This is a genomic window from Hydrogenophaga sp. (genome assembly GCF_019264445.1).
In the GTDB taxonomy this organism is placed as follows: Bacteria; Pseudomonadota; Gammaproteobacteria; order Burkholderiales; family Burkholderiaceae_C; genus Hydrogenophaga.
Map to the genome: position 1 here is coordinate 1 of NZ_JAHVAB010000079.1, position 92,850 is coordinate 92,850.

The 92,850-nt window shown below is 64.4% G+C and carries 89 protein-coding genes; 42 read left to right on the forward strand and 47 right to left on the reverse strand.

Features of this window, described 5'->3' with window-relative positions; genetic code table 11:
• Nucleotides 1–173: 173 nt before the first annotated feature.
• The 8 genes from KXJ60_RS17800 to KXJ60_RS17835 all read right to left on the reverse strand — a co-directional run bounded on the left by KXJ60_RS17800 (nucleotide 174) and on the right by KXJ60_RS17835 (nucleotide 9,386).
• Complete coding sequence (locus KXJ60_RS17800) at nucleotides 174–1,382, reverse strand: FAD-dependent monooxygenase (RefSeq protein WP_291131081.1); 1,209 nt, start codon at nucleotides 1,380–1,382, stop codon at nucleotides 174–176.
• A gap of 59 nt (nucleotides 1,383–1,441) precedes the next feature.
• Entirely contained in the window at nucleotides 1,442–2,512 is a 1,071-nt protein-coding gene (locus KXJ60_RS17805; RefSeq protein ID WP_291131083.1) for a VWA domain-containing protein, read from the reverse strand.
• The gene (locus tag KXJ60_RS17810) at nucleotides 2,509–3,588 is read right to left on the reverse strand and encodes a DUF58 domain-containing protein (protein WP_291131085.1); all 1,080 of its coding nucleotides are present in this window, start codon (nucleotides 3,586–3,588) and stop codon (nucleotides 2,509–2,511) included. The genes KXJ60_RS17805 and KXJ60_RS17810 overlap by 4 nt, the downstream gene beginning before the upstream one ends.
• A 1-nt stretch (nucleotide 3,589) precedes the next feature.
• On the reverse strand, nucleotides 3,590–4,591 hold the full coding sequence (locus KXJ60_RS17815) for a MoxR family ATPase (RefSeq protein WP_291131087.1): 1,002 nt from the start codon (nucleotides 4,589–4,591) through the stop codon (nucleotides 3,590–3,592).
• 25 nt (nucleotides 4,592–4,616) lie between these two features.
• Complete coding sequence (locus KXJ60_RS17820) at nucleotides 4,617–5,537, reverse strand: trypsin-like peptidase domain-containing protein (RefSeq protein ID WP_291131089.1); 921 nt, start codon at nucleotides 5,535–5,537, stop codon at nucleotides 4,617–4,619.
• 55 nt (nucleotides 5,538–5,592) lie between these two features.
• Nucleotides 5,593–8,451: an aconitate hydratase gene (locus KXJ60_RS17825; RefSeq protein ID WP_291131090.1), complete on the reverse strand. Its 2,859-nt coding sequence runs from the start codon at nucleotides 8,449–8,451 to the stop codon at nucleotides 5,593–5,595.
• 164 nt (nucleotides 8,452–8,615) lie between these two features.
• On the reverse strand, nucleotides 8,616–8,774 hold the full coding sequence (locus KXJ60_RS17830) for a DUF3309 family protein (protein ID WP_291131092.1): 159 nt from the start codon (nucleotides 8,772–8,774) through the stop codon (nucleotides 8,616–8,618).
• Between the two features lie 111 nt (nucleotides 8,775–8,885).
• Nucleotides 8,886–9,386: a hypothetical protein gene (locus tag KXJ60_RS17835; RefSeq protein WP_363318056.1), complete on the reverse strand. Its 501-nt coding sequence runs from the start codon at nucleotides 9,384–9,386 to the stop codon at nucleotides 8,886–8,888.
• A 36-nt stretch (nucleotides 9,387–9,422) separates the two neighbouring features.
• On the opposite strand from KXJ60_RS17835, the gene KXJ60_RS17840 reads away from it, so the two are divergent.
• Together KXJ60_RS17840 and KXJ60_RS17845 are read left to right on the forward strand one after the other, a co-directional pair.
• Entirely contained in the window at nucleotides 9,423–10,253 is an 831-nt protein-coding gene (locus tag KXJ60_RS17840; protein WP_291131093.1) for a helix-turn-helix domain-containing protein, read from the forward strand.
• Between the two features lie 101 nt (nucleotides 10,254–10,354).
• Nucleotides 10,355–11,743: an MmgE/PrpD family protein gene (locus KXJ60_RS17845; RefSeq protein ID WP_291131094.1), complete on the forward strand. Its 1,389-nt coding sequence runs from the start codon at nucleotides 10,355–10,357 to the stop codon at nucleotides 11,741–11,743.
• On the opposite strand, the gene KXJ60_RS17850 is transcribed toward KXJ60_RS17845, so the two are convergent.
• Nucleotides 11,730–12,503 (reverse strand): IclR family transcriptional regulator, encoded by a 774-nt coding sequence (locus KXJ60_RS17850; protein ID WP_291131095.1) that lies wholly within the window; start codon nucleotides 12,501–12,503, stop codon nucleotides 11,730–11,732. The two genes, KXJ60_RS17845 and KXJ60_RS17850, sit on opposite strands and share 14 nt — an antisense overlap.
• 147 nt (nucleotides 12,504–12,650) lie before the next feature.
• Between KXJ60_RS17850 and KXJ60_RS17855 the strand changes: the two genes are divergently transcribed.
• The 6 genes from KXJ60_RS17855 (at nucleotide 12,651) to KXJ60_RS17880 (ending at nucleotide 20,818) form a co-directional block, all read left to right on the forward strand.
• On the forward strand, nucleotides 12,651–14,105 hold the full coding sequence (locus tag KXJ60_RS17855) for an FAD-binding oxidoreductase (protein ID WP_291131096.1): 1,455 nt from the start codon (nucleotides 12,651–12,653) through the stop codon (nucleotides 14,103–14,105).
• Nucleotides 14,106–14,120: 15 nt separating this feature from the next.
• Nucleotides 14,121–15,482 (forward strand): adenylosuccinate lyase, encoded by a 1,362-nt coding sequence (purB, locus tag KXJ60_RS17860; RefSeq protein WP_291131097.1) that lies wholly within the window; start codon nucleotides 14,121–14,123, stop codon nucleotides 15,480–15,482.
• Between the two features lie 45 nt (nucleotides 15,483–15,527).
• Nucleotides 15,528–16,517, forward strand: coding sequence for a tripartite tricarboxylate transporter substrate binding protein (locus KXJ60_RS17865; protein WP_291131098.1), 990 nt, complete (start codon nucleotides 15,528–15,530; stop codon nucleotides 16,515–16,517).
• A gap of 41 nt (nucleotides 16,518–16,558) precedes the next feature.
• Nucleotides 16,559–17,413: a sulfurtransferase gene (locus KXJ60_RS17870; RefSeq protein WP_291131223.1), complete on the forward strand. Its 855-nt coding sequence runs from the start codon at nucleotides 16,559–16,561 to the stop codon at nucleotides 17,411–17,413.
• A gap of 42 nt (nucleotides 17,414–17,455) precedes the next feature.
• Nucleotides 17,456–18,433, forward strand: coding sequence for a tripartite tricarboxylate transporter substrate binding protein (locus KXJ60_RS17875; RefSeq protein ID WP_291131100.1), 978 nt, complete (start codon nucleotides 17,456–17,458; stop codon nucleotides 18,431–18,433).
• Between the two features lie 96 nt (nucleotides 18,434–18,529).
• Nucleotides 18,530–20,818, forward strand: a complete 2,289-nt coding sequence (locus tag KXJ60_RS17880) for a molybdopterin-dependent oxidoreductase (protein ID WP_291131225.1) — start codon at nucleotides 18,530–18,532, stop codon at nucleotides 20,816–20,818.
• Nucleotides 20,819–20,901: 83 nt separating this feature from the next.
• On the opposite strand, the gene acnB is transcribed toward KXJ60_RS17880, so the two are convergent.
• The 3 genes from acnB to KXJ60_RS17895 all read right to left on the reverse strand — a co-directional run bounded on the left by acnB (nucleotide 20,902) and on the right by KXJ60_RS17895 (nucleotide 25,569).
• Nucleotides 20,902–23,502 carry a bifunctional aconitate hydratase 2/2-methylisocitrate dehydratase gene (gene acnB / locus KXJ60_RS17885; RefSeq protein ID WP_291131101.1) on the reverse strand — a complete coding sequence of 867 codons (2,601 nt, stop codon included), beginning with the start codon at nucleotides 23,500–23,502 and terminating at the stop codon, nucleotides 20,902–20,904.
• A gap of 64 nt (nucleotides 23,503–23,566) precedes the next feature.
• Nucleotides 23,567–24,562, reverse strand: a complete 996-nt coding sequence (locus KXJ60_RS17890; protein ID WP_291131103.1) for an aldolase/citrate lyase family protein — start codon at nucleotides 24,560–24,562, stop codon at nucleotides 23,567–23,569.
• Between the two features lie 20 nt (nucleotides 24,563–24,582).
• On the reverse strand, nucleotides 24,583–25,569 hold the full coding sequence (locus tag KXJ60_RS17895; protein ID WP_291131104.1) for a malate dehydrogenase: 987 nt from the start codon (nucleotides 25,567–25,569) through the stop codon (nucleotides 24,583–24,585).
• 224 nt (nucleotides 25,570–25,793) lie between these two features.
• On the opposite strand from KXJ60_RS17895, the gene KXJ60_RS17900 reads away from it, so the two are divergent.
• The 20 genes from KXJ60_RS17900 to KXJ60_RS17995 all read left to right on the forward strand — a co-directional run bounded on the left by KXJ60_RS17900 (nucleotide 25,794) and on the right by KXJ60_RS17995 (nucleotide 45,725).
• On the forward strand, nucleotides 25,794–26,594 hold the full coding sequence (locus KXJ60_RS17900) for a GntR family transcriptional regulator (protein ID WP_291131105.1): 801 nt from the start codon (nucleotides 25,794–25,796) through the stop codon (nucleotides 26,592–26,594).
• Between the two features lie 149 nt (nucleotides 26,595–26,743).
• Nucleotides 26,744–27,175 (forward strand): succinate dehydrogenase, cytochrome b556 subunit, encoded by a 432-nt coding sequence (gene sdhC, locus KXJ60_RS17905; RefSeq protein WP_291131106.1) that lies wholly within the window; start codon nucleotides 26,744–26,746, stop codon nucleotides 27,173–27,175.
• A gap of 50 nt (nucleotides 27,176–27,225) precedes the next feature.
• A complete protein-coding gene (gene sdhD, locus KXJ60_RS17910; RefSeq protein WP_291131107.1) occupies nucleotides 27,226–27,591 on the forward strand; it encodes a succinate dehydrogenase, hydrophobic membrane anchor protein in 366 nt (121 codons plus the stop codon).
• A 4-nt stretch (nucleotides 27,592–27,595) separates the two neighbouring features.
• On the forward strand, nucleotides 27,596–29,401 hold the full coding sequence (sdhA, locus tag KXJ60_RS17915; RefSeq protein WP_291131108.1) for a succinate dehydrogenase flavoprotein subunit: 1,806 nt from the start codon (nucleotides 27,596–27,598) through the stop codon (nucleotides 29,399–29,401).
• A gap of 40 nt (nucleotides 29,402–29,441) precedes the next feature.
• Nucleotides 29,442–30,146, forward strand: a complete 705-nt coding sequence (locus tag KXJ60_RS17920; protein ID WP_291131109.1) for a succinate dehydrogenase iron-sulfur subunit — start codon at nucleotides 29,442–29,444, stop codon at nucleotides 30,144–30,146.
• Nucleotides 30,147–30,165: 19 nt separating this feature from the next.
• Nucleotides 30,166–30,477 (forward strand): succinate dehydrogenase assembly factor 2, encoded by a 312-nt coding sequence (locus tag KXJ60_RS17925; protein WP_291131110.1) that lies wholly within the window; start codon nucleotides 30,166–30,168, stop codon nucleotides 30,475–30,477.
• Nucleotides 30,474–31,784, forward strand: coding sequence for a citrate synthase (locus KXJ60_RS17930; protein ID WP_291131111.1), 1,311 nt, complete (start codon nucleotides 30,474–30,476; stop codon nucleotides 31,782–31,784). Before KXJ60_RS17925 ends, KXJ60_RS17930 begins: the two co-directional genes overlap by 4 nt.
• A gap of 155 nt (nucleotides 31,785–31,939) precedes the next feature.
• Nucleotides 31,940–32,866, forward strand: a complete 927-nt coding sequence (locus tag KXJ60_RS17935; RefSeq protein WP_291131112.1) for a LysR family transcriptional regulator — start codon at nucleotides 31,940–31,942, stop codon at nucleotides 32,864–32,866.
• 29 nt (nucleotides 32,867–32,895) lie between these two features.
• Entirely contained in the window at nucleotides 32,896–34,317 is a 1,422-nt protein-coding gene (gene leuC, locus KXJ60_RS17940) for a 3-isopropylmalate dehydratase large subunit (RefSeq protein ID WP_291131113.1), read from the forward strand.
• Nucleotides 34,318–34,352: 35 nt separating this feature from the next.
• A complete protein-coding gene (locus KXJ60_RS17945) occupies nucleotides 34,353–34,514 on the forward strand; it encodes an entericidin EcnAB (RefSeq protein ID WP_291131115.1) in 162 nt (53 codons plus the stop codon).
• Nucleotides 34,515–34,529: 15 nt separating this feature from the next.
• A complete protein-coding gene (gene leuD / locus KXJ60_RS17950) occupies nucleotides 34,530–35,180 on the forward strand; it encodes a 3-isopropylmalate dehydratase small subunit (RefSeq protein WP_291131116.1) in 651 nt (216 codons plus the stop codon).
• A 62-nt stretch (nucleotides 35,181–35,242) separates the two neighbouring features.
• Nucleotides 35,243–36,331, forward strand: coding sequence for a 3-isopropylmalate dehydrogenase (leuB, locus tag KXJ60_RS17955; protein ID WP_291131117.1), 1,089 nt, complete (start codon nucleotides 35,243–35,245; stop codon nucleotides 36,329–36,331).
• A 77-nt stretch (nucleotides 36,332–36,408) separates the two neighbouring features.
• Nucleotides 36,409–37,563 carry an aspartate-semialdehyde dehydrogenase gene (gene asd / locus KXJ60_RS17960; RefSeq protein WP_291131119.1) on the forward strand — a complete coding sequence of 385 codons (1,155 nt, stop codon included), beginning with the start codon at nucleotides 36,409–36,411 and terminating at the stop codon, nucleotides 37,561–37,563.
• Between the two features lie 227 nt (nucleotides 37,564–37,790).
• Nucleotides 37,791–40,472, forward strand: a complete 2,682-nt coding sequence (locus tag KXJ60_RS17965; RefSeq protein WP_291131120.1) for a FimV/HubP family polar landmark protein — start codon at nucleotides 37,791–37,793, stop codon at nucleotides 40,470–40,472.
• 25 nt (nucleotides 40,473–40,497) lie between these two features.
• A complete protein-coding gene (gene truA / locus KXJ60_RS17970; RefSeq protein ID WP_291131122.1) occupies nucleotides 40,498–41,313 on the forward strand; it encodes a tRNA pseudouridine(38-40) synthase TruA in 816 nt (271 codons plus the stop codon).
• Nucleotides 41,310–41,987, forward strand: a complete 678-nt coding sequence (locus tag KXJ60_RS17975) for a phosphoribosylanthranilate isomerase (protein WP_291131123.1) — start codon at nucleotides 41,310–41,312, stop codon at nucleotides 41,985–41,987. Before truA ends, KXJ60_RS17975 begins: the two co-directional genes overlap by 4 nt.
• Before the next feature lie 44 nt (nucleotides 41,988–42,031).
• Nucleotides 42,032–43,315 (forward strand): tryptophan synthase subunit beta, encoded by a 1,284-nt coding sequence (gene trpB, locus KXJ60_RS17980; protein ID WP_291131125.1) that lies wholly within the window; start codon nucleotides 42,032–42,034, stop codon nucleotides 43,313–43,315.
• Entirely contained in the window at nucleotides 43,312–44,121 is an 810-nt protein-coding gene (trpA, locus tag KXJ60_RS17985; protein WP_291131127.1) for a tryptophan synthase subunit alpha, read from the forward strand. The genes trpB and trpA overlap by 4 nt, the downstream gene beginning before the upstream one ends.
• Before the next feature lie 42 nt (nucleotides 44,122–44,163).
• Nucleotides 44,164–45,042 (forward strand): acetyl-CoA carboxylase, carboxyltransferase subunit beta, encoded by an 879-nt coding sequence (gene accD, locus KXJ60_RS17990; protein WP_291131128.1) that lies wholly within the window; start codon nucleotides 44,164–44,166, stop codon nucleotides 45,040–45,042.
• The gene (locus KXJ60_RS17995; protein ID WP_291131130.1) at nucleotides 45,039–45,725 is read left to right on the forward strand and encodes an LON peptidase substrate-binding domain-containing protein; all 687 of its coding nucleotides are present in this window, start codon (nucleotides 45,039–45,041) and stop codon (nucleotides 45,723–45,725) included. Before accD ends, KXJ60_RS17995 begins: the two co-directional genes overlap by 4 nt.
• 19 nt (nucleotides 45,726–45,744) lie before the next feature.
• On the opposite strand, the gene nagZ is transcribed toward KXJ60_RS17995, so the two are convergent.
• The 23 genes from nagZ to KXJ60_RS18110 all read right to left on the reverse strand — a co-directional run bounded on the left by nagZ (nucleotide 45,745) and on the right by KXJ60_RS18110 (nucleotide 65,522).
• Complete coding sequence (gene nagZ, locus KXJ60_RS18000; RefSeq protein ID WP_291131132.1) at nucleotides 45,745–46,839, reverse strand: beta-N-acetylhexosaminidase; 1,095 nt, start codon at nucleotides 46,837–46,839, stop codon at nucleotides 45,745–45,747.
• A gap of 30 nt (nucleotides 46,840–46,869) precedes the next feature.
• On the reverse strand, nucleotides 46,870–47,262 hold the full coding sequence (gene acpS, locus KXJ60_RS18005; RefSeq protein WP_291131134.1) for a holo-ACP synthase: 393 nt from the start codon (nucleotides 47,260–47,262) through the stop codon (nucleotides 46,870–46,872).
• Nucleotides 47,259–48,032 carry a pyridoxine 5'-phosphate synthase gene (locus KXJ60_RS18010; RefSeq protein ID WP_291131136.1) on the reverse strand — a complete coding sequence of 258 codons (774 nt, stop codon included), beginning with the start codon at nucleotides 48,030–48,032 and terminating at the stop codon, nucleotides 47,259–47,261. The genes acpS and KXJ60_RS18010 overlap by 4 nt, the downstream gene beginning before the upstream one ends.
• Entirely contained in the window at nucleotides 48,029–48,844 is an 816-nt protein-coding gene (gene recO / locus KXJ60_RS18015; protein ID WP_291131138.1) for a DNA repair protein RecO, read from the reverse strand. Before recO ends, KXJ60_RS18010 begins: the two co-directional genes overlap by 4 nt.
• Before the next feature lie 46 nt (nucleotides 48,845–48,890).
• The gene (era, locus tag KXJ60_RS18020; RefSeq protein WP_291131140.1) at nucleotides 48,891–49,880 is read right to left on the reverse strand and encodes a GTPase Era; all 990 of its coding nucleotides are present in this window, start codon (nucleotides 49,878–49,880) and stop codon (nucleotides 48,891–48,893) included.
• A 51-nt stretch (nucleotides 49,881–49,931) separates the two neighbouring features.
• Entirely contained in the window at nucleotides 49,932–50,651 is a 720-nt protein-coding gene (rnc, locus tag KXJ60_RS18025; RefSeq protein ID WP_291131142.1) for a ribonuclease III, read from the reverse strand.
• Between the two features lie 55 nt (nucleotides 50,652–50,706).
• A complete protein-coding gene (locus KXJ60_RS18030) occupies nucleotides 50,707–51,054 on the reverse strand; it encodes a DUF4845 domain-containing protein (protein WP_291131144.1) in 348 nt (115 codons plus the stop codon).
• A 30-nt stretch (nucleotides 51,055–51,084) separates the two neighbouring features.
• A complete protein-coding gene (lepB, locus tag KXJ60_RS18035; protein ID WP_291131145.1) occupies nucleotides 51,085–52,050 on the reverse strand; it encodes a signal peptidase I in 966 nt (321 codons plus the stop codon).
• An 11-nt stretch (nucleotides 52,051–52,061) separates the two neighbouring features.
• Nucleotides 52,062–53,870: a translation elongation factor 4 gene (lepA, locus tag KXJ60_RS18040; protein WP_291131146.1), complete on the reverse strand. Its 1,809-nt coding sequence runs from the start codon at nucleotides 53,868–53,870 to the stop codon at nucleotides 52,062–52,064.
• Between the two features lie 69 nt (nucleotides 53,871–53,939).
• Nucleotides 53,940–54,158, reverse strand: coding sequence for a hypothetical protein (locus tag KXJ60_RS18045; RefSeq protein ID WP_291131147.1), 219 nt, complete (start codon nucleotides 54,156–54,158; stop codon nucleotides 53,940–53,942).
• A gap of 220 nt (nucleotides 54,159–54,378) precedes the next feature.
• Entirely contained in the window at nucleotides 54,379–55,887 is a 1,509-nt protein-coding gene (locus KXJ60_RS18050; RefSeq protein ID WP_291131148.1) for a Do family serine endopeptidase, read from the reverse strand.
• 112 nt (nucleotides 55,888–55,999) lie between these two features.
• On the reverse strand, nucleotides 56,000–57,091 hold the full coding sequence (locus KXJ60_RS18055; RefSeq protein WP_291131150.1) for a MucB/RseB C-terminal domain-containing protein: 1,092 nt from the start codon (nucleotides 57,089–57,091) through the stop codon (nucleotides 56,000–56,002).
• Nucleotides 57,092–57,097: 6 nt separating this feature from the next.
• Nucleotides 57,098–57,802, reverse strand: coding sequence for a sigma-E factor negative regulatory protein (locus KXJ60_RS18060; protein ID WP_291131152.1), 705 nt, complete (start codon nucleotides 57,800–57,802; stop codon nucleotides 57,098–57,100).
• 72 nt (nucleotides 57,803–57,874) lie between these two features.
• Nucleotides 57,875–58,516, reverse strand: a complete 642-nt coding sequence (rpoE, locus tag KXJ60_RS18065) for an RNA polymerase sigma factor RpoE (protein WP_291131154.1) — start codon at nucleotides 58,514–58,516, stop codon at nucleotides 57,875–57,877.
• Nucleotides 58,517–58,559: 43 nt separating this feature from the next.
• The gene (locus KXJ60_RS18070) at nucleotides 58,560–58,877 is read right to left on the reverse strand and encodes a hypothetical protein (RefSeq protein ID WP_291131156.1); all 318 of its coding nucleotides are present in this window, start codon (nucleotides 58,875–58,877) and stop codon (nucleotides 58,560–58,562) included.
• Between the two features lie 174 nt (nucleotides 58,878–59,051).
• Nucleotides 59,052–60,296 (reverse strand): beta-ketoacyl-ACP synthase II, encoded by a 1,245-nt coding sequence (fabF, locus tag KXJ60_RS18075; protein ID WP_291131158.1) that lies wholly within the window; start codon nucleotides 60,294–60,296, stop codon nucleotides 59,052–59,054.
• Nucleotides 60,297–60,303: 7 nt separating this feature from the next.
• Nucleotides 60,304–60,543, reverse strand: coding sequence for an acyl carrier protein (gene acpP, locus KXJ60_RS18080; RefSeq protein WP_204733718.1), 240 nt, complete (start codon nucleotides 60,541–60,543; stop codon nucleotides 60,304–60,306).
• A 119-nt stretch (nucleotides 60,544–60,662) separates the two neighbouring features.
• The gene (fabG, locus tag KXJ60_RS18085) at nucleotides 60,663–61,424 is read right to left on the reverse strand and encodes a 3-oxoacyl-ACP reductase FabG (RefSeq protein ID WP_291131161.1); all 762 of its coding nucleotides are present in this window, start codon (nucleotides 61,422–61,424) and stop codon (nucleotides 60,663–60,665) included.
• Between the two features lie 14 nt (nucleotides 61,425–61,438).
• Complete coding sequence (gene fabD, locus KXJ60_RS18090) at nucleotides 61,439–62,389, reverse strand: ACP S-malonyltransferase (protein ID WP_291131163.1); 951 nt, start codon at nucleotides 62,387–62,389, stop codon at nucleotides 61,439–61,441.
• Nucleotides 62,390–62,422: 33 nt separating this feature from the next.
• Nucleotides 62,423–63,400, reverse strand: coding sequence for a beta-ketoacyl-ACP synthase III (locus KXJ60_RS18095; RefSeq protein WP_291131165.1), 978 nt, complete (start codon nucleotides 63,398–63,400; stop codon nucleotides 62,423–62,425).
• Between the two features lie 19 nt (nucleotides 63,401–63,419).
• Nucleotides 63,420–64,481 carry a phosphate acyltransferase PlsX gene (gene plsX, locus KXJ60_RS18100; RefSeq protein ID WP_291131167.1) on the reverse strand — a complete coding sequence of 354 codons (1,062 nt, stop codon included), beginning with the start codon at nucleotides 64,479–64,481 and terminating at the stop codon, nucleotides 63,420–63,422.
• Nucleotides 64,482–64,615: 134 nt separating this feature from the next.
• Nucleotides 64,616–64,798: a 50S ribosomal protein L32 gene (rpmF, locus tag KXJ60_RS18105; RefSeq protein WP_005794249.1), complete on the reverse strand. Its 183-nt coding sequence runs from the start codon at nucleotides 64,796–64,798 to the stop codon at nucleotides 64,616–64,618.
• Between the two features lie 160 nt (nucleotides 64,799–64,958).
• Entirely contained in the window at nucleotides 64,959–65,522 is a 564-nt protein-coding gene (locus tag KXJ60_RS18110; protein ID WP_291131169.1) for a DUF177 domain-containing protein, read from the reverse strand.
• A 36-nt stretch (nucleotides 65,523–65,558) separates the two neighbouring features.
• Here KXJ60_RS18110 and KXJ60_RS18115 point away from each other — a divergent pair, with 36 nt between their 5' ends.
• Both KXJ60_RS18115 and KXJ60_RS18120 read left to right on the forward strand, forming a co-directional pair.
• Nucleotides 65,559–66,170, forward strand: coding sequence for a Maf family nucleotide pyrophosphatase (locus KXJ60_RS18115; protein ID WP_291131171.1), 612 nt, complete (start codon nucleotides 65,559–65,561; stop codon nucleotides 66,168–66,170).
• Between the two features lie 2 nt (nucleotides 66,171–66,172).
• Nucleotides 66,173–66,967 (forward strand): SAM-dependent methyltransferase, encoded by a 795-nt coding sequence (locus KXJ60_RS18120; protein WP_291131173.1) that lies wholly within the window; start codon nucleotides 66,173–66,175, stop codon nucleotides 66,965–66,967.
• A gap of 10 nt (nucleotides 66,968–66,977) precedes the next feature.
• Here the strand turns inward: KXJ60_RS18120 and galU are convergent, their stop codons facing one another.
• Nucleotides 66,978–67,862, reverse strand: a complete 885-nt coding sequence (gene galU, locus KXJ60_RS18125; protein WP_291131175.1) for a UTP--glucose-1-phosphate uridylyltransferase GalU — start codon at nucleotides 67,860–67,862, stop codon at nucleotides 66,978–66,980.
• A gap of 133 nt (nucleotides 67,863–67,995) precedes the next feature.
• Here galU and KXJ60_RS18130 point away from each other — a divergent pair, with 133 nt between their 5' ends.
• Together KXJ60_RS18130 and galE are read left to right on the forward strand one after the other, a co-directional pair.
• Nucleotides 67,996–69,432, forward strand: a complete 1,437-nt coding sequence (locus KXJ60_RS18130; protein WP_291131177.1) for a mannose-1-phosphate guanylyltransferase/mannose-6-phosphate isomerase — start codon at nucleotides 67,996–67,998, stop codon at nucleotides 69,430–69,432.
• Between the two features lie 4 nt (nucleotides 69,433–69,436).
• Complete coding sequence (gene galE, locus KXJ60_RS18135) at nucleotides 69,437–70,468, forward strand: UDP-glucose 4-epimerase GalE (RefSeq protein WP_291131179.1); 1,032 nt, start codon at nucleotides 69,437–69,439, stop codon at nucleotides 70,466–70,468.
• Nucleotides 70,469–70,501: 33 nt separating this feature from the next.
• Here the strand turns inward: galE and KXJ60_RS18140 are convergent, their stop codons facing one another.
• From KXJ60_RS18140 to xdhC, 10 genes are all read right to left on the reverse strand, one after another.
• Complete coding sequence (locus KXJ60_RS18140) at nucleotides 70,502–71,482, reverse strand: S49 family peptidase (RefSeq protein ID WP_291131181.1); 981 nt, start codon at nucleotides 71,480–71,482, stop codon at nucleotides 70,502–70,504.
• A gap of 12 nt (nucleotides 71,483–71,494) precedes the next feature.
• Nucleotides 71,495–71,875: a Rieske 2Fe-2S domain-containing protein gene (locus KXJ60_RS18145; RefSeq protein WP_291131183.1), complete on the reverse strand. Its 381-nt coding sequence runs from the start codon at nucleotides 71,873–71,875 to the stop codon at nucleotides 71,495–71,497.
• A 7-nt stretch (nucleotides 71,876–71,882) separates the two neighbouring features.
• On the reverse strand, nucleotides 71,883–72,542 hold the full coding sequence (locus KXJ60_RS18150; protein WP_291131185.1) for an HAD-IA family hydrolase: 660 nt from the start codon (nucleotides 72,540–72,542) through the stop codon (nucleotides 71,883–71,885).
• 4 nt (nucleotides 72,543–72,546) lie between these two features.
• Entirely contained in the window at nucleotides 72,547–73,392 is an 846-nt protein-coding gene (fghA, locus tag KXJ60_RS18155; protein ID WP_291131187.1) for an S-formylglutathione hydrolase, read from the reverse strand.
• On the reverse strand, nucleotides 73,392–74,498 hold the full coding sequence (locus tag KXJ60_RS18160; protein ID WP_291131189.1) for an S-(hydroxymethyl)glutathione dehydrogenase/class III alcohol dehydrogenase: 1,107 nt from the start codon (nucleotides 74,496–74,498) through the stop codon (nucleotides 73,392–73,394). The genes fghA and KXJ60_RS18160 overlap by 1 nt, the downstream gene beginning before the upstream one ends.
• 121 nt (nucleotides 74,499–74,619) lie before the next feature.
• The gene (locus KXJ60_RS18165; RefSeq protein ID WP_291131191.1) at nucleotides 74,620–75,816 is read right to left on the reverse strand and encodes a urate hydroxylase PuuD; all 1,197 of its coding nucleotides are present in this window, start codon (nucleotides 75,814–75,816) and stop codon (nucleotides 74,620–74,622) included.
• Nucleotides 75,817–76,023: 207 nt separating this feature from the next.
• Nucleotides 76,024–76,770 carry a GntR family transcriptional regulator gene (locus KXJ60_RS18170; RefSeq protein ID WP_291131193.1) on the reverse strand — a complete coding sequence of 249 codons (747 nt, stop codon included), beginning with the start codon at nucleotides 76,768–76,770 and terminating at the stop codon, nucleotides 76,024–76,026.
• A gap of 15 nt (nucleotides 76,771–76,785) precedes the next feature.
• The gene (locus tag KXJ60_RS18175) at nucleotides 76,786–78,156 is read right to left on the reverse strand and encodes an NCS1 family transporter (RefSeq protein WP_291131195.1); all 1,371 of its coding nucleotides are present in this window, start codon (nucleotides 78,154–78,156) and stop codon (nucleotides 76,786–76,788) included.
• A 37-nt stretch (nucleotides 78,157–78,193) separates the two neighbouring features.
• The gene (locus KXJ60_RS18180) at nucleotides 78,194–78,925 is read right to left on the reverse strand and encodes an aspartate/glutamate racemase family protein (protein ID WP_291131227.1); all 732 of its coding nucleotides are present in this window, start codon (nucleotides 78,923–78,925) and stop codon (nucleotides 78,194–78,196) included.
• Between the two features lie 142 nt (nucleotides 78,926–79,067).
• Nucleotides 79,068–79,892, reverse strand: coding sequence for a xanthine dehydrogenase accessory protein XdhC (xdhC, locus tag KXJ60_RS18185; protein ID WP_291131197.1), 825 nt, complete (start codon nucleotides 79,890–79,892; stop codon nucleotides 79,068–79,070).
• 390 nt (nucleotides 79,893–80,282) lie between these two features.
• Here xdhC and KXJ60_RS21700 point away from each other — a divergent pair, with 390 nt between their 5' ends.
• Entirely contained in the window at nucleotides 80,283–80,630 is a 348-nt protein-coding gene (locus tag KXJ60_RS21700; protein ID WP_363318068.1) for a hypothetical protein, read from the forward strand.
• Between the two features lie 57 nt (nucleotides 80,631–80,687).
• Here the strand turns inward: KXJ60_RS21700 and uraH are convergent, their stop codons facing one another.
• Nucleotides 80,688–81,041 (reverse strand): hydroxyisourate hydrolase, encoded by a 354-nt coding sequence (uraH, locus tag KXJ60_RS18195; RefSeq protein WP_291131201.1) that lies wholly within the window; start codon nucleotides 81,039–81,041, stop codon nucleotides 80,688–80,690.
• A gap of 74 nt (nucleotides 81,042–81,115) precedes the next feature.
• Between uraH and KXJ60_RS18200 the strand changes: the two genes are divergently transcribed.
• The 9 genes from KXJ60_RS18200 to KXJ60_RS18240 all read left to right on the forward strand — a co-directional run bounded on the left by KXJ60_RS18200 (nucleotide 81,116) and on the right by KXJ60_RS18240 (nucleotide 92,826).
• A complete protein-coding gene (locus tag KXJ60_RS18200; RefSeq protein ID WP_291131203.1) occupies nucleotides 81,116–81,781 on the forward strand; it encodes a GntR family transcriptional regulator in 666 nt (221 codons plus the stop codon).
• The gene (gene puuE / locus KXJ60_RS18205) at nucleotides 81,778–82,728 is read left to right on the forward strand and encodes an allantoinase PuuE (RefSeq protein WP_291131205.1); all 951 of its coding nucleotides are present in this window, start codon (nucleotides 81,778–81,780) and stop codon (nucleotides 82,726–82,728) included. Before KXJ60_RS18200 ends, puuE begins: the two co-directional genes overlap by 4 nt.
• A gap of 22 nt (nucleotides 82,729–82,750) precedes the next feature.
• Nucleotides 82,751–84,535, forward strand: a complete 1,785-nt coding sequence (gene uraD / locus KXJ60_RS18210) for a 2-oxo-4-hydroxy-4-carboxy-5-ureidoimidazoline decarboxylase (RefSeq protein WP_291131207.1) — start codon at nucleotides 82,751–82,753, stop codon at nucleotides 84,533–84,535.
• Nucleotides 84,536–84,540: 5 nt separating this feature from the next.
• The gene (locus KXJ60_RS18215; protein WP_291131209.1) at nucleotides 84,541–85,788 is read left to right on the forward strand and encodes a M20/M25/M40 family metallo-hydrolase; all 1,248 of its coding nucleotides are present in this window, start codon (nucleotides 84,541–84,543) and stop codon (nucleotides 85,786–85,788) included.
• 101 nt (nucleotides 85,789–85,889) lie between these two features.
• Nucleotides 85,890–88,178 carry an NADP-dependent malic enzyme gene (locus tag KXJ60_RS18220; protein WP_291131211.1) on the forward strand — a complete coding sequence of 763 codons (2,289 nt, stop codon included), beginning with the start codon at nucleotides 85,890–85,892 and terminating at the stop codon, nucleotides 88,176–88,178.
• A 164-nt stretch (nucleotides 88,179–88,342) separates the two neighbouring features.
• Nucleotides 88,343–89,824 (forward strand): nucleobase:cation symporter-2 family protein, encoded by a 1,482-nt coding sequence (locus tag KXJ60_RS18225; RefSeq protein WP_291131213.1) that lies wholly within the window; start codon nucleotides 88,343–88,345, stop codon nucleotides 89,822–89,824.
• 285 nt (nucleotides 89,825–90,109) lie between these two features.
• Nucleotides 90,110–91,141: an ABC transporter substrate-binding protein gene (locus tag KXJ60_RS18230; RefSeq protein WP_291131215.1), complete on the forward strand. Its 1,032-nt coding sequence runs from the start codon at nucleotides 90,110–90,112 to the stop codon at nucleotides 91,139–91,141.
• A 71-nt stretch (nucleotides 91,142–91,212) separates the two neighbouring features.
• Entirely contained in the window at nucleotides 91,213–92,043 is an 831-nt protein-coding gene (locus tag KXJ60_RS18235; protein ID WP_291131217.1) for an ABC transporter ATP-binding protein, read from the forward strand.
• A 15-nt stretch (nucleotides 92,044–92,058) separates the two neighbouring features.
• On the forward strand, nucleotides 92,059–92,826 hold the full coding sequence (locus KXJ60_RS18240) for an ABC transporter permease (protein ID WP_291131219.1): 768 nt from the start codon (nucleotides 92,059–92,061) through the stop codon (nucleotides 92,824–92,826).
• Nucleotides 92,827–92,850 lie beyond the last annotated feature (24 nt).

A 92,850-nucleotide genomic window follows, 5' to 3' on the forward strand; every position in this document is an offset into this window, starting at 1 on the left:
AGCCCCCCGGAAAGCCCACGACGATCTTGAGCGGCCGGTTGGGCCACACCGATTGCGCGTGGGCGCCCTGCAGCAGGGTGGGGGCGGCGAGCGCAGCCGCCGTGGCGATGGCCTGGCGGCGGCTGATGGGGGTGTTCTGGAACGTCATGTCGGCCTCGGGCGTGGGAAGGGTTTCAGGGTGTGGGCAACGGCTCGGGTGGCCCATCGTAGAGCCACGTATTCTCCAGCAATCGTTCGCCCAGCAGGCCCATGGCGGCGTCGCGTCCCCAGCGCAGCCAGCCCTGGGCATGGAACACGGTGCCGTTGCGGCGCGACAGTGTCTGCACGCGCGCGTTGCGTTGCCAGCGGGTCTGCGCAAAGTGTTCCAGCCATGCAGGCCAATCGCCTCCAGCGGGCGCTTGCTGCACCACCCGCCCCAGCGTCCACGCGTCTTCAATGGCCATGGCCGCGCCTTGCGCGAAGTACGGCCGCATCGGGTGCGCCGCATCGCCCAGCAGGGCCACACACCCACGGGCTTGCTCCTGCGCACCTCGCAAGGGTGGCCGGTCATTGAGCTGCCACAGGGTCCAGTCGGGCACGGCGTCCACCATCGCCATCAATTCGGCGCTGGCCGGGCCGAGCCATTGCCGCAGATCGGCCGCGTGCGCCTCGTGCGTCCAGGCCTGTGCATCGTCGCCACCGGGCAGGCTGCCATGCACCACTGCCACGATGTTGAACCAGTCGCCCTGCTTCACCGGGTAGTGCACCACGTGCAGGCGCGGGCCCAGCCAGGCCGTGATCACGTTGGCCCGCAACGCCGCGGGGAGGTCGACCGCGCGCACCATGCCCCGGTAAGCCAGCTGGCCGGTGGCGTTCACCGGCTGCTCGCCCAGCAAGCCGGCGCGCACGCGGCTCCAGAGACCATCGCAGCCCATGAGGGCGCTGCCCGGGAGTGTCTCGCCGTTCTCCAGCGCGACCTGCACGCCTTCGCCGTTGTCGACGAAAGACGCCAGCCGCACACCAAGCCGCAGCTGCACCTCGGGCCGGCGCTGCACGGCACCCAACAGCAGGCTGTGCAGATCCGCGCGGTGCAGTGTGGCGTAGTGTTGGCCGTGGCGCGCCAGCGCCATCGCACCCAGGCGCAAATGGCCGAGCTGGTTCGCGCGGTGGGCGTCGCGCACCCGCAAGGCTTCCGGGAACGCCGCGCACGCCTGCACCGCATCCATCAACCCCCATTCGGCGAGCACACGAACCGCGTTGGGTCCGAGTTGCAAACCGGCGCCCACCTCGCCAAACGCCGCGGCCTGCTCCAGCACCACCGACGACACGCCTGCCCGCGCCAGCGCCAGCGCACACGCCAGCCCGCCAATGCCACCGCCCGCCACGATCACTTGTTGGTTCATGCGCGAGATTGTGCCGGGGCCGGGGCCGGCTCGCGGGTCAGGGGCGCATCACGCGGTCCTCAAAGAATCCGGTTGAACCACAGCACCGACAACCCGGCCGAGAGCAGCGCAAGGATGGCTGCGGCCAGTGCGAGCAGGCCGGAGATTTCGGTTTCCTTTTTCTCCACCGTCAGGCGCGAGCTCAGGGTCTCGTACACCTTCTTGAGGTTCTCGGCGGTGCCGGCGTAGAAGTACTCGGCCTGCGTGGTGCGCGCCACGTCTTTCAGGCTCTCTTCGTCCAGGCGCACGCGCATGGACCAGCCCTCAAAGCCGATGATCTCGCCATCGACCGTGCCCACACCCACCGTGTACACGCGCACACCCCGGTCGGCCGCCATCTTGGCGGCCTCGGCCGTGTCCACGCCGGTGGTGCGTTGGCCGTCGGTGAGCAGAATGATCGCGGCCGACGAGTACGAGCCCGGGGCCACGGGCGTGAAGGTCTTGCCGTCGGGCTTGGGCTGGTCCAGCGCACGGCCCTTGGGCGCAAACGGATCGGTGTTGCGGCTGTAGGTCATGTCGCCGAGGTTGATGCGCTGGTCGGGGAACAGCTCGGAGAGCGACACCACGATGGCGCTGCCGATGGCGGTGGCGCGCTGCAGCTGGAATTTGTCGATGGCCGCCACGAGGTCTTCTCGGCTGAGCGTGACCGGCTGCACCACCTGCGCGGAGCCGGCAAAGGCCACGATGCCGACCTTCACGTGGCGCGGCAGCTCGGCCAGGAAAGCTTTGGCCGCGTTCTGCGAAGCCACCAGGCGGTTGGGCTGCACGTCTTCAGCGCGCATGCTGCCCGAGACGTCCATGGCCAGGATGATGGTCTGCTGGTTGGACGGCAGCACGATGGTGGCCATGGGCCGCGCAGAGGCGATGAGCATGGTGGCGATGGCCAGCAACAGCAGCACGGGCGGCACGTGGCGGCGCCAGCCGCCGCCTTTGCCCATGGCCTCGCGCACGATCGACAGGCTGGCGTAACGCAAGGCGGTCTGCTTGCGGCGGCGCAGCAGCCACACATAGAGCAGCACCAGCAGCGGCAGCGCGAGCAGCAGCCACAGCAACTGCGGCCAGACAAAAGTGACAGGCCAGCTGGACATCATGGGCGGGCTCCTTCGCTGGGGGTGGCGCCAAGGCTGCGGCGGTCCCGGGTGGGCAACTGGGTGGGGACATGGCGCGCGCTGAGTCCCTGGCGCGTTTCGCGCTGGCGGCGCTTGCGCAGATCGATGAAGCGCAGCACGGCGTCGGCCAGGTCGTCTTCGGTGGAGAGTTCGAGCGTGTCGACACCCGCGCGGCCCAGGCTCTCGCGCAGCTGCGCTTCGCGCTGCGCGGCAATGCGCGCAAAGCGCTGGCGAAAGCCCGCGTCGTGGGTGTCCACCATCAGTTGCTCGCCGGTCTCGGCATCGCGGATGGGAATGAGCCCAAGGTCGGGCAGGTCCAGCTCCAGGGGGTCGAGCAGGCGCACGGCGACCACGTCGTGCCGGCGCGCGAGTTCGCCCAGCGGTTTTTCCCAGCCGGGTTCGCTGATGAAGTCCGACACCACAAACACGGTGGCGCGCTGGCGCACGGTGTGCACGGCCGCGGAGAGTAGGTCCGAGAGTTGGGTCACCCCGTTCTTCTGGGGTGCATCGGCTTTGGTAGGCGGCTGTAACACCATCTGCATGAGGCGAAGCACCTGCGTGCGGCCACCGCGGGCGGGCAGCACCGCGTCCACCACCGGTTGCCCACGCGAGCCATACAGCACGGCGCCCACGCGGTTGCCGTGGCGGCCGATCAGACGTGCGAGCACGGCGGTGAAGTCCAGCAGCACCTGGCTCTTGCGCTGGCTGCCCGAGCCGAAGTCCACCGAGGGGCTGAGGTCGAGCAGAAACCACGCGGCCATTTCGCGGTCTTCGGTGAACACGCGCACATGGGGTTGCTGCAGCCGCGCGGTCACGTTCCAGTCGATGTGGCGCACATCGTCGTGGTGCTGGTATTCGCGCAGGTCGGCCAGGTCCAGGCCGGAGCCGCGCATGAGCGTGCGGTAATCGCCCTGCAACAGGCCGTCGAGCCGGCGCAGCACGGTCCACTCCAGCCGGCGCAGCAGCGTCTCGGCGCGGCGCGCCACCGGCGTCGCGGTGGCCTGGGCCACCGCTGCCGCCGGCGCATGGCCTTTTTTGCCGAAGAGCCGCGCGAGCATGTCAGGCCACTTTCTTCTCGTGCTCCAGCGGCCGGGCGGGCGCGGGAATGTGCTTCATGATGCGCGCGATCAACGCCTCGCTGGTGAGGCCTTCCGACAGGCCTTCGTACGACAGCACCACACGGTGGCGCAGCACATCGGGCACGAGATCGGTCATGTCTTCGGGCAGCGCGTAGCTGCGTCCGCGCAGCATGGCCAGGGCGCGTGCGCCTTCCACCAGGCCGATGGTGGCGCGCGGGCTGGCACCAAAGGTGATGAGGTGCGCCATGTCCTTGATGCCGTGCTTCTCGGGCGTGCGCGTGGCCGACACCAGCTTGACGGCGTACTGCACCAGCGACGGATCGACATAGACCTGCTTGCACTGGGCCTGCAGCGCGGCGAGCTGGTCGGTGGTGGCCACGGCATTGACCTGCACCGCCGGGCCGGTGACGCGTTCGACGATGACGAATTCCTCTTCGTCGGTGGGGTAGTCGACCATCACCTTCATCATGAATCGGTCGACCTGCGCTTCGGGCAGCGGATAGGTGCCCTCGGTCTCGATCGGGTTTTGCGTGGCCATCACCAGAAACGGGTTGGGCACCTTGTGCGTTTCGCCCGCAATCGTGACCTGGCGCTCCTGCATCACTTCCAGCAGCGCGCTCTGCACCTTGGCGGGCGCGCGGTTGATTTCGTCGGCCAGCAGCAGGTTGGCAAACACGGGCCCGAGCGAGGTGCTGAAGTCACCGGTTTTCTGGTTGTAGATGCGCGTGCCCACGAGATCGGCGGGCACGAGGTCGGGCGTGAACTGGATGCGCTTGAAGCCACCCTGCACCACGCTGGCCAGTGTCTTCACGGTGAGCGTTTTCGCCAAGCCCGGCACGCCTTCCACCAGCAGGTGGCCCTGGGCCAGCATGGCCACCATGACGCGCTCGAGGAACCGGTCCTGCCCGACCACCACGCGCTTGACCTCATACAGGATCTGCTCCATGAGCTGGGCGGTGTCGGGGGCGGTGCTTTGATCCATGGAGCGCTCCTGTGGGTGGGTGGAACTAGAAGGGTGGCAAACCGGCGGCGGACGCTGCGCTCTCGATGGGCACAGCAAAACCGATGCCAACAAACGTGCGGTGGCTGGTGGGGTTGAGGATGCCGGTGACGATGCCCACCACCTCGCCGTCCATGGTGACGAGCGGACCGCCCGAGTTGCCGGGGTTGGCCGCTGCGTCGAACTGGATCAGGTTGCCGATTTCCTGCTCGCCTTCAGGCGACTTGAAGGCGCGGCCAAAGCCGGAGATCACCCCGGCCGAGGTGGACGGGCCGATGCCGAAGGGGAAGCCCACCGCCACCACTTCGTCGCCCGGCACGAGGTCGCTGGTGGAGCGCATGGTGGCGGCAATGAGGTCGTCGGGGATGGTGTGCGCCTGCAGCACGGCCAGGTCGTTCTTGGCCTGCACGCCGGTGACGCTGGCGGCGGATTCGGTGCCATCGGCAAACACGAGCTTGATGGTCTGCGCGCCCTGCACCACATGCAGGTTGGTCAGGATGATGCCCTTGTCGACGATGACCACGCCCGTGCCCACGCCCATCTCCTGCTCCACGCCCTTCTTGTCCTTGCCATACGACATGACGCGCACCACGGCGGGGCGAATCTTCTCGGCCGCGCGGGCCGCGGGCGACGGCATGTTCTGCGTGGTGAGCGTGCGCAGCACCGCCGCGTCGATGTCCTTCTGCGTGAGGGCCTGGGGGCCGTGGGCGCGGTTGTGCCAGACGCTGGTGGCCAGCAAGGCCGCGAGCAAGGCCAGCGCCGACCACATCACCCGCGGGCTGGCCGCAGCACGCGCGGCATTCGCGCGCCAGCGGCGGGGCCTTTTCACCAGTGCGTCTGCCGCCGGCTCCGGGGGAGGCATGCCATGCGCACCCGCCTGCGGGACCACCGGGCGGGTGGACGGGCTGTACAGGGCAGGTTTTCGCATGGCGGCTCCCGGTGGACGGAACGAAAACACATCATGCCGCGTTGCGGCAGGCGGCTCAAGCGCTCAACAATTGCCTGAGCACGTAGGGGAGGATTCCGCCATCGCGGTAATAGTTCACCTCCACCGGGGTGTCGATGCGCAGAATCACGCTCAGCTCGCGCCGCTCGCCGTTGGCGCGCGTGATCACCAGCCGCGCTTCGCTCTGCGGCAGCAGCTCGGGGTGGGGCACCACGTCGACGGTCTCCTCGCCCGTCAAACCCAGCGTTTCCCATGAGTCGCCTGCCTTGAACTGCAGGGGCAGCACGCCCATGCCGACCAGGTTGGAGCGGTGAATGCGCTCGAAGCTGCGCGCCACCACGGCCTTGATGCCCAGCAGCTGCGTGCCCTTGGCCGCCCAGTCGCGGCTGGAGCCAGTGCCGTATTCCTCGCCCGCAAAAACCACCGTGGGCACGCCCGCTGCCTGGTAGCGCATGGCCGCGTCGAAGATGCTCATCTTCTGGCCCTGCCCCACGCCGTCGAGCTGGTAGATCGTCCAGCCGCCCTCCTCGCGCGAGCCATCGGCCCCGGGCGCGAGCATGAGGTTCTTGATGCGCACGTTGGCAAAGGTGCCGCGCATCATCACGTCGTGGTGGCCGCGGCGCGCGCCGTAGCTGTTGAAGTCCGCCTTGAGCACGCCCCGCTCGAGCAGCCACTTGCCGGCGGGCGAGTTCTCGGCGATGTTGCCGGCTGGCGAAATGTGGTCGGTGGTGATGGAGTCGCCAAACAGCGCCATGACACGCGCACCGCGCACGGCCGGCGCCTGCGTGGCGGCCGTGGCTTCGAGCTTGAAGGTGTCGAAGAAAGGCGGCTCGGCGATGTAGGTGCTCTCGGGCCAGGTGTACGCGTTGCCCGACACGCCCTTGATGTGCTCCCACAGCTTACCGGGCTCGCTGGCCACGCGCGCGTAGTTCTCGCGGTAGGCCTTGCCGTTCATGGCGAACTTCATGAGCTTGTAGATCTCGTCGCTGCTGGGCCAGATGTCGCCCAGGTACACCGGCTTGCCGCCCTTGCCTTTGCCCAGCGGTTCGGTCATGAGGTCTTTCATGACGTTGCCCGCGATGGCGTACGCCACCACCAGCGGCGGGCTGGCCAGGAAGTTGGCCTTGAGGTTGGGGTGGATGCGCGCCTCGAAGTTGCGGTTGCCCGAGAGCACGGCCGCGCAGATGAGGTCGTTCTCGGTAATGACGGCGTTGAGCTCGGGCGTGAGGTCGCCGGCGTTGCCAATGCAGGTGGTGCAGCCGTAACCCGCCAATGCGAAGCCCAGCTTCTCCAGGTAGGGCAGCAGCCCGGTCTGGGTGAGGTATTCGGTGACGATGCGCGAGCCAGGCGCCAGCGACGTCTTGATGTGCGGCTTGACTTTCAGGCCGGCTTCCACCGCCTTCTTCGCCAGCAGGCCGGCGGCCAGCAGCACGCCGGGGTTGCTGGTGTTGGTGCAGCTGGTGATGGCGGCGATCAGCACGTCGCCGTTGCCAATGGTCAGGTCGTTGCGCGGCGCCTTGGCAGGCGCGCTGGCGCGCACCGGCCGGTTGGCCACCATCTCGGCTTCAAAGCGCGGCGCGCCTTCGGGCGTGGGCTGGGCCGACGGCACGGGCGCGGCCTGGCCGTCGTGCGCGTGGTAGCGCGTGTGCAGCAATTCGGCCGGGCGGTTGAAGCCGTTTTGCGCATTGGGCTTGCTGAACAGGTCGCAGAACTGCTGCGCCACCTTGCCGAGTTCGATGCGGTCCTGCGGACGCTTCGGGCCGGCCAGGCTGGGCGTGACCAGACCGAGGTCGAGCTTGACCACCTTGGAGTAATCGATGTCGCCGCTGGCGGGCACGCCAAACAGGCCCTGCGCACGGAAGTACGCCTCGAAGGCCTCGATCTCGGCCTTGCTGCGGCCCGTGCCGCGGAAGTAGTCGAGCGTCTTGCCATCCACCGGGAAGAAGCCCATGGTGGCGCCGTATTCGGGGGCCATGTTGGCGATGGTGGCGCGGTCCGGCAGGGCCAGCGAGGCGGTGCCTTCGCCGAAGAACTCCACGAACTTGCCCACCACCTTGTGCTGGCGCAGGATCTCGGTGACGGTGAGCACGAGGTCGGTGGCGGTCACGCCTTCGCGCAGGCGCCCGGTGAGCTCGAAGCCCACCACGTCCGGCGTGAGGAAGTACACCGGCTGGCCGAGCATGGCGGCCTCGGCCTCGATGCCGCCCACGCCCCAGGCCACCACGCCGATGCCGTTGATCATGGTGGTGTGGCTGTCGGTGCCCACCAGGGTGTCGGGGTAATACAGGCCGCCCTTCATGTGCACGCCGCGCGCGAGGTACTCCAGGTTCACCTGGTGCACGATGCCGAAGCCCGGGGGCACCACGCCAAAGGTGTCAAAGGCCTGCATGCCCCACTTCATGAACTGGTAGCGCTCGTTGTTGCGCTGGAATTCCAGCTTCATGTTCAGGTCGAGCGCGCTCTTGGTGCCGTAGTGATCGACCATCACCGAGTGGTCCACCACGAGGTCCACGGGCACCAGCGGTTCGATCTTCTTGGGGTCTTGGCCCAGGCGCTGCGCCACGCTGCGCATCGCCGCCAGGTCGGCCAGCAGGGGCACGCCGGTGAAGTCCTGCAGCACCACGCGGGCCACGGTGAAAGGGATCTCGTCGGTGCGCGCGGTGTTGGGCTGCCACTGCGCCAGTTGTGCCACGTGCTCGGGCGTCACACGCTCACCATCGCAATGGCGCAGCACGCTCTCCAGCACGATGCGCAGCGACACCGGCAGGCGCTTGACCGAGGGGTACTGCTTGGCCAGCGCCGGCAACGAATAGAACCGGCCGCTCTTGCCCGAGGCGGTCTTGAAGGTCTTGACGGTGGAGGCGAAGGGATGGGCGAAATGGCTGGTGGTGGGCATGGGGGCTCCTGCGGAAACGGTGAAACACCGGCCCATTCTGTCAGCAGCACGCATTTCCGTGCGAGCAGGCATGGATTGACCGCGCCCACAAAAATGCCCCCGGCACTGGCAAGCCGGGGGCATGGCCGTTCAAGGGCAGGCCCGGGAGGGCCACCCCGACGCGCTTACAACCTGCCGGTGAGCAGCATCACGATGACCACCACGAGCACGATGCCCAGCACACCACTGGGCCCGTAGCCCCAGCCCTTGCTGTGCGGCCAGGTGGGCACAACACCCAGGAGGATCAGCACGAGAACGATGAGGAGGATGGTTCCGAGGGTCATTTTTTTCCTTCCGCGAAGGGGGCCGATTGCCCATTGACGGACCGTCCATCAGTGGCGCATCACCACCGTACCGGTTTGGGGTGCGGCCATCTGTTCGCTGCCGCACACGGCTCAGGCCATGGCCAGCGAGCGCTGGCGCCGCAGGGCCATCCATTGCAACTCGGCCAGCACCAGCACGGCCAGCGCCTGCACCACCAGGTACGCCTGGCCCCATGGCGTGGGCGACAGCGCACCGCCCAGCAGCAGCGCCACGCAGGCCACCACCCACACAAAGTTGCCCAGCACCAGCGCGCGCAGCCCGGCGCGCGATGGCGTCACCTGCAAGGCCAGCGACCCCGCCAGCGCCACAAACAGCAGCAACACGAAGCCGCTGGCGTGCAGCAAGCCCGCAGGCAAGCCGAGCCAGGCCGCCAGAGGCGCTGCGAGCGCCAGATGCAGCGCGGCGGTGGCGGAGCCCGACAACGCATCGGCCCAGAGCACGCGGCGCAGGCCGGCGGTAGAGGTGAGGTGATCGATCAGCGACATGGTGCACTCCTTGAGGTGGTGGAACGAAGGGAATCCGGGGGCATGGTCGTGCGCGACCGGCACCGCGTCCATGACGTGGGAGGTCATGGCCTTGCGCCCCAACCGTGGCCTACCATGCCGCCCATGAACGCCCTGACCGCACTTCGCAGCGCCCCGTCATCCACCCCCTCGCCCTTTGGCGAGCGCCTGCGCCACTGGCGCCAGCGGCGGCGCCTGAGCCAGCTCGATCTGGCGCACGTGGCCGAGGTGTCCACCCGCCACCTGAGCTACGTGGAGACTGGCCGCGCCAGCCCCAGCCGCGACATGGTGCTGCGCCTGCTGGACCGGCTCGACATTCCGCTGCGCGAGCGCAACGCCCTGCTGCAAGCGGCGGGCTACGCCCCGATGTACCGCGAGCGCGCGCTGGACGCACCCGACATGGCGGGCGCGCGCGACGCGGTGAAGCGCATCCTCGATTGCCACGAACCCTGGCCCGCGCTCGCCATGGACCGGCACTGGAACCTCGTCATGGCCAACCGCATGGTGCAGATGCTGATGGCAGGTGCCGCGCCGCGGCTGCTGGAGGCGCCCATCAACGTGCTGCGCCTAAGCCTGCACCCCGAAGGCCTGGCGCCCCGCATCGCCAACCTGCAGCAGTGGCGCGGGCATTTGTTTGAACGCCTGCGCCAGCAGATCCACGCCACGGGTGACGACACGCTGGCCGTGCTGCTGGCCGAACTCAAGGGCTATCCGGAAACCGTGGGTCCCGACGCTGGCGCCTTGCCGGGCGAGCACCACGGTGTGCTCATGCCCTTTCAGTTCGACACCGGGCACGGCGTGCTGCACCTGGTGAGCACCACCACCGTTTTCGGCTCACCGGTGGACATCACGCTGCAGGAGCTGGCGCTGGAGACGTTTTTCCCGGCCGACGAGGCGTCTGCCGCGTTGCTGCGGCGGCTGGCGGCGCAGGCCTGAACCGACACCGATGACGCACGCCTGCCGTTGCGCGGGTCGCTATGCATCCCCCTGCAGATTGGTTCATATAATGAACTTCATTTCATTGAGCAAAATCTGTGATGGATCGACTGCCTGAAGCGCGCCTTGCGGCGCACGTGCACGCACTGCGTGACCGCCCTCTGTCCACCGCCACGCGTGAGCGACTGGCGCAAGCGCTGCTCGACTGGTTCACCGCCGGCTGGGCGGCGCTGGACATGCCGGCCACGCCAACGCTGCAGGCGCTTGCGCGCATCAGCGTGCCCGGGACGGGTCCATCGCCGGTGTTCGGTGGCGGCGGCTTGCAGCCGATGGGGGCGGCCTTCGCCAATGCCGGCATCGCGCACTTGCGCGAAATCGACGACGCGCACCGCGCGGCGATGCTGCACCCAGGTGTGGTGGCCATCTCACCCGTGCTGGCACTGAGCGCAGCGCACCACATGCCCCTGCGGCGCTTGGCTGACGCGATCATCGCGGGCTATGAAGTGGCGCTGCGCGTGGGTGAGGTGCTGGGCACTCGCCATGCGGCTCACTTCCATGCGACCGCCACCGCCGGTGCGGTCGGCGCCGCTGCCGCCAGTGCGGTGGCATTGGGCCTGTCACAAGACCAGTTGCACCACGCCATGGGCATCGCGGCCACGCAGTCCGCGGGTTTGTGGCAACTGGTGGACGATGAGGCACACGCCTCCAAGTCGCTGCACCCGGCGTTTGCGGTGCGCAACGGGATGATGGCGGCCTGGGCCGCGCAGGCCGGCTTCCCCGGTGCCCGCGCGTTCGTCACCGGCCAGCGCGGGCTGTACGCCCTGCTCGCGGGCGACGGTTCGCTGGCCGCGCTGGACGGCGATCTCGATGCACCCGAACGGGTGAACACGGCCACCATCAAAGCCTGGCCTTGCTGCGCTCAACTGTTCACGCCACTGGATGCCACGCTCGAAATCCTGGACGCGCACCGGCCGGTCGTGGACGACATCGCGACCGTCGAGGTGGTGATCTTTCCTCACGCGCTGAAGATCGCTGGCGTGCACTGGCCGACCCATGCGGGCGAGACGCCCTTCTGCCTGCGTTATGTGATCGCCACGCTGTTGAGCAAAGGCCACCTGGGCATCGCAGAAATGGAAGCGCCGGACCTGCAGTCCAGCGAGCTGCTGGCGTTGGCCGAGCGCATCCAGGTGTCCACCAGCGATGAGTTCCAGCGCGCGTTTCCGCACAAACGCCCAGCGCAGGTCACCCTGACCACGAAGAACGGCGAGCGCTGGAGCGTGCTGCGCGAGCTGCGGCGCGGCGACCCAGAAGATCCGTTCACATGGGCGCAGCTGCAGGCGCGCATGCGCGCCTTCGCGCCCGAGATGGACGACGCTCAGGCCGGGCAACTCACCCGGTGGTGCGAGACGTTTGCTGATCCGGCACTGGACGACATGCCTTGCACCTTGAGCGCGTCGCTCTTTGGCTCCTCGCGCGTCACACCGGCGTAGGCTGCCAGCCGCTGGGGGCCTTGCTCGTAAAGCCCTGCAAGGCGAGCTGCTGGCGCACGATGTCTGCGGCTTTGCGCTGCGCCGCCACGCCATGGCGTGAAGCCAGCCCGATCACCACCAGTGCACCCAGAAACGCGCCGTCGCCATCGAATACAGGCAGCGCCACCGATGCCATTTCAGCCACGCGCTCCGAACGCGTCATGGCATAGCCCTTGGCGTCGATCTCTGCGCGATGCGGCGTGTCACCGCCTGTGAAGGCAAGCAGGATGTGCGCCGACGAACCCCCGGCGTCCAGCGCAATGCGCGTTCCCACCTCGACGTGGTGGCGCACCTCCTTGGCCGTGTTCTCACGGTACAGGCACACGCGCTCGTTGCCGCTGCGAATGTAGAAAGCGACCGTCTCGCCGGTCTGCCGCATCACCTCGTGCAGCACCGGCTGCAGCCGTGTGCCCAAGTCGAAAGTGCTGCGGTAGAGCATGCCCATGTGAAGCAGTGCCGGGCCTGGCGCGTAGCTGCCACTGTCGAAGCGGTGCAGCATGCGCGCGCGCAGCAGCACGCCCAGCAAACGAAGCAGCGTGGCCTTGTCCAGCCCGGTGCATTCGGCCAGCTCGCGCAGCGACATGCGCAGCCGGTCTTCACGAAAGCATTCCAGGATGGAGATACCGCGCTCCAGCACACCCGCAGGCGGCCTGGGAGCGCTGGCATCGGCAGCTTCGTCCAGTTCCTCATTGGCAGCGATCGTGGTCTTTGGGTTCTTCATGGTGGGCGTCCTGTGGTGGCGAATTATCCGTGTTGACAGCTCGCAAGGCTGCGCTTATAGTTTCATTCATTGAATCATAGTTCATTCAATGAAATGATTCGACAAATCAAAACGCACGAGACAACCACCGCGACACCGCCCTTTTTCATGTCGACCTTGCCCGACCCCCTTGTTGCCGACCTCGTTGCCATCGTCGGCGCCGCGCATGTACTGACCGACGCGGCGGACACCGCCCGTTACGTGTGCGACTGGCGCCGCACCTTCCCCGGCATCGCCCGCGCCGTGATCCGGCCCGCCAACACCGACGAGGTGTCGCGCGTGGTGTCGCTGTGTTCGGCGCAGGGGATTTGCGTCGTACCTCAGGGCGGCAACACGGGGCTGGTGGGCGGCTCTACGCCCGACGCCTCCGGGCGCGAAGTGGTGCTCAGCCTGGAGCGCATGTCAAAAGTGCGCCGCATTGACCCCCTGGACAACAGCATGACGCTGGAGGCGGGCTGTACCGTGCTGGCCGCGCAGCAGGCCGCCACCAACGCAGGGCGGTTGTTTCCTTTGTCCCTGGCCTCTGAGGGCAGCGCCACCGTGGGCGGCGTGGTGTCGAGCAACGCCGGGGGTGAACAGGTGCTGCGCTATGGCAATACGCGCGACCTCACGCTGGGCCTGGAGGTGGTGCTCGCCGACGGTCGCGTGCTCAATGCCTTGGGCGCCCTGCGCAAAGACAACACGGGGTACGACCTAAAGCAACTTTTCATCGGGGGCGAAGGCACGCTGGGCATCGTCACTGCCGCCACCTTCAAGCTCTACGCTCAGCCCCGCAAGGTGGTCACCACCTGGGCGGGTGTGCGCGACCCGCAAGCCGCGGTGGAACTGCTCGCGCAGCTCGGCGGTGCCGTGGGCGAACGGGTGACCGCTTTCGAGCTCATCGGGCACCACGCACTGGCCCAGGTGCTGGCGCATGGCACACCGGGCATGCGCAACCCTTTGGCCGGCCAGCACGCATGGTGTGTGCTGTTCGATGTGTCGGAAACATCGGCCCACATCGATCCCACGGGAGCGGTCGAAGAGGTGCTGGGCAGCGCGATGGAACAAGGCCTGGTGCTGGACGCAGTGATTGCCGCCTCTGGCCAGCAGGCGCACGACCTTTGGGCCTTGCGCGAGCACGTGCCCGAAGCGCAACGGCTCGAAGGGCCGTCGATCAAACACGACATCTCGGTGGCCGTCTCGCGCATTCCCGAATTCATCGATGAGGCGGGCGCTGCCTTGCAAGCGCTGATGCCGGGCATTCGCGTGGTGTGCTTCGGCCATGTGGGCGACGGCAACCTGCACTACAACCAAAGCAAGCCGGCAGGCATGACGGACGCCGAGTTCCGCGCCCGCGAGGATGCTGTGCACGACACCGTGCACGCCATCACCGCGCGCATGCAAGGCTCGATCTCGGCAGAACACGGCATCGGTCGGCTCAAGCAGGCGGCCTTTCTGCACCACAAGCAGCCGCTGGCACTCGAACTGATGGCGCGCATCAAGCACGCACTGGACCCGACCAACACCTTCAACCCGGGGCGCATGCTGCCCCTCGCCCCGCCACACACCCGTTCCCTCCCCTAGCTCTTCAGGACAACCATGCCCGTTTCCGTTTTCGACATGCAATCGCTCCAGCATCTGTGGGGCACCGACGAACTGCGCACCATCTTCGGCGAAGAAAACCGCATCCAGAAATGGCTCGACTTCGAGGCCGCGCTCGCGGCAGCACAAGCCGAGCTCGGCATCATTCCTGCGGCAGCTGCCAAAGAGATCGCGGCGCAAGCCAAGGTCGAGAACATTGACATCGCACAGATGTCCGCCGAGATCCGCCGCATCAAGCATTCGCTGGTGCCTGCGCTCAAGCAGCTCCAGGCGCGTTGCACCAGGGAAAACGGCGAATGGGTCCACTACGGCGCGACCACGCAAGACGTCGTGGACACCGGCGTGGCGCTCCAACTCAAGGAGTTTCATGCCGTGGCCATGCGCGACCTCAAGGCCGTTGGCAATGAACTGTCGCGTCTGGCCACCACGCACCGCGACGTGCCAATGGCAGGACGCACCCATGGCGTGCAAGCCCTGCCCATCACGTTCGGTCACAAGTGCGCCATCTGGCTGGACGAGCTTGGCCGTCACCATGAGCGCCTCGTGCAGGCCGCGCCGCGCGTGCTGGTGGGCATGCTGGCGGGTGCAGTGGGCAGCCAGGCCTCGCTGGGGCCCAAAGCGCTGGAGCTTGAACGCCTCATGCTCGACAAGCTGGGGCTGGGAACGCCCGACATCAGCTGGGCGCCCGCGCGCGACCGCTTCACCGAATACGCCAACCTGCTGGCCATGCTCGGCGCCACCTTGTCCAAGATAGGCAACGAGCTCTTCAACATGCAGCGCAATGAGTTCAGTGAGGTGGAGGAAGGTTTCTCCGATGGCAAGCTGGGCTCGTCCACCATGCCCCACAAGCGCAACCCGACGTCGGCTGAAAACCTGGCCGGGCTGTCCCGCCCGCTGCGCTACAACGCCGCGATGATGATCGAAGGCATGGTGCAGGAAAGCGAGCGCGACGGCATCGCCTGGAAGATGGAATGGAAGGCGCTGCCCGAGTGCTGCCTGATCGCGGGCGCCATGCTGTTTCAAGCCAAGAACCTGCTGGCGGGACTGAAGGTCAACGCCGCCAACATGGCCGCCAACCTTGACATGATGCGCGGCTACCTGCTCTCCGAGCGGGTGATGCTCGAGCTGTCCGAGCGCGTGGGCAAGCAAACCGCCCACGAATGGATCTACGAGGCCTCGATGCACGGCATCACCTCCAAGCTCAGCTTTGCCGATGCGATGCGCCAGCACGAGGGCTTGTCCGGCTTGCTGAGCGATGCCGACATTCGCAACTTCACCGACCCCCTGCAGTACCTCGGCCAATGCGGCGCCACGGTGGACCGCGTGGTCGCCGCGCAGGCACCCTGGCTGCAGGCCTGAATTTCCCGGCCCGTCCAACGCCACACAACAACAGGAGACATGACCATGACGACATTCGCACGCCCCACACTGCGCCGGCGCACCGCATTCGCACTTGCCGGGGTGCTGGCACTGACCGCCCTGCCCTCGCTGGCCGCCTACCCCGATCAACCGGTGAAGCTGATCGTCGGCTTCCCACCGGGCGGCGGCGGTGATCTGTATGGCCGCTTGATCGCGGGCGCGCTGAGCAAGACCCTGGGTCAGAACGTCATCGTGGACAACCGCACCGGCGCTGGCGGCAACATCGCCGCCGACCTGGTGGCCAAGTCCAAGCCCGACGGGTACACACTGTTGCTGGCCATGAGCGGCAACCTGGCCGTTGCACCGGCCATCAAGCCGCAGTCAATCCCCTACAAGGTGCCCGATGACTTCGCGCCCATCGGCATGATCCTCGAGGCGCCACATGGTCTTTTCGTGGCCAACAACTCCCCTTTCAAGACCGCCCGCGAACTGCTCGATGCGACCAAGACACGCAAGCTCAGCTTCGCTTCGACGGGCACGGGCGCTGCCGCCCACATTGGCATGGAGATGGTGAAGATGGCGGCCGGCGTGGACATGCTGCACGTGCCGTACCGAGGCTCCGGCCCCGCCATCACCGACATGATGGGCGGCCAGGTTGACAGCTTCTTTGCCACCGCATCGCCTCTGGTGAACCAGGTGCGCCAAGGGCAACTGCGCCTGCTCGCGATCACGGGCAATGCGCGCAACCCCGCCATTCCCGATGTGCCCACGTTCAAGGAATTGGGCGTGAACGTCCCCGTGACCCAGTGGTATGGCCTGGTGGCACCCGCCGGCACGCCCGAGCCGGTCATCAAGCACCTGGCCGACCACTTGAGCCGCGCGCTGGCATCGGCGGAGGTGCGCGACGCCATCCGCCGCGATGCGGCCACTGAGCGCGATCTGCCCACGCAGGGCTTTCGCAAGTTCATTCAGGAAGACATCGAACGCTACAAGGGCGCCGTCACGCCCGCGCTGCTCAAGGAAATTTCTCAATAGACCGGCACGCCCTCGTGCCCGCCAGCCTGGACCTTCATATGATGTTTGACACCCTGATTTCCGCCAACGAACTGGCGGTCGCGCAGAACAGTCCCGGCTCGCTGCTGGTGCTGGACTGCAGCTTCGAGCTCAACGATTTGCAGGCTGGCCAGCGCGCGTACGACGCTGGCCACATTCCCGGCGCGCACTACCTGCACCTGGAACACGCGCTGTCTGCACCGAAGACAGGCCGCAACGGAAGACACCCGCTGCCCAGCCGAGAAACCTTTGCCACCACGATGGCGGCGCTGGGCCTGAACCAGCACACGCAGGTGGTGGCCTGCGACAACGCCGGCGGCATGTACGCGGCGCGCTTGTGGTGGATGCTGCGCTGGGTCGGCCACCGCGCTGTTGCAGTGCTTGACGGAGGTGTGGCCGGCTGGGTCGCCCAGGGTCACGCCCTCAGCACACACACGCCTCCCGCTCTGCCTCCGGGCAACTTCGCCCTGCGGCCATCGCTGGTGACCACCGTGACCTTCGACGACGTAAAAGCCAACATCGATCAACCGCAACGGCTGGTGCTGGACGCGCGTGCACCGGACCGCTTTCGCGGTGAGAACGAAACCATGGACCCGATCGGCGGCCACATCCCGGGCGCGCGCAACCGCCTGTTCAAGGACAACCTCGGTGCCGACGGTCACTTCAAACCAGCGGCCCAATTGCGCCAGGAGTTCGACGCCATCACAGGTGGACGCGCCGCCACACAACTGATCAACCAGTGCGGCTCAGGCGTGACCGCCTGCCACAACCTGCTGGCCATGGAGGTGGCCGGTCTGCAAGGCGCGGCGCTCTACCCTGGCTCGTGGAGCGAATGGAGCGCGCAACCGGGTGCACCCATTGCCACCGGCGCGGCCTGACCACCACGCACCCTCAACACAACAACACCGCTGGAGACACACATGAACGCACATTCCTGGACAAGGCGCTGCGCCGCACTGGCTGCGGCCGCCTGCCTGCTGGGCCTGACAACGGCCGCAAGCGCCAATGGCTACCCGGAACAACCCATCCGATTGCTGATCGGTTTCCCCCCAGGTGGCGGCGGCGATCTGTACGGCCGAACCATCGCCAACGAACTCGGGAAACACATCGGCAAGCCCCTTGTCGTGGAGAACAAGCCCGGGGCGGGCGGCAACATTGCCGCCGAGTTGATGACGCAAGCCAAGCCCGATGGCTACACCTTGCTGCTCGCCATGAGCGGCAACTTGGGCAGTGCCCCAGCCATCCGCAACAACCTGACCTACAAGGTGCCCGACGATTTCGTCTTCATCAGCCAGCTGGTGGAAACGCCCTACGGGCTGGTGGTCAGCGGTGACTCCAAAATCAAGACCATCCAGGACTACATCACAACGGCCAAAGGCGGTCAGCTCAGCTACGCATCCACCGGAACGGGCGGTGCGGCGCAGATCGTGATGGAGATGGTCAAGCAACAGGGCAATCTGGATGTGCTGCATGTGCCTTACAAAGGCTCCGGGCCGGTGATGACCGACTTGATGAGTGGCCTGGTGGGCAGCTTCTTCGCGCCCTACACCCCACTCATGGGGCAGATCAACAGCGGCAAGCTGCGCGTGCTGGCCGTGAGCAGCGAGAAACGGGTCCCCAGCATGCCCAACGTACCCACGCTCAAGGAGTCCGGCATCGATGTGGTGATGACCCAGTGGTACGGCCTTGTCGCACCCAAGGGCACACCGCAGCCGATCATCGACAAGATCACGCAGGCGGTGAAGCAAGCCATGCAGACGCCTGAGGTGCAGCGCGTGTACAGGGCAGACGGCGCACAGGAGTCGACACTGACCGGCGCCGCCTTTCGCGAGTTCGTGCTCAAGGACATCGCCAACTACAAGCGCGGAGTGGAACGGGGCAACCTCAAGGTGGAGTGAAGCCGCCATTCGCGCAACCCGACGCCTCCTGCCCACTGAACACCCCTGCATTCCGCCGTGCCACCGCTCCCCCTGACACCGAACGCCCACCCCCAGATGCACCCGCACAGCGCACACTGGGGGGTCTTTTCTGCCGGCTGGCACAACGGCACCCTGGTGGTGAAACCCCACCCGGGCGACCCCGACCCCAACCCGCTGATTGAGAACTTCACCACCGCCTTGCACCACCAGGCGCGGGTCACGCAGCCCATGGTGCGACGCGGCTGGCTTGAGCGAGGTCCCGGACCCGACGCCCGACGAGGCCTTGACGGCTTCGTACCCATGGCATGGGATGAGGTGCTCGATCGTCTGGCCGCCGAGTTGCGCCGCGTACAACAACAGCATGGCTGCGAAGCCATCTTCGGTGGCTCTTACGGCTGGTCCAGTGCAGGGCGTTTCCACCATGCACAAAGCCAGGTGCACCGGTTCCTCAACACGTCGCTGGGCGGCTACGTGCGCTCGGTCAACAGCTACAGCGCCGGGGCCTCGGGCCCGATCCTTCCGCACGTCATCGGCACCATGGAAGAGGTCGCCCGGCGCAACGTGACCTGGGAACAGATCGTCGAACACACCGACGTGGTGCTGGCGTTCGGTGGCATGGCGCTCAAGAACTCGCGCGTGGCCTCAGGCGGGATCAGTCGTCATATCGAGCGCGAGTCGATGCGCGCGGCAGCCGCGCGCGGCTGCCGCTTCGTGTCCATCAGCCCGATCAAGAGCGATCTGCCCGAAGAAGCGGCTTTCGAATGGCTGCCCGCCGTGCCCGGCACCGACACCGCCCTGATGCTGGCGCTCGTGCACCAGCTGGTGAGTGACGGTGCGCATGACCGCGCCTTCATCGACAGGTATTGCGACGGCTGGAACACCTTCGAGGACTACCTGCTCGGCCGCAGCGACGGCACACCCAAGGGCTGCGCCTGGGCAGCGCCCATCTGTGGCGTGACTGAAACCCGGTTGATCGCTCTCGCACGATCACTCGTCGGCAAGCGTGTGCTGGTGGTGGTGGCGCATTCATTGCAACGCGCCGAACACGGTGAGCAACCGGTGTGGATGGGCGCTGTGCTCGCGGCAGCACTGGGCCAGCTGGGACTGCCCGGCGGCGGCTACAACTACGCACTGGGCACATTGGCGCACTACGGCAAGCGCAACAACGCTGTGCCCGCCGCCGCGCTGCCGCAAGGCGACAACAGCGTGCGCGCATTCATTCCTGTGGCCCGCATCAGCGACATGCTGCTCAACCCGGGACAACCGTTCGACTACAACGGCCAGCGACGAATCTACCCCCACATCCGGCTGGCGTATTGGGCCGGCGGCAATCCGTTCCACCACCACCAGGATCTCAAGCGCCTGGCGGACGCCTTTCGAACGCTGGACACCTTTGTCGTGCACGAGATCGCGTGGACGGCCACCGCAAGGCACGCCGACATCGTGTTGCCCTGCACGATGACGCTGGAACGCGAAGACATCGGCGCCACCCCCACCGACCCCCTGCTCGTGGCCATGCACCGCATCACTGAGCCGCACGGCCAGGCGCGCGACGACTACGACATCTTTTGTGATCTGGCCCAACGGCTGGGCGCACTCGACGCGTTCAGCGAAGGCCGCAACACGCGTCAATGGCTCGCCCATCTCTACGAGCGGACCCGTGCGGGCCTGGCGGGGCTTGGCCTTGAAGCGCCCGACTTCGACACCTTCTGGCAACGCGGCGAGCTCACACTGCCGCAGAAGGACGACGACGGCGGGATACTTCGCGCTTTTCGCCACGACCCTGTCGGCGCACCCCTGGCCACGCCCAGCGGCAAGGTTCAAATCAGCTCGCCGGTGGTGACCTCGTTTGGCTACTCGGACTGCCCAGGGCACCCGGCCTGGCTGCCTCCGGCCTTTCCCCCCGACCACAAACACCCGCTGTGGCTGGTGGCCAACCAGCCCCACACCAAGCTGCACAGCCAGCTCGACTTTGGTGCCCACAGCCAGGCCAGCAAACGCCAGGGCCGAGAGGTTTGCACGATGCACCCCAACGCCGCCAGCGCCCGTGGCATCCACGAAGGCGACATCGTTCGCCTGTTCAATGAAGTGGGCGCCTGTCTGGCCAGTGCGCACCTGTGCGCCGACATGCGCGAGGACGTGGTGCAACTGCCGACCGGCGCCTGGTACGACCCCATACACGATGCGCAGGGTCGCCCGATGTGCGCGCATGGCAACCCCAACGTGCTCACACGCGACGTCGGCACCTCGTCGCTGGCGCAGGGTTGCGCGGGGCAGCTGGGCACCGTCCAGGTCGAGCGCCACGAAGGGCCGCTGCCCCCGATCCGGACCTACGAGCCGCCCACACCCCACAGCGCTTGGTAAGCGCCGCAAACTCACAAAAAAAAGCCGCTGCATCTGCAGCGGCTTTTTTTCTCCCGCACCGCCAGCGCGGTGCGCGGCAGGCCTTACGCCGTCACGCCTTTGGCGGTGTCCGCGTACTCCTCGATCTGGTCGAAGTTCAGGTACTTGTAGATCGCCGCGCCGTCCTTGTTCACCACACCCATGGCTTCGTGGTATTCAGCCACGGTGGGGATGTGCCCCAGCTTGGACGCAATCGCGGCCAGCTCGGCCGAGGCCAGGAACACGTTGGTGTTCTTGCCCAGGCGGTTGGGGAAGTTGCGGGTGGAGGTGGACACCACGGTGGCGCCTTCGCGCACCTGCGCCTGGTTGCCCATGCACAGCGAGCAGCCCGGCATTTCGGTGCGCGCACCGGCCGCGCCGAAGTTGGCGTAGTGGCCTTCCTTGATCAGCTCGCTCTCGTCCATCTTGGTGGGGGGTGCCACCCACAGCTTGACGGGGATGTCGCGGCTGCCACCCAGCAGCTTGGCGGCTGCGCGGAAGTGGCCGATGTTGGTCATGCACGAGCCGATGAAGGCTTCATCGATCTTGGTGCCGGCCACGTCCGACAGGGTCTTGGCATCGTCCGGGTCGTTCGGGCAGCACAGGATCGGCTCCTTGATGTCAGCCAGGTCGATTTCGATCACGGCGGCGTACTCGGCGTCCTTGTCGGCTTCCAGCAGGCTCGGGTTCGCCAGCCAGGCTTCCACCTTTTCGATGCGGCGCTTGAGGCTGCGCGCGTCGGCGTACCCTTCGGCGATCATGTTCTTCATCAGCACCACGTTGCTGGTGAGGTATTCCTTCACCGGCTCGGGGTTGAGCTTGATGGTGCAGCCAGCGGCCGAGCGCTCGGCGGAAGCGTCGGACAACTCGAACGCCTGCTCCACCTTCAGGTCCGGCAAGCCTTCGATCTCCAGGATGCGGCCCGAGAAGATGTTCTTCTTGCCGGCCTTGGCCACGGTCAGCAGACCGGCCTTGATGGCGTACAGCGGGATCGCGTGCACCAGGTCGCGCAGGGTCACGCCGGGTTGCATCTGGCCCTTGAAGCGGACCAGCACGGACTCGGGCATGTCCAGCGGCATGACGCCGGTGGCGGCACCGAAGGCCACCAGGCCGGAGCCAGCCGGGAAGGAAATGCCGATCGGGAAACGGGTGTGCGAATCGCCGCCCGTGCCCACCGTGTCAGGCAACAGCAGGCGGTTGAGCCAGCTGTGGATCACGCCATCGCCCGGACGCAGCGCCACGCCACCGCGGTTGCTGATGAACGCAGGCAGTTCGCGGTGGGTCTTCACGTCCACCGGCTTGGGGTAGGCGGCGGTGTGGCAGAAAGACTGCATCACCATGTCGGCGCTGAAGCCGAGGCAGGCCAGGTCCTTCAGTTCGTCGCGGGTCATCGGGCCGGTGGTGTCTTGCGAACCCACGGTGGTCATCTTGGGCTCGCAATACGTGCCAGGGCGCACGCCCTGACCTTCGGGCAAACCGACCGCACGGCCAACCATCTTCTGCGCCAAGGTAAAGCCAGCCTTGGTGGCGGCCGGTGGCTGCGGCAGACGGAACACGGTGGATGCAGGCAGGCCCAGGAACTCGCGCGCCTTGGCGGTGAGCGAACGGCCGATGATCAGGTTGATACGGCCACCCGCGCGCACTTCGTCAAACAGCACATCGCTGCGCAACTGGAACTCCGTCACCAGGGCGCCGCCCTTGGTGATCTTGCCTTCGTAGGGGTGGATGTCGATCACGTCGCCCATTTCGAGCTTGCTCACGTCCACTTCGATCGGCAGCGCGCCCGAGTCTTCCTGGGTGTTGAAGAAGATCGGCGCGATCTTGCCGCCGAGCGTCACCCCGCCAAATCGCTTGTTCGGCACAAACGGAATGTCCTGGCCCGTGGCCCAGATCACCGAGTTGGTGGCGCTCTTGCGGCTGGAGCCCGTTCCCACCACGTCGCCCACATAGGCGACCAGGTGGCCCTTCTTCTTCAGGTCGTCAATGAACTGCATCGGGCCGCGCTTGCCATCTTCCTCGGGCTTGAAGGCCGCGCCTTCACGCGTGTTCTTCAGCATGGCGAGGTAGTGCAGCGGAATGTCGGGGCGGCTCCAGGCGTCGGGCGCGGGAGACAGGTCGTCGGTGTTGGTTTCGCCGGGCACCTTGAAGACGGTGACGGTGATCGTCTTGTCCACTTCGGGGCGGGTCGTGAACCACTCGGCATCGGCCCAGCTCTGCATCACTTCCTTGGCCTTGGCATTGCCGGCCTTGGCCTTCTCGGCGACGTCGTTGAAGAAGTCGAACATCAGCAGCGTCTTCTTCAGGCCTTCAGCGGCCACGCCAGCCACTTCCGCGTCGTCCAGCAGCTCGATCAGCGGGTGCACGTTGTAGCCACCCACCATGGTGCCCAGCAACTCGGTGGCCTTCGCTTTGGAGATCAGCTTGACCTGCATGTCGCCATGGGCCACGGCAGCCAGGAACGAGGCCTTGACCTTGGCGGCATCGTCCACGCCGGGGGGCACGCGGTGCGTGAGCAGGTCCAGCAGGAAGGCGTCTTCGCCAGCCGGGGGGGCCTTGATCAGCTCGATCAGCTCGGCCACCTGCTTGGCTTCAAGCGGCAGCGGCGGAATGCCCAGCGCGGCGCGTTCGGCGGCGTGGGCGCGGTAGTCGGTGAGGAAGGTGGACATGGCGATCTCCAGAGGACAGTGAAATTCGTGGGTCGGAAAACAGATGGGGCGGATGCAAGCAAGCTCAATGCCGCCGCGCAGCGGGCTCATCGAAACACGCTTGAAGCACGTTGGGCAAAGACTGGCCCGTCTGGTGTGCGCGCTCAAGCACTTGCCAGAAATAGCGGTAACTCGCCCGGTCATGCAGGCGGTTTTCGAACTGCACAGGGGCCCACTCGGCGGCCATGGCGCGCTCGATGAGCGCAGCTGCAGTCGCCACCTCGCGCTCCGAGGGCGCAAAGGCCTTCAGGATCGGGCGGATCTGGTCAGGATGGATGCTCCACATGCGCGTGTAGCCCAGCTCTCGCGACGCCTGACGGGCGGCTTGCTGCAGCGCGTCCAGGTCCTTGAACTCGGTCACCACGCAATGCGAAGGCACCTTGCCGTGCGCATGGCAGGCCGATGCGATCTCCAGCTTGGCTCGCACCACCAGCGGATGCGTGAACTGCCCGGCGGCGCTCATGCCATCGGCCGGTATCGCACCGCCGTGGGCAGACACAAAATCCATCAGCCCGAAGCTGATGCTCTGCACGCGCGGGTGCGCGGCGATGTCGAAGGCGCGGTGCACCGCTGCCGGCGACTCAATGAGCACGTGCAGCGGCAGGCTTGTCGCACCAGCGGCATCCAGCGCTTGGGCGGCACGCTGCACGTCGGCCACAGACTCGACCTTGGGCACCATGAGATGCGCGAGTCGGTGCCCAGCAAGCCCTGCAATGGTGGCCACATCGGCACCGAACGCGGGGTGATCGACCGGGTGCACGCGCACCGCCACACGCGCTTGCGGCGCGGCGGCCAGCGCCAGCTCAGTGACCAGCGCAGCGTGCTCCGCTTCGCCGCCCACGGGCGCGCCGTCTTCGCAATCGAGCGTGACATCGAACACGCAGGTGCCGAACTCCTCGGCCATCTCCGCCTGCAGCGCAAGGCTCTTGCGCATCCGCGCCTCGACCCCGCTGTAGTGGTCACAGACCGGCAGCGACAACGCCCCGGCCTGGGCACCCAGCAGGATGGATCGGGGATGCATCACGCGCGCTTACCTGCCGATCACAGCAGGTGCTTGACGCCGTCCTGCTCGCCCACGAGCTCGGCCAGGGTCTTGTCGATGCACTTCTGGCTGAATTCGTCGATGGCCAGACCTTCGACGATCTTGTACTTGCCGTTCTCGGTGGTGACCGGGAAACCGAAGATCACGTCCTTCGGAATGCCGTACTCGCCGTTGGACGGCACACCCATCGTGACCCAGTGGCCCTTGGAGCCCAGCGCCCAGTCGCGCATGTGGTCGATAGCGGCATTGGCAGCCGATGCGGCCGACGACAGGCCACGCGCTTCGATGATGGCGGCGCCGCGCTTGCCCACGGTGGGCAGGAAGGTGTCAGCGTTCCAGACCTGGTCGTTGATCAGGTCCTTGACGCTCTTGCCGCCGATGGTGGCAAAGCGGTAGTCGGCGTACATGGTGGGCGAGTGGTTGCCCCAGACGGTGAGCTTCTCGATCTCGCCGACCTTGCCCCCAGTCTTGGCAGCGATCTGGCTGGCGGCACGGTTGTGGTCCAGGCGCAGCATGGCGGTGAAGTTCTCGCGCGGCAGGCTGGGCGCGCTCTTCATGGCGATGTAGGCGTTGGTGTTGGCGGGGTTGCCCACCACCAGCACCTTGACGTCGCGGCTGGCCACCTGGTCCAGGGCCTTGCCTTGGGCCGTGAAGATCTGGGCGTTGGCCGCCAGCAGGTCGGCGCGCTCCATGCCCGGGCCGCGGGGGCGGGCGCCCACGAGCAAGGCGTAGTCGGCGTCCTTGAAAGCCACCAGTGGGTCGCCCGTGGGGATCACGCCGGCGAGCAGCGGGAAAGCGCAGTCTTCCAGTTCCATGATCACGCCCTTGAGCGCCTTCTGGGCCTTCTCATCAGGAATCTCCAGCAGCTGCAGGATCACCGGCTGGTCCTTGCCGAGCATTTCGCCAGAGGCGATGCGAAACAGCAGGGCGTAACCGATCTGGCCAGCGGCGCCAGTGACGGCAACGCGAACGGGCTTCTTGTTCATGGTGAAAACTCCGGAAAAGGACGTTGGGAAAAGAGAAAAAGCGAGGTGACGAGGCGGGAGCGGGCCGGGAAGTGCACCCGGAGCGCACTGGCAAAACCTGCTGCCCCAGCTTCGGGGTCAGCCCGGGAGTGTACCCTCGCAAACCCTGATACGTCAATTTGTCTTATGTCTTATATAAGATATGATTCAAGCCCCTGAGCACCCTCCCGCGGTGTCGTGAACGCATGGCCACTCCACCCTCAAACTCCACCGAAGCGTCCCCAGCCGAGCCGGCCGCTCAGAGCGTGTTGGACAACGTCGCACCCGCGTTCAGCCCGCTGTACCAGCAGATCAAGACGCTGATCCTGCGCAGCCTGCAGGCCGGCGAGTGGAAACCTGGGGACATGATCCCGAGCGAGTTCGATCTGGCCGCCCGGTTTCGGGTCAGCCAGGGCACCGTGCGCAAAGCCATCGACGAGCTCGCCACCGACAACCTGCTGGTGCGCCGCCAGGGCAAAGGCACGTTTGTGGCCACACATGCCGAGCAGCACATCCAGTACCGCTTTCTGCGTTTGCTGCCGGACACCGGTTCGCTGGAAGAACAAGGCCCGGCCGAGCGGCGCATCATCGAATGCCGCCGTCAACGGGCTCCGGCCGAAGTGGCGCGGCAATTGGCCATGCGCACCGGCGATGCGGTGCTGCAAGTCAAACGCGTGCTGACCTTCAACGGCACACCGGCCATCCTCGAAGAACTCTGGCTGCCCGGTGGCCCTTTCAAGGGCCTCACGACCGAGACCTTGTCCGATGACAAGGGCCCCATGTACGCCCTCTTTGAAACGCAGTTCGGCGTGCGCATGGTGCGTGCAGTGGAAAAAATCAAGGCGGTCAGCGCCGACGACGGCACCGCCTCCTTACTGGGGGTCACGCCAGGTCACCCGCTGCTCAGCGTCGAACGTCTGGCCTACACGTACAACGACGAGCCGATGGAACTGCGCCGCGGCCTCTATCGCACCGACACGCGCCATTACCACAATGAGTTGAGCTGATGCCCCTGTAAATCCTCGTTTGCAACGCAAGCATCCGACCTTCGGCCTCTGGCATGGTGCGTTGCAATAGAATTTGACGTGCCTTGGCAGAAGTTACCAATGAGTTACCAAGCGCCTCGAACCCTCCTCCCCGGAAGAAAGCCCCCACCATGACCGAGTTGACCAAGAAGCGGCCCGAGTTCCGCAACATCAACGCTTTCAAGGATCTCACCACCTACCGCCTGCCACCGGCCGGCTGGGTGTCGATCCTTCACCGCGCCAGCGGTGGCCTGATGTTCATCCTGCTGCCCCTCATCGTCTGGCTGTTCGACACCTCCGTGTCGTCCGAGCTCTCCTTCGAACGATTCAGCGCGGCCTTCACAGCCGGCATTGGCTTCGTGCCGGGCTGGCTGTTCAAACTCGTGGTGCTGGCCATCATCTGGGCCTACCTGCACCACCTCATCGCCGGCCTGCGCCACCTGTACATGGACGCCTGCCATGCCGTGAGCAAGGAATTCGGCAAGACCTCGGCCCTGGTCACGCTGGGCCTGAGCATTGGCCTCACGCTGCTGCTGGGCGCCAAGCTGTTTGGTGTGTATTGATTGCGGGTCAGGTCTTCAGCACCGACCCCAACTGATTAGGAAACTGACCCATGTCCGTCAATTACGGTTCCAAACGCGTCGTCACCGGCGCCCACTATGGCCTGCGCGACTGGCTGGCCCAGCGCATCACGGCGGCCCTCATGGCCCTCTTCACGCTGATCGTGCTGCTGCAGGTGCTCTTCATCAGCGGGCCCATCGGCTACGACAGCTGGGCTGGCATTTTTGCCAAGCAGTGGATGAAGGCACTGACCTTCGCTGTGTTCCTGGCACTGGCCTACCACGTGTGGGTCGGCATGCGCGATATCTGGATGGACTACGTCAAGCCCGCCGGCATCCGCCTCGTGCTGCACGTCTTCACCATCGTCTGGCTCCTGTCCTGCCTGGGCTGGGCCGTTCAAGTTCTCTGGAGGCTCTGAAGCCATGACCGCAACCGCATCCCTTCCCAAGCGTCAGTTTGACGTCGTCATCGTCGGCGCCGGCGGCTCCGGCATGCGCGCCTCGCTGCAACTGGCGCGCGCCGGCCTCAAGGTGGCCGTGCTGTCCAAGGTGTTCCCGACCCGCTCCCACACGGTCGCCGCTCAGGGTGGCATTGGTGCCTCGCTCGGCAACATGAACGAGGACAACTGGCACTACCACTTCTACGACACCATCAAGGGCTCTGACTGGCTGGGCGACCAGGATGCCATCGAGTTCATGTGCCGTGAAGCACCCAAGGTCGTGTACGAGCTCGAACACTTCGGCATGCCCTTTGACCGCAACCCGGATGGCACGATTTACCAGCGCCCGTTCGGTGGTCACACCGCCAACTACGGCGAGAAGCCCGTGCAACGTGCCTGCGCGGCTGCTGACCGCACCGGCCACGCCATGCTGCACACGCTGTACCAGCAAAACGTGCAGGCGCGCACCACTTTCTTCGTCGAGTGGATGGCGCTGGACCTGATCCGCGACGCCAGCGGCGACGTGGTCGGCGTGACCGCCCTGGAAATGGAAACGGGCGAGACCTACATCCTCGAAGCCAAGACCACGCTGCTGGCCACCGGCGGCGCAGGCCGCATCTTCGCGGCCTCCACCAACGCGTTCATCAACACCGGTGACGGCCTGGGCATGGCGGCGCGCGCTGGCATCCCGCTGCAGGACATGGAGTTCTGGCAATTCCACCCGACCGGCGTGGCCGGCGCGGGCGTGTTGCTCACGGAAGGCTGCCGCGGCGAGGGCGCCATCCTGCTCAACAGCGAAGGCGAACGCTTCATGGAGCGCTATGCGCCCACGCTGAAAGACCTGGCACCGCGCGACTTCGTCAGCCGCTGCATGGACCAGGAAATCAAGGAAGGCCGAGGCTGCGGTCCCAACAAGGACTATGTGCTGCTCAAGCTCGACCACCTGGGCGCAGAGACCATTCACAAGCGCCTGCCGTCGGTGTACGAGATCGGCGTGAATTTCGCCAACGTGGACATCACACGCGAGCCCATTCCTGTGGTGCCCACCATCCACTACCAGATGGGCGGCATTCCGACCAACATCCATGGTCAGGTGGTCACACCCGACGGGCAGGGCAACCAGAAGGTCGTCAATGGCCTGTACGCGGTGGGCGAATGTTCCTGCGTGAGCGTGCACGGTGCCAACCGCCTGGGCACCAACTCGCTGCTGGACCTGCTCGTGTTCGGCCGGGCTGCTGGCAACCACATCGTCCAGTTCAACGACAAGAACAAGACGCACAAGCCGCTGCCCGCAGATGCGGCCGACAAAACCCTGGCCCGCCTGGCCCGTCTGGACAACGCCGCCGGTGGCGAATACGCCCAGGACGTGGCCAATGACCTGCGCGCGGCCATGCAGCAACACGCGGGTGTCTTCCGCACCCAGGCCAGCATGGACGAAGGCGTTGCCAAGATCAACGCCATGCGTGCACGCGTCGGCAACATTGCCTTGAAGGACAAGTCCAAGGTCTTCAACACGGCACGCATCGAAGCACTGGAAGTCGAAAACCTGATGGAGTGCGCCCAGGCCACCATGACTTCGGCAGCTGCACGCCACGAATGCCGTGGCGCCCACACGGTCAACGACTACGAGCGCCCTGCGGACGACGCGCAGTTCCCGCTGGGACGCAACGACGCTGAATGGATGAAGCACACGTTGTGGCACAGCGCCGACAACAGCCTGACCTACAAGCCCGTCAACCTCAAGCCCCTCACCGTGGAGTCGGTGCCGCCGAAGGTTCGCACCTTCTGAGGCCCCCGCCTTCCGCACCCACGACACACGGAGAAACACCATGGCCAAACGCACATTCAAGATCTATCGCTACGACCCGGAAAAGGACGCCAAGCCGTACATGCAGACCATCGAGGTGGAACTCGACGGCCACGAGCGCATGCTGCTGGACGCATTGATGAAACTCAAGGCGGTCGACCCCTCGATTTCCTTCCGCCGCTCCTGCCGCGAAGGTGTCTGCGGCTCGGACGCCATGAACATCAACGGCAAGAACGGCCTGGCCTGCCTGACCAACATGAACACGCTGCTTGGCGTGATCACGCTCAAGCCCCTGCCCGGCTTGCCCGTCGTGCGCGACCTGATCGTCGACATGACGCTGTTCTTCAAGCAATACAACAGCATCAAGCCGTATCTGATAAACGAAACCGTTGCCCCCGAAAAAGAGCGCCTGCAGAGCCCTGAAGAGCGGGAAGAGCTCAACGGCCTCTACGAGTGCATCCTGTGCGCGAGCTGCTCCACGAGCTGCCCGAGCTTCTGGTGGAACCCCGACAAGTTTGTTGGACCCGCCGGCTTGCTGCAGGCCTACCGCTTCATTGCCGACAGCCGCGACCAGGCCACCAGCGAACGCCTGGACAACCTCGAAGACCCGTACCGCTTGTTCCGTTGCCACACGATCATGAACTGCGTGGACGTGTGCCCCAAAGGCCTGAACCCCACCAAGGCGATCGGCAAGATCAAGGAAATGATGGTGATGCGCTCGGTTTGAGCGCATGCCAACGAATGCCATGACCGACACCGACCTGCAGGACGCCTTGCTGGACGAACGCGCGCTGAGCAAGCTGCGCTGGCGGTGTCGTCGTGGTCTGCTCGAGAACGATCTGTTCATCGAGCGATTTTTCGCCAGGCACGAAACTGGCTTAACGGTGCGCCAGGCAGATGCACTCGGGCTCTTGATGGACTTGTCCGACAACGACCTGCTGGATCTGCTGCTTGGCCGAAAGCCACTCCAAGGCGATCTCGAACGCGAGGACGTGACGCAAGTGCTTGCCTTGCTTCGCACCCCGCAACCTCTCCCATCTTCCGAGGAACCTGCATGAAACTCGTAGACAACAAAGCCACCCTGTCGTTCTCCAATGGCAGCCCCAGCGTCGATCTTCCGGTGTATGCCGGCAGCATCGGTCCGGACGTGATCGACATCCGCAAGCTCTACGCGCAGACGGGCATGTTTACCTACGACCCGGGCTTTCTGTCCACGGCTTCATGTCAGTCAGCGATCACGTACATCGACGGTGACAAGGGCGAGCTGCTGTACCGCGGCTATCCGATCGAACAGCTCGCGACCCAGTGCGACTACCTGGACACCTGCCACCTGCTGCTCAACGGCGAACTGCCCAACGAGACGCAACGCGCCGACTTCCACAAGCTCGTGATCAACCACACCATGGTGAACGAGCAGATGCAGTTCTTCCTTCGTGGCTTTCGCCGCGATGCCCACCCGATGGCCGTGCTGACCGGTCTCGTGGGCGGCCTGTCGGCCTTCTATCACGACAGCACGGACATCAACAATCCGAAGCACCGTGAAATCGCGGCCATCCGCCTGATCGCCAAAATGCCCACCCTGGTGGCCATGGCCTACAAGTACGGCATCGGCCAGCCGTACATGTACCCGAAGAACGACCTGAGCTACTCGGGCAACTTCCTGCGCATGATGTTCGGCACGCCGTGCGAAGAGTACGTGGTGAACCCCGTGCTCGAACGCGCCCTGGACCGCATCTTCATCCTGCACGCGGACCACGAACAGAACGCCTCCACCTCCACGGTGCGCCTGTGCGGCTCTTCGGGCACCAACCCGTTTGCCGCCATTGCCGCTGGCGTGGCCTGCCTCTGGGGCCCTGCACACGGTGGCGCCAACGAAGCCTGCCTCAACATGCTGGAAGACATCCAGCGCCAGGGTGGTGTTTCCAAGGTCGGCGAGTTCATGGAGAAGGTCAAGGACAAGAACTCCGGCGTCAAGCTCATGGGCTTCGGCCACCGCGTGTACAAGAACTACGACCCCCGCGCCAAGCTCATGCAAGAAACCTGCAACGAAGTGCTGCAGGAGCTCGGCCTGGAAAACGACCCGCTGTTCAAGCTCGCCAAGGAGCTGGAAAAGATCGCGCTGGAAGACGAATATTTCGTCTCGCGCAAGCTGTACCCGAACGTGGACTTCTACTCCGGCATCGTGCAACGCGCGATCGGCATCCCGGTCAACCTGTTCACCGGCATCTTCGCGCTGGCCCGCACGGTGGGCTGGATCGCCCAGCTCAACGAAATGATCAGCGACCCCGAGTACAAGATCGGCCGTCCGCGTCAGCTGTTCACCGGCTCGCCCCGTCGCGACGTCAAGCCCATCGGCAACCGCTGATTCGAGGTTCCTCAAGCAAAAGCCCGCCTTGTGCGGGCTTTTTTTTCGTTTGAGGCTTCGTGCTCCAGCATCTTGGCCATCGCGTTTGGAGATGCCAAAGGGCAAGATACTGAAGGAAAATCGTCAAAGCATCTCAGAACGAGACGCCCCATCTCATGCTCTCCGAACGCAACTTCGCCCGCCAGATCGATCTCACCTCACTGCAGCTGTTCGTGGCTGTGTGCGAGTTGGGCAGCATCGGGCGTGCGGCCGAGCGGGAATTCATCGCCGCGTCTGCCATCAGCAAACGCCTGTCTGATCTGGAGGGTGCGCTGGGCACTACGCTGCTTCACCGGCACACGCGCGGCGTGCGACTCACGCCTGCAGGGGAAGGACTCCTGCACCACGCCCGGGCCGTGCTCTTCGGTCTCGAAAAGATGCAGATGGAATTGGCCGAATACGCCGATGGCGTTCGCGGCCATGTGCGTGTGCACGCCAGCATCTCGGCCATCGTGCAGTTCCTGCCGGAAGATCTGGGCGCATTCGCCCGCCTGCACCCCCAGGTCAAGATCGACCTGGAGGAGCACCTCAGTCCGGAAGTGCTCCGCGCGGTGCAGGAAGGGGCAGCCGATCTCGGCCTGTGCAATGGCGCCATGGGCACGCATCAGTTGCAAAGCCTGCCGTATCGGAAAGACCGGCTTGTGCTCGTGGTGCCGCATGGGCATGCGCTGGATCAGGCGCAACCTGTGTCATTCGCAGACACCTTGCCGTTTGACCACGTCGGACTTCACGCCAACAGCTCCATTCACCTCGCCACACACCAGGCAGCCACGCTGGCAGGCACCACGGTGCGCGTGCGCATTCGAGTCACCGGGCTGGACGCCATGTGCCGCATGATCGCCAACGGCCTGGGCGTGGGCGTGATGCCCGAACGCGCGTTCGACCTGTTGCACACAGGCGCTGCACTGCGATCGGTACCACTCTCCGATGCCTGGGCGCGGCGGCAGCTTGTGCTCGTGGCCCGGGACTTCTCCAGCCTGCCGGCCACCGCACGCCTGTTGGTCGATCACCTGACCGCCGACACGGCCATGCTGGCCGCATAAAATTCAATCCAACTTCAAAGCCCCACGCCATGCCACGCACGCTCTACGACAAGATCTGGGACGAACATGTCGTCCACACCGAAGAGGACGGCACATCCGTGCTCTACATCGACCGCCACCTTGTGCACGAGGTCACCAGCCCGCAAGCCTTTGAAGGCTTGCGCCAGGCGGGCCGGAAGGTGTGGCGGGTGAGCTCGGTGGTGGCCACGGCCGACCACAACACGCCCACCAACGGCTGGGAACTCGGGTACGACGGCATCACCGATCCGATCAGCAAGGAACAGATCACCACGCTGGACAGCAACATTGCCGAGTTCGGTGCGGCCGCGTTCTTTCCCTTCATGTCCCAGCGCCAGGGCATCGTGCACGTCATCGGCCCTGAAAACGGTGCCACGCTGCCGGGCATGACCGTCGTCTGTGGCGACAGCCACACCTCCACCCACGGCGCGTTTGGTGCCCTGGCCCATGGCATTGGCACCAGCGAAGTCGAGCACGTGCTGGCCACGCAAACCCTGCTGGCCAAGAAGGCCAAGAACATGCTGGTGCGCGTGGACGGCCAGCTGGCCAAAGGCTGCACCGCCAAGGACATCGTGCTGGCCATCATCGGCAAGATCGGCACCGCCGGCGGCACCGGCTACACCATCGAATTCGGCGGCGCCGCCATCCGGGCACTGAGCATGGAAGGGCGAATGACGGTGTGCAACATGGCCATCGAAGCCGGCGCTCGCGCCGGTCTGGTGGCTGTCGACGAAAAAACCATCGAGTACGTCAAAGGCCGCCCACTCTCCCCCACCGGCGTCGAGTGGGACCAGGCGGTTGCTTACTGGAAGACCCTGCACTCCGACACCGATGCGAAGTTTGATGCGGTGGTGGAGCTTGATGCCTCGCGCATCGTGCCGCAAGTGACCTGGGGCACGTCGCCCGAAATGGTGCTCGGTATTGACGGCACCGTGCCCGACCCCGACCGCGAAAAGGACGCCAACAAGCGGGGCGCCATCGAACGTGCCCTGACCTACATGGACCTCGCGCCTGGCAAGCCGCTCAACGACATCTTTGTCGACAAGGTGTTCATCGGCTCGTGCACCAACAGCCGCATTGAAGACATGCGCGAAGCGGCTGCCGTGGTCAAGAAAATCGGTCAAAAGGTGGCCAGGAATGTGAAGCTCGCCCTGGTGGTACCGGGCTCCGGCCTGGTGAAGGCACAGGCCGAGCGTGAGGGTCTGCACGAGATATTCAAAGCGGCCGGATTCGAGTGGCGTGAACCGGGCTGCTCGATGTGCCTGGCCATGAATGCCGACCGCCTTGAACCCGGCGAGCGCTGCGCGTCCACCAGCAACCGCAACTTTGAAGGCCGCCAGGGTGCTGGAGGCCGTACCCACCTGGTTTCCCCCGCGATGGCAGCCGCCGCTGCAGTGCACGGCCACTTTGTGGATGTGCGCACCATCGCATGACTGTTCCATTCCGCAACCCACCTCAGGAGACCCACATGAAACGCTTTGCAATCATCGCAGCCGCATTCGCTCTCTCTCTGACCCTGGCCGCGTGCAACACCTGGAGCGGTGTCAAGCAGGACGCCAAGGAAGTTGGCCAAGCCGCGGGTAAAGGCATCGAAAAAGCCGGCGAAAAAGTCCAGGACATCGCCAAATAACCGGTCGAAATACGCATGCAGAAATTCACCCGCCACAAGGGCCTCGTGGCCCCGATGGACCGCGAGAACGTCGACACCGACGCCATCATCCCCAAGCAGTTCCTGAAGTCGATCCGCAAGACGGGCTTTGGTCCCAACCTGTTCGATGAGTGGCGCTATCTCGACAAGGGCGAACCAGGGCAAGACCCGGCGAGTCGCAAACCCAATCCCGACTTCGTGCTCAACCAGCCCCGTTATGCGGATGCATCCGTGTTGCTGGCCCGCAAGAATTTTGGCTGTGGGTCGAGCCGCGAACACGCGCCTTGGGCCATTGACCAATATGGCTTTCGAGCCATCATCGCGCCCAGTTATGCCGACATCTTCTTCAACAACTGTTTCAAGAACGGCCTGCTGCCGATCCAGTTGCCAGATGCACAAGTGGCGCAACTGTTCGATGAAGTCGCGGCCTTCCCGGGCTATGAACTCACGGTCGATCTTGAGCGTCAGGTCGTCGTCAAGCCGCAAGGCGAGGAGCTGCCCTTTGAAGTGCAGGCGTTTCGCAAGTTCTGCCTGATCAATGGCCTCGACGACATCGGACTGACCCTGCGCTACAAGGACAAGATCTCCGCCTTCGAGGCCGAGCGCCTGGCCACCAAACCCTGGCTCGCACACACCATGCCGGTCTGAGAGACCGTTCGCCCTTTTCGAGACCTGCCCTGGCATGAAGCCAGGCATCACATTGGCATCACATGAAAATCGCAGTTCTTCCCGGCGACGGCATTGGCACAGAAATCGTCGCTGAGGCGGTCAGAGTCCTGCAGGCGCTCGAGCTACCGGTCGAGATGGAGTCGGCCCTGGTGGGCGGCGCTGCCTACGAGGCCCACGGCCATCCACTCCCCGAATCGACGCTGAAACTGGCCATGGACGCCGATGCGGTGCTGTTCGGTGCCGTCGGCGACTGGAAGTACGACAAGCTGGACCGTCCGCTGCGCCCCGAACAAGCGATCCTCGGGCTGCGCAAGCATCTCGGCCTGTTTGCCAACTTCCGCCCAGCCATTTGTTATCCCGAGCTGGTCGGCGCATCCAGCCTCAAGCCGGAGCTCATTGCGGGCCTGGACATCCTCATCATCCGTGAACTGACCGGTGACATTTATTTTGGGCAGCCGCGCGGCAGACGCGTCGCCACCGACGGCCACTTCCCTGGCGCGGAAGAAGCCTTCGACACGATGCGCTACAGCAAGCCCGAGATCGAACGGATTGCGCACGTGGCTTTTCAGGCCGCCCGCAAGCGAAACAAGAAAGTCACCAGCGTCGACAAAGCCAACGTGCTGGAGACCTTCCAGTTCTGGAAAGATGTGGTGACCGAGGTGCATGCCCAGTACCCTGACGTCGAGCTCGAGCACATGTACGTGGACAACGCGGCCATGCAACTGGTCAAGGCACCCAAGAAGTTCGACGTGGTGGTCACTGGCAACATGTTTGGCGACATCCTCTCGGACGAAGCCTCCATGCTCACGGGGTCGATCGGCATGCTCCCCTCGGCTTCGCTGAACACGAAGAACCAGGGTCTGTACGAGCCCAGTCACGGCAGCGCACCTGACATCGCTGGCAAGAACCTGGCCAATCCTCTGGCTACAATACTGTCCGCTGCCATGATGCTCAAATTCACCTTCAACCAGACCGAAGCCGCCGACCGCATTGAACGTGCGGTCAGCGACGTGCTTGCGTCCGGGCTTCGCACCACCGACATCTGGTCGGAAGGTACGACCAAGGTGAGCACCCGCGGCATGGGCGATGCCGTTGTGGCCGCCATCACCAAAACCATTACCAAGGGCTGATCCAGCTCCGGTTCGTCACGCCCCTCCCCGGCCAGACGAGCCGGGGCAAACCGGTTTTTTAACCAAAAGGCGTTGACATGACGAAACAAGTATCGGGAATGAAGCAGCCTCTCGTCGGGCTGGTAGGCTGGCGCGGCATGGTGGGCTCCGTGCTCATGGACCGGATGGTGGCAGAGAGCGACTTCGATCTGATCGAACCGCTGTTCTTCTCCACATCCAACGCGGGTGGCAAGGCACCAGCGATGGCCAAGAACGAGACGCAGCTGCAGGACGCACACGACATCAATGCGCTGAAGCGATGCGAGGTGATCATCACCGCGCAAGGCGGCGACTACACCAGTGAGGTCTATCCCAAGCTGCGCGCGGCCGGCTGGAATGGTCACTGGATCGACGCGGCATCCACGCTGCGCATGGACAAAAACGCCGTCATCGTCCTGGATTCGGTCAACCTGCCCGTGATCGAGAACGCATTGGCCCAAGGAGGCAAAGACTGGATCGGAGGCAACTGCACCGTGAGCTGCATGCTCATGGGCGTGGGCGCTCTCTACAAGGCTGGCCTGGTCGAGTGGATGAGCACGCAGACCTATCAAGCGGCATCAGGCGGCGGAGCCCAGCACATGCGCGAGCTGCTCACGCAATACGGCACGCTCAATGCTGAGGTCAAGGCGCTGCTCGACGATCCCAAAAGCGCCATTCTGGAAATCGATCGCAAAGTCATTTCCAAGCAGCGTTCGCTGTCGGGCGCTGAAACCGCCAACTTCGGTGTCCCACTGGGTGGCTCCTTGATCCCCTGGATCGACAAGGATCTGGGCAACGGCATGTCCAAGGAAGAGTGGAAGGGCATGGCTGAGACCAACAAGATCCTGGGCATGGGCGAAGGGTTCAGTGCGCCCGCCATCCCGGTTGATGGCTTTTGCGTTCGTGTGGGCGCCATGCGTTGCCACAGCCAAGCCCTCACCTTCAAACTCAAGAAGGACGTGCCTTTGGCCGACATCGAAGCCATGATTGCGGCCGACAACGCGTGGGTCAAGGTGGTACCGAACACCCGCGAGGCGACCATCAAAGACCTGACGCCTGTGGCGGTCACCGGAACCATGACGATTCCCGTGGGCCGTCTCCGCAAACTGGCGATGGGGCCTGAATACCTCGGCGCATTCACCATCGGAGACCAGCTGCTCTGGGGTGCCGCTGAGCCGCTGCGGCGCATGCTGCGCATCCTGCTGAACCGCTGAGTGGACTGGCGGCGCTTGTAACGGCGACAGGAAGCGGGGGCGCTCTCGTTGCGCCCCTGCAACGTAAACAACCCGACCTAAGACGACAGAGGGTCGACTGAGAAACTCAAGCGGATTCTCAGCTTGTCACTGTAATGCGTTGATGTTAAGGTCAATTCTCGGTTTTTTACGTCGAGGTCAAAGTGCCATCCAACTCCCGCCACACACCATCCCAACAGGCCCGCCAAGTGCAACAAAGTGCTGGCTCTCGCGGCCTCGCGAGGTTGCATGCGGTCGCTGCGGCGGCACTGCTGTGTGCGAGCCTGACCCACCACACGGATGCGTCGGCACTGGCGCTGGGTCGTGTTGTCGTGCAATCCGCGCTGGGCGAGCCCTTGCGCGCCGAGATCGACGTTCCCGACATCAACGCGGAAGAAGCCGCCAGCCTTCGGGTTGGCCTGGCTTCGGGAGATACTTTCCGGGCAGCCGGCGTCGACGTGAATCCTGCGCTCGCCAATCTGCAGATCAGCCTGCAACGCCGCCCTGACGGCCGGGCCTTCCTGCGTCTGACCAGCTCTCGGCCAGTCACCGAGCCGTTCGTGGACCTGATTGTTGAAGCGAACTGGTCATCCGGACGTGTCGTGCGCGACTACACCCTGCTCTTTGATCCGCCAAGCCTGCGTGCCGCCACGCCGCAGCCGACCCCGATCGCACCGGGTGTGTCTTCGGCCGCGCAGGCACCCCGTGCCGCGCCTGCTCCCAGCGCTGTTCAGCCACAGGCTCAAGCCCCCAGGGCCGTTGCTACAGCGCCTGTCGCGCCACCCGCAACGCCCAGACCAGCCCCCGCCGCTGCACCGGCGCCCGCGCCCAGTTCGGCGGGCGGTGGTCAGGTGCGCGTGCAGGCAGGTGATACGGCAGGCGCCATTGCTGCAGCCAACAAACCTGCGAGCGTGTCGCTCGACCAGATGTTGGTGGCGATGCTGCAGCAAAACCCCAATGCGTTCATTTCGGGCAACGTCAACCGCTTGAAGTCGGGCGTCGTGCTCGACTTGCCAAGCGCTGCCCAGGCCAGCGCCGTGGCCCCAGGCGAGGCCCGTCAAACGATCAACGCCCAAAGCCGCGACTTCAACGAGTTCCGCAGGCGGCTTGCCGGCAGTGCGCCTGAAGCTGCCGTGGCAGCGGCCGACCGCCAGGCATCGGGGCGTGTGCAAACCGAGGTGAAGGACGCGAAGCCCGCGGCACCCGCTGCCGACAAATTGACACTGTCCAAGGAGGCAGCGCCAGGCCAGGCCGCCAACGAGGACAAGATCGCCAAAGAGCGTCAAGCCAAAGAAGCCTCTTCGCGCGTGGCAGAGCTCTCGCGCAACATCGAAGAGCTGTCCAAGCTGGGCAACCCGCCTGCCGCTCCGGCGGCACCCGCGGCCGCACAGACGCCGCCGCCGGCAGCGCCAGTGGTTGCACCACCCGCCGCGCCCGCACCGGCGCCCGCCCCCGCTGTCGCTGCACCCACCCCGCCTGCGACCGCAGCCACGCCAGCAACGGAAGCACCCGCTCCGACACCTCCCGCGGAGGCGCCTGCTGCAACCGCACCATCCACCACGCCCGCGCCCGTAAGGCCCCCGCTGCCCGCGCCTACGCCGCTGCCCGATGAACCCTCCTTCCTGGATCAGCTGCGCGAAAACCCGCTGACCTTGCCATTGGCGGGTGGCTTGCTGGCGCTGCTCGCGGCGTTTGGTATCTACCGCATGCGCCAGCGCAAAAATGGCTCCAGCGTGGACAGCTCGTTCCTCGAGAGCCGCCTCCAGCCAGACTCGTTCTTCGGCTCCAGCGGCGGACAGCGCATCGACACGGCTGAGTCGGTCGCTTCTGGCTCTTCCATGGTGTACTCGCCGAGCCAGCTCGACGCCGCCGGCGATGTGGACCCGGTGGCTGAGGCCGATGTGTACCTTGCCTATGGTCGCGACCTTCAGGCCGAAGAAATTCTCAAAGAGGCCATGCGCAGCACGCCGACGCGCGTGGCCATTCACAACAAGCTGCTGGAAATCTACGCCAAGCGCCGAGACGCTCGCGCGTTCGAAGTGGTGGCCACCGAGGCCTACGGTCTCACGCAGGGCCAGGGCCCCGAGTGGGAACATGCTTGCGAACTGGGCAAGGAGCTCGATCCTTCGAATCCGCTGTACCAACCCGGCGGCAGCCCTGCCGTCAAGGTCTCTGCCACGGCGGGTATTGCAGGCGCCGGCCTGAACACCATGCCCTTTGGCGCCAGCACCCTGGCCGAAACTGGCAAGCAGGCACTGCCATCGGGCATGGCCGATCTGGATCTCGACCTCGACTTTTCTCTGGATGAACCTGAGGCGCCCGCACCTTTGGCATCGCCTGTGGCGCCTGCCAGCACCGAGCCGCCGATGTCCAGCATGGATGACCTGAATGCCACGGAATCGCTGACCAGCCCAGTGGCCGAGAAAGACGGTCCTCCGTCGTCCATGTCGATGGACTTCGATCTGGACTTCCCGTCCGGTCCGGCGCCGTTGCAGGAAAACGCGCCTGAACCGATCTCGGCAGCAGAACGGTCTCCAACGCAAGACGCTCTGGATTCGCTCCCTTTCGACGACGGGCCGATCCTCAACCTCGACACACCAGCGGCGAACAGCGAGAGTGCTGCCAGCCCACCGCCTGCCGTCCCAGACATGATGTCGTTCGACCTGAACGGCATCAACCTGGACCTGGACCCTCCCGCAGCGGGTGAAGATGGCGATGCCGAAGGTCGCCTGACGGAAGAGAATCCGCTGGAGACCAAGTTGTCGCTTGCGGAAGAATTCCGCGCGATTGGTGACTTCGAAGGCGCCCGCTCGCTGGCCGAGGAAGTGCTGGCCGAAGCCTCTGGCTCGCTGAAGACCAAGGCGGGCACGTTCCTGGCCGACCTGGCCTGACGCGCGCTCGTCCCGGTTTCCGTCTTTGCCTTCAACCGCCCTGGAGCCGGACCGAACGCGCATTGCGCTGGGCGTCAGCTACAACGGTCGCGGGTATGAAGGCTGGCAAAGCCAGCCCAGCGGACGCACGGTACAAGACCAACTCGAACTGGCGCTGACCCGCTTCAGCGCCCAAGAGGCGGTTCACACCCTCTGTGCTGGCCGCACCGATGCTGGCGTGCACGGCCTCATGCAGGTGGTTCATTTCGACACGGCCCTGGATCGCCCCGAGAACGCCTGGGTGCGAGGGACCAACAGTTTTCTCCCCGATGACATCGCCGTGCAATGGGCGCGGCGCGTGCCGCTCAGCTTCCATGCCCGTGCAAGCGCCCGTTCACGCCGATACGCCTACGTATTGCTCGAGGCGCCCGTGCGGCCCAGCACCGACTCCGGCCAGGTGGGCTGGGTGTTCCGGCCACTCGATCTGGAGCCCATGGTCCTGGCAGCGCAGTCGCTGCTGGGCGAGCACGATTTCACGTCGTTTCGTGCAGCCCGCTGCCAGGCGCATTCGCCGGTCAAGCGCCTGATGCGGCTGGACATCTCCAGGCGAGGCAGCTACTGGCGATTCGAGTTCGAAGCCTCGGCTTTCCTGCATCACATGATCCGCAACATCATGGGATGCCTTATTGCCATCGGCAGCGGCAGCCGACCCGTCACGTGGATGTCGGACGTGTTGCTTGCCCGCAGCAGAGACGCTGCCGCGCCCACCTTTTCCCCCGACGGCCTGTACTTTCTCGGGCCCGTCTACGATGAAGGCCTGGGTTTGCCAGACCGCACGCCCGCCTTCGACTGGTTGCCATGACACCCCAACGCACGCGCATCAAAATCTGTGGACTCACCCGCGAAGCGGACGTCGACGCAGCTGCTCTCGCCGGGGCCGATGCCGTGGGATTCGTGCTGTATCCGGCGAGCCCGAGGCACGTGACCGCGCAACGCGCCAGTGAACTCGCACGACGCCTGCCGCCTTTCGTCACGCCGGTACTGCTGTTTGTGAACGCGGCGACACGAGACATCCAGCAGGCGTGTGAAGCCGTTCCGCAGGCATTGCTGCAGTTCCATGGCGACGAAACGCCCGCCGCGTGCGAGGCCGCTGGTCGCCCTTACCTTCGGGCGGCCCGCATTCCCACCGGACCCGCCGGGGCAGGCTTCGATCTCCTAAAATACGCGTCGGATTTCTCCACGTCTCAAGCCATCCTGCTTGATGCCCTCGTTGACGGCTATGGCGGCGGAGGTCAATCCTTCGACTGGAATGCCTTCCCTTGGTCACATCCGCTTCTAAACGCCAGCTCTCGCCTCGTTTTGTCTGGTGGACTCACGCCTGCAAACGTGATCGATGGCATCTCACGCGTACGGCCTTGGGCCGTTGACGTGAGCTCCGGGGTGGAAGCCGCCAAAGGCATCAAGGACCCCGACAAGATGCTCGCTTTCGTGGCCGCCGTGCGGGCGGCCGATGCACAGATTTCGCACCCGACCTGAATCCCCATCATGGGTGCAGACGGGCGCACCGACCGAGACACCCCATGACCGACTACCAGCAACCCGACACGAAGGGCCACTTTGGCATTTACGGCGGCAGTTTTGTGAGCGAAACCCTCACACACGCCATCAATGAGCTGAAGACCGCTTACGCCAGATACCAGCACGACCCCGAGTTTCTCGCCGAGTTCAAGCGCGAGCTCGCGCACTTCGTGGGCAGGCCCAGCCCGGTTTACCACGCGGCACGCATGAGCAGGGAAACGGGCGGCGCACAGATTTTCCTCAAGCGCGAAGACCTCAACCACACCGGTGCGCACAAGGTCAACAACACCATCGGCCAGGCCATGCTGGCGCGCCGCATGGGCAAGCCGCGCATCATTGCCGAGACGGGTGCCGGCCAGCACGGCGTGGCCACAGCCACCATCTGCGCCCGTTACGGACTGGAATGTGTGGTCTACATGGGCAGTGAAGACGTGAAGCGGCAAAGCCCGAACGTCTATCGCATGAAATTGCTGGGAGCGACCGTGGTACCGGTCGAGTCGGGCAGCAAGACCCTCAAGGACGCGCTCAATGAAGCCATGCGCGACTGGGTGGCCAATGTGGACAACACGTTCTACATCATCGGCACCGTGGCGGGGCCGCACCCGTATCCGATGATGGTGCGCGACTTCCAGAGCGTGATTGGTGAGGAGTGCCTGGTGCAGATGCCCCAGATGCTGAACGAGGCCGGCTGCAGGAGCGAACAGCCCGATGCGGTGGTGGCCTGCGTGGGAGGTGGCAGCAACGCCATGGGGATCTTCTATCCCTACATCAATCACGGCAGCACGCGGCTGATCGGTGTCGAGGCCGCGGGCGAGGGCCTGGACAGCGGCAGGCATTCGGCATCCCTGCAAAAAGGCAGCCCGGGTGTGCTGCACGGCAACCGCACCTATGTGCTGCAGGACGACAACGGCCAGGTGACCGAGACGCACAGTGTGAGCGCCGGCCTGGACTACCCGGGCGTCGGGCCCGAACACGCGTTCCTCAAAGACATCGGCCGCGCGGAATACGTGGGCATCACGGACACCGAGGCGCTGGAAGCGTTCCACTACCTGTGCCGCACCGAGGGGATCATCCCGGCGCTCGAGTCGAGCCACGCCGTGGCCTATGCCATGAAACTGGCGAGGACGATGACGCCGGATCAGTCGATTCTGGTGAACCTGTCCGGCCGTGGCGACAAGGACATCGGCACCGTCGCCGACCTCTCCAACGCCGACTTTTACTGCCGTCCGAGCTGCCGGGGGCAGTCGGTCAAAGGCGGTGTGGCCACCATCGAGGTGAAGAAATGAGCCGTATCGAAACGACCTTTGCAGCCTTGAAGAAGCAGGATCGCAAGGCCCTGATTCCCTTCGTCACCGCCGGCTTCCCCTACGCCGACATCACACCCGACCTGATGCACGGCATGGCGGAGGCAGGTGCCGACGTGATCGAGCTTGGCGTGCCCTTCTCCGACCCTTCGGCCGACGGCCCGGTGATCCAGAAGGCAGGTGACCGCGCACTTGCTGCCGGCATTGGTCTGGTTCAGGTGCTGTCCATGGTGCGCACGTTCCGCGAGCGCAACAGCACCACCCCCGTGGTGCTCATGGGCTATGCCAACCCGGTCGAGCGCTACGACCAGAAGCATGGTGCAGGTCATTTCGTGCGCGATGCGGCCGCCGCCGGCGTGGACGGCGTGCTGATCGTGGACTACCCACCCGAGGAGTGCGAAGCGTTCGCCACGTCACTGCGCGAACACGACATGAACCTCATCTTCCTGCTCGCGCCTACCTCCACCGATGAGCGCATGGCGCAAGTAGCCCGGGTGGCCAGTGGCTACGTGTACTACGTCTCGCTCAAGGGGGTCACGGGCGCTGGCACGCTCGATGTGGGCCAGGTCGAAGCCATGCTGCCGCGCATCCGTTCGCATGTGAGCGTGCCCGTGGGCGTGGGCTTTGGCATTCGGGATGCCGAGACCGCGCGCGCCATCAGCCGCACGGCCGATGCGGTGGTGATCGGCAGCAAGATCATCCAGTTGATCGAGAACGAACCGCACGAGAAAGTGGTCGCGGTCGCGGCCCAATTCCTTCGCACCATTCGGAAAGCGCTCGACGCATAATCCGCCCTCTGCGCCTTGCGGCGCCTCTGCACGGAGAACACCATGTCCTGGCTTGAAAAACTGCTGCCGCCCAAGATCACGCCCACCGACCCGACCGAGCGCCGCAGCGTGCCGGAAGGTCTGTGGATCAAGTGCCCGAGTTGCGAGGCGGTGCTCTACAAAAACGACCTGGAGAAGAACCAGAACGTCTGCCCCCACTGCAGCCATCACCACCGGGTGGGCGCACGCGCGCGGCTCAACGCCTTCCTTGATGCCGAAGGCCGTTATGAGATCGCCCAGGAAGTCATTCCCGTCGATGCGCTCAAGTTCAAGGACAGCCGCAAGTACCCGGAACGTCTGAAGGACGCGCTGGAGACGACCGGTGAAACCGACGCACTGATTGTCATGGGGGGCGCGGTGCGGGGCGTCAGCGTCGTCGTGGCCTGTTTCGAGTTTGATTTCATGGGTGGCTCCATGGGGTCGGTGGTCGGCGAGCGCTTCGTGCGCGGTGTCGAGGAAGCCATCGCACAAAAGGTGCCTTTCGTCTGCTTCACAGCCACCGGTGGCGCACGCATGCAAGAGGGTCTGCTCTCGCTCATGCAGATGGCCAAAACCAATTCAGCCCTCACGCGTCTGGCCAAGAAGGGCCTGCCGTACATCAGCGTGCTCACCGACCCGACCATGGGCGGCGTGAGCGCAGGCTTCGCCTTCCTGGGCGACGTGGTGATCGCCGAGCCCAAGGCGCTGATTGGCTTCGCAGGCCCTCGGGTGATCGAGAACACCGTGCGCGTGAAGCTGCCTGAAGGCTTCCAGCGCGCCGAATTCCTGCAGACCAAGGGCGCGGTGGACTTCATCTGTGACAGGCGCGAGCTGCGCGCCACCATCGCCAACGCGTTGGCGATGCTGCAGCGCCAGAGCGCCGATGCGGTGGTCGACGATTGAATTCCACGCCGGGTGCTGAGGCACTGACGCTGTCTCAACTGCCGCTGTTCCCCCTGCAAACCGTCCTGTACCCGGGCGGTTGGCTTCCCCTTCGCATCTTTGAGGTTCGCTACCTCGACATGATCGGCCGCTGCCACAAGGCGGGTGCGCCGTTTGGCGTGGTGTGCCTGAGCGAAGGCAGCGAAGTCAGGCGCCTGGATCCGGCCGCGCTGCCCAGCGGCGACGGATTTGCCAAAGAGGTGTTTCATGCCGTGGGCACACTGGCCCACATCGAGAGTCTGGAGCGCCCACAGCCTGGCCTGATGATGATCCGCTGCCGGGGTTTGCAAGGCTTTGACATTCAGCGCCGGCAGCAGCTACCGCACGGTCTGTGGGTGGCTGATGTTCAGTTGCGCCCGCCAGAGCCCGTGGTGCCCGTGCCCGAGCATCTCGCGCCGACCCGCGAAGGTCTTCAGCGCCTGCTGCGCAGCCTGCAGGAACGCGACCCCATGAGCCTTGAGCAACTGCCACTGCAGCCGCCCTACCAATGGGACGACAGCGGCTGGCTGGCCAACCGATGGGCCGAACTGCTGCCAGCCCCGGCCGAACTCAAACAGCGCCTGATGACGCTCGACAACCCGCTCCTGCGCCTGGAGCTGGTGTCGGATCTGCTGGACAAACTCGGGCTCGACAACGGCGCCTGATGCGCGACGCTTCAGGGCGTCAGCCCGGCAGCAGAGAGAGCGCCTGCATGTAGCGCTCGCTCACCATCAAGTCGTCCCACGGCACAGCGGCCATGCGGGGCAACAACGCGAGACGACGCTCCTCGCTCGCGGCACTGGGTTGCCAACGCCCATCCAACACCGCCTGCGACAGGGCGTTGATCGCCTCATCGATGGGCGCTCCCCCCTCCACCACCGACTGATTGCACAGCAACACGAGATCGCCGCCTGCGGTGAGGGCCGCAAGTGCCGCCTCGGTGAAGCTCACCTCATGCCCTGCGATCTGGCGAGCGGCCGCCATGCTGAGGTCGTCGCTGAAGATCGCGCCAGCGAAACCCAGTCGACGGCGAAGGATGTCTTGCAGCCAACGTGCCGAAAAACCCGCCGGGCGTGCGTCCACCTTCGGGTAGATCACATGCGCGGGCATCACCGCCTGCAGGCTGGCCGAGAGCCAGCCATACGGCGCAGCGTCCTCGGACAGGATGGTGCTGAGGCTGCGCCGATCCACGGGCACCGCCAGGTGAGAGTCGGCCTTCACGAAACCGTGTCCGGGGAAATGCTTGCCGCAGTTGCCCATGCCACTTTGCAGCAAGCCGTGCATGACGCCTTGCGCCAGCAGCGTGACCATGCGCGGGTCGCGCGCAAAGGCGCGGTCTCCAATCACCGAACTCTCGCCGTAATCCAGATCGAGAACCGGGGCAAAGGTCAGGTCCACACCACAAGCGCGCAGCTCGGCACCCAGAACGTAGCCACAGGCGGTCGCTGCGTTGATGGCGTGCAGCGCGGAGGCGCCCTCCGGCTCACCGGCCTTCGCGGGTCGCTGCCACCATTCGCCGAGCGTGGCCATCGCAGGCACATGGGTAAAGCCATCGGTGCGAAAGCGCTGCACGCGCCCACCTTCGTGATCCACCGCGATCAGCAGGTCGTGCCGCACGGCCTTGATCTGGCGGCACAGCGCAGTGAGCTGAAGGCGGTCCTTCCAGTTGCGCCCAAACAAGATGACGCCTCCCACCAGTGGGTGGGCCAGGCGCCGGCGGTCTGCGGTGGTCAGGCTGTGGCCAGCCACGTCAATGATGAGGGGTGCGTGTGAGTGCATGGCATGTTTGTTGATGGGAGGCAGGGCGCGTCATTCACGCTCCACCACCACGAAGCTGGCGGCGTAGTCGGTTTCGTCGGTCACCGTGACGTGCGCTCGCAGGCCCTGCGCTTCGAACCAGGTTTTCAGATCGCCGTACAGCACGATCACCGGTTGCCCGCTGGGCAGGTTGGCCACCTCGCAGGCTCGCCAGGTCATGGGCATGCGAATGCCCAGGCCCACCGCCTTGGAGAACGCTTCTTTCGCAGAAAAACGCGTGGCCAGGTAGCGCAGCCCGCGCTGCGGCCAGCGTGCGCTGCGCTTTTGCCAGACGGTGAATTCCGCATCGGTGAGTACCTTGCGGACGAAGCGCTCGCCTTGGCGCTGCAGCACGGCCTCGATGCGCCGTATGTCGCACACATCCGTGCCAATGCCGTAAATCATGGCGCGAAGGCGTCGTCTATGCAGCGGTTGTAGCTTGCCACCGTGGCGGCATAGCCCAGCTCAAGCGCATCCGCGATCAATGCGTGACCAATGGACACCTCCAGCACGCCGGGGACTGTGCGCAGGAATGCGGTGAGGTTGTCGCGATTCAGATCGTGTCCGGCATTGATCTCCAAGCCGGCTTGCGTGGCCGCTTGCGCCGCGGTCTTGAAGCGCTGCAGTTGCACGTTGCGCTCGGGTGTATTCCATGCAGCCGCATACGGCTCGGTGTACAGCTCCACCCGGTCGGCACCCACCGCTCTCGCCGCTGCCATCTGCCCGGGCTCGGCATCCATGAAGAGGCTGACGCGCGCGCCCAGTGCCTGCGCCTCGGCCACCAGGGGGCGAAGCCGCTCGGCATCAGCCGGGAATCGCCATCCGTGATCGCTGGTGAACTGACCTTCGCTGTCGGGCACGAAGGTCACCTGGTGCGGGCGCACCTCGCGCACGAAGCCCATGAGGTTGTGAAACGGGTTGCCCTCGATGTTGTATTCGCGATCCGGCCAGTCCTTGAGCAACGCCGCGAGCTCGCGCACATCATGGGCGCGGATATGGCGCTCGTCGGGCCGGGGATGGACAGTGATGCCCCTCGCACCGGCCTGAAGGCACAGCGTGGCCGCGCGGGTGACCGAAGGAATGCCCAGATGCCGGGTATTGCGCACCAGCGCCACCTTGTTGAGGTTCACCGACAGGGCGGTGGGCTGGTGCAAGGAGCGGGAAGCCTCGGTCATGATTCGGTCGCGGTGGGCAGAGGATCTGAAGTGGAGCCAGCGCCGTGGGGCGCTTCGGGCGGTCGGGTCATGGCCTGCACATCGAGCATCAGCTGACGCGTCTTGAACACCCGTACGCCGCAATGGTAGTGCAGCAGGTTGCGCAGCGGGATGCGTACTGCCTGCAAACAACCGGCGCACGCGCGCAAGGCAGGCAGGAAAGGGTCGGGCTCGTCCAAGGCGCTCTGCAAATCACCCCACTGCTCGCCCGTCAGGGCGTGTGGGTCAGCATCGTGCGCGGGCGCCAACCCGCTCTCGGGCACCAGCACATAGCGGCGCTGCCCGTCGAGGGGAGCCAGCGTCCCGCCCTCTGATGCCAGATCGGGAAGCAAGCCCACATCGCGCAGCAACAGAAGCTCGAACGCTCGCAATATCAACGGCTGGGCATCGGCCTTCTCTGCCAACAGCTGCACAGCCATCGCGAAGTGGTCAAACAATCGCTCATGGGGGTCGTCGCGCGCCAGCAAGCGCATGAGCAACTCGTTCAGGTAGCCGCCTGAAATCAAGGCCTCGCCCGTGGGCATGACGTGCCCGCCTTGCCACTGCGCCGCCTTGAGCGTACGCACTTCGGCATCCCCACTCCAGGAAATGAGCAAGGGCTGCAAAGGCAACAACACGGGACGGAACTGTGAGGTGGGCCGCTTCACCCCTTTGGCCACCAGAGCGACACGCCCGTGACGCCGGGTGAACACCTCCAGCACGAGACTGGTCTCGCTCCAGTCGTAGCGGTGCAGCACAAAAGCCGGCTCGTCGGAAAAGCGTTTCAACGCCATGCAGCACGGCCTCGTGTGTGCGCGGGCACCTCGGCAGCCTTGGGCTTTACTCGTAGCCGAACGAGCGCACCCGTGCGTCGTCGTCCGCCCAGCCCGAACGCACCTTGACCCACAGCTCCAGGAACACCTTGCAATCCCAGAGCTTCTCCAGCTCCTGCCGGGCTTCGGTACCGATGCGCTTGAGCTTTTCGCCCTTCTCACCGATCACCATGCCCTTGTGTCCCTCGCGCTCGACCACGATGGTGGCCGCGATGCGCTTGAGCGAGCCCTCTTCCTCGAACTTGTCGATGATGACCGTGGAGGTGTAGGGCAGCTCGTCGCCCGTGAGACGAAAGAGCTTCTCGCGCACCATCTCGCTGGCCATGAAGCGCTCGCTTCGGTCGGTCAGGTCGTCAGGATCGTGCATCCAGGGTTGCTGGGGCAGGTATTTTTCGCAGATGCCGAACAAGCGTTCGATGTCTTTGGCAGCCTTGGCCGACATCGGCACGAATTCCGCAAAGGGATGGCGCTCCTGCATGGAGCGCAACCAGGGCGCCAGATCGCCGCGACGGTGCACGAGATCGAACTTGTTGGCCACCAGCATCACCGGCACGTTGGCCGGCAGCAGCGACAACACCTTGGCGTCGGCCAGGTTGAATTGCCCCGCCTCAACCACAAAGAGAATAAGGTCGACATCGTTCACGGCCCCCAGCACGGTCTTGTTGAGCGCGCGGTTGAGCGCGTTGCCATGGCGCGTCTGAAAGCCGGGGGTGTCCACGAACACGAACTGCGTCGGCCCCACCGTGCGCATGCCGGTGATGCGGTGACGCGTGGTCTGCGCCTTGCGCGAGGTGATGCTGACCTTCTGACCCACCAGCGCATTGAGCAATGTGGATTTGCCGACATTGGGCTTTCCCACGATCGCCACGTACCCACACCGCTGGCTCTCCGGATCGGCAGGCGCAGCCGTGAGCGGCACTTCTTGCGGGTCTGCAGATTCAGCCGGCGAAGCGTGGTCGGCAGGAGGCGTGCCCTTGCCCAGAACGCGAGCCAGCATGGCGTCCAGATCGGGATTGGAAGGAGGTGAAGCGGGAGAGTGGGCCATGGATCAGGGTTGCGTGGCGGTTCGGGGAACGGCCGGGGAGTCGGAGGCCGCAGAGGTTACGCCCGCTGTCAAATGTTGCAGCATGGCCGCGGCGGCAGCTTGTTCGCCGGCCCGCCTTGAAGCACCGATCCCCCGCTCGCTGCGCCCAGTTTCAGTCACCGTGCACTCCACGTCAAAAGTCTGCTTGTGCGCCTCGCCGAGCGTGGCGACCACGCGGTAGACCGGCAGCTTCATTTTGCGCGCCTGCAGCCACTCCTGCAATTCGGTCTTGGGGTCTTTGCCCATCGCGCTCATTTGGGCATTGAGCTCGACACCGCTGTAGAGGCGGTGCACCAGCGCGGCAGCCACCTCAAAACCAGCATCGAGATACACCGCGCCAATCACGGCCTCCAGCGCATCGGCAAGGATGGAAGGTCTTTTGTGACCACCCGACCGCTTTTCTCCATCGCCCAGCCGCAGGCATGGCGACAAGCCGAGCTGCGAGGCAATCTGGAACAGCGTTTCCTGCTTGACCAAATTGGCCCTGACTCGGGACAGGTCGCCCTCAGGAAGCTGGCTGAGCTTTTCGAACAGCAAACCCGACACCGCCAGATTCAGCACAGAGTCTCCGAGAAACTCCAGTCGCTCGTTGTGATCGGCCGTAAAGCTGCGATGCGTGAGCGCGCGCTCAAGCAGGCGCGGGTTGGCAAAGGGGTGTTGGAGGCGCTGTTGCAGCGCCAGCATGTCGGGGCTCAAGGGGCGCTGCGCCCAACGGTGCATCTGCGCTGTACAACGCTCATCACTTAGAACGGCCTTCGTACTTCATCACGAGGTGCGCGGGACCTGCGAGGTGAATCTCGCGCTGGTAGGCAAAAGACACCACCACGCGATCCCCCTCTTTACCCACCGTCAAATCCTTGCCCGCGACGGTGCGAATGTCATCGATGCTCGCCGCCTTGTCGAAAAGACTGCGCACTTCAGCCACCGTGCTACCGCTCGCCGCCTTGTCGACCGCCTTCTGCACGGCGAGGTACTCGATATACGTGGGGGCCACCTGGGCCAGGATGACACCAGAGTAGGCGAGGAGGATGCCGACGATGAGCAGGCCGACAAAGGTCAGCCCCCGTTGTTTTTGTCTCAGTTTCATGCGTTCACCCTGTTGAAACCACCAACGGCCTCACTCGAACGACCCGATACGTCCGAGATCGCCAAAATTCATCCAGACAAAAAAAGCTTTGCCAACGATGTTCGCCTCTGGCACAAAACCCCAGTAGCGGGAGTCCAGCGAGTTGTCGCGATTGTCGCCCATCATGAAATAGTGGCCAGGCGGCACCTTGCAGGTCACCCCCTCCACCGTATACCGGCAGGCATTGCTGAACGGAAACTGCGCCGTACCTTGTATGAAGGCGGGCCGATCGTCGTCGTTGAGCGTGTTGTAGCTGCGTGCGTCGAGCGTCTCGCGGAACTGACGGGCGTAGCGCATGGTTTCGCTGTCAAAGAACTCTGGCTGTGCCACACGGGGAACTGGCTTTCCGTTGACCGTGAGCTGCTTGTTCAAGTAAGCAACCTCATCGCCCGGAACACCAATCACGCGCTTGATGTAGTCCAGGCTGGGCTGAGGCGGGTAGCGAAAGACCATAACGTCGCCCCGCTTGGGTTCGTTGTTGGCCAGAAGCTTGGTGTTGAACACCGGCAAACGCACTCCGTAGTGAAATTTGTTGACCAGTATGAGGTCGCCCACACGCAAGGTGGGAATCATGGAACCAGACGGTATCTTGAAGGGCTCGAACAGAAACGAGCGCAGCACGAACACCGCCAGAATCACCGGGAAGAGCCCCGCCGTCCAGTCCAACCACCAAGGCTGGGCCAGCAACTTGTGGCGCGCGGTTTCCACATCGCCTTCAATGTGCGTGAAACCTTGCTTGAGAAGCGCCTCCTTGCGGGTGTTGTGCTCCAACAGCAACTGGTCTGCCGCTCGCCGGCGTTTGGGCAGGAAGACCAATTTTTCGATCACCCAGTACACGCCCGTCACTGCCGTGGCGAGCATCAGCAACACGGCAAAGTTGCCCTCCACGACGCCGGTGTACCAGGCCCCCGCATAGGCAACAAATGCCGCGAGGATCACCGCAGTGATCGTTCCCATGACCGCCGGCATCAGTCTTGCACCTGCAAAATGGCGAGGAAAGCCTCTTGGGGAACTTCGACCGAGCCAATCTGTTTCATGCGCTTCTTGCCTGCTTTCTGTTTTTCGAGAAGTTTGCGTTTGCGGGTGATGTCGCCGCCGTAGCATTTTGCCAGCACGTTCTTGCGCAGCGCCTTGATCGTTTCGCGCGCGATCACGTTGCCACCGATGGCCGCCTGAATGGCCACATCGAACATCTGGCGACTGATGATCTCACGCATCTTCGCCGCCACCGCACGACCCCGGTACTGCGCCTGCGTGCGGTGCACGATGATGGACAGCGCGTCCACCTTCTCGCCGTTGAGCAGGATGTCGACCTTCACCACATCGGAGGCGCGGTACTCCTTGAACTCGTAGTCCATCGAGGCATACCCACGGCTGACCGATTTCAGTTTGTCGAAAAAGTCCAGCACGATCTCACCGAGCGGCATGTCGTAGGTCAGCATGACCTGCTTGCCGTGGTAGGCCATGTTGATCTGCAGGCCGCGCTTCTGGTTGGCCAGCGTCATGACCGCACCGACATACTCTTGAGGCATGTAGAGGTGGACGGTCACGATAGGCTCGCGAATTTCATCGATGCGGCCCTGATCGGGCATCTTGGATGGGTTCTCCACCATGATCACCTCGCCGTCGGGCTTGACGACCTGGTAGACCACGCTCGGGGCGGTGGTGATCAGATCCTGATCGAACTCGCGCTCCAGCCGCTCCTGCACGATTTCCATGTGCAGCAGTCCCAGGAAGCCGCAGCGAAAACCGAAGCCCAACGCCTGAGAGACTTCAGGCTCGTAGTGGAGCGACGCATCGTTGAGCTTGAGTTTTTCCAGTGCGTCGCGCAGAGCGTCGTACTGGTTCGCTTCTGTGGGATAGAGGCCCGCAAACACCTGTGGCTGCACCTCCTTGAACCCGGGCAGCGCTTCGGCAGCAGGTCCGGCGTTGTTCGGCAGCTTTTTCTCCAGCGTGATGGTGTCACCCACCTTTGCCGCTTGCAGCTCCTTGATGCCCGCAATGATGTAACCGACCTCACCCGCCTCCAGCGATTCGCGCGGCTCGTTGGCTGGCGTGAACACGCCAAGGTTATCGGCGTTGTAGACGGTGTTGGTGGCCATCATCTTGAAGCGCTCGCCCTTCTGCAACCGCCCGTCGACCACCCGCACCAACATCACCACGCCGACATAGGCGTCATACCAGCTGTCCACGATCATGGCGCGCAATGGTGCGTCAGGCCGGCCCTTGGGAGGTGGGATACGAGCAACCACGGCCTCCAGGATGTCTTCCACACCCAGACCCGTTTTCGCCGAGCAAGGGATCGCATCGGTGGCATCGATCCCGATCACATCTTCGATCTCGCTTTTGGCGTTCTCTGGATCTGCGTTGGGCAAATCCATCTTGTTGAGCACCGGCACCACTTCGACACCCAAGTCGAGCGCGGTGTAGCAGTTGGCCACTGTCTGCGCCTCAACACCTTGACTGGCATCGACCACCAACAACGCGCCTTCGCAGGCGGACAGGGAGCGCGACACCTCATACGAAAAGTCGACATGCCCGGGCGTGTCGATCAAGTTGAGGTTGTAAACCTCGCCGTTGCGGGCCTTGTACTTGAGAGCAGCCGTCTGCGCCTTGATGGTGATACCGCGCTCTTTCTCGATGTCCATCGAGTCGAGCACCTGCTCGCTCATCTCACGGTCGGACAACCCACCGCACAGGGAAATGATCCGGTCAGCGAGCGTGGACTTGCCATGATCGATGTGCGCGATGATCGAAAAATTGCGGATGTGGTTCATCAGGAAACGACTCGGGAACGAAAAAACCGCAGGTTCACGCAGGAACGGGCGGCCATAAAAAAGGGCGCGTCAGCTGCTGACGCGCCCGTAACCAACAATCAATGGCAACTGCGATAGTTGGGGTTTCATTGTAGGCAAAAAGCCCGGAATGCACACCCCAAACCCGCCAGGATTGCCCTGTTGCAGCGCAGCAACATTCAAATTTTTGCACAGGTTATCCACAGAAAGAGAGGGCAACTTGTGCGTGGCTTGTGGATGAACCGATCCAGAGGCGCTGGACTTCCACATCGTGAATCGTCCTGCCAACACCAGATGTGAATCAGCTCACAACCGCTCGCATTTTAGCGAATTCAGACACAAGACAGGTAATGATTGTGAGCATTCACTAACAAACAGGATGCTGAGACGCTCGGAGGGTGGGCAAAACAAGATGTGGTGAATCAGCCACCGCGCTCAATAACCCGCATGCCCTTCAGCACTTCAGGGGTATTGAGCGCGAACACGAACTTCAGCGGGGCGCCCGGATGACGGCGTACTGCGCCCACTCGCCGCGGCGGAACAGCACATTGATGGGTCGCGATTTCTCCAACTTGCTCAGTGCCGCCTCCACATCTTTCACGCTGGCGGTCTCGACATTGGCAATCGCCACAATCACGTCACCCTCACGAAGCCCCGCACGTGCCGCAGCGCCCTCTGCCGATGCCACGCGCACGCCGCCTTTGAGATTGAGCTCTTTTTTCTCTGCCGCCGACAACTCGGCCAGGCTCAAACCCAATGCCTGGAGCGCATTGCTGGCCTGCGGTTTGACCGCCTCTGGCGCAGAGGCCTTTGCCTCCGTGCGTTCAGGCTCGAGCTCGGCCACGATGATCGACAGCTCACGCTGGCTGCCGCGCCGAAAGACTGTGATGCTGCTCTTGTTGCCCGGCTTGGTGTTACCCACCAGCCGCGGCAGATCGACCGACTTGTCGATGTCCTTGCCATCGAACTTCACGATGATGTCACCGGGCTCAACCCCCGCTTTGGACGCAGGCGAGTTGGGTTCCACACCCCTCACGAGAGCGCCCTTGGGCTGCCCCAGGCCAATGGCCTCCGCCACGTCCTTGCTGACCTGATCGATCTGGACGCCGATGCGGCCACGGGTCACACGACCGCTCGTCTTGAGCTGATCGGACACACGCACGGCTTCATCGATTGGAATGGCGAACGAAATCCCCTGGAAACCGCCTGATCGGGAATAAATCTGGCTGTTGATGCCCACCACTTCGCCACGCATGTTGATCAGCGGCCCACCCGAGTTGCCTGGATTGATGGCCACGTCGGTCTGGATGAACGGGAGAAAGTCACCGGTATCGCGCTGCTTGGCGCTCACGATGCCGGCCGTCACCGTGTTCTCAAGACCAAACGGCGAGCCAATGGCCATCACCCATTCGCCCACGCGCAGACGGTTGACGTCGCCAATCTTCACTGCGGTCAGGCCGGTGACGTCAATCTTCACCAGCGCCACATCGGTGCGCTTGTCCGCGCCGACCAGCTTGGCCTTGAACTCGCGCTTGTCGGGCAAGGTGACGATGAGTTCATCCGCGCCGTCGACGACGTGTGCGTTGGTCATGATGAGGCCATCCGCACTCAACACAAACCCCGAGCCCACGCCGCGTGGTTGAGCCTCCTCCGAGGGGGCACGGTCCTGGCGAGGCGTCCTGGGTGTCACACCCGGTGGAATCGGGATACCGAAGCGCTTGAAGAACTCGAGCATTTGCTCATCTGGGGAGCCGCCAGCGGCGCCCTCTTTCGCTCGCTCCAGAGTCCGGATGTTGACCACTGAAGGACCCACCAGGTCCACCAGATCGGTGAAGTCAGGCAAGCCACGCACGCTGGCCGCAGGCGGTACCGTCGGCACGACAGGGGCTTGAGCGAGGGCGGAGGTGTGAAAAACCAAAGCGGTGCCGCCGCCAGCTGCGAGGACGATCGCGGGCAGCAAGGCGCGCAGAGATGAGCCAGTGGTGCGGACATGCGTCATGGTGATCCTTTAACAGGTACGCAAAGCAAGGAAGAAAGCAAAACAAATGACAGCCACCCGGCGGCAACGCCTCGTGGCGAAGTGAAGCGCCTCCGGCGGCTCCCGGGCCAGCTTACCGTGTTCGCTCCAGTGCAGCGGCGAAACGCCGCAACGTGGGCGCAGGCACTTCGCCAATGACGGTGAGCCAATAATCACCCACGCGACGGTTCACGGAATGTGTCGCGCCCACCTCTGCCATGGATTCTTGGGAGTGTCGTTGCGAATCGAAGGGCTCCACAAACAAAGACACGGAAGCAAGGCCATCTGAAAACACCCATTGCATGGATGAGGCACTCGACCCTTGCGCGCCAGCGCCGGGCGTATCGCGCGTGTGGCAACTCATGGGGGTGAAGCCAGGAACCGGCTCCTTGAGGCGCCAACCTTCCGCTTCGGCGGTGGTCTTTTTCAAAATGGGCTTGTGAACTTCGTAGCCCCGCGTGTCCTTCATGAGCTTGGTGAGCTTTTCCATGCTCACAGGCGCATCAAGCTGCAGCTCGGAGAATGCCACTTGCTCCAGAACCGTGCCGCGCTCACCCAGGGTTTGCAGCTTCACGACAAGCCCGGTCTGGCGCTCGGACCAGATGCGATATCCAAAGCGCAGGTCATCGCGCGGCAGGATTTCGACCATGTCTGCCACATGACCAGCGATCCGCTGAACACCCACTTCCTGGGCGCTGTAAAACTGGGGAATCACGTTGCTGGGTGTGCGCAGCAGCTCTGGAAACATTCCCAGCGACTCCCGCTTCTCCACGATCGCCGTTTTCGCGTCGGGCACGAAGGTGATGACTTCCTTGTTGCGGCGAATGGTGGTTCGCGGGGCACCGGTCAACGTATCCACCCGCTCCATCTGCTGAGCGCCGTCGCACACGTGCCAGATCTTGGAGGCCGACATGGAACTGCCCGCCGACACCACCAGCGTACCGATGTAGGAACGCTGACGCGAGGCTTCATGCATGCGGGTGAGCCACTCATTGACACTGCGCGCGTTCGCAGGGTTCTGCAGCGCATTCTGCGCGTGCACTGGCGACATGAATCCAGACGCCAAAGCGACCAACGCGGCCGCCCCCCACCGCCGCATGACCGGCCTGCGAGCATCCAGGCCGCGCGATTGCAACGCGGAACGTGCGTCGTCACCATGAAAAGGCAGAGGCGAAGCAAACGTCATGGCGCTTTAGCGTCCTTCGGACTCATAGGTGGCGTTGCGGATGAAGCCGGTGGGATTTTGCAGCGCCGACATACCACCGTTTTGCCGGTGCTCGGCGAGCAGCTGTTCGAGGCGCGCATCTCGGATCAGGGTGCCCTGCCCCGTGTTCACCACCACAGCCGTGGCAGCAGGATCGCTGGACTTTGTCGAAGCCGCCAATGCCGGCGCGGAACCAGCCGGCACGGCTGCGATTTGCGGGGATGCATCGCCCCCCACGCCGCGAGGGGTGCTGCTGAGCACGCTCCAGCTCACAGCCATGACCGCTGCCAATGAAGCCAGCCCAGCGACCAGTTTCCACCGGAAGACCGCGTCATTCGCAGCAGGCGCCGATGGTGCAGCCAGATAGCGCGTTTCCCCTTTAGGGTTTGCGCGCGGCATCAGATGCAAGGGCGAGGCTTCCTGCTCCAGACGGCCGCGCACACCCGCCAGAAAATCGCTGGGGCGCACCAGGGACGCCAAAGGCGGCTCGCCACGCAACACATCGCCGATCAGCTGGTACGCGTGCCAGCTCTCCATCGCCTCGGGCTGGAGCTGGTCCAGCTTCAAGAACAGGCCGGGGAGTTCCCCGGCATCCAACTCACCATCAACCAAAGCAGACAGTGCTTCGTCCAGCAAAGGCGGTTCAGCGGCCTTCAGCCCTGCGGGGTTCGTGTTGACTTGTGCGGCATTCATGATGACTTCCTGAACTTCCCTAATCGCTGGGCTACCGGCAAGCTGCATTTCAGCGGCCAGCTTGAGCCCTTCTTACCAGCGTTTGCCCGTCTGGCGCTCGAGCATCGGCTTGATGCGCCCTGAAATGGCCTCGCGCGCCCGAAATATCCGGGAACGCACCGTACCGATGGGGCAATCGAGGGCTGTGGCAATTTCTTCATAGCTCATGCCCTCGATTTCCCGCAGGGTGATCGCCATGCGGAGCTCTTCGGGCAACGCATCCATCGCCGCGTTGACGGCTTGCGCGATTTCCTTGCTGGCCAGCACCGCTTCGGGCGTTTCGGTATCAGCCACACCAGAATTTAGTTCGCGTTCCGGCCCGGAAGTTTCATCATCGTCGCCGGATTTCATCTGCGACTGAAAAACCAGGGGGTCGCGCTTGAGCTCCATCAGCTGCTTTTTCGCAGTATTGACCGCGATGCGGTAGAGCCAGGTGTAGAACTGTGCGTCACCCCTGAATTGAGCCAACGCACGGTATGCCCGGATGAACGTCTCCTGGGCGATATCCTGAACCAGATCGGAATCGCGCACCATCCGACCGATTAGGCGCTCAACGCGCCGCTGGTACTTGACGACCAGCATCTCGAAGGCCCGCTGCTCGCCCGCAAGCGTGCGTTGCACCAACATGACGTCGCTGTCTGGCGGTGGCGGGGCGGTGTGGTCTTCGAGAGTCATGCGCGCGGAAATATAACCGACGCAACCTGTGCCACCGGAGCGCTCAAGCTCGTGCTGCCCACAGCGCACGGCGGAGCTCGGTCCAGTGCGCGGGGTCGCGGATGCGCTCCACCCAGACCCAGCGGGTGAGCGAGTCCGCATTGTGCAAGCGCAAAAGGAGGCAGACCTGTAGGTCCAGCACGAGCTCCACGCGCTCGATGGGCGCCCCCTCCGGACATGCGGCACTCAACCAATGCCACTGGCCTGGCATCGCGGCGACGGCGCGCCTTTCGGTCGCCCGCCAGGCAATCCGACCCTGCGGCGTACGCCGCCAGCTGCCGAGCGCGAACGCCACCCACATCAACCAGACGGCGCTCGCCATGCTCCCGGCCCATGTCGGCACGGGTGCATATATCCACCACGCTACCAGCACAAGCCCGCCCAACGCCGCGAGCGCTCCCAACAACCCAGCATATAAAGCGCAACGCCCCACCGGGAATATCACCGATGGGGCGTTGTGCATGGGTGCGCTTAAAGATAAAGACGGCCGGTACGTTCAGATGCGACGGAATACCAGCGTGCCGTTGGTACCGCCAAATCCGAAGTTGTTCTTGAGCGCCACATCCATCTTCACATCGCGTGCGACGTTGGCGCAATAGTCCAGGTCACATTCAGGATCCTGATTGAAGATGTTGATGGTGGGTGGCACCTTCTGATGGTGCAAAGCGAGCACGGTAAACACGGACTCGATGCCGCCAGCCCCACCCAGCAGGTGCCCCGTCATCGATTTCGTCGAGCTGACCAACATCCGTTTGGCGTGGTCGCCCAACGCCGCCTTGATCGCATTGGTTTCGTTGATGTCACCCAGCGGCGTCGACGTACCGTGCGCATTCAGGTAGTCGACCTCGTCCGGATTGACGCCAGCATTGCGCAAGGCCCCGAGCATGGCCCTGCGGGGGCCATCCATGTTCGGCGCGGTCATATGGCCTGCGTCGGCACTCATGCCAAACCCGCTCAATTCCGCATAAATCTTCGCACCGCGCGCCTTGGCGTGTTCGTACTCTTCAAGCACCATGACGCCAGCACCCTCGCCCAGCACGAACCCATCACGGTCCTTGTCCCAGGGTCGGGAGGCGGTTTTCGGGTCCTCATTGCGGGTGGACAGCGCGCGCATTGCAGCGAAGCCGCCGATCCCCAAGGGCGAAACCGTGGCCTCGGAGCCGCCCGCAATCATCACGTCGGCGTCGCCATATTCGATCATGCGCCCGGCCTCGCCAATGCAATGCAGGCCAGTGGTACAAGCTGTGACGATGGCAATGTTCGGGCCTTTAAACCCGAACTTCATCGACACGTGACCAGAGATCATGTTGATGATCGAGGCGGGCACGAAGAAAGGCGTGATCCTGCGAGGGCCCCGATTGGTCAGCTCGGCGTGTGTCTCCTCGATCAGAGGCAGACCACCGATACCGGAACCAATCACACAGCCTATACGGGTAGCCTGCTCATCGCCAAGCTGGTCGCCAGTTGGCAAGCCAGCGTCGGCCACAGCCTGCATGGACGCAGCGACTCCATAGTGAATGAAAGTGTCCATCGTCCGCGCTTCCTTCGCGGTGATGTACTCGTCCAGGTTGAACCCCTTGACCTCTCCTGCAAACTTGCAGGCGAAGTTCGACGCATCGAACTTTGTGATGAAGTCGATGCCGGATTGCCCAGCCAGGAGGTTGGCCCAGGAGTCGGCCACCGTGTTGCCCACGGGGCTGATACAACCCAGGCCGGTCACGACGACGCGGCGACGGCTCATCTGTGCTTCAGGCTTTCTGGTGAGCCAAGGCGTAATCGATGGCCTTTTGAACGGTGGTGATCTTCTCTGCTTCTTCGTCGGGAATTTCGATACCGAATTCGTCTTCCAGTGCCATCACCAGTTCAACCGTGTCCAGCGAATCAGCGCCCAGGTCGGCAACAAAGGCCTTTTCATTTGTGACCTGCCCCTCTTCCACACCGAGTTGTTCGGCAATGATTTTCTTCACACGTGCTTCGATATCGCTCATAGGTCCCTCTGAGGGTGGTTGAAATACAGACCGCCATTTTAGCCGCGCCGGGGTGGTGACCCCAGACGGCCCGCCGGGCGGCTGGCGCGGCGCAAAGGATTCGATGGATGCGGCGAGCGTCAGGACATGAACATGCCGCCATTGACGTGCAGCTCCTGTCCGGTGACGTATGCAGCCTGCGGGCTCGCCAGGTAAGACACAGCATGCGCAATGTCGGCGGGCTTGCCCAGGTGGCCCAGGGGAATCTGACCCAGCAGCGCCTTCTGCTGCTCTTCGGGCAGCGCTGCAGTCATATCGGTTTCAATAAAACCAGGCGCCACGCAATTGACCGTGATGTTGCGACTGCCCAACTCGCGCGCCAGCGCACGCGTCATGCCAGCCACACCGGCTTTGGCAGCCGCGTAGTTGGCCTGGCCGGCGTTACCCGACGCGCCCACCACACTCGTGATACTCACGATACGACCGTAGCGCTGCTTCATCATCGGACGGATGACCGCGCGACTCATGCGAAACACCGCCTTCAAGTTGGTGTCGAGCACCGCATCCCAGTCATCGTCCTTCAGGCGCATTGCCAGCATGTCGCGGGTGATGCCGGCGTTGTTGACCAACACATGAAGACCCCCGTGGGTTTTAACGATTTCGTCAATCAGTGCCTCGGCAGCCGCGGCGTCATTGACGTCCAGTTTGGCACCACGGCATTCGCCGCTCGCGCCAGGTGCCGCAGTAAGTGCTGCTCCAATCCGCGCCGCGCCATCTTCGCTCGTCGCCGTTCCGATCACGATCACGCCCCGATGGGCAAGCTCCAGTGCAATCGCTGCACCGATCCCGCGTGAAGCACCGGTGACCAGAGCCACTTGGCCCGCGAATTTGATTTCAGACATGGGGTACTCCAGCTTCAGGCAAGCAAGGCCTGGACCTCAGCCAATGTGGCGGGATCAAAGAGGGCGGCACTGGTCAGCGTGGGATCGATGCGCTTGATCATCGATGCGAGCACCTTGCGAGGGCCGCACTCGACCACGATATCCACGCCACTCGCCTTGATGGCACCGACACATTCGACCCAACGCACGGGCCCAAAGGCCTGCCGATAGAGCGCATCACGAATACGATCAGTATCGGATTCCGCAACGACATCAATATTGTTCAGCACCGGTATCTGCGGTGTCGCGAAGGCCGTGGCCGTGAGCTTTTCTTTCAGCTTTTCCGCTGCTGGCTTCATCAGACTGGAGTGAAAGGGTGCCGACACAGGCAAGGGCAGCGTGCGCTTGGCGCCCTGACCCTTGAGGACTTCACACGCCTTCTCCACAGCAGCCTTGCTGCCGGCAATCACAGTCTGCATCGGGTCGTTGTAGTTGACGGCTTCAACCACCTCGATGCTGCCGGGCCCGAAGCTCGCCTGAGCTTCACGACAACCCGCCACCACCGCATCCGCGCTCAGCCCCAGCACGGCAGCCATTGCACCCGCACCCGCTGGAACGGCATCCTGCATGGCCTGCGCACGGAAACGCACCAAGGGAGCAGCCTGCGCGAGCGTGAGCACACCCGAGGCCACCAAAGCGGCGTACTCGCCCAAAGAATGCCCTGCCATCACGGAAGGTACCGCGCCTCCTTCAGCACGCCAGACGCGCCAGGCGGCGATACCGGCAATCAGCATCACAGGCTGTGTATTGACCGTCATGGCCAACACGTCTGCGGGGCCTTCTTGAATCAGGCGGCCCACATCTTCGCCCAAGGCCTCCGAAGCCTCAGCCAAGGTGTCTCGCACCGCTGGGTGTTCGCCCCAGGCGTCCAGCATGCCCACGGCCTGTGAACCCTGGCCGGGGAATACAAAAGCAAAATTTTTCATGGCGTAATCAAAACGAGAGAGAGGTGCGCTTGGTCAGAAATCGAGCAACACAGAGCCCCAAGTGAAGCCTCCACCGACACCTTCCAGCATGACGGTGTCCCCTTTTTTGACCCGGCCAAGGCGCACTGCATGGTCGAGTGCCAGGGGAATCGAGGCGGCCGAGGTGTTGCCGTGCTGATCCACGGTCACAACCACTTTGTCCAGCGGCAGCTTGAGCTTGCGAGCCGTGCTGTGCATGATGCGGATGTTGGCCTGATGCGGGATCAACCAGTCAATATCTTGCGTGGTTTTCCCCGCCTTGGCGAGCGTGGCACGCGCGGTGTCTTCCAGCACACCGACGGCCAGCTTGAACACGGCCTGGCCGTCCATCTTGAGCAACGGGTCGCCGAGAATCTGCCCGCCGGACACGTGCCCGGGCACACACAGAATGCCCGTATGCTTGCCATCGGCATGAATATCCGTCGCGAGGATGCCAGGCACATCTGAGGACTCGAGCACCACCGCGCCAGCACCGTCTCCAAACAAGACACAGGTCGTGCGATCGTTGAAATCCAGCAAACGGCTGAAAATCTCACTGCCCACCACCAAGGCTTTGTTCGCTGTGCCAGAACGGATCAACGAATCGGCAACCGTCAGGGCATAAATGAAACCACTGCAAACGGCCTGGACGTCAAACACCGGACAACCTGCAATCCCCAGCTTGTGCTGAAGGATGGCCGCGGTAGACGGAAACACCATGTCTGGCGTGGACGTGGCCACAATAATCAAATCGATCTCTGAAGGCTCAACGCCTGCCGCAGTCATTGCCCGCTGAGAGGCTTCGACCGCCAGGTCGCTGGCGTAAACGCCCTCAGCCACGAAATGGCGTGCGCGTATGCCTGTGCGCTCGACGATCCACTCGTCGCTGGTGTCCACGCCACGCGGCGCCAGCATTGCGACCATGTCGGCGTTCGTCAACCTCTGGGGCGGCAGGGTGCTGCCGGTGCCTGTGATGCGGGCGTAGCGTGTCATGCAGACGGGTCGGGAAGATTCAGAGCGTTGGGATGCTTTTCAACTCGCTCGGCAAAGCATCGGGCGAGATCAGCGGCTTTGCGTGGGCGATACGCTCTCGAACATTGTTGAGCAGTTGATTGTGGGCCGCATCATAAGCCCGGGCCAGCGCCTGTTCAAAAGCGAACGCGTCGGCGGATCCATGGCTCTTGAAGACCAGACCTTGCAGACCCAGCAAGGCCGCACCGTTATACCGCCGGTGATCTACCCGATTTTTGAACGACTTTAGGACCGGATAAGCGATGATTGCACTCAATTTCCGGAACAAGCTCTTCGAGAACTCCTCACGGATGAAGCCACTGATCATGGATGCCAGGCCTTCACTTGCCTTCAACGCCACGTTGCCGACAAAGCCGTCGCACACCACGATGTCGGTCGTACCCTTGAAGATATCGTCACCCTCGACATTCCCAAAAAAATTCAAATCGCCGGTGTTGGCCGCATTTCGCAACAATACGCCCGCTTTTTTGATGACTTCACTGCCTTTGATCACCTCTTCGCCCACATTCAGCAGGCCCACGCTGGGCTCCGGCCGACCGGTGGCCGCCGCCACCAGCGCCGAGCCCATGACGGCAAACTGAAGAAGGTGCTCTGCGGAGCAATCGACATTGGCCCCAAGGTCCAGCACGGTGGTCGCCGTACCGCGGGCATTGGGCATCTGTGTGGCAATTGCAGGCCGGTCAATGCCATCCATGGTTTTCAGGACATACCGGGCAATCGCCATGAGCGCACCCGTATTGCCTGCAGACACGGCCGCCTGAGCCGCCCCGTCTTTCACTTGATTGATGGCAACGCGCATCGACGAATCTTTTTTTCGCCGCAATGCCACCTCCACAGGGTCATCCATGGTCACCAACTCGCTTGCGGGCACAACACTGCAGCGAACGTTGTTGAGCAACTGCGGCCAGGCTCGAAAAACGTCTGCCTTGCCCACGAGGAGCACTTGGGCCTGAGGGTGACTGGCGAGGAAAGCCGCACAAGCCGGCAGGGTGACCGCAGGCCCGACATCGCCCCCCATGCAATCCACTGCGATGGTGATCATGACAACACCCCGGATCGGACGCAGCACGCGCCCCGAGAATGAAAAAAGCCCGCATTTGGCATGCGGGCCTGTGACTTCATTGCCAGCCTGACCCCGTTCGCGACACCGCGGCGAGGCCAGTGGCAGCCCGTCATTTAGGCTTCAGACTTGTTTTTCAGCACCTGGCGGCCACGGTAGAAGCCGTTGGGGCTGATGTGGTGGCGCAGATGGGTTTCACCAGTGGTCGGCTCCACGGCAATACCGGGAACGTTCAGTGCATTGTGCGAGCGGTGCATGCCGCGCTTGGAGGGGGACTTTTTGTTTTGCTGAACAGCCATGGTGGGCTCCTGAAATCGGTAAGGTCAAACGGGGTGGCACAAACGGAGCGCCATTGTTGCCCCGTTCAACCGGTTGAGCGCCTGACCCGTCACGTCAACGTGCGAATGGATGCCAGCGCAAAGCCAAGGATTATAGCCCGAAGCCGCCGCCTCGCCAAAGTCACTTTTTCAGGCGCGCGAGATCGGCAAAAGGATTCTTGCGCGCAGCCGGGGCCTCATCGGATTCAGCAGAAAAGTCTTCTGATTGAAGCTTCACCGGCTGCGGGCAGTTCTCGTGCATGGGAACCAGCGGCAACTCCATGAGGAGTTCGTCTTCGAGCACATCGTGCAAGTTCGGCCGCGGCTCCAGCGCCAACAGGTCTTCTTCGCATTCATCGTCCTCAGCCGCAGCCGTTGCCTCGTCGGCTACAAAACGGTACCAACGGTCGACCGCCAACGGCGTATGAACAGGCCCCAGGCATCGCTGGCACGTCAAAGGGACAACCGTCGTCGCCTCCAGATGCAGCCAAACCGACGGTGCGCCACCGCTGTCAGCGGGCCTCATTTCACCGCGTGCCTGCCAGGTGACGCTGGAATGCGGCTCGGCGTCGTCGCTTGTCACGTCTGCATACAGACGCTCAAACTGAGGCAATTCTTCAGTGGCCGTCAAGCTGGCGCCTGCCTGGGCGAAAGCTCTGGCGTCGAGACGCTGCGGATTCCAGGCAGACTTTGAGGTGGATTTCATCCGGGCAGTGTAAAAGAATGCGGGGAGAATACCGGCATGAACGATGCTCCAGACATGCCCGCCACCGCCTCACGAGCCCTCATTCTGGGCTCGACGTCACGCTACCGCCATGAGCTGCTCTCCAGACTGCGGCTTCCCTTTGATGCGGTGGCACCACGCGTCGATGAAACCCCAAATCCGGGCGAGCAGCCGGCGGAACTCGCACGGAGACTGGCTTTGGAGAAGGCACGCGATGTGGCTCAACGGCACCCTCAAGCGGTCGTCATTGGCAGCGACCAGGTCGCGGACCTGAACGGTCAGCCACTTGGCAAACCTGGAACGCACGAACGTGCGGTCGAACAGTTGCGCCGTATGCGCGGCCAGACCGTGGTGTTTCAGACCGCATTGGCCGTGGTCTGCGAGGCGACGGGGTTCGAGCAATGCGATATGGCGGCGGTCAGCGTGGTGTTTCGCGACCTGAGCGACCGTGAGATCGAGCACTACCTGCGCACGGAACAACCCTATGACTGCGCAGGCAGCGCCAAGAGCGAGGGTCTGGGCATCGCGCTGCTGGAGCGCATTGACAACGACGATCCTACGGCCTTGGTGGGACTGCCTCTTATCCGGACCTGCCGCCTGATTCGAGCAGCTGGGGTGGAGATTCTGTGACGATGCACCCTGCCGCGCGCGGCACGCTTTATCTCGTACCGACGCCGCTGGACTTCGGCATCAAACAGGACGTGCCAGCCTCTGCGGGTGAATGGCTACCAGCAGAAACATGGATGACGGCAAGCCGTATCACCCACTGGATCACAGAAAACGCCAAGAGCACCCGTGCATTCCTCAAGCGTATCGACGCCGTGCATCCACTGGCCGCGCCACTGCAGGCGCAGCATGTGGTGGAACTGCCCAAGGCAGCGCACAAAAAAGGCGATCACGTCCCACATGCGGATGTGGATGCACAGGCCCGAGAACTGCTCTCACCTGCTGAGCTCGGGCACGACATGGGGTTGGTCAGTGAGGCAGGCATGCCAGCCATAGCGGATCCGGGCAGCTCCATTGTTCGCGCCGCACACACGCTGGGGGTGCGCGTGGTGCCGCTCACGGGCCCCATTTCGCTGATGCTGGCACTCGCGGCCAGCGGCCTGAACGGACAGAGCTTCGCCTTCGTCGGGTACGTGCCCCAAGACACGCTTGAGCGCGCCCAAAGGCTCAAAGAGCTTGAATCCCTCGCACTGAAAACCGGTCAGACGCAAATCGTCATTGAGACGCCGTACCGCAACGCCGCGCTGCTTCAAGGCATGCTCCAAACCTTGCACCCGCACACGCGCCTGGCGGTGTGCGGCGCACTCACGCTGCCTCAGCAGGTCTGCCGCAGTGCGCTCGTCAACGACTGGAAACGAGACCCACGTCTGGCGGCCAGCCTGCCGCTCGAAGCCCCTTGCGTTTTCCTGCTGGGACGCTGAGTCCGCGCGCTCAGACCGCCAGACGCTTGAGGTGCGCACGCACCGAGCCGCTGAGCTCCGCGTTGGCCAATGCAAGATCGATCGTGGCTTCCAGAAAGCCTTCCTTGCTGCCACAGTCGTAGCGCTTGCCGTCGTAGCGGAAGGCCTGCACTTTCTCCGTACCGATCAAGTCCGCAATGCCATCGGTGAGCTGGATTTCGCCGCCGGCGCCACGCGGTTGACGGCGAATACTTTCGAAGACGCCCGGCGTGAGGATGTAGCGCCCCGCCACCGCGAGGGTCGACGGAGCCACTTCAGGGGCCGGCTTCTCGACCATCGCAAACACCTCAGCAAGTGCCTGGTTGGCGCCATGGACGTCCACCACACCATACCTGCGCGTCTCGGCACGCGGCACGTCCTGCACGGCGAGCACAGTGCCCGGGCTGGACTCATAAGCCTGCACCATCTGCTGCAGCACGGTCGGCCCACCTTGTCCCTGGTCCTTGCCCATCATCAGGTCGTCTGCCAGCAGCACGGCAAAAGGCTCATTGCCGACCAGGCGTTCGGCACACAGCACGGCATGACCCAAGCCCAACGCGCGTGGCTGACGCACGTACACGCAGTCCATGTCTTCGGGCTTGATGGAGTGCACCAACTCGAGCAGCGCTGATTTACCGGCCGCTTCCAGCTCCATCTCGAGTTCGTAAGCGGTGTCGAAGTGATCTTCGATCGAGCGCTTGTGGCGGCCCGTGACGAAGATCATTTCGCGGATACCAGCCGCGTAAGCTTCCTCCACGGCGTATTGCATGAGCGGTTTGTCGACCACCGGCAGCATTTCCTTCGGGATGGCTTTGGTGGCTGGGAGGAAGCGGGTACCCAGGCCACCCACAGGAAATACGGCTTTTCGGATTGTCATGTTGGCTTGCGCTCGCGCGTTCGTGAAGAAAGACGCAACATATTAAACGCCAACGTGCCGGCGTCCATCGAAAGGCTACACTGCAGCGGATTGAAGGCGGGGCGAAGCCCCAAATACTCCACATCCAACGCGCATGAGCATCACCCCCGTCATCCTTTGCGGAGGCTCAGGCACCCGCCTGTGGCCGCTGAGCCGTCAGAGTTTTCCCAAACAGTTTGTGCCCCTTGTCGGCAACAAGAGCCTGCTGCAACTGACACTGGACCGACTCGCCTGGTGTGACAACCCCGTCATTTGTGTGGCCGCCGAAGACCATCGCTTTCTGGTGGCCGATGCGATTGAAGCGGAAAACGTGCCGGGCCAGGTGCTGCTGGAGCCCGCCGCGCGCAACACGGCCGCTGCGATGGCCTTGGCAGCATTGCTTGCCCGTGCGGCAAACAACGCCGACCCGCTCCTGCTGTTCTGCCCCTCAGACCACCACATACCCGATGCGGCCGCCTTCGCCAAAACCATTCGCGAAGGTGTTCCGGCGGCTGAGGCGGGTGCCATCGTCACCTTTGGTGTGGTGCCCAGCTTCCCCAGCAGTGCTTACGGCTACATCCAGCAGGGAGATGAGCGGGCAGATGGCAGCCGCCAGGTGGCGCGCTTCATCGAAAAGCCCGCTCCGGCCGCGGCGCAGGCCCTGCTGCTGCAGGGCCATGTGCTGTGGAACGCGGGCATCTTTTTGACCCGGGCCAGCACACTGCTCGCAGCGCTGGCGCAACACGCTGCCGACATCCTGCAGTCGTGCGAAAACGCGATGGCAGCGCCGCGCGAGGACACGGTGGGTCAAATCCACTTTGTGCGGCCGCAGGCCGAACCGTTCTTGTCCTGCCGATCGCAGAGCATCGATTACGCGGTCATGGAGCCCCACGACAATGTGGCGGTGGTCCCCTTCCAGGGACAGTGGAGCGACGTCGGAAGCTGGAACGCCGTGGCCGAACTCACCGATGCCGACGATGCGGGCAACCGCATCACCGGGCAGGGGCATGCGCTGAACGCGCGCAACACCTTCATCCACGCGCCGGGCCGAACAGTGGTGGCGCTCGGCACACAAGACCTTCTGATCATCGACACGCCAGACGCCTTGCTGGTCGCCCAACGCGACCATGCCGAACAGGTGAAAGACGTGGTGGCCCATCTCGCACAGCGACAGATTCCCCAGGCCGCCATGCACCGGCGCGTGGCCCGTCCCTGGGGTTGGTACGACAGTGTCGACATGGGCGAGCGGTTCCAGGTCAAACGCATCGGCGTCAAACCCGGTGCCTCCCTTAGCCTGCAGAAGCACCATCACCGCGCCGAGCACTGGATCATTGTCAAGGGGACCGCAGAGGTCACGCGGGGCCAGGAGGTCTACCTGCTCTCTGAAAACCAGTCCACCTATATTCCCATCGGCGAAGTGCACCGGCTGCACAACCCCGGGAAGATGGTGCTGGAGATGATCGAGGTGCAATCGGGCAGCTACCTGGGCGAAGACGACATTGTTCGGCTCGAGGACATCTATGGCCGCCAGCCCGAACCTGCCAAAAAATGAGGCCATGAAGATTCTGCTCACCGGAGGCGCGGGCTACATCGGCAGCCACACCGCCGTGGCCTTGATCGAGGCAGGCTTCGAGCCCGTGGTGCTCGACAACTTTGCCAACAGCCATCCGCTGGTGCTGGATCGCCTGGCGCGCATCACAGGCCGGCCGGTGTCTCTGGAGCGCGGTGACGTGCTGGACACCGCGTGGCTGCAAGATGTGCTGCGCCGCCACAGGCCCGTCGGGGTGATTCACTTCGCGGGAGACAAAGCGGTGGGCGAAAGCGTGGCCCAGCCCCTCAAGTACTTCCACAACAACATCGGCGGTGCAGTCAGCCTGATGCGTGCAATGAGCGCGGTGCACGCCGAGGACACCACCCTGACGCCCACACTGGTGTTCTCCAGCAGCGCCACCGTGTATGGCGACCCGGCTTCAGTGCCCATCACCGAGAGCTTCCCGCGAAGCCACACCAACCCATACGGTCACAGCAAGCTGGTCATTGAAGACATGCTGGCGGCGGTATGCGCTGCCAACCCGGCGTGGCGGGTGGGCACCCTGCGTTACTTCAATCCGGTGGGCGCACACCCCAGCGGTCTGATGGGCGAAGACCCCAGCGGCATTCCCAACAACCTGATGCCGTACGTGGCTCAGGTGGCCGTGGGGCAGCGCGAGCACCTCAACGTGTACGGCAACGACTACCCCACGCCCGATGGCACAGGTGTGCGCGACTACATCCACGTGCAGGACCTGGCCGCCGGACATGTGGCAGCGATCCAGGCCTTGCTGGGCCGGAGCGAGAGCTTCACCGTGAATCTGGGCACTGGCCAAGGGCACAGCGTGCTGGACGTTGTGCACGCATTCGAAAAGGCCAGTGGACGCCCCATTCCCTACCAGATCGCACCGCGCCGTGCGGGCGACGTGGCGCAATGCTGGGCCGATCCGGCATTGGCCTTGCGCCTGCTGGGTTGGCAGGCGAAGCACTCGCTGGATGAAATGTGCGCCGACACCTGGCGCTGGCAGAGCGCCAACCCCACGGGCTACAGGGGTTGAGAACGGCGGGCTGCTGCGCCCGCCGGATTCGCGTTACTTGAGCTGAACGCCCGCTGCGCGGGCTGCCAGGAACATGCCTTCACCCATGCTGGCGCCAAAGCGCTTGGCCAGGCGCAGGCCCACGTTTTCACGGCGGGTGTAGTCCACGATCTCCTCGGCCTTGATGACCTCGCGCGCCACGTAGTCCAGGTTGCCCAGACCGTCGGCCAGGCCCAGAGCGACCGCCTGTTGACCATTCCACACCAGCCCGCTGAACGTATCGCTGGTCTCTTTCAGGCGCGTACCGCGCCCTTTTTTCACCACCTCGATGAACTGGGTATGGATTTCGCCGAGCATGTTCTGGATGTAGGCACGTTGAGCCTCGTCCTGCGGGCTGAAGGGATCCAGCATGGCCTTGTTGGCACCGGCGGTGACCAGTCGGCGTTCAATCCCAAGCTTGTCCATCAGCCCTGTAAAACCGAAGCCATCCATGAGAACACCAATGCTGCCCACCAGGCTGGCCTTGTCGACGTAGATGTCGTCGGCGGCGGCAGCGATGTAGTACGCGGCAGACGCGCAGGTTTCTTCAACCACCGCGTACACCTTCTTGTTGTGCAGGGCCTTGAGGCGCGTGATTTCGTCGTTGATGATGCCGGCCTGTACCGGGCTGCCACCGGGCGAGTTGATCAGCAACACCACCGCCTGCGCGCCTTCGTCCTCGAATGCGGACCGCAGCGAAGCCACCACATACTCTGCGCTGGCCTCCGCCCCGCTCGCGATCTCGCCCTTGATGTCCACCACCGCCGTGTGGGGCGTGCTGACCGTCGTGGTCGTGTTGCTGGTGTAGGCAAACCAGGCGATCGCGCCAAAGATGGCGAGCCAGAGCAGCCGGCTGAACATCTTCCAGCGGCGCGCAGACTGCTGTTCACGGATGGTCGCGAAGACCAGCTTTTCCAGTGTGGCGCGCTCCCAGGCGACGCTCTGTGTGCGATCGCTGGAGGCGTGGGCGGACGGGCTGGACAGGTCGTCGTTCATGGTTCAAGGCTCTCAGAATTCAAGGGGTTTGAGGTGGTATTGTGACCGCCAGTGCACCACGCCGTCGTGCTCGACCAGCTCGATCTTGACCAGCCCGCCCCGGCATGGCCCGCCGCTGCAGGCACCGGTGTCCGGGGCATAAACGGCACCGTGGGTGGCGCACAACAGCCATTGGCCGCTGTCGTCGAAGAATCGGTCAGGCTGCCAGTCCATTTCCATGGCCACGTGGGCACACCGGTTCAGGTACGCATGCGGCTGTCCCCGGTAGCGCACGGCAAACGCCCGGCAGGTCTGGCCAGCGTACACCACGTCGAACGACACCGCCCGCCCCCCGTTGACCAGGTCCCTGCTGTTGCACAGTGGGTAGACCGGATCGTCGGCGGGGATGGTCATGATGGCCTCAGGCGTGCGCGTTGAGCCAGTCGTGCAACTCGCGCACCGAATGCGCGATGTGCAACGGGTTGAGGACGGCAAAGCTGTCAGGCTCGTGGGCGCCGTAGCTCACCCCCACGCTGGCGCATCCCGCGTTCACCGCCATTTGCAGGTCATGTGTGGTGTCGCCAATCATGAGCGTGCGCTCCGGCGCAACGCCGAACTCACGCATGAGTTCGTGCAGCATGCGCGGGTGGGGTTTGCCTGCGGTTTCATCGGCCGTGCGCGACCCATCGAACACGCCCTGCAGCTCCACGGTGCGCAACACCTCGTTGAGGCCCTGACGGCTTTTGCCGGTGGCCACCGTGAGCCAGTGCTGCCGCTGCTTGAGTTCGGCCAGCAGGGGCAGCACGCCCTCAAACAGACTGAGCTCGTGCTGCTGTGCAATGTAATGGTGCCGGTAGCGCTGCCCCAGCTCCGGGTACTTTTCAGGAGGCACATCGGGTGCGGCGTGCGCCAGCGCCTGCATGAGCCCCATGCCGATGACGTAGCTGGCGGCCTCGCGCGACGGCGGCGCCCCTCCCACATCGACGACGGCTGCCTGGATGCAGCGCGTGATGAGCGCCGTGGAATCGAACAGGGTACCGTCCCAGTCGAAAGCGATGAGGTCGAATTGGCGTGCACGCATGGGTTCAGTGGGCCGCCAGCGTCTGCGCGTGGTGGCGCAGATGGTCTTCAACAAAGGTGGCAATGAAGAAGTAACCGTGGTCGTAGCCTTCGTGTCGGCGCAGCGTCAGCGCTTGCCCTGCCCGCTTGCAGGCCGCCTCAAACAAGTGCGGGTGCAACTGGGCAGCCAGAAAGTTGTCCGCCAGGCCTTGATCGATCAAGAGCGGCGGCACCTTGCGCCCGGCTTTCACGAGCTCCGTGGCATCGTGCTCCGCCCAGGCGGCGCGGTCGTCGCCCAGATAACCGGTGAACGCCTTTTCGCCCCAAGGGCACTGGGTGGGCGCGGCAATGGGGGCTAAGGCCGACACGCTTTGAAAAAGTGAGGGGTGGCGCAAGGCCAGCGTGAGTGCGCCGTGCCCGCCCATGGAGTGGCCGAACACCCCCACACGGTCGGCGCGCGCCGCAAAGCTCGAGAGCACACACTCACGCAGCTCCTGGGTGATCCAGCTCTCCATGCGGAAGTGCTTCGCCCAGGGGGCCTGCGTGGCATCGAGGTAGAAGCCGGCACCGTGGCCGAAATCCCACGCGGCGCTGGCGCCTTCAATGCCGGTGTCGCGCGGACTGGTATCGGGCGTCACCAGCATGAGTCCTAGCTCGGCGGCAACGCGCTGCGCACCCGCCTTGATGGCAAAGGTTTCCTCGGTGCAAGTGAGTCCCGCGAGGAAAAACAACACCGGTACCGGCCCCTGCGCAGCCTGCGGTGGCACGAACACGCCGAACTTCATGGGCAAGCCGATCACCGCCGACGCATGCCGGTAATAGCCCTGTACGCCGCAAAAGCAGCGGTGCTCGCTGAGCGTCTCCAGCGCCATCAGAACTCCACCACCGCGCGGATGGATTCGCCGCGCTTCATGAGCGCGAAGCCTTCGTTGATGTCGGCCAGCTTGAGCTTGTGGGTGATCAGGTCGTCGATGTTGATCTTGCCTTCCATGTACCAGTCAACGATCTTGGGCACGTCGGTGCGGCCGCGCGCGCCACCAAAGGCCGAGCCTTCCCACTTGCGACCGGTCACGAGCTGGAACGGGCGGGTGCTGATTTCAGCGCCCGCTTCTGCCACACCAATGATGATGCTGCGGCCCCAGCCTTTGTGCGTGCACTCCAGCGCCTGGCGCATGACCTGCGTGTTGCCGATGCACTCGAAGCTGTAGTCGGCACCGCCGTCGGTGAGCTGAACGATGGCGTCGACCACGTTCTCGGTGTTCTTCGGATTGATGAAGTGCGTCATGCCGAACTGGCGCGCCATGGCTTCGCGCTCGGGGTTCAAGTCGACGCCAATGATCTTGTCCGCGCCCACCATCTTGGCGCCCTGGATCACGTTCAGGCCAATGCCACCCAGACCGAACACCACCACGTTGGCGCCCGCCTCCACCTTGGCGGTGAAGATCACCGCACCGATGCCGGTGGTCACACCGCAACCGATGTAGCAGACCTTGTCAAAGGGCGCGTCTTCGCGGATCTTGGCCAGGGAGATTTCAGGCGCCACCGTGTAGTTGCTGAACGTGCTGGTGCCCATGTAATGGAAGATGGGCTTGCCGTCGATGCTGAAGCGGCTGGTGGCATCGGGCATCAGCCCTTTGCCTTGGGTGCCGCGAATCAGCTGGCAGAGGTTGGTCTTGCGGCTCAGGCAGAACTTGCACTGGCGGCATTCCGGCGTGTAGAGCGGAATGACGTGGTCGCCCTTCTTGAGCGAGGTCACGCCGGGTCCGACGTCCACCACGATGCCGGCGCCTTCATGACCCAGGATCGCCGGGAAGATGCCCTCGGGGTCGGCGCCGGAGAGCGTGTAGTAGTCGGTGTGGCAGATGCCTGTGGCCTTGATTTCGACCAGCACTTCGCCGAACTTCGGACCCTGCAGGTCCACGGTTTCGATGGTGAGGGGTTGGCCTGCTTTCCAGGCCACGGCGGCTTGCGTTTTCATGGTGTGCTCTGCTCGAAGGTAGTGAAATCGGTCACGAGGTTACCGCAGATCAAATACCTTCATGTGGCGCCCGATGAACCCATCGCGCCCCTGCGCCAAGCGCAACCAGGCCGCGCCGGCCTCACTCCACCTTGGCGCCCGCCTTGAACCACTGCCCGATCAGCGCGCGCTCTTCCTCCGTCAGGCCGGTGGCGTTGTTCATGGGCATGGCGCGGGTGACCACCGCCTGCTGATACACCGCCTGGGCGTGCTGCTTGAGGGCATCAGGCGAATCAAGCCGAACGTTTTTGGACTGCAGCGCTTCCCCGTGGCACATGGTGCAACGTTGCTCGATCACAGGCTTGATCTGCGCATAGCTCACGGTGGCAGGCACCGCCACCGCCTGCACCGGCGCGGGCCTGAGCCAGACGATGAGGGCCAGCAGCGCCACCACACCCGCCACGGCGTAGGGCCAGGGGTGCTTGTTGCGGCCCAGCTTGTAGCCGTGGCGCATGACGAAGAACTGGCGGATGGCAGCGCCGGCGAACATCATGCCGATGAGGATCAACCAGTTCTGGGGGTGTGAGTAGGTGAAGCTGTAGTGGTTGCTCAGCATGGCAAACACCACCGGCAGCGTGAAGTACGTGTTGTGCACGCTGCGCTGCTTGCCGCGCTTGCCGTGGATGGGGTCCACAGGGCGGCCTGCCTTGAGGTCGGCCACCACCGTGCGCTGGCCCGGGATGATCCAGAAGAACACGTTGGCGCTCATGGCGGTGGCGAGCATCGCACCCATCAGCAGGAACGCCGCGCGCCCGGCAAACAACTGGGTCGCCAGCCACGCGGCAAAGCACACCAGCACGAGCACCAGCGCCCCCACCTTGGCGTCACCGTTGTCCTTTTGACCCAGCGTGCGGCAGATGGCGTCGTACAGCAACCAGAACACCACCAGGAATGCCAGCGCGGTGGCAATGGCCGCAGCCGGCGACCACACGAACACCTTCGGGTCGATCAGGTAGACGCTCGGGCTCCAGAGGTAGGAAATGAGAAAGAGCGCGAAGCCCGAGAGCCAGGTGGAGTAGCTCTCCCAGTAGAACCAGTGCAGGTGCTCGGGCAGCTTCGGCGGCGACACCGCGAACTTCACGGGGTGGTAGAAGCCGCCACCGTGCAGCGCCCAGAGCTCACCGCTCACGCCGTCTTTCTTGAGTTGCTCGTCTTGCGGCGGCGTCAGGCTGCTGTCCAGAAAGACGAAGTAGAAGGACGAGCCAATCCAGGCGATGGCCACGATGACGTGCAGCCAGCGAAGCAGCAGATTGGCCCAGTCGAGCAGGTAGGTTTCCATGGCACCTCAATGCAAGGTCAGAACTTGCGACTCACCACCGCGGGCGCTCTGAGTCGTCTGAGGGCCGCGCATGGGCGTGGAGTTTCCACACCCAGCTCCGCTGCGACCGGATCGCCAAAGTGTATACACTTTCTGAAGACAACCGCTGCCGGGTTAACCCTGAGCCCTCGCCTGTTGGCAAGCACGTGTCGTGCCACCCTGTCCCACTCACATCATCAGCGCGTTAACCAGATCGAGCTGTCGATCTGGCCGGTCCTGGTTCAGATCCAGGCTGGCTTCGAGGCGGTGCAGGTGCTCCATCATGTTGGCCACCGCGTCGTCCACCTTGCCGGACTCGCAGATGCGCAGGAACTGCTCGTGCTCGTCGGTGGAGCAATGCGCGTCGTTGGTGCTCTGGTAGAGCATGGCAATCAGCGAGCTTCGCGCCACAAGTTCGGTGACGATCTCAGCCAGCACCTGGTGACCGGCGGCCTCCGCCAACGCGACATGAAAGTCGCCCAGCAGCTTTTCGCGCACCACGCCCAGCGCCGGGGCTTTGAGGGTGGACCGTTCCACCCGCACGTGCTGGCGCAGCCGCTCGTAGTCGGCCCGCCTGGCCTTGGCGACAAACAGGCGCACGATCTGGCTTTCGACCAGCCGGCGCGCTGAAAACACCTCGCGCGCCTCCTGCACGCTGGGTTGGCACACAAAGGTGCCTTTGTCGGGAATGGTCTGGACGAGTTTGTCCTTGGCCAGCATCAGCAGCGCAGCGCGCACCTTCGTGCGGCTGACCGCATACACCCGGCCCAAGGCCTCTTCGCGCAGCCAGGTGCCGGGCGGAATGCGCTTTTCCACGATGGCCGAGGCCACATCCTGGGCAATGCGCTCGACCGTGGGTCCGCGCTCTGCCGCGTCCAGCGCATCACCGGTGGGGACTGGGGCTTCACTCACCGGATCGCTGCGTTTTCTGGCCATGCGCGGATTCTAGGGTCAGGCCCGGCGCCCGCCTGCGGGCATCGACGTGCCAGCGACCTCGGATCCGTCCAGGAAGCGGCGGCATGGGGCCCAGTGGTTCATGAGGAGGTAATACGCCAGCCCGGCTGGCAGCAGGCTGGCGTACCAGCTGACCGCAGAGAAACTCAGCGCCACGCTCGCGCCCACACCCGTGGCGATGATGCCCGCCCAGTTCACCCCGCGGTAAGGTCCGTTCTCGTCGTACAGCTTCTGGATGTCGAGCCGGCGCCCGCGCAGGATGTAGTAGTCGACCACCAGCACAGCAAAGATGGGGCCAAGGAAAGCTGAATAGGTCTGCACAAAAATCTGCAGGCCACTGGCAGATTCATCGCGCACCAGCACCCAAGGGAACGTGCAAAACGCGAGCAGGCCCACGACCACCGCCGACTTGCGAAACGACAGCTTGAACATGTCCATCAGCACATACGCGGGGGGCACCACGTTGTTGAGCACGTTGGTGGTCACCTGCGCAAAGGCAATGAACAACAGCGTGGTCACCAGCAGCGGGGTGTTGTCCACGGCACTGGAAAACACCTTGATCGGATCGGCCACACCCGTGGCACCCGACACCATGAGCCCGATCAGGCCCATGAACAGCGTGGCGGGCAGGATGGACATGGAATAGAGGGTGGTGAGCAAACCCGGGCGCACCTGCTTGTGCAGCTCGCGCGAATAGTCGCTGACGTTGAGCATCATCGTGCTGTAGATGCCCAGGAAGAGCATCGTTGCGCCCCAGAAGGGCATGCCCCAGGTGCCTTCGATGCTGGTGATCTTCTCGTTGATCTCGCCACCGAACTTGGCAATGACGGCGTAGAACATGTAGATCAGCGAAGCGAGGATGAACACGCTGCCCACGTTCTCCAGCCACTTGATGCCCTTGAAGCCGTACACCGACAGCGCAATCTGCAGCAGCTGAAACACGATGAACCAGACCACCAGGTTGTCGAAACCGAGCAGCGTGGCAGACACGGCATTGAGCGCCCCTGCGCCCACCCAACTCTGGAAGCCAAACCACACCACGGCGGGCACAGCACGCACCAGACCCGGGAAGCGCGTTCCGGCAAAGCCAAAGGCCGTGCGCGCCTGCACCATGAACGGAATGCCGTATTTGTGGCCTGCCGCGCCATTGATGGTGAGCGCCACGCCAATGACAAAACAGCCAATGGCGATGGCCACCGCCGTCTGCAGCAGGTTGAGCGTTCCCACCAGGCTTGAGCCCATGGCAAAGGTACCGATCGACACGCATCCCCCCAGCCACGCGAGCAGGTAGGACCAGCGGTCCATGATGCGGGTTTCCTGTGGCGCCAGCGATTCCTCGCCGGCGGCCTTGTCGTTCGATGCACTCATGAGTTGTCTCCTCGGTGGTGATGAAAGGATGCGCTTCTCAGGCGCTGAAATGCCTGAACTGGCCCGCAAAGGCCTTCGGGCGTGGGAAATCAAGATCGCCGTGCTTGCTGGTCTGCAGACCCAGATGAACCAGCGATTCGGCCAATTTCACGGCAGCGGTGACGCCCTCGACCACGGGCAGTCCCACTGCTTTGGCAATGGTGTCGGTGAGGTCGGCCATGCCGCCGCACCCCAACACAATGGCGCCAATGCCGTCCTCTTCCTTGGCGCGCTGGCTTTCCTGAATGATCCGGCGCAAGGCCGCTTGCGGGTCGTGCTCCAGATCGAGCACCGGGATTTCAGCGGCGCGAACGCGGCGGCACTGATGCGCGAACCCGTACTGCGCGAGCAAGTGCTCGGCAATGATCCCGGTGCGCCCCAGCGTGGTCACCACCGAGAAGCGGGTTGAGATCATCGCGGCGAGGTGAAAGGCCGCTTCCGCAATGCCGATCACTGGCGCGCGGGTGAGTTCGCGCGCCGACAGCAAACCCGGGTCGCCAAAGCAGGCGATGACGTACGCATCGGTTCCGTCACGTTCCCCCGCCATCACTTCTTCGGCGACGCCGACTGCGGCGACCGCTTCATCGAAATGGCTCTCGATCGACACCGGACCACCGGCGGGCTGGGTCGCGACGATCTGCGTGCCTGGCCCGGCAACCCGTCGCGCAGCCTGCGCAATGGTGTCGGTCATGGCGGCGGTGGTGTTGGGGTTGATCACCCGGATCTTCATGTCGCACTCCAGTTTCGGATTCAATATTCGTGAACATATTTTGTATACAACTATTGAATCCAGCAAGCGCCGATCATCCGAACGGGGTCGGGGTTTTCCCGGGGTGGGAGCTGGGGATGGGCGCGGCCTGGGCCGCCGGCGCTCAGGCGCCGATCGTCTGCAGCAACTGCGCCACCACCGAGGCTGCAATCACCGCAGGCGCCTTGCCCGCAATGCCGGCCAACCCGATCGGGCAGGTGATGCGGGCCATTTCCTCGTCGCTGTAGCCGCGCTGGCGCAGTCGGCTGCGAAAGGTGGCCCATTTGGTGGCGCTGCCGATGAGGCCAATGAAGCCGAGGTCGTGGTGCTCGCGCAGCCGCTGCAGGCAGGCCGCGACGATGTCGAGGTCTTCCGCGTGCGAGAAGCTCATGATCAACACGCTTGCCCCCGGCGGCACATCACGCACCGCCGCCTGCACGGGATTGGAGTGCTCGGTGCGGACATGCGTGGGCACATCGGCGGGAAACACTTCGTCGCGGCTGTCGATCCATGTCACATCGAACGGCAGGGGCGCAAGTGCCTTCACCAGCGCATGGCCCACGTGTCCGCCGCCAAAGAGCGCCACCGGCGAGTGACCTTCGCGCAGACGTTCACGCAGCGAAGCGATGTGGGAAGCGTCCACCCGCTCGAAGTGCAACGTCAGGGCACCACCACAGCATTGCCCCAGGCTCGGGCCGAGCGTGACCGGCTGCGTCCATCTGTCTGCAGTGGCGCTGGCGGATGCCAGCGCCTCGCGCGCCTGGCGCATCGCGTCCCACTCGAGGTGACCACCGCCAATCGTGCCGATGGCACCGCCCGTCGCACCTGCAAAAACGGCCATCCACGCACCAGACTCGCGCGGCACAGAACCGCGCGTGGCGCCCACCGACACCAGCACGGCCGGTTCGCTCGCCAGACGGAATACAAAGGTTTCAAGCGCTTCGGACATGTGTGGCGCCGACGTCAAAAAAGATGTATGGAGACGTAATCGGGATCAAGGCTGGCCAGTATCCGCCGTACTGTACGCACGCCCTGTCAAAAACGCCCATACACTCCATCCGCCTCGCCATATGGTCCGCTCGAAGACCAGGGCACGGCACCCGATCAGACTTACTGGCCTGCCCACATGAGAGACATCGCTTCTGCCCCGCGTCCCGCCCAGCGCGACGCCGCCACCCGCCAACGCTCCCCGTGGAGCTGGGCTGGCATCTGCACCGCCGCACTGCTGGCCGCCTGCGCCGCACCACTGCCTCCCCCGCCCCCACCACCCCCGCCACCACCACCGGCGCCCGTGCCGGCACCGCCACCTCCCGTTAGCGCGCTGCCCGCACCGACCCTCGTGTCGCATGCCGTCTCGCCGCTGGACTACCGCAAGGACGGCGCGCGCCACATTTACGAACGCAACAGCCACCGCATCTACAAGGGCCAGCTGCCCCCGCTGATGCATGCCGTGGGCGTTCTGCAGGTGCAGGTGGATGCGCGCGGCAATGTGCAGAACATCAGCTGGATGCGCGCGCCCAGCCACGTGCCCGACGTGATGCGCGAGATCGAGCGCACCGTGCGCGCCGCAGCCCCGTTCCCTGCGCCCGTTCGCATGGGCAGCGTGACCTACACCGATGTGTGGTTGTGGGACAAGAGCGGCAACTTCCAGCTCGACACCCTCACCGAGGGCCAGCGCAACCGCTGAACACCGTCGAAAACGCTAGAAGAACCCGCCCCATCCGGCGGGTTTTTTCATGGCCGATCAACTGCCCCGGTAGGTGGAGTAGCTCCACGGGCTCACCAGGAGCGGCACGTGGTAATGCTGGTCTGCGTGCGCCACACCGAAGTCCAGCGCCACGCGGTTGAGGAAGTTGGGCTCGGGCAGGGTCACGCCCTTGGCCGCGAAGTAGCCCTTCACATCAAACACCAAGCGGTAGGTGCCGGTCTTGAGGCTGCTGTGGTCGTACAGCAGGCCATCGGGGTTGCGGCCATCCTGGTTGAGGGTGAAGCGCTTGACCAGCGTGGCCTCATCGCCAGCGGTGGTGTGCAGTTCCACCACCATGCCGGCGGCGGGGCAGCCGTGCATCGTGTCCAGTACGTGTGTGCTCAAGCCCATGGCTGTGTCCTTGGTGTGTTTGACGGTCGACCGAAAGTGTATACACTTTTTGTTTTTCTGGATATGATGACCTCATGGAAACCTCCAGCACCCTGCACATCGTCGAGTCGTTGACACGGGCCATCGTGGAGCACCGTTTGCACCCGGGCACCAAGCTGGCCGAGCAAAAACTGGCGGACCACTTCGGCGTCTCGCGCACCCTGGTTCGCCAGGCCCTCTTCCAGCTTTCCCAGAACCGGCTGATCCGGCTGGAGCCCGCGCGGGGTGCCTTCGTGGCCACGCCTTCGGTGGAAGAAGCACAGCAGGTGTTTGCCGTGCGCCGCATGCTCGAGGTGGAAATGACGCGCGCTTTCGTCAAGACCGTGACCAACGCCAAGCTCAAGGCGCTGCGCGAACACGTGGCGCAGGAAAAGCTAGCGGTGAACAACGAAGACGTGGCAGGCCGCACCGAGTTGCTGGGTGACTTCCACGTGCGCATGGCCGAGCTCATGGGCAACCAGGTGCTGGCCGAGCTGCTGCGCGAGCTCATCTCGCGCTGCGCCTTGATCACGCTCATGTACCAGAGCAACCAGGCCGCCGAACATTCAAACGATGAGCACGCCGACATCGTCAAGGCGCTGGCTGCGCGCGACGAAGAGCTGGCGGTGCGCCTGATGAACGAACACCTGCTGCACGTCGAGGAAAACCTCACCTTCGACCGCAAGCTGCCGACCAACGACATCTCCATGGCCCTGTCATGACCTACGACTCCACCGCCCCTTACCCCCGCGATCTCGCCGGTTACGGCCGCGACGTGCCGCATGCCCGTTGGCCCAACGGCGCGCGCATCGCGGTGCAGTTCGTGCTGAACTACGAAGAAGGCGGCGAAAACAGCGTGCTGCACGGGGACGATGCGTCCGAACAGTTTCTGTCCGAGATGTTCAACCCCGCCGCCTTTCCCGCGCGCCACATCAGCATGGAAGGCATCTACGAATACGGCTCGCGCGCGGGCGTCTGGCGCATCCTGCGCGAGTTCGAACGGCGCGGCCTGCCGCTCACGGTGTTTGGCATCGCCACCGCGTTGCAACGCAGCCCGGATGTGACGGCCGCCCTGAAGGAGCTGGGCCACGACATCGCCTGCCACGGCTGGAAGTGGATCCATTACCAGAACGTGGACGAGGCCACGGAGCGCGCCCACATGGCGCAGGCCATGCAGCTCATCGAGCAACTCACCGGCAGCCGCCCGCTGGGTTGGTACACCGGGCGTGACAGCCCCAACACCCGCCGGCTGGTGGCGGACTTCGGTGGCTTCGAATACGACAGCGACTATTACGGCGACGACCTGCCCTTCTGGATGAAAGTGCGCAAAACCGATGGTAGCGACGCGCACCAGTTGATCGTGCCCTACACGCTGGACTGCAACGACATGCGCTTCGCCCTGCCCCAGGGCTATTCGCACGCCGACCCGTTCTTCCAGTACATGAAGGACACCTTCGATGCGCTCTACGCCGAAGGCGACCCCGCCGGGCTGGACCGCCCCAAGATGATGAGCATCGGCATGCACTGCCGTCTGCTCGGCCGCCCGGGTCGCATCACCGCGTTGCAACGCTTCCTCGATCACATTCAGCGGCACGACAAGGTCTGGGTGGCGCGGCGCCTGGACATCGCGCGCCACTGGAAGGCCACGCACCCCGTCAGCACCACCTGAACACGCCGCCCGAGACCCCTTCATGCCCATCACCCTGCAACAACTCAACGACGCGCCGCTGACCGAGGCCGCGCAGATGCTCGACGGCCTGTACGAGCACTCACCCTGGATTGCCCAGCAGGCGCTCGCGCAACGGCCTTTTGCGTCCCTGGCCGCGCTCAAACACGCCATGGTGACCGTGCTCGCCCAGGCCAGCACCGACGCCCAGCTCGCGCTCATTCGCGCCCACCCCGAGCTGGCGGGCAGGGCCATGGTGAGCCAGTCGCTGACGGTCGAATCCACCAACGAACAGACGAAGGCAGGCCTCACCCATTGCACGCCTGAAGAATTCGCGCACATCCAGCAACTCAACGCGCAGTACAACGCGAAGTTTGGTTTCCCCTTCATCCTCGCCGTGCGCGGGCCGCGCGGCACAGGCCTGCCCAAGCGCGAGATCATCGCCACGTTCGAACGCCGCCTGGGCAACCCGGCGGACTTCGAGCGCGCCGAGTGCCTGCGGCACATCCACCGCATCGCCGAGATTCGGCTGAATGACAAGTTCGGCTTCGAACCCGTTACCGGCCACACGGTGTGGGACTGGCACGAAGACCTGGCCCGCCACAGCGACCCGGGCTTTGCCGAGCAGGGACAGCTCACGGTGACCTACCTCACCGACGCACACCGCGCCTGCGCGGCCGACATCGCAACCCGCATGCGCGAATGCGGCTTTGACGACGTGGGCATCGACGCCGTGGGCAACGTGGTGGGGCGCTACCACGGCAGCACCGCCGACGCCCCCGCCCTGCTCACTGGCAGCCACTACGACACGGTGCGCAACGGCGGCAAGTACGACGGCCGCCTGGGCATCTTCGTGCCCATGGCTTGCGTGCAGCGCCTGCATGCCGCGGGCCGGCGGCTGCCGTTCGGCATCGAGGTGGTGGGCTTCGCCGAAGAGGAAGGCCAGCGCTACAAGGCCACCTTTCTTGGCTCGGGCGCGCTCACCGGTCACTTCAACCCCGCCTGGCTTGACCAGCAGGATGCCGACGGCGTGACCATGCGCCAGGCCATGCAACACGCCGGCCTGCCCGGCACGCTGGAGGCCATCGGCACGCTGCAGCGCGATCCGTCGCGGTACCTGGGCTTTGTCGAAGTGCACATCGAACAAGGCCCGGTGCTCAACGAGATGGACCTGCCCCTGGGCGTGGTCACCTCCATCAATGCCAGCGTGCGCTACCTGTGCGAGGCCATCGGCATGGCCAGCCACGCGGGCACCACGCCCATGAACCGCCGCCGCGACCCCGCCAGCGCCGTGGCCGAGCTCGCGCTTTATGCCGAGCAGCGCGCCAGTGCCGACGGCGACTCCGTGGCCACCATCGGCATGCTGCAGGTGCCCGGCGGCTCCATCAATGTGGTGCCGGGCCGTTGCACCTTCTCGCTCGACCTGCGCGCCCCCAGCAACGCCCAGCGCGATGCGCTGGAGCGCGACATCCTCGCGCAGCTGCGCGCCATCTGCGAGCGCCGTGGCATCGGCCTGAAGACCGAAGAAACCATGCGCGCCGCCGCCGCCCCCAGTGCACCTGCCTGGCAAGCCCGCTGGGAGCGTGCTGTGAACGCGCTGGGTGTGCCGCTGCACCGCATGCCCAGCGGCGCGGGCCACGACGCCATGAAGCTGCACGAAGTGATGCCACAGGCCATGCTTTTCGTGCGCGGCCTCAACAGCGGCATCAGCCACAACCCACTGGAATCGTCCACCAGCGACGACATCGAGCTGAGCGTCAACGCTTTCTCGAACCTGCTCGAACAACTCGCCACCGAACACACGCACTGAACGCCATGACCATCGAACAACAACTGGATGCCTGGATCGACGCCCACTTCGACGAGGAGGTGCGCTTTCTGCAGGAACTCGTGCGCGTACCCACCGACACGCCACCTGGCAACAACGCGCCACACGCCGAACGCACCGCCGAGCTGCTCGCCGGCATGGGCCTGATCGCCGAGAAGCACGCGGTACCCCAGGCCGAAGTGGAAGCCGCCGGCCTGCAGACCATCACCAACCTGATCGTGCGCCGCCCCTACGGTGCTGGCAAGACGATTGCCCTGAACGCCCACGGCGACGTGGTGCCGCCCGGCGAGGGCTGGACGCACGATCCCTACGGCGGCGAGATCGTGGACGGCAAGATCTACGGCCGTGCCACGGCGGTGAGCAAGTGCGACATCGCCAGCTTCACCTTTGCCATCCGCGCGCTCGAATCGCTCAACGCGAAGCTCGCCGGCAGTGTGGAACTGCACGTGACTTACGACGAGGAATACGGCGGCGAAGTCGGCCCCGACTGGCTGCTGAAGAAGGGCCTCACCCAGCCCGATCTGATGATCGCTGCCGGCTTCAGCTACCAGGTGGTGGTGGCGCACAACGGCTGCCTGCAACTGGAAGTGACCGTGCACGGCGACATGGCGCACGCGGCCATTCCCGACAGCGGCACCGACGCGCTGCAAGGCGCCACGCACATCCTCAACGCGCTCTACGCCCTCAACGCCGACTACCTCAAGGTCACATCGAACGTCGAAGGCATCACCCACCCGTATCTCAACGTCGGCCAGATCGCCGGCGGCACCAACACCAACGTGATCCCCGGCAAGGTCGTGCTCAAGATCGACCGCCGCATGATCCCCGAGGAAGACCCGGCGGAAGTGGAAGCCTCACTGCGCCGCACCATCGAGCAGGCCGCGGCCAGCTTCCAGCCGCCGCGTGGCGGCAAGCAATTGAAAGTGGACGTGCGCCGCATCCTGCTTGCCCGCGCCATGAAGCCGCTCGCGGGCAACCAGCCGCTGGTGCAAGCCATCCAGAAGCACGGCAAGGCGGTGTTCGGTGAAACCATTCCTGCGGTGGGCACGCCGCTCTACACCGATGTGCGCCTGTATGTGGAGCGCGGCATCCCGGGCGTGATCTACGGCGCTGGCCCGCGCACGGTGCGCGAGTCCAACGCCAAGCGCGCCGACGAACACCTGCAGCTTGAAGACCTCCGGCGCGCCACCCAAGTCATTGCGCGCAGCTTGTTCGACCTGCTGCAGCCGGCCTGAAGCGGCCATCGCCTCATCCTTGAAACACGGCGCGCCGCTGCGCCTGGCGGGGCCATGTGCGTGACACAATGACCTCGCTTTCACGCCTACACGGAGACCCCATGACCCCAGCAGAACAAGCGCTGCGCGACGCCGCATTCGAATACCACCGCACCCCCTCGCGCGGCAAGATCGCCGTCACTCCCACCAAGCCCCTGTCCAACCAGCGCGACCTCTCGCTGGCCTACTCACCCGGCGTGGCCTACCCCTGCCTGGCCATCGAAGCCGACCCCGCCACCGCCGCCGAGTACACCTCGCGCGGCAACCTGGTGGGTGTGATCACCAACGGCACGGCCGTGCTCGGCCTGGGCGACATCGGCCCGCTGGCCGCCAAGCCGGTGATGGAAGGCAAGGGCTGCCTGTTCAAGAAGTTCGCCGGCATCGATGTGTTCGACATCGAGCTTGACGAGAAGGACCCGGACAAGCTGGTCGAGATCATCGCGGCGCTGGAACCCACGCTGGGCGGCATCAACCTCGAAGACATCAAGGCGCCCGAGTGCTTCTACATCGAGAAGAAGCTGCGCGAGCGCATGGGCATTCCGGTGTTCCACGACGACCAGCACGGCACCGCCATCATCTCGGCCGCTGCGCTGCTCAACGGCCTGGAACTGGTCGGCAAGGACATTGCTTCGGTGAAGCTGGCCGTCAGTGGCGCCGGTGCGGCCGCCATCGCCTGCCTGGATGTGATGGTGGGCCTCGGCGTTTCGCGCCACAACATTTTTGTGTGCGACTCCAAGGGCGTCATCTACGAAGGTCGTCCCGGTGGCTACGACGAATCGAAGGCGCGCTACGCACAAAAGACCGACAAGCGCACGCTGGCCGATGCCGTGGACGGCGCCGACGTGTTCCTGGGCTGCTCGGCCGCGGGCGTGCTCACCGCCGACATGATGAAGAGCATGGGGCCCAAGCCCATCGTGCTGGCGCTGGCCAACCCCGAGCCGGAGATCCGGCCCGAGCTGGCCAAGGCCGTGCGCCCCGACGTCATCATCGCCACCGGCCGCAGCGACTACCCGAACCAGGTCAACAACGTCCTGTGCTTCCCGTACATCTTCCGTGGCGCGCTGGACTGCGGCGCCACGCGCATCACCGAAGAAATGAAGCTGGCCTGCGTGCGCCAGATCGCCGATCTGGTGAAGAGCGAGACCAGCGAAGAAGTGGCCAACGCCTACGCCGGGCAAGACCTCAGCTTCGGCCCCGACTACATCATCCCCAAGCCGTTCGATTCGCGCCTGATCCTGCGCATTGCGCCCGCCGTGGCGCAGGCCGCCGCCGACTCCGGTGTGGCCACGCGCCCGATCACCGACATGGACGCCTACCGCCAGCAACTGGGCCGCTTCGTGTACCAGACCGGCATCCTGATGCAGCCGATCTTCAACGCCGCCAAAGCCGCGCCGAAGAAGCAGCGCGTCGCCTATGCCGACGGCGAAGACGAGCGCGCGCTGCGCGCGGCGCAACTGGCCATTGACGACCAGCTCGCCCAGCCGATCCTGATCGGGCGCCCGGCCGTGATCGAGGCGCGCATTGCCAAGGCGGGCCTGCGCATGAAGCTCGGGCAGGACGTGCAAAACGTGAACCCGGAAGACGATCCGCGCTTCCGGCAGTACTGGGAGCACTACCACCAGCTCATGGGCCGCGAAGGCGCCACGCCCGAAGTGGCCAAGGCCGCCGTGCGCCGCTCCAACACCATCATCGGCTCGCTGATGGTGTCGCTGGGCGATGCCGACGCGCTCATCTGCGGCCTGGTGGGCGGCTACATGACGCACCTGGAGCGCATCCACAACGTGCTGGGCCGCCGCGAAGGCGCGGGCCTGTACGCCTCGGTGAACGCCCTCATGACCGACCGCGGCCCGGTGTTCATTGCCGACACGTATGTGAACGAAACGCCCACGGCCGAAGAGCTGGCCGAGATCGCGTGGATGGCCGCGCAGGAAGTGCAGCGCTTCGGCCTGCCGCCCAAGGTGGCGTTTCTGTCGCATTCGAGCTATGGCTCGAGCAAGCGCCCGTCGGCGCGCAAGATGGCGCAGGCGCGAGACCTGTTCGTGGCGGCTCACCCGGAGATCGAATGCGACGGCGAGCTGCACGGCGACGCCGCGCTGCAGCCCGAGATTCGCAGCGCGTACCTGGCTGAGAGCACGCTCACGGGTTCGGCCAACCTGCTGATCTGCCCGAACCTGGACGCGGCCAACATCCTCTACAACGTGATGAAGACCACCACCAGCGGTGGCGTGACCGTGGGCCCGATCCTCATGGGGTCGGCGGGCACGGTGCACATCCTGACGCCGGCGGCCACGGTGCGGCGCGTGCTCAACATGACGGCGCTGGCGGCAGCCAGCGGCGCGGCACGCAGCTGAGCTCACGCCCACTGAAAAAGGGACGCCACGGCGTCCCTTTTTTTCGTCGGTACCACTGGTCTGAAACCGGGTTTCCCCTAGCTGCCCCCTATCAGATCGCACACATAAACTGTATACACATTTGCATGCATTGAAGACCACATACGCCCCCAAAGGAACCCCACATGTCCACTGCCGTTCACCCGGTTGACGAAGTTCTGCCCACTGGAAAACTCACCGCCCTCGGGCTGCAGCATGTTCTGGTGATGTACGCCGGCGCGGTCGCGGTGCCCCTCATCGTGGGGCGCGCGCTCAAGCTCAGCCCCGAGCAGGTGGCCATGCTGATCTCGGCCGACCTTTTCTGCTGCGGCCTCGTCACGCTCATCCAGGCGCTGGGTGCCACGCAGTGGTTCGGCATCAAGCTGCCGGTGATGATGGGTGTGACGTTTGCCTCCGTGGCGCCCATGGTCGCCATGGCCAACAGCAACCCCGGCGTGCAGGGCGCCGGGCTGATCTTTGGTTCCATCATCGGTGCGGGTGTGGTCTCCATCCTGATCGCGCCCATCGTCAGCCGCATGCTGCGCTTCTTCCCGCCCGTGGTCACCGGCACCATCATTGCGGTCATCGGCATCAGCCTCATGCGCATCGGCATCAACTGGATCTTTGGCAACCCCTTTGGCCCGACCGCGCCCAGCATCCCCAACCCCGAGCACCTGAAGTGGCTCGACACCGTCAAGCAGGCCGCCGCCAGCGGCGCGGTGCCCGCCGTGCCATCGGGCATGGCCATTGTGGGCAGCGTGCCCAACCCGGCCTACGCGCAGATGCCACACATCGCCATCGCGGCCATCGTGCTGGCCGCCATCCTGCTCATTGCGAAGTACGCGCGCGGCTTCATCGCCAACATCTCGGTGCTGCTGGGCATCGTCATCGGGGGTGTCATTGCCACCGCGTCGGGCCTCATGAATTTCGACAAGGTGGGCAAGGCGAACTGGTTCGACCTCGTGCTGCCCTTCGAAATCGCCGCCCCGATCTTCGACCCTATCCTCATCCTCACCATGAGCCTGGTGATGATCGTGGTGATGATCGAATCCACGGGCATGTTCCTCGCGCTGGGCGACATGACCGAGCGCAAGATCGACCAGAAGGCGCTCACCGCCGGCCTGCGCACCGACGGCCTGGGCACGCTGATCGGCGGCATCTTCAACACCTTCCCCTACACCAGCTTCTCGCAGAACGTGGGTCTGGTGGGCGTGACGGGCGTGAAGAGCCGCTTTGTGTGCGTGGCCGGCGGCGTCATCCTCATCGTGCTGGGGCTGCTGCCCAAAATGGCGGCGCTGGTCGAGTCGCTCCCCACCTTCGTGCTCGGTGGCGCGGGGCTGGTGATGTTCGGCATGGTGGCGGCCACGGGCATCCGCATCCTGGCGGGCGTGGACTACAAGGGCAACCGCAACAACCTTTTCATCGTGGCGGTGTCGATCGGCTTCGGCATGATCCCGCTGGTGGCGCCCAACTTCAAGCAGTGGATGCCCCACGCCATCCACCCGCTGATCGAGTCCGGCATCCTGCTCGCGTCCATCAGCGCGGTGGCGCTCAACCTGTACTTCAACGGCGGCCAGGGCGATGCCCGCGCGGCGGTCGAGGCGGCCAAACACGCCGATGCGCATTGAGCACCCGCCAGCACCGCGCCAACAGGCCCCTCACGGGGCCTTTTTTTCGGGGTCATGCCGCCCCGACATGGTGCAAGCCCCGATGTGGTGCGCACCATTCAGGGTTAGTCTCGATGCCGCACAGCGCGCTCCCCGCAAGAATCTGTATACAAATTCTGTGCTCAAAAAGGCGCCCGGGCGCCTTTTTGATGCGCCGCACCGCTGGCACCTTTATTGCTGACGACACACGCATGCCCGGGTGACGACTGAGCCGACCCCTGCAAACCCACCACCACAGGAGAAACCATGAACAAGCGCCACTTCATCAAGACCACCGCCGCCCTGGCAGCGGCCGCCGCTTTCGGCAGTGCCCACGCCCAGACGCCGATCAAGTTCCAGCTGGACTGGCGCTTTGAAGGTCCCGCCGCGCTGTTCCTGCAGCCCGCCGCCAAGGGCTACTTCAAGGCCGCCGGCCTGGACGTGACGATCGACTCCGGCAACGGCTCGGGTGGCACCGTCACCCGCGTGGCTTCGGGCAGCTACGACCTGGGCTTTGCCGACCTGGCCGCGCTCATGGAGTTCCACGCCAACAACCCGGACGCACCCAACAAGCCGGTGGCCGTGATGATGGTCTACAACAACACGCCGGCCGCCGTGCTCGCGCTCAAGAAGAGCGGCATCACCAAGCCCGCCGACCTCAATGGCAAGAAGCTGGGCGCGCCGGTGTTCGACGCCGGCCGCAAGGCCTACCCGATCTTCCAGAAGGCCAACAACATCAGCAGCGTGAACTGGACGTCGATGGACCCACCGCTGCGCGAAACCATGCTCGTGCGCGGCGACATCGACGCCATCACCGGCTTCTCGTTCACCTCGCTGCTGAACCTGGAAGCGCGCGGCGTGAAGGCCGAAGACGTGATCATCCTGCCCTACGCCGACTACGGCGTGAAGCTCTACGGCAACGTCATCATCGCCTCGCCCAAGATGATCAAGGAGAACCCGGCCGCCGTGAAAGCCTTCCTGACCGCCTTCGCCAAGGGCGCCAAGGAAGTCATGGCCAACCCGGCTGCCAGCATCGAGACCGTGAAGGCGCGCGACGGCATCATCAACGTGCCGCTGGAAACCCGCCGCCTGCAACTGGCCATCGACTCCGTGGTGGCCAGCCCGGACGCTCGCAAGGAAGGCTTTGGCCAGGTCAACCCGGGCCGCCTCTCGCTGATGGCATCGCAGGTGTCTGACGCCTACGCCACCAAGACCCGCATCGACCCCACGGCGATCTGGAACGGCTCCATGCTGCCAACGGCTGCCGAACTCAACGTGCTGCCGCCCGTCAAGAAATAAACACCGGCCCCGAGCCTCAGGCTCAGGCCAGCCACCCCGCGGCGGCTGGCCTTTTTTTCAGGAAGACTCGCATGCAAGACGCCTCCAGCGACGCGCCCTTTGTCGATTTCGACCAGGTCTGGCTGGCCTACAACGAAGACCTGCGGGCGCAGAACATCTTCGCTGTCGAAGACATCAACCTCAAGGTCAAGCGCGGTGAATTCATCGCCATCGTGGGGCCTTCGGGCTGTGGCAAGTCCACGTTCATGAAGCTCACCACGGGGCTGAAGATGCCCAGCATGGGGCGCATCCGCATCGACGGTCAGCCCGTCACGGGCCCGCTGAAGATCTCGGGCATGGCGTTCCAGGCGCCGTCGCTGTTGCCCTGGCGCACCACGCTGGACAACGTGCTGCTGCCGCTGGAAATCGTCGAGCCGTTTCGCAGCCAGTTCAAGGACCGCCGCAAGGAATTCGAAGAGCGCGCCAAGAAGCTGCTGGCCAGCGTGGGCCTGGGCGGCATGGAGAAAAAATTTCCGTGGGAGCTCTCGGGCGGCATGCAGCAGCGCGCCAGCATCTGCCGCGCGCTCATTCACGAGCCCAAGATGCTGCTGCTCGACGAGCCCTTTGGCGCGCTCGACGCCTTCACACGCGAAGAGCTCTGGTGCACGCTGCGCGACCTGTGGGAGGCACAGCAGTTCAACGTCATCCTGGTCACGCACGACCTGCGCGAATCGGTGTTTCTGGCCGACACGGTGTACTGCATGAGCAAGAGCCCGGGCCGTTTCGTGGTGCAGCGCGAGATCCCGATCCCGCGCACGCGCGACCTCGAGGTGACCTACACCAAAGAGTTCTCCGACATCGTGCACGAGCTGCGCGGGCACATCGGTGCCATGCGCAAGGCCGGTACCGTGATCAACCAATAAGAGGGAGTGAGCAACATGCACAACAAACACATGGAGCGCTGGTCGCCCTTCCTGCTGCTGCTGGCCATCATTGCGCTGTGGGAAATCATCACGCGGGGGTTTGGTGTCTCCGAGTTCATCTTTCCCAGCCCGTCGCGCATCTGGGAGCAGACGCTGGAGCACAAGGTCACCATCCTCGGGCATGCGTGGCGCACCTACTGGGTGACGATGGCCGGCTTTGGCATTGCCATCGTGGTCGGGGTGCTGCTGGGTTTCCTCATCGGCAGCTCGCGCCTGGCCTACGCGGCGGTGTACCCGCTCATGACGGCGTTCAACGCCCTGCCCAAGGCCGCCTTTGTGCCGATCCTGGTGGTGTGGTTCGGCATCGGCGTGGGCCCGGCCATCCTCACGGCTTTCCTCATCTCGTTCTTCCCCATCATGGTGAACATCGCCACGGGTCTCGCCACGCTGGAGCCCGAGCTGGAAGACGTGTTGCGCGTGCTGGGCGCCAAGCGCTGGGACGTGCTCACCAAGGTTGGCCTGCCGCGCTCCATGCCCTATTTCTTCGGCTCGCTGAAGGTGGCGATCACGCTGGCGTTTGTGGGCACCACGGTGTCTGAAATGACGGCGTCGAACGAAGGCATTGGCTACCTGCTGATTTCGGCGGGCTCGTCGATGCAGATGGGTCTGGCGTTCAGCGGCTTGCTGGTGGTGGGTGTGATGGCCATGGCGATGTACGAGCTGTTCAGCTTCGTCGAAAAGCACACCACGGCCTGGGCGCACCGCGGTTCGCAGAACACGTGAACGCGGATCAGATCACCCGGCACC

Bases quoted from the DNA above. Each gene is read 5' to 3' on its own strand.
- KXJ60_RS17920 (WP_291131109.1), top strand. From the start codon at position 29,442: ATGGCCAAACGCACATTCAAGATCTATCGCTACGACCCGGAAAAGGAC.
- acpP (WP_204733718.1), bottom strand. From the start codon at position 60,543: ATGAGCGATATCGAAGCACGTGTGAAGAAAATCATTGCCGAACAACTC.
- KXJ60_RS18010 (WP_291131136.1), bottom strand. From the start codon at position 48,032: ATGACCGAGGCTTCCCGCTCCTTGCACCAGCCCACCGCCCTGTCGGTG.
- KXJ60_RS17865 (WP_291131098.1), top strand. From the start codon at position 15,528: ATGACGACATTCGCACGCCCCACACTGCGCCGGCGCACCGCATTCGCA.
- rpmF (WP_005794249.1), bottom strand. From the start codon at position 64,798: ATGGCTGTTCAGCAAAACAAAAAGTCCCCCTCCAAGCGCGGCATGCAC.
- era (WP_291131140.1), bottom strand. From the start codon at position 49,880: ATGCTGGCTCGCGTTCTGGGCAAGGGCACGCCTCCTGCCGACCACGCT.
- KXJ60_RS18160 (WP_291131189.1), bottom strand. From the start codon at position 74,498: ATGAAAACGCAAGCCGCCGTGGCCTGGAAAGCAGGCCAACCCCTCACC.
- KXJ60_RS18175 (WP_291131195.1), bottom strand. From the start codon at position 78,156: ATGAGTGCATCGAACGACAAGGCCGCCGGCGAGGAATCGCTGGCGCCA.
- xdhC (WP_291131197.1), bottom strand. From the start codon at position 79,892: ATGTCCGAAGCGCTTGAAACCTTTGTATTCCGTCTGGCGAGCGAACCG.
- fabD (WP_291131163.1), bottom strand. From the start codon at position 62,389: ATGAAAAATTTTGCTTTTGTATTCCCCGGCCAGGGTTCACAGGCCGTG.
- puuE (WP_291131205.1), top strand. From the start codon at position 81,778: ATGACCTACGACTCCACCGCCCCTTACCCCCGCGATCTCGCCGGTTAC.
- fghA (WP_291131187.1), bottom strand. From the start codon at position 73,392: ATGGCGCTGGAGACGCTCAGCGAGCACCGCTGCTTTTGCGGCGTACAG.
- leuC (WP_291131113.1), top strand. From the start codon at position 32,896: ATGCCACGCACGCTCTACGACAAGATCTGGGACGAACATGTCGTCCAC.
- KXJ60_RS17900 (WP_291131105.1), top strand. From the start codon at position 25,794: ATGGCCACTCCACCCTCAAACTCCACCGAAGCGTCCCCAGCCGAGCCG.
- KXJ60_RS18115 (WP_291131171.1), top strand. From the start codon at position 65,559: ATGAACGATGCTCCAGACATGCCCGCCACCGCCTCACGAGCCCTCATT.
- KXJ60_RS17840 (WP_291131093.1), top strand. From the start codon at position 9,423: ATGAACGCCCTGACCGCACTTCGCAGCGCCCCGTCATCCACCCCCTCG.
- plsX (WP_291131167.1), bottom strand. From the start codon at position 64,481: ATGATCACCATCGCAGTGGATTGCATGGGGGGCGATGTCGGGCCTGCG.
- KXJ60_RS18070 (WP_291131156.1), bottom strand. From the start codon at position 58,877: ATGGCGAGCGCCGTCTGGTTGATGTGGGTGGCGTTCGCGCTCGGCAGC.
- KXJ60_RS18110 (WP_291131169.1), bottom strand. From the start codon at position 65,522: ATGAAATCCACCTCAAAGTCTGCCTGGAATCCGCAGCGTCTCGACGCC.
- KXJ60_RS17935 (WP_291131112.1), top strand. From the start codon at position 31,940: ATGCTCTCCGAACGCAACTTCGCCCGCCAGATCGATCTCACCTCACTG.
- KXJ60_RS18130 (WP_291131177.1), top strand. From the start codon at position 67,996: ATGAGCATCACCCCCGTCATCCTTTGCGGAGGCTCAGGCACCCGCCTG.
- galU (WP_291131175.1), bottom strand. From the start codon at position 67,862: ATGACAATCCGAAAAGCCGTATTTCCTGTGGGTGGCCTGGGTACCCGC.
- KXJ60_RS17890 (WP_291131103.1), bottom strand. From the start codon at position 24,562: ATGCATCCCCGATCCATCCTGCTGGGTGCCCAGGCCGGGGCGTTGTCG.
- accD (WP_291131128.1), top strand. From the start codon at position 44,164: ATGTCCTGGCTTGAAAAACTGCTGCCGCCCAAGATCACGCCCACCGAC.
- KXJ60_RS18215 (WP_291131209.1), top strand. From the start codon at position 84,541: ATGACCATCGAACAACAACTGGATGCCTGGATCGACGCCCACTTCGAC.
- KXJ60_RS18030 (WP_291131144.1), bottom strand. From the start codon at position 51,054: ATGAAACTGAGACAAAAACAACGGGGGCTGACCTTTGTCGGCCTGCTC.
- KXJ60_RS18200 (WP_291131203.1), top strand. From the start codon at position 81,116: ATGGAAACCTCCAGCACCCTGCACATCGTCGAGTCGTTGACACGGGCC.
- KXJ60_RS17800 (WP_291131081.1), bottom strand. From the start codon at position 1,382: ATGAACCAACAAGTGATCGTGGCGGGCGGTGGCATTGGCGGGCTGGCG.
- leuD (WP_291131116.1), top strand. From the start codon at position 34,530: ATGCAGAAATTCACCCGCCACAAGGGCCTCGTGGCCCCGATGGACCGC.
- acpS (WP_291131134.1), bottom strand. From the start codon at position 47,262: ATGATTTACGGCATTGGCACGGATGTGTGCGACATACGGCGCATCGAG.
- uraD (WP_291131207.1), top strand. From the start codon at position 82,751: ATGCCCATCACCCTGCAACAACTCAACGACGCGCCGCTGACCGAGGCC.
- rpoE (WP_291131154.1), bottom strand. From the start codon at position 58,516: ATGACTCTCGAAGACCACACCGCCCCGCCACCGCCAGACAGCGACGTC.
- galE (WP_291131179.1), top strand. From the start codon at position 69,437: ATGAAGATTCTGCTCACCGGAGGCGCGGGCTACATCGGCAGCCACACC.
- nagZ (WP_291131132.1), bottom strand. From the start codon at position 46,839: ATGCACTCACACGCACCCCTCATCATTGACGTGGCTGGCCACAGCCTG.
- lepA (WP_291131146.1), bottom strand. From the start codon at position 53,870: ATGAACCACATCCGCAATTTTTCGATCATCGCGCACATCGATCATGGC.
- purB (WP_291131097.1), top strand. From the start codon at position 14,121: ATGCCCGTTTCCGTTTTCGACATGCAATCGCTCCAGCATCTGTGGGGC.
- KXJ60_RS17825 (WP_291131090.1), bottom strand. From the start codon at position 8,451: ATGCCCACCACCAGCCATTTCGCCCATCCCTTCGCCTCCACCGTCAAG.
- KXJ60_RS18055 (WP_291131150.1), bottom strand. From the start codon at position 57,091: ATGACGTTTGCTTCGCCTCTGCCTTTTCATGGTGACGACGCACGTTCC.
- KXJ60_RS17875 (WP_291131100.1), top strand. From the start codon at position 17,456: ATGAACGCACATTCCTGGACAAGGCGCTGCGCCGCACTGGCTGCGGCC.
- fabF (WP_291131158.1), bottom strand. From the start codon at position 60,296: ATGAGCCGTCGCCGCGTCGTCGTGACCGGCCTGGGTTGTATCAGCCCC.
- KXJ60_RS17835 (WP_363318056.1), bottom strand. From the start codon at position 9,386: ATGACCTCCCACGTCATGGACGCGGTGCCGGTCGCGCACGACCATGCC.
- KXJ60_RS17850 (WP_291131095.1), bottom strand. From the start codon at position 12,503: ATGAAGAACCCAAAGACCACGATCGCTGCCAATGAGGAACTGGACGAA.
- KXJ60_RS18220 (WP_291131211.1), top strand. From the start codon at position 85,890: ATGACCCCAGCAGAACAAGCGCTGCGCGACGCCGCATTCGAATACCAC.
- KXJ60_RS17870 (WP_291131223.1), top strand. From the start codon at position 16,559: ATGTTTGACACCCTGATTTCCGCCAACGAACTGGCGGTCGCGCAGAAC.
- KXJ60_RS18165 (WP_291131191.1), bottom strand. From the start codon at position 75,816: ATGGAAACCTACCTGCTCGACTGGGCCAATCTGCTGCTTCGCTGGCTG.
- KXJ60_RS17810 (WP_291131085.1), bottom strand. From the start codon at position 3,588: ATGCTCGCGCGGCTCTTCGGCAAAAAAGGCCATGCGCCGGCGGCAGCG.
- KXJ60_RS18095 (WP_291131165.1), bottom strand. From the start codon at position 63,400: ATGACACGCTACGCCCGCATCACAGGCACCGGCAGCACCCTGCCGCCC.
- fabG (WP_291131161.1), bottom strand. From the start codon at position 61,424: ATGTCTGAAATCAAATTCGCGGGCCAAGTGGCTCTGGTCACCGGTGCT.
- KXJ60_RS17975 (WP_291131123.1), top strand. From the start codon at position 41,310: ATGACACCCCAACGCACGCGCATCAAAATCTGTGGACTCACCCGCGAA.
- KXJ60_RS18180 (WP_291131227.1), bottom strand. From the start codon at position 78,925: ATGAAGATCCGGGTGATCAACCCCAACACCACCGCCGCCATGACCGAC.
- KXJ60_RS17945 (WP_291131115.1), top strand. From the start codon at position 34,353: ATGAAACGCTTTGCAATCATCGCAGCCGCATTCGCTCTCTCTCTGACC.
- KXJ60_RS18045 (WP_291131147.1), bottom strand. From the start codon at position 54,158: ATGTGGAAGTCCAGCGCCTCTGGATCGGTTCATCCACAAGCCACGCAC.
- KXJ60_RS18235 (WP_291131217.1), top strand. From the start codon at position 91,213: ATGCAAGACGCCTCCAGCGACGCGCCCTTTGTCGATTTCGACCAGGTC.
- sdhD (WP_291131107.1), top strand. From the start codon at position 27,226: ATGTCCGTCAATTACGGTTCCAAACGCGTCGTCACCGGCGCCCACTAT.
- KXJ60_RS18240 (WP_291131219.1), top strand. From the start codon at position 92,059: ATGCACAACAAACACATGGAGCGCTGGTCGCCCTTCCTGCTGCTGCTG.
- KXJ60_RS17805 (WP_291131083.1), bottom strand. From the start codon at position 2,512: ATGATGTCCAGCTGGCCTGTCACTTTTGTCTGGCCGCAGTTGCTGTGG.
- KXJ60_RS18150 (WP_291131185.1), bottom strand. From the start codon at position 72,542: ATGCGTGCACGCCAATTCGACCTCATCGCTTTCGACTGGGACGGTACC.
- asd (WP_291131119.1), top strand. From the start codon at position 36,409: ATGACGAAACAAGTATCGGGAATGAAGCAGCCTCTCGTCGGGCTGGTA.
- KXJ60_RS18145 (WP_291131183.1), bottom strand. From the start codon at position 71,875: ATGACCATCCCCGCCGACGATCCGGTCTACCCACTGTGCAACAGCAGG.
- KXJ60_RS17815 (WP_291131087.1), bottom strand. From the start codon at position 4,591: ATGGATCAAAGCACCGCCCCCGACACCGCCCAGCTCATGGAGCAGATC.
- sdhC (WP_291131106.1), top strand. From the start codon at position 26,744: ATGACCGAGTTGACCAAGAAGCGGCCCGAGTTCCGCAACATCAACGCT.
- KXJ60_RS17925 (WP_291131110.1), top strand. From the start codon at position 30,166: ATGACCGACACCGACCTGCAGGACGCCTTGCTGGACGAACGCGCGCTG.
- KXJ60_RS17830 (WP_291131092.1), bottom strand. From the start codon at position 8,774: ATGACCCTCGGAACCATCCTCCTCATCGTTCTCGTGCTGATCCTCCTG.
- KXJ60_RS17930 (WP_291131111.1), top strand. From the start codon at position 30,474: ATGAAACTCGTAGACAACAAAGCCACCCTGTCGTTCTCCAATGGCAGC.
- sdhA (WP_291131108.1), top strand. From the start codon at position 27,596: ATGACCGCAACCGCATCCCTTCCCAAGCGTCAGTTTGACGTCGTCATC.
- KXJ60_RS18120 (WP_291131173.1), top strand. From the start codon at position 66,173: ATGCACCCTGCCGCGCGCGGCACGCTTTATCTCGTACCGACGCCGCTG.
- KXJ60_RS18060 (WP_291131152.1), bottom strand. From the start codon at position 57,802: ATGAATGCCGCACAAGTCAACACGAACCCCGCAGGGCTGAAGGCCGCT.
- KXJ60_RS17820 (WP_291131089.1), bottom strand. From the start codon at position 5,537: ATGCGAAAACCTGCCCTGTACAGCCCGTCCACCCGCCCGGTGGTCCCG.
- rnc (WP_291131142.1), bottom strand. From the start codon at position 50,651: ATGCTGGCGCTGCAACAGCGCCTCCAACACCCCTTTGCCAACCCGCGC.
- KXJ60_RS18225 (WP_291131213.1), top strand. From the start codon at position 88,343: ATGTCCACTGCCGTTCACCCGGTTGACGAAGTTCTGCCCACTGGAAAA.
- lepB (WP_291131145.1), bottom strand. From the start codon at position 52,050: ATGGGAACGATCACTGCGGTGATCCTCGCGGCATTTGTTGCCTATGCG.
- trpA (WP_291131127.1), top strand. From the start codon at position 43,312: ATGAGCCGTATCGAAACGACCTTTGCAGCCTTGAAGAAGCAGGATCGC.
- KXJ60_RS17845 (WP_291131094.1), top strand. From the start codon at position 10,355: ATGGATCGACTGCCTGAAGCGCGCCTTGCGGCGCACGTGCACGCACTG.
- uraH (WP_291131201.1), bottom strand. From the start codon at position 81,041: ATGGGCTTGAGCACACACGTACTGGACACGATGCACGGCTGCCCCGCC.
- KXJ60_RS18230 (WP_291131215.1), top strand. From the start codon at position 90,110: ATGAACAAGCGCCACTTCATCAAGACCACCGCCGCCCTGGCAGCGGCC.
- trpB (WP_291131125.1), top strand. From the start codon at position 42,032: ATGACCGACTACCAGCAACCCGACACGAAGGGCCACTTTGGCATTTAC.
- KXJ60_RS18140 (WP_291131181.1), bottom strand. From the start codon at position 71,482: ATGAACGACGACCTGTCCAGCCCGTCCGCCCACGCCTCCAGCGATCGC.
- KXJ60_RS17880 (WP_291131225.1), top strand. From the start codon at position 18,530: ATGCACCCGCACAGCGCACACTGGGGGGTCTTTTCTGCCGGCTGGCAC.
- recO (WP_291131138.1), bottom strand. From the start codon at position 48,844: ATGGCGTTGAAACGCTTTTCCGACGAGCCGGCTTTTGTGCTGCACCGC.
- acnB (WP_291131101.1), bottom strand. From the start codon at position 23,502: ATGTCCACCTTCCTCACCGACTACCGCGCCCACGCCGCCGAACGCGCC.
- KXJ60_RS18170 (WP_291131193.1), bottom strand. From the start codon at position 76,770: ATGGCCAGAAAACGCAGCGATCCGGTGAGTGAAGCCCCAGTCCCCACC.
- KXJ60_RS17895 (WP_291131104.1), bottom strand. From the start codon at position 25,569: ATGAACAAGAAGCCCGTTCGCGTTGCCGTCACTGGCGCCGCTGGCCAG.
- KXJ60_RS18050 (WP_291131148.1), bottom strand. From the start codon at position 55,887: ATGACGCATGTCCGCACCACTGGCTCATCTCTGCGCGCCTTGCTGCCC.
- KXJ60_RS17855 (WP_291131096.1), top strand. From the start codon at position 12,651: ATGTCGACCTTGCCCGACCCCCTTGTTGCCGACCTCGTTGCCATCGTC.
- leuB (WP_291131117.1), top strand. From the start codon at position 35,243: ATGAAAATCGCAGTTCTTCCCGGCGACGGCATTGGCACAGAAATCGTC.